Origin of the sequence: Vibrio nigripulchritudo, assembly GCF_027924785.1 — a bacterium.
In the GTDB taxonomy this organism is placed as follows: Bacteria; Pseudomonadota; Gammaproteobacteria; order Enterobacterales; family Vibrionaceae; genus Vibrio; species Vibrio nigripulchritudo.
On record NZ_AP027049.1, the window covers coordinates 807,402 to 922,243 of the forward strand.

At 46.0% G+C, this 114,842-nt stretch carries 107 protein-coding genes and 18 tRNA genes (2 of these 125 cut by a window edge); 50 read left to right on the plus strand and 75 right to left on the minus strand.

Going from position 1 to position 114,842, the window contains the following annotated elements:
- Both QMG91_RS03880 and leuS read right to left on the minus strand, forming a co-directional pair.
- Positions 1-371: the 5' portion of an LPS-assembly lipoprotein LptE gene (locus QMG91_RS03880; RefSeq protein WP_022590191.1), read on the minus strand. The gene continues 241 nt to the left of window position 1, outside the view; only the first 371 of its 612 coding nucleotides appear in the window; the start codon lies at positions 369-371; its stop codon lies beyond the left edge, outside the window.
- 149 nt (positions 372-520) lie between these two features.
- Positions 521-3,109, minus strand: coding sequence for a leucine--tRNA ligase (gene leuS, locus QMG91_RS03885; protein WP_281829017.1), 2,589 nt, complete (start codon positions 3,107-3,109; stop codon positions 521-523).
- Between the two features lie 116 nt (positions 3,110-3,225).
- Here leuS and QMG91_RS03890 point away from each other — a divergent pair, with 116 nt between their 5' ends.
- On the plus strand, positions 3,226-3,708 hold the full coding sequence (locus tag QMG91_RS03890; RefSeq protein WP_022551415.1) for a zinc ribbon-containing protein: 483 nt from the start codon (positions 3,226-3,228) through the stop codon (positions 3,706-3,708).
- Between the two features lie 11 nt (positions 3,709-3,719).
- On the opposite strand, the gene QMG91_RS03895 is transcribed toward QMG91_RS03890, so the two are convergent.
- The 16 genes from QMG91_RS03895 to QMG91_RS03970 form a co-directional block, all read right to left on the minus strand.
- The gene (locus QMG91_RS03895) at positions 3,720-4,154 is read right to left on the minus strand and encodes a hypothetical protein (RefSeq protein WP_155400584.1); all 435 of its coding nucleotides are present in this window, start codon (positions 4,152-4,154) and stop codon (positions 3,720-3,722) included.
- A 188-nt stretch (positions 4,155-4,342) separates the two neighbouring features.
- Entirely contained in the window at positions 4,343-5,869 is a 1,527-nt protein-coding gene (gene lnt, locus QMG91_RS03900; protein ID WP_281829021.1) for an apolipoprotein N-acyltransferase, read from the minus strand.
- A gap of 39 nt (positions 5,870-5,908) precedes the next feature.
- Complete coding sequence (gene corC / locus QMG91_RS03905) at positions 5,909-6,805, minus strand: CNNM family magnesium/cobalt transport protein CorC (RefSeq protein ID WP_004400860.1); 897 nt, start codon at positions 6,803-6,805, stop codon at positions 5,909-5,911.
- 75 nt (positions 6,806-6,880) lie between these two features.
- On the minus strand, positions 6,881-7,345 hold the full coding sequence (gene ybeY, locus QMG91_RS03910; protein WP_022551413.1) for an rRNA maturation RNase YbeY: 465 nt from the start codon (positions 7,343-7,345) through the stop codon (positions 6,881-6,883).
- The gene (locus tag QMG91_RS03915; protein ID WP_004400862.1) at positions 7,345-8,436 is read right to left on the minus strand and encodes a PhoH family protein; all 1,092 of its coding nucleotides are present in this window, start codon (positions 8,434-8,436) and stop codon (positions 7,345-7,347) included. Before QMG91_RS03915 ends, ybeY begins: the two co-directional genes overlap by 1 nt.
- Positions 8,437-8,509: 73 nt before the next feature.
- Positions 8,510-9,934, minus strand: coding sequence for a tRNA (N6-isopentenyl adenosine(37)-C2)-methylthiotransferase MiaB (gene miaB, locus QMG91_RS03920; RefSeq protein WP_004400875.1), 1,425 nt, complete (start codon positions 9,932-9,934; stop codon positions 8,510-8,512).
- 298 nt (positions 9,935-10,232) lie between these two features.
- On the minus strand, positions 10,233-11,423 hold the full coding sequence (locus QMG91_RS03925; RefSeq protein WP_281829023.1) for a CaiB/BaiF CoA transferase family protein: 1,191 nt from the start codon (positions 11,421-11,423) through the stop codon (positions 10,233-10,235).
- The gene (locus QMG91_RS03930) at positions 11,404-12,510 is read right to left on the minus strand and encodes a type 2 periplasmic-binding domain-containing protein (protein ID WP_281870179.1); all 1,107 of its coding nucleotides are present in this window, start codon (positions 12,508-12,510) and stop codon (positions 11,404-11,406) included. The genes QMG91_RS03925 and QMG91_RS03930 overlap by 20 nt, the downstream gene beginning before the upstream one ends.
- On the minus strand, positions 12,507-13,541 hold the full coding sequence (locus QMG91_RS03935) for an ABC transporter ATP-binding protein (RefSeq protein ID WP_281829027.1): 1,035 nt from the start codon (positions 13,539-13,541) through the stop codon (positions 12,507-12,509). The genes QMG91_RS03930 and QMG91_RS03935 overlap by 4 nt, the downstream gene beginning before the upstream one ends.
- Positions 13,542-13,551: 10 nt before the next feature.
- Positions 13,552-14,640, minus strand: coding sequence for a hypothetical protein (locus QMG91_RS03940; RefSeq protein WP_281829029.1), 1,089 nt, complete (start codon positions 14,638-14,640; stop codon positions 13,552-13,554).
- Complete coding sequence (locus QMG91_RS03945) at positions 14,640-15,416, minus strand: SDR family NAD(P)-dependent oxidoreductase (protein ID WP_045962329.1); 777 nt, start codon at positions 15,414-15,416, stop codon at positions 14,640-14,642. The genes QMG91_RS03940 and QMG91_RS03945 overlap by 1 nt, the downstream gene beginning before the upstream one ends.
- Complete coding sequence (locus QMG91_RS03950) at positions 15,406-16,236, minus strand: enoyl-CoA hydratase/isomerase family protein (RefSeq protein ID WP_281829032.1); 831 nt, start codon at positions 16,234-16,236, stop codon at positions 15,406-15,408. The genes QMG91_RS03945 and QMG91_RS03950 overlap by 11 nt, the downstream gene beginning before the upstream one ends.
- A 4-nt stretch (positions 16,237-16,240) precedes the next feature.
- A complete protein-coding gene (locus tag QMG91_RS03955) occupies positions 16,241-17,059 on the minus strand; it encodes a carbohydrate ABC transporter permease (RefSeq protein ID WP_281829034.1) in 819 nt (272 codons plus the stop codon).
- Positions 17,056-18,006 carry a carbohydrate ABC transporter permease gene (locus tag QMG91_RS03960; protein ID WP_281829036.1) on the minus strand — a complete coding sequence of 317 codons (951 nt, stop codon included), beginning with the start codon at positions 18,004-18,006 and terminating at the stop codon, positions 17,056-17,058. The genes QMG91_RS03955 and QMG91_RS03960 overlap by 4 nt, the downstream gene beginning before the upstream one ends.
- Complete coding sequence (locus QMG91_RS03965; protein WP_281829039.1) at positions 17,982-19,217, minus strand: ABC transporter substrate-binding protein; 1,236 nt, start codon at positions 19,215-19,217, stop codon at positions 17,982-17,984. Before QMG91_RS03965 ends, QMG91_RS03960 begins: the two co-directional genes overlap by 25 nt.
- A complete protein-coding gene (locus QMG91_RS03970; RefSeq protein ID WP_281829041.1) occupies positions 19,214-20,980 on the minus strand; it encodes a substrate-binding domain-containing protein in 1,767 nt (588 codons plus the stop codon). The genes QMG91_RS03965 and QMG91_RS03970 overlap by 4 nt, the downstream gene beginning before the upstream one ends.
- 189 nt (positions 20,981-21,169) lie before the next feature.
- Between QMG91_RS03970 and QMG91_RS03975 the strand changes: the two genes are divergently transcribed.
- Entirely contained in the window at positions 21,170-22,321 is a 1,152-nt protein-coding gene (locus QMG91_RS03975) for a 2-octaprenyl-3-methyl-6-methoxy-1,4-benzoquinol hydroxylase (protein ID WP_281829043.1), read from the plus strand.
- On the opposite strand, the gene QMG91_RS03980 is transcribed toward QMG91_RS03975, so the two are convergent.
- The 22 genes from QMG91_RS03980 to lolB all read right to left on the minus strand — a co-directional run bounded on the left by QMG91_RS03980 (position 22,318) and on the right by lolB (position 30,119).
- Positions 22,318-23,364 (minus strand): lactonase family protein, encoded by a 1,047-nt coding sequence (locus QMG91_RS03980; RefSeq protein ID WP_281829045.1) that lies wholly within the window; start codon positions 23,362-23,364, stop codon positions 22,318-22,320. The two genes, QMG91_RS03975 and QMG91_RS03980, sit on opposite strands and share 4 nt — an antisense overlap.
- Positions 23,365-23,540: 176 nt before the next feature.
- Positions 23,541-23,625, minus strand: a tRNA-Leu gene (locus QMG91_RS03985).
- Positions 23,626-23,678: 53 nt separating this feature from the next.
- A tRNA-Met gene (locus QMG91_RS03990) sits at positions 23,679-23,755 on the minus strand.
- 13 nt (positions 23,756-23,768) lie between these two features.
- Positions 23,769-23,853 (minus strand) — tRNA-Leu (locus QMG91_RS03995).
- 56 nt (positions 23,854-23,909) lie between these two features.
- Positions 23,910-23,984, minus strand: a tRNA-Gln gene (locus QMG91_RS04000).
- A 14-nt stretch (positions 23,985-23,998) separates the two neighbouring features.
- Positions 23,999-24,085 (minus strand) — tRNA-Leu (locus tag QMG91_RS04005).
- 64 nt (positions 24,086-24,149) lie between these two features.
- Positions 24,150-24,224, minus strand: a tRNA-Gln gene (locus QMG91_RS04010).
- A gap of 29 nt (positions 24,225-24,253) precedes the next feature.
- Positions 24,254-24,338: transfer RNA gene (locus tag QMG91_RS04015), tRNA-Leu, on the minus strand.
- A gap of 51 nt (positions 24,339-24,389) precedes the next feature.
- Positions 24,390-24,464: transfer RNA gene (locus tag QMG91_RS04020), tRNA-Gln, on the minus strand.
- A gap of 29 nt (positions 24,465-24,493) precedes the next feature.
- A tRNA-Leu gene (locus QMG91_RS04025) sits at positions 24,494-24,578 on the minus strand.
- 54 nt (positions 24,579-24,632) lie between these two features.
- A tRNA-Gln gene (locus tag QMG91_RS04030) sits at positions 24,633-24,707 on the minus strand.
- A 55-nt stretch (positions 24,708-24,762) separates the two neighbouring features.
- Positions 24,763-24,847: transfer RNA gene (locus QMG91_RS04035), tRNA-Leu, on the minus strand.
- Between the two features lie 30 nt (positions 24,848-24,877).
- A tRNA-Leu gene (locus tag QMG91_RS04040) sits at positions 24,878-24,962 on the minus strand.
- A gap of 56 nt (positions 24,963-25,018) precedes the next feature.
- Positions 25,019-25,095: transfer RNA gene (locus QMG91_RS04045), tRNA-Met, on the minus strand.
- An 82-nt stretch (positions 25,096-25,177) separates the two neighbouring features.
- A tRNA-Gln gene (locus tag QMG91_RS04050) sits at positions 25,178-25,252 on the minus strand.
- 29 nt (positions 25,253-25,281) lie between these two features.
- Positions 25,282-25,366 (minus strand) — tRNA-Leu (locus tag QMG91_RS04055).
- A gap of 38 nt (positions 25,367-25,404) precedes the next feature.
- Positions 25,405-25,481, minus strand: a tRNA-Met gene (locus QMG91_RS04060).
- Positions 25,482-25,775: 294 nt separating this feature from the next.
- Positions 25,776-26,867 carry a redox-regulated ATPase YchF gene (ychF, locus tag QMG91_RS04065; RefSeq protein WP_004401503.1) on the minus strand — a complete coding sequence of 364 codons (1,092 nt, stop codon included), beginning with the start codon at positions 26,865-26,867 and terminating at the stop codon, positions 25,776-25,778.
- Between the two features lie 10 nt (positions 26,868-26,877).
- Positions 26,878-27,468: an aminoacyl-tRNA hydrolase gene (gene pth / locus QMG91_RS04070; RefSeq protein WP_004401504.1), complete on the minus strand. Its 591-nt coding sequence runs from the start codon at positions 27,466-27,468 to the stop codon at positions 26,878-26,880.
- Between the two features lie 161 nt (positions 27,469-27,629).
- Positions 27,630-28,574 carry a ribose-phosphate pyrophosphokinase gene (locus QMG91_RS04075; protein WP_004401505.1) on the minus strand — a complete coding sequence of 315 codons (945 nt, stop codon included), beginning with the start codon at positions 28,572-28,574 and terminating at the stop codon, positions 27,630-27,632.
- A gap of 28 nt (positions 28,575-28,602) precedes the next feature.
- On the minus strand, positions 28,603-29,475 hold the full coding sequence (gene ispE / locus QMG91_RS04080; RefSeq protein WP_281829050.1) for a 4-(cytidine 5'-diphospho)-2-C-methyl-D-erythritol kinase: 873 nt from the start codon (positions 29,473-29,475) through the stop codon (positions 28,603-28,605).
- Complete coding sequence (lolB, locus tag QMG91_RS04085) at positions 29,472-30,119, minus strand: lipoprotein insertase outer membrane protein LolB (RefSeq protein ID WP_281829052.1); 648 nt, start codon at positions 30,117-30,119, stop codon at positions 29,472-29,474. Before lolB ends, ispE begins: the two co-directional genes overlap by 4 nt.
- A gap of 140 nt (positions 30,120-30,259) precedes the next feature.
- Between lolB and hemA the strand changes: the two genes are divergently transcribed.
- The 6 genes from hemA to kdsA are packed head-to-tail and all read left to right on the plus strand — an operon-like array spanning position 30,260 to position 35,582.
- Positions 30,260-31,516, plus strand: a complete 1,257-nt coding sequence (gene hemA / locus QMG91_RS04090) for a glutamyl-tRNA reductase (protein ID WP_004401508.1) — start codon at positions 30,260-30,262, stop codon at positions 31,514-31,516.
- 18 nt (positions 31,517-31,534) lie between these two features.
- Positions 31,535-32,623: a peptide chain release factor 1 gene (prfA, locus tag QMG91_RS04095; protein ID WP_004401509.1), complete on the plus strand. Its 1,089-nt coding sequence runs from the start codon at positions 31,535-31,537 to the stop codon at positions 32,621-32,623.
- Between the two features lie 9 nt (positions 32,624-32,632).
- On the plus strand, positions 32,633-33,481 hold the full coding sequence (gene prmC / locus QMG91_RS04100) for a peptide chain release factor N(5)-glutamine methyltransferase (protein WP_281829055.1): 849 nt from the start codon (positions 32,633-32,635) through the stop codon (positions 33,479-33,481).
- Positions 33,482-33,520: 39 nt separating this feature from the next.
- Positions 33,521-33,904, plus strand: a complete 384-nt coding sequence (locus QMG91_RS04105; protein ID WP_004401511.1) for a SirB2 family protein — start codon at positions 33,521-33,523, stop codon at positions 33,902-33,904.
- A 3-nt stretch (positions 33,905-33,907) separates the two neighbouring features.
- Positions 33,908-34,717, plus strand: coding sequence for a SirB1 family protein (locus QMG91_RS04110; RefSeq protein ID WP_004401512.1), 810 nt, complete (start codon positions 33,908-33,910; stop codon positions 34,715-34,717).
- A 13-nt stretch (positions 34,718-34,730) separates the two neighbouring features.
- On the plus strand, positions 34,731-35,582 hold the full coding sequence (gene kdsA, locus QMG91_RS04115) for a 3-deoxy-8-phosphooctulonate synthase (protein ID WP_022603200.1): 852 nt from the start codon (positions 34,731-34,733) through the stop codon (positions 35,580-35,582).
- A 57-nt stretch (positions 35,583-35,639) separates the two neighbouring features.
- On the opposite strand, the gene QMG91_RS04120 is transcribed toward kdsA, so the two are convergent.
- Positions 35,640-36,878 carry a sensor histidine kinase gene (locus QMG91_RS04120; RefSeq protein WP_281829058.1) on the minus strand — a complete coding sequence of 413 codons (1,239 nt, stop codon included), beginning with the start codon at positions 36,876-36,878 and terminating at the stop codon, positions 35,640-35,642.
- Entirely contained in the window at positions 36,878-37,558 is a 681-nt protein-coding gene (locus QMG91_RS04125) for a response regulator transcription factor (protein ID WP_004401515.1), read from the minus strand. Before QMG91_RS04125 ends, QMG91_RS04120 begins: the two co-directional genes overlap by 1 nt.
- 131 nt (positions 37,559-37,689) lie before the next feature.
- Between QMG91_RS04125 and QMG91_RS04130 the strand changes: the two genes are divergently transcribed.
- A complete protein-coding gene (locus QMG91_RS04130; RefSeq protein ID WP_281829060.1) occupies positions 37,690-38,472 on the plus strand; it encodes an efflux RND transporter periplasmic adaptor subunit in 783 nt (260 codons plus the stop codon).
- Positions 38,473-41,493: an efflux RND transporter permease subunit gene (locus QMG91_RS04135; protein WP_281829062.1), complete on the plus strand. Its 3,021-nt coding sequence runs from the start codon at positions 38,473-38,475 to the stop codon at positions 41,491-41,493.
- A gap of 61 nt (positions 41,494-41,554) precedes the next feature.
- Here QMG91_RS04135 and QMG91_RS04140 read toward each other — a convergent pair whose 3' ends face one another.
- Positions 41,555-43,450, minus strand: coding sequence for a methyl-accepting chemotaxis protein (locus QMG91_RS04140; protein ID WP_281829064.1), 1,896 nt, complete (start codon positions 43,448-43,450; stop codon positions 41,555-41,557).
- A 349-nt stretch (positions 43,451-43,799) separates the two neighbouring features.
- Between QMG91_RS04140 and ushA the strand changes: the two genes are divergently transcribed.
- Positions 43,800-45,455 (plus strand): bifunctional UDP-sugar hydrolase/5'-nucleotidase UshA, encoded by a 1,656-nt coding sequence (ushA, locus tag QMG91_RS04145; RefSeq protein ID WP_281829066.1) that lies wholly within the window; start codon positions 43,800-43,802, stop codon positions 45,453-45,455.
- 80 nt (positions 45,456-45,535) lie between these two features.
- Positions 45,536-46,018, plus strand: coding sequence for a Cys-tRNA(Pro) deacylase (gene ybaK, locus QMG91_RS04150; RefSeq protein WP_281829068.1), 483 nt, complete (start codon positions 45,536-45,538; stop codon positions 46,016-46,018).
- Positions 46,019-46,660: 642 nt separating this feature from the next.
- Here the strand turns inward: ybaK and QMG91_RS04155 are convergent.
- Positions 46,661-46,737 (minus strand) — tRNA-Pro (locus tag QMG91_RS04155).
- A 264-nt stretch (positions 46,738-47,001) separates the two neighbouring features.
- Between QMG91_RS04155 and QMG91_RS04160 the strand changes: the two genes are divergently transcribed.
- The 3 genes from QMG91_RS04160 (at position 47,002) to rluF (ending at position 48,949) form a co-directional block, all read left to right on the plus strand.
- Entirely contained in the window at positions 47,002-47,142 is a 141-nt protein-coding gene (locus tag QMG91_RS04160) for a DUF3149 domain-containing protein (RefSeq protein ID WP_004401522.1), read from the plus strand.
- 139 nt (positions 47,143-47,281) lie between these two features.
- Positions 47,282-47,863, plus strand: coding sequence for a DNA endonuclease SmrA (smrA, locus tag QMG91_RS04165; protein WP_281829071.1), 582 nt, complete (start codon positions 47,282-47,284; stop codon positions 47,861-47,863).
- 69 nt (positions 47,864-47,932) lie between these two features.
- Positions 47,933-48,949: a 23S rRNA pseudouridine(2604) synthase RluF gene (rluF, locus tag QMG91_RS04170; protein ID WP_281829073.1), complete on the plus strand. Its 1,017-nt coding sequence runs from the start codon at positions 47,933-47,935 to the stop codon at positions 48,947-48,949.
- Positions 48,950-48,996: 47 nt separating this feature from the next.
- Here rluF and QMG91_RS04175 read toward each other — a convergent pair whose 3' ends face one another.
- Both QMG91_RS04175 and QMG91_RS04180 read right to left on the minus strand, forming a co-directional pair.
- Positions 48,997-49,869, minus strand: coding sequence for a TraB/GumN family protein (locus QMG91_RS04175; RefSeq protein ID WP_281829076.1), 873 nt, complete (start codon positions 49,867-49,869; stop codon positions 48,997-48,999).
- A gap of 139 nt (positions 49,870-50,008) precedes the next feature.
- Positions 50,009-50,572, minus strand: coding sequence for a porin family protein (locus QMG91_RS04180; protein WP_281829078.1), 564 nt, complete (start codon positions 50,570-50,572; stop codon positions 50,009-50,011).
- A gap of 190 nt (positions 50,573-50,762) precedes the next feature.
- On the opposite strand from QMG91_RS04180, the gene QMG91_RS04185 reads away from it, so the two are divergent.
- Complete coding sequence (locus tag QMG91_RS04185) at positions 50,763-53,327, plus strand: Ig-like domain-containing protein (RefSeq protein WP_281829080.1); 2,565 nt, start codon at positions 50,763-50,765, stop codon at positions 53,325-53,327.
- Between the two features lie 453 nt (positions 53,328-53,780).
- Positions 53,781-54,428: an oligogalacturonate-specific porin KdgM family protein gene (locus tag QMG91_RS04190; protein WP_004401532.1), complete on the plus strand. Its 648-nt coding sequence runs from the start codon at positions 53,781-53,783 to the stop codon at positions 54,426-54,428.
- Between the two features lie 82 nt (positions 54,429-54,510).
- Here QMG91_RS04190 and QMG91_RS04195 read toward each other — a convergent pair whose 3' ends face one another.
- Positions 54,511-54,951, minus strand: coding sequence for a DUF411 domain-containing protein (locus tag QMG91_RS04195; protein WP_004401535.1), 441 nt, complete (start codon positions 54,949-54,951; stop codon positions 54,511-54,513).
- Between the two features lie 9 nt (positions 54,952-54,960).
- Complete coding sequence (locus QMG91_RS04200; RefSeq protein ID WP_281829083.1) at positions 54,961-57,636, minus strand: cation transporter; 2,676 nt, start codon at positions 57,634-57,636, stop codon at positions 54,961-54,963.
- Positions 57,637-57,743: 107 nt separating this feature from the next.
- On the opposite strand from QMG91_RS04200, the gene QMG91_RS04205 reads away from it, so the two are divergent.
- Together QMG91_RS04205 and gltX are read left to right on the plus strand one after the other, a co-directional pair.
- Positions 57,744-58,079 carry a DUF2834 domain-containing protein gene (locus QMG91_RS04205; RefSeq protein ID WP_004401538.1) on the plus strand — a complete coding sequence of 112 codons (336 nt, stop codon included), beginning with the start codon at positions 57,744-57,746 and terminating at the stop codon, positions 58,077-58,079.
- Between the two features lie 127 nt (positions 58,080-58,206).
- Entirely contained in the window at positions 58,207-59,634 is a 1,428-nt protein-coding gene (gene gltX, locus QMG91_RS04210; protein WP_281829085.1) for a glutamate--tRNA ligase, read from the plus strand.
- 62 nt (positions 59,635-59,696) lie between these two features.
- Here the strand turns inward: gltX and QMG91_RS04215 are convergent, their stop codons facing one another.
- Positions 59,697-60,203: a hypothetical protein gene (locus tag QMG91_RS04215; RefSeq protein ID WP_004401540.1), complete on the minus strand. Its 507-nt coding sequence runs from the start codon at positions 60,201-60,203 to the stop codon at positions 59,697-59,699.
- A 475-nt stretch (positions 60,204-60,678) separates the two neighbouring features.
- Here QMG91_RS04215 and azu point away from each other — a divergent pair, with 475 nt between their 5' ends.
- On the plus strand, positions 60,679-61,116 hold the full coding sequence (azu, locus tag QMG91_RS04220; protein WP_281829087.1) for an azurin: 438 nt from the start codon (positions 60,679-60,681) through the stop codon (positions 61,114-61,116).
- A gap of 99 nt (positions 61,117-61,215) precedes the next feature.
- Here the strand turns inward: azu and QMG91_RS04225 are convergent, their stop codons facing one another.
- From QMG91_RS04225 to QMG91_RS04250, 6 genes are all read right to left on the minus strand, one after another.
- Entirely contained in the window at positions 61,216-62,154 is a 939-nt protein-coding gene (locus tag QMG91_RS04225) for an ABC transporter substrate-binding protein (protein WP_281829089.1), read from the minus strand.
- A gap of 5 nt (positions 62,155-62,159) precedes the next feature.
- Complete coding sequence (locus QMG91_RS04230) at positions 62,160-63,212, minus strand: FecCD family ABC transporter permease (protein WP_281829091.1); 1,053 nt, start codon at positions 63,210-63,212, stop codon at positions 62,160-62,162.
- On the minus strand, positions 63,209-64,219 hold the full coding sequence (locus QMG91_RS04235) for a FecCD family ABC transporter permease (protein ID WP_281829093.1): 1,011 nt from the start codon (positions 64,217-64,219) through the stop codon (positions 63,209-63,211). The genes QMG91_RS04230 and QMG91_RS04235 overlap by 4 nt, the downstream gene beginning before the upstream one ends.
- On the minus strand, positions 64,216-64,992 hold the full coding sequence (locus QMG91_RS04240; protein WP_281829095.1) for an ABC transporter ATP-binding protein: 777 nt from the start codon (positions 64,990-64,992) through the stop codon (positions 64,216-64,218). Before QMG91_RS04240 ends, QMG91_RS04235 begins: the two co-directional genes overlap by 4 nt.
- A gap of 243 nt (positions 64,993-65,235) precedes the next feature.
- Positions 65,236-65,312 (minus strand) — tRNA-Arg (locus QMG91_RS04245).
- A gap of 49 nt (positions 65,313-65,361) precedes the next feature.
- On the minus strand, positions 65,362-66,501 hold the full coding sequence (locus QMG91_RS04250; protein WP_004401547.1) for a flagella assembly protein FlgT: 1,140 nt from the start codon (positions 66,499-66,501) through the stop codon (positions 65,362-65,364).
- 158 nt (positions 66,502-66,659) lie between these two features.
- Here QMG91_RS04250 and QMG91_RS04255 point away from each other — a divergent pair, with 158 nt between their 5' ends.
- Positions 66,660-67,295: a FlgO family outer membrane protein gene (locus QMG91_RS04255; protein WP_004401548.1), complete on the plus strand. Its 636-nt coding sequence runs from the start codon at positions 66,660-66,662 to the stop codon at positions 67,293-67,295.
- 32 nt (positions 67,296-67,327) lie between these two features.
- On the plus strand, positions 67,328-67,756 hold the full coding sequence (locus QMG91_RS04260) for an LPP20 family lipoprotein (RefSeq protein WP_004401549.1): 429 nt from the start codon (positions 67,328-67,330) through the stop codon (positions 67,754-67,756).
- 129 nt (positions 67,757-67,885) lie between these two features.
- Here the strand turns inward: QMG91_RS04260 and QMG91_RS04265 are convergent, their stop codons facing one another.
- The 3 genes from QMG91_RS04265 to flgA form a co-directional block, all read right to left on the minus strand.
- Positions 67,886-68,311 carry a flagella synthesis protein FlgN gene (locus QMG91_RS04265; protein ID WP_281829099.1) on the minus strand — a complete coding sequence of 142 codons (426 nt, stop codon included), beginning with the start codon at positions 68,309-68,311 and terminating at the stop codon, positions 67,886-67,888.
- 35 nt (positions 68,312-68,346) lie between these two features.
- Complete coding sequence (gene flgM / locus QMG91_RS04270; RefSeq protein ID WP_004401551.1) at positions 68,347-68,658, minus strand: flagellar biosynthesis anti-sigma factor FlgM; 312 nt, start codon at positions 68,656-68,658, stop codon at positions 68,347-68,349.
- 121 nt (positions 68,659-68,779) lie between these two features.
- On the minus strand, positions 68,780-69,526 hold the full coding sequence (flgA, locus tag QMG91_RS04275; protein WP_038123296.1) for a flagellar basal body P-ring formation chaperone FlgA: 747 nt from the start codon (positions 69,524-69,526) through the stop codon (positions 68,780-68,782).
- A gap of 74 nt (positions 69,527-69,600) precedes the next feature.
- On the opposite strand from flgA, the gene QMG91_RS04280 reads away from it, so the two are divergent.
- From QMG91_RS04280 to QMG91_RS04345, 14 genes are all read left to right on the plus strand, one after another.
- Positions 69,601-70,527 carry a chemotaxis protein CheV gene (locus QMG91_RS04280; RefSeq protein WP_004401553.1) on the plus strand — a complete coding sequence of 309 codons (927 nt, stop codon included), beginning with the start codon at positions 69,601-69,603 and terminating at the stop codon, positions 70,525-70,527.
- A gap of 10 nt (positions 70,528-70,537) precedes the next feature.
- Positions 70,538-71,365: a protein-glutamate O-methyltransferase gene (locus tag QMG91_RS04285; RefSeq protein ID WP_004401554.1), complete on the plus strand. Its 828-nt coding sequence runs from the start codon at positions 70,538-70,540 to the stop codon at positions 71,363-71,365.
- A gap of 328 nt (positions 71,366-71,693) precedes the next feature.
- Positions 71,694-72,089 (plus strand): flagellar basal body rod protein FlgB, encoded by a 396-nt coding sequence (flgB, locus tag QMG91_RS04290; RefSeq protein ID WP_004401557.1) that lies wholly within the window; start codon positions 71,694-71,696, stop codon positions 72,087-72,089.
- Between the two features lie 4 nt (positions 72,090-72,093).
- A complete protein-coding gene (gene flgC / locus QMG91_RS04295; RefSeq protein WP_004401558.1) occupies positions 72,094-72,510 on the plus strand; it encodes a flagellar basal body rod protein FlgC in 417 nt (138 codons plus the stop codon).
- A gap of 18 nt (positions 72,511-72,528) precedes the next feature.
- The gene (locus QMG91_RS04300) at positions 72,529-73,236 is read left to right on the plus strand and encodes a flagellar hook assembly protein FlgD (protein WP_004401559.1); all 708 of its coding nucleotides are present in this window, start codon (positions 72,529-72,531) and stop codon (positions 73,234-73,236) included.
- Positions 73,237-73,264: 28 nt separating this feature from the next.
- Entirely contained in the window at positions 73,265-74,569 is a 1,305-nt protein-coding gene (gene flgE, locus QMG91_RS04305) for a flagellar hook protein FlgE (protein ID WP_022591368.1), read from the plus strand.
- Between the two features lie 184 nt (positions 74,570-74,753).
- Entirely contained in the window at positions 74,754-75,503 is a 750-nt protein-coding gene (locus QMG91_RS04310) for a flagellar basal body rod protein FlgF (RefSeq protein ID WP_004401562.1), read from the plus strand.
- Positions 75,504-75,524: 21 nt separating this feature from the next.
- Entirely contained in the window at positions 75,525-76,313 is a 789-nt protein-coding gene (gene flgG / locus QMG91_RS04315; RefSeq protein WP_004401565.1) for a flagellar basal-body rod protein FlgG, read from the plus strand.
- A gap of 13 nt (positions 76,314-76,326) precedes the next feature.
- On the plus strand, positions 76,327-77,103 hold the full coding sequence (gene flgH / locus QMG91_RS04320; RefSeq protein WP_004401567.1) for a flagellar basal body L-ring protein FlgH: 777 nt from the start codon (positions 76,327-76,329) through the stop codon (positions 77,101-77,103).
- A gap of 46 nt (positions 77,104-77,149) precedes the next feature.
- Entirely contained in the window at positions 77,150-78,226 is a 1,077-nt protein-coding gene (locus QMG91_RS04325) for a flagellar basal body P-ring protein FlgI (RefSeq protein ID WP_375342721.1), read from the plus strand.
- 10 nt (positions 78,227-78,236) lie between these two features.
- A complete protein-coding gene (flgJ, locus tag QMG91_RS04330; RefSeq protein ID WP_281830435.1) occupies positions 78,237-79,148 on the plus strand; it encodes a flagellar assembly peptidoglycan hydrolase FlgJ in 912 nt (303 codons plus the stop codon).
- 145 nt (positions 79,149-79,293) lie between these two features.
- Positions 79,294-81,174, plus strand: a complete 1,881-nt coding sequence (flgK, locus tag QMG91_RS04335; protein ID WP_281829104.1) for a flagellar hook-associated protein FlgK — start codon at positions 79,294-79,296, stop codon at positions 81,172-81,174.
- 14 nt (positions 81,175-81,188) lie between these two features.
- Positions 81,189-82,382: a flagellar hook-associated protein FlgL gene (gene flgL / locus QMG91_RS04340; RefSeq protein WP_004401575.1), complete on the plus strand. Its 1,194-nt coding sequence runs from the start codon at positions 81,189-81,191 to the stop codon at positions 82,380-82,382.
- 418 nt (positions 82,383-82,800) lie between these two features.
- The gene (locus QMG91_RS04345) at positions 82,801-83,946 is read left to right on the plus strand and encodes a flagellin (RefSeq protein ID WP_022551369.1); all 1,146 of its coding nucleotides are present in this window, start codon (positions 82,801-82,803) and stop codon (positions 83,944-83,946) included.
- A gap of 550 nt (positions 83,947-84,496) precedes the next feature.
- Here the strand turns inward: QMG91_RS04345 and crr are convergent.
- The 5 genes from crr to cysZ all read right to left on the minus strand — a co-directional run bounded on the left by crr (position 84,497) and on the right by cysZ (position 89,406).
- Positions 84,497-85,006: a PTS glucose transporter subunit IIA gene (gene crr / locus QMG91_RS04350; RefSeq protein ID WP_004401577.1), complete on the minus strand. Its 510-nt coding sequence runs from the start codon at positions 85,004-85,006 to the stop codon at positions 84,497-84,499.
- A 40-nt stretch (positions 85,007-85,046) separates the two neighbouring features.
- Positions 85,047-86,774 carry a phosphoenolpyruvate-protein phosphotransferase PtsI gene (gene ptsI, locus QMG91_RS04355; RefSeq protein WP_004401578.1) on the minus strand — a complete coding sequence of 576 codons (1,728 nt, stop codon included), beginning with the start codon at positions 86,772-86,774 and terminating at the stop codon, positions 85,047-85,049.
- Positions 86,775-86,911: 137 nt separating this feature from the next.
- Complete coding sequence (locus QMG91_RS04360) at positions 86,912-87,169, minus strand: HPr family phosphocarrier protein (protein ID WP_004401586.1); 258 nt, start codon at positions 87,167-87,169, stop codon at positions 86,912-86,914.
- Between the two features lie 300 nt (positions 87,170-87,469).
- Positions 87,470-88,438: a cysteine synthase A gene (gene cysK, locus QMG91_RS04365; protein ID WP_004401587.1), complete on the minus strand. Its 969-nt coding sequence runs from the start codon at positions 88,436-88,438 to the stop codon at positions 87,470-87,472.
- Positions 88,439-88,662: 224 nt separating this feature from the next.
- The gene (gene cysZ, locus QMG91_RS04370; RefSeq protein WP_022605269.1) at positions 88,663-89,406 is read right to left on the minus strand and encodes a sulfate transporter CysZ; all 744 of its coding nucleotides are present in this window, start codon (positions 89,404-89,406) and stop codon (positions 88,663-88,665) included.
- A gap of 270 nt (positions 89,407-89,676) precedes the next feature.
- Here cysZ and zipA point away from each other — a divergent pair, with 270 nt between their 5' ends.
- The 3 genes from zipA (at position 89,677) to QMG91_RS04385 (ending at position 94,455) form a co-directional block, all read left to right on the plus strand.
- A complete protein-coding gene (gene zipA / locus QMG91_RS04375) occupies positions 89,677-90,582 on the plus strand; it encodes a cell division protein ZipA (RefSeq protein WP_281829109.1) in 906 nt (301 codons plus the stop codon).
- Between the two features lie 77 nt (positions 90,583-90,659).
- Complete coding sequence (ligA, locus tag QMG91_RS04380; RefSeq protein ID WP_281829111.1) at positions 90,660-92,675, plus strand: NAD-dependent DNA ligase LigA; 2,016 nt, start codon at positions 90,660-90,662, stop codon at positions 92,673-92,675.
- A gap of 742 nt (positions 92,676-93,417) precedes the next feature.
- Positions 93,418-94,455, plus strand: a complete 1,038-nt coding sequence (locus tag QMG91_RS04385; RefSeq protein WP_022551363.1) for a porin — start codon at positions 93,418-93,420, stop codon at positions 94,453-94,455.
- Between the two features lie 139 nt (positions 94,456-94,594).
- Here QMG91_RS04385 and QMG91_RS04390 read toward each other — a convergent pair whose 3' ends face one another.
- A complete protein-coding gene (locus QMG91_RS04390) occupies positions 94,595-95,251 on the minus strand; it encodes a YccT family protein (RefSeq protein WP_281829114.1) in 657 nt (218 codons plus the stop codon).
- A 152-nt stretch (positions 95,252-95,403) separates the two neighbouring features.
- Between QMG91_RS04390 and cueR the strand changes: the two genes are divergently transcribed.
- Entirely contained in the window at positions 95,404-95,799 is a 396-nt protein-coding gene (gene cueR, locus QMG91_RS04395) for a Cu(I)-responsive transcriptional regulator (protein ID WP_045966509.1), read from the plus strand.
- A gap of 35 nt (positions 95,800-95,834) precedes the next feature.
- Here cueR and QMG91_RS04400 read toward each other — a convergent pair whose 3' ends face one another.
- The 5 genes from QMG91_RS04400 to QMG91_RS04420 form a co-directional block, all read right to left on the minus strand.
- A complete protein-coding gene (locus tag QMG91_RS04400) occupies positions 95,835-96,287 on the minus strand; it encodes an NfeD family protein (RefSeq protein ID WP_281829117.1) in 453 nt (150 codons plus the stop codon).
- A gap of 1 nt (position 96,288) precedes the next feature.
- Complete coding sequence (locus QMG91_RS04405; protein ID WP_022591377.1) at positions 96,289-97,206, minus strand: SPFH domain-containing protein; 918 nt, start codon at positions 97,204-97,206, stop codon at positions 96,289-96,291.
- Between the two features lie 148 nt (positions 97,207-97,354).
- Complete coding sequence (locus QMG91_RS04410; protein ID WP_281829121.1) at positions 97,355-98,209, minus strand: co-chaperone YbbN; 855 nt, start codon at positions 98,207-98,209, stop codon at positions 97,355-97,357.
- 321 nt (positions 98,210-98,530) lie between these two features.
- Positions 98,531-99,358 carry an SDR family oxidoreductase gene (locus tag QMG91_RS04415; RefSeq protein ID WP_281829123.1) on the minus strand — a complete coding sequence of 276 codons (828 nt, stop codon included), beginning with the start codon at positions 99,356-99,358 and terminating at the stop codon, positions 98,531-98,533.
- Between the two features lie 45 nt (positions 99,359-99,403).
- Positions 99,404-100,318, minus strand: a complete 915-nt coding sequence (locus QMG91_RS04420; RefSeq protein WP_281829125.1) for a TIGR01777 family oxidoreductase — start codon at positions 100,316-100,318, stop codon at positions 99,404-99,406.
- Positions 100,319-100,652: 334 nt separating this feature from the next.
- On the opposite strand from QMG91_RS04420, the gene QMG91_RS04425 reads away from it, so the two are divergent.
- The 5 genes from QMG91_RS04425 (at position 100,653) to yfcE (ending at position 103,569) form a co-directional block, all read left to right on the plus strand.
- Entirely contained in the window at positions 100,653-101,387 is a 735-nt protein-coding gene (locus QMG91_RS04425; RefSeq protein WP_004400496.1) for a DUF1538 domain-containing protein, read from the plus strand.
- Positions 101,384-102,178, plus strand: a complete 795-nt coding sequence (locus QMG91_RS04430) for a DUF1538 domain-containing protein (RefSeq protein ID WP_022551356.1) — start codon at positions 101,384-101,386, stop codon at positions 102,176-102,178. Before QMG91_RS04425 ends, QMG91_RS04430 begins: the two co-directional genes overlap by 4 nt.
- Positions 102,168-102,518, plus strand: a complete 351-nt coding sequence (locus QMG91_RS04435; RefSeq protein WP_004400499.1) for a P-II family nitrogen regulator — start codon at positions 102,168-102,170, stop codon at positions 102,516-102,518. The genes QMG91_RS04430 and QMG91_RS04435 overlap by 11 nt, the downstream gene beginning before the upstream one ends.
- Positions 102,515-102,919 (plus strand): CBS domain-containing protein, encoded by a 405-nt coding sequence (locus QMG91_RS04440; RefSeq protein ID WP_004400500.1) that lies wholly within the window; start codon positions 102,515-102,517, stop codon positions 102,917-102,919. Before QMG91_RS04435 ends, QMG91_RS04440 begins: the two co-directional genes overlap by 4 nt.
- Before the next feature lie 104 nt (positions 102,920-103,023).
- Positions 103,024-103,569: a phosphodiesterase gene (yfcE, locus tag QMG91_RS04445; protein WP_281829128.1), complete on the plus strand. Its 546-nt coding sequence runs from the start codon at positions 103,024-103,026 to the stop codon at positions 103,567-103,569.
- A gap of 55 nt (positions 103,570-103,624) precedes the next feature.
- On the opposite strand, the gene QMG91_RS04450 is transcribed toward yfcE, so the two are convergent.
- The 4 genes from QMG91_RS04450 to QMG91_RS04465 are packed head-to-tail and all read right to left on the minus strand — an operon-like array spanning position 103,625 to position 106,128.
- Positions 103,625-103,903, minus strand: a complete 279-nt coding sequence (locus tag QMG91_RS04450) for an Rdx family protein (protein WP_022591384.1) — start codon at positions 103,901-103,903, stop codon at positions 103,625-103,627.
- Between the two features lie 9 nt (positions 103,904-103,912).
- Positions 103,913-104,677 (minus strand): sulfite exporter TauE/SafE family protein, encoded by a 765-nt coding sequence (locus QMG91_RS04455; protein WP_281829130.1) that lies wholly within the window; start codon positions 104,675-104,677, stop codon positions 103,913-103,915.
- A gap of 45 nt (positions 104,678-104,722) precedes the next feature.
- Entirely contained in the window at positions 104,723-105,265 is a 543-nt protein-coding gene (locus QMG91_RS04460) for a regulatory protein ToxS (RefSeq protein WP_004400509.1), read from the minus strand.
- Positions 105,265-106,128 (minus strand): winged helix-turn-helix domain-containing protein, encoded by an 864-nt coding sequence (locus QMG91_RS04465; protein ID WP_281829133.1) that lies wholly within the window; start codon positions 106,126-106,128, stop codon positions 105,265-105,267. The genes QMG91_RS04460 and QMG91_RS04465 overlap by 1 nt, the downstream gene beginning before the upstream one ends.
- 270 nt (positions 106,129-106,398) lie before the next feature.
- On the opposite strand from QMG91_RS04465, the gene htpG reads away from it, so the two are divergent.
- The 3 genes from htpG to hemH all read left to right on the plus strand — a co-directional run bounded on the left by htpG (position 106,399) and on the right by hemH (position 110,463).
- Positions 106,399-108,303 (plus strand): molecular chaperone HtpG, encoded by a 1,905-nt coding sequence (gene htpG, locus QMG91_RS04470; RefSeq protein ID WP_281829135.1) that lies wholly within the window; start codon positions 106,399-106,401, stop codon positions 108,301-108,303.
- A gap of 284 nt (positions 108,304-108,587) precedes the next feature.
- Complete coding sequence (adk, locus tag QMG91_RS04475; protein ID WP_022591388.1) at positions 108,588-109,232, plus strand: adenylate kinase; 645 nt, start codon at positions 108,588-108,590, stop codon at positions 109,230-109,232.
- 265 nt (positions 109,233-109,497) lie between these two features.
- Positions 109,498-110,463, plus strand: a complete 966-nt coding sequence (gene hemH, locus QMG91_RS04480; RefSeq protein WP_200766801.1) for a ferrochelatase — start codon at positions 109,498-109,500, stop codon at positions 110,461-110,463.
- A 49-nt stretch (positions 110,464-110,512) separates the two neighbouring features.
- On the opposite strand, the gene QMG91_RS04485 is transcribed toward hemH, so the two are convergent.
- A complete protein-coding gene (locus tag QMG91_RS04485) occupies positions 110,513-111,904 on the minus strand; it encodes a peptide MFS transporter (protein ID WP_281829139.1) in 1,392 nt (463 codons plus the stop codon).
- Positions 111,905-112,201: 297 nt separating this feature from the next.
- On the opposite strand from QMG91_RS04485, the gene rfaH reads away from it, so the two are divergent.
- The gene (gene rfaH / locus QMG91_RS04490) at positions 112,202-112,699 is read left to right on the plus strand and encodes a transcription/translation regulatory transformer protein RfaH (RefSeq protein ID WP_045966489.1); all 498 of its coding nucleotides are present in this window, start codon (positions 112,202-112,204) and stop codon (positions 112,697-112,699) included.
- 36 nt (positions 112,700-112,735) lie between these two features.
- Here rfaH and asnB read toward each other — a convergent pair whose 3' ends face one another.
- Positions 112,736-114,400 (minus strand): asparagine synthase B, encoded by a 1,665-nt coding sequence (gene asnB, locus QMG91_RS04495; protein WP_004400517.1) that lies wholly within the window; start codon positions 114,398-114,400, stop codon positions 112,736-112,738.
- Between the two features lie 302 nt (positions 114,401-114,702).
- Between asnB and QMG91_RS04500 the strand changes: the two genes are divergently transcribed.
- Positions 114,703-114,842 carry the start of a GntR family transcriptional regulator gene (locus tag QMG91_RS04500; RefSeq protein ID WP_004400519.1) on the plus strand. Its footprint extends 721 nt past the window's final position, so the window shows 140 of its 861 coding nt (coding positions 1-140); the start codon lies at positions 114,703-114,705; the stop codon falls past the right edge of the window.

Consider the following 114,842-nt stretch of genomic DNA (forward strand, 5'->3'; position numbering starts at 1 on the left):
GTGGTTGTAAAGGACTGGCTACCAATCCCGGGAACTGTCACGCGATAAGTCGCTGCATAAGTCAGCTCATATTCTGCTGCACGGCTGTTCTGGTATAGAGAAAGCGTGCGTTCGCCGTTAGATTCGCCTGTCAGGTGCAGGTTTGGAATATCCTCTCTTGGAGGGACAGCTTTTACACCGTTGAGATCGAGCTCAGCACGGACATATCGAGTCAGAGGTCCATATGAATCGAAACTGGTGAAGGATATTTCAGATAACTCTTCAGGAAGAAAATAGGTATCGCGGAAATGGAATCCACAGGCACTTAACAGTGTGGTGAGTAGAATCAATACAGAAGCGCGCACAGGGCGAAAGAAAGAAACACGTTTCACAAATCGTTTCCTGAATGTTGGTTAACTTTGGTAACGGAGCTCATACATTATTAATTGGTATAAGTTCGGTTAACAAAGCTGACCAATAAAAATAAACAGGGTGATCGCTCACCCTGTTTGATTTCAATATGGTGCGAAAATTATGACAATCAGTTTGCCACAATGTTCAGAAGTTTACCTGGTACGTAAATCACTTTACGAACAGTTTTCCCTTCTGTGAACTTAGTAACGTTTTCATCGTTCAGACCAAGCTCTTCCACCTGCTCTTTCGATGCATCCGCCGCCACAGTCAGTTTTGCACGCAGTTTGCCGTTCACCTGAACCACAATCAGCTTCTCATCTTCAACCAGAGCTTTTTCATCAAACGTTGGCCAAGAAGCTTCATCGATGTTGGATTCACCCAGTGCTTCCCACATTTCGAAGCTGATGTGTGGAGTGATTGGGTAAAGCATAGTCACAACTGCTTTCAATGCTTCATCAAGAATCGCACGATCTTGCGCGGTTTCCTGCGGTGCTTTTGCAAGCTTGTTCATCAGTTCCATTACGGCTGCGATGGCTGTGTTGAACGTCTGACGACGAGATACGTCATCCGTCACTTTCTGAATCGCTTTATGAACGTCACGGCGAAGTGCTTTTTGGTCAGCGTTGAACGCGCTTACATCAACGGCTTCAGCTGCACCTTTTGATGTGTGCTCGTTTACAAGCTTCCAAACACGCTTTAGGAAGCGGTTTGCGCCTTCTACACCAGCGTCAGACCATTCCAGAGTTTGCTCTGGTGGCGCTGTAAACATCATGAACAGACGAACTGTATCCGCACCATACTGCTGGATAACAGTTTGTGGGTCGATGCCGTTGTTCTTAGACTTAGACATTTTGCTCATGCCCGCAGAGAAAACAGGTTCGCCATCTTCTTTATGCCAGGCCTTAATGATGCGACCTTTGTCATCGGTTTCTGTCTGAACGTCTGTAGGAGCAATCCAGATGTCGCCACCTTTCTCGTCTTTACGGTAGTAGGTGTCTGCCAGAACCATCCCCTGACACAGCAGGCGCTCAAACGGCTCATCAGAGTTCACCAGACCGAAGTCGCGAAGCAATTTGTGGAAGAAGCGGGCGTACAGCAGGTGAAGGATAGCGTGCTCAATACCACCGATGTACTGGTTCACTGGTAGCCAGTAGTTAGCCGCACCTGGCTCTAGCATGCCTTCATCGTAGCGAGGGCTACAGTAACGTGCGTAGTACCAAGAGGATTCCATGAAGGTATCGAACGTGTCGGTCTCGTGGAAAACAGTTTCGCCATTCACCTCAGCTTTTGCCCACTCAGGGTCGGCTTTGATTGGTGAAGTTACGCCATCCATCACCACATCTTCTGGCAGACGTACAGGTAGCATTTCAGCCGTAGCAGCAAGCTCTGAGCCGTCTTCTTTGTTTAGCATTGGGATTGGAGAACCCCAGTAGCGCTGGCGGCTTACACCCCAGTCACGCAGGCGGAAGTTCACTTTACGCTTCGCTGCGCCTTGTGATTCCAGTTTGTCGGCAATAGCGTTGAATGCGTCTTTAAACTCAAGACCATCAAACTCACCGGAATTAACCAGTGTGCCCTTTTCTACAAACGCTTCTTTTTCAAGGTCAGCGACTAGCTCACTGCCTTCAACTGGCTGGATAACCTGCTTGATTTCTAGCCCATATGCCGTTGCGAACTCGTAGTCACGCTGGTCGTGACCCGGAACCGCCATAACCGCACCTGAACCGTAATCCATCAATACGAAGTTGGCGATCCAGATTGGCACTTCTTGACCCGTTAGTGGGTGAACTGCGGTAAAGCCAGTAGCGATACCTTTCTTTTCCATGGTTGCCATATCAGCTTCGGCAACTTTGGTGTTCTTGCACTCTTCAACAAACGCAGCAACCGCTTCGTTGTTTTCTGCCGCTTCCAGTGCGATAGGGTGACCAGCAGCAACGGCTACGTACGTCACACCCATAAACGTATCTGGACGAGTGGTGTAAACCGTGAAGTTTTCGTCTTTGTCGGCACGTTTGAAATCGATCTCTAAACCTTCAGAGCGACCAATCCAGTTGCGCTGCATGGTTTTTACTTGCTCAGGCCAGTGATCCAGTTTATCCAGATCGTCTAGCAGCTCTTGAGCGTAGTCAGTAATTTTGATGAACCACTGAGGAATTTCTTTTTGCTCAACCACTGCACCGGAACGCCAGCCGCGTCCGTCGATAACTTGCTCGTTCGCCAGTACCGTCTGGTCTACCGGATCCCAGTTTACCGTCGACATTTTCTTGTAAACCAAGCCTTTTTCATAAAGCTTAGTGAAGAACCATTGTTCCCACTTGTAGTATTCCGGGTGGCAAGTGGCAATTTCACGATCCCAGTCGTAACCAAAGCCCAACAGCTTTAACTGATTGCGCATGTAGTCAATGTTTTCGTAAGTCCACTTCGCTGGAGCTGTGTTGTTTTTGATGGCTGCGTTTTCAGCAGGAAGACCGAATGCATCCCAGCCCATTGGCTGCATCACATTTTTGCCTTGCAGACGATGGAAGCGAGATACCACATCACCGATGGTGTAGTTACGCACGTGACCCATGTGGAGACGACCACTTGGGTATGGGAACATGGAAAGACAGTAAAACTTTTCCTTGTTTGGGTCTTCGCTAACGACAAATGTCTTGTTGTCGTCCCAGTGCTTTTGAACTTTCTGCTCAATATCTTGAGGGTTATATTGGTCTTGCATCGATGATATCCGGTTATCTTGGAATTTGTGAGATCGGTTAGATCAGACTGTGATAGATCCGCATAGAATACATAAAGGAAAGACAGTCAACAATAGTCAATGCACGGAGGTGGTTTATGCCAGAGCATAAAGCCCGTTACGAAGCCTTCTTCGAAGAGGTGGTTGATACGTTGAAACACACGCCGGAAGAACTCGAACGCGTGCTGGAAACGTCGACGGAAGTTATGTCGGCAGCCAGCGATATGACTAAGGATGAGCTCTCTCTCGTCTCTGCCTATGTTCGTTCAGATTTGAATGAATTCGCCCAGAATTACCAACACAGTAAAGAAACTTTTCCTGACAGCCCTTTTTATCGATTAATTGCCGATTCAGTTTGGGAAGGGTTACTTGATATTACAGACCGCACCAAAGTGGAATGGCAAGAGCTTTTCATGGATCTGGAACACAAAGGCTTGTACCAGACCGGTGAAGTAATTGGTTTAGGGTATTTGGTGTGTGACAAATGCGGACACAAGACTTACTTTAACCATGCGACAGTTATTCCGCCCTGCCAGAAGTGTGGCTACACAGGCTTCACACGCCAGGCGTTGAAGCCATAAAACTGACTATTCTATTTCGCTAGTGTCCAGCCGTCAGGAAGGTCTGCTTGTTGTAGGAACATGTTCAGGGCAAACTGACCGCCTTCATCTCCCCAATCATACCACTTGACGTCAAATCTTGATGTTGTGTCGGTAGCTCCGTGTCCCAATATTCCCCCATTTACCAATTGAACAGTATTCGGAGAAATAGTGACATCTAATGTTATTGGAAATGCCATATAAGTCGAAGTGCCGTTAATCAAGTACCCAGGCTGCATATGACATCGAGCTTCTGTGATGGAGTAGTTACCAGGGGGGATATCGGTAAGTAAACCATAACCACCGTATTGAGAGTAATCTTCGTCTTCTAACTCTTTTAGTTTCTCCAAATTGGTATAGAAGCGTTTGCTGTCGTCGCCAAATGCAAAAGAGATTGCATGACATGGATACTTGACTGTATTACTCATGTAGACAATAACGGGAACCAATGCTGCACCGTTGCCAACTGGATCTGCGAGCTTTGTTGTTTGACAGCCTGAAACTAATGCAATGGACGACACTAGGGCTGCACAAGAAGTGAGTTTATTCACTATAAAATCCTGTTTTACTTTTTTTAGATGCTCATAATCCTAAAAATAAATTTATCATCAAGTGATTACACGGATTTTTCGACTTGCTTCACGTAAAGGTATGATATTGACAAAGAAAACAACACAATTAAATACAGCGGCCAAAGACCCAAAATCCGATAAGGCGTCATACCCGTCGCGGTATTTACCTCGGCGACAAGCACTTCGGTTTTGAATTGCGGTACCTGATGAATGATCTTTCCTTTGTAATCTGTAATTGCAGTCACGCCATTGTTAGTGGTTCGGACTAGAGGTCTGCCTAACTCCAATGCACGCATTCTGGCAATTTCCATGTGCTGATGGGGGCCAATGGAATCCCCAAACCAAGCGTCGTTGGAAAGGGTCAAAATGAAATCCGTATCTTCGGTTACATTCTGGCGAACCTGTTCGTTAAAGATGATTTCGTAGCACAGAGCTGGAGCAAAATAGCGCCCATTGGATTCGATATTATCCTGTACAAAACCTCCTCGGCTGAACGAGGACATAGGAAGATTAAAGAATGGTGCTATGGGTCGAAGAATCTCGCCAAAGGGCACAAATTCACCAAATGGAAGTAGGTGATGTTTGTGATATTTTGGCTGCGTTTTGCGGTTGTATTCTGTTTGCTCATTTTCCCCGACAGCAATCACACTGTTGTAGAAGTGTTCGCGACTTGTCGAGGTCACAATGCCAGTAATAATTCCGGTATTATTCAATCGACCAGCACTATCCAAGTTGCTCAGAAATGAAGGCAGTTCATTTTCAAAAGCGGGAATTGCGGCTTCTGGCCAAATGATCACATCGGCATCCCAGTTTTCGCGGGTCAGATCCATGTATTTCATGATGGTTGGCCAGCGTTGGCTTGGGAGCCATTTCAGTTCTTGGGAAATATTTCCCTGAATTAAAGCGAACTTCGTTGGATTTTCTGTCTCTTCCTTCACCCACTGCACCATGCCAAGAGCACCTGCCAGAGCAAAAATACCCAGAGGAAGACCAATAAAATGCCATTGCTTCTGTGTAATAGCGAGCGCTAGCGCTCCAGCCATCAAAAAAAGCAAGTAAGTAATGGTGTCGACACCGCCGATAGGGGCGTAAACACTGAGCGGGGAATCGATTTGACTGTAGCCTAGCAACAGCCAGGGGAAGCCTGTCATCACCCATCCGCGCAACCATTCTGCAATCAGCCACAATGAAGGTACTGCCAGAAGGAATCGAGCTGCATTTTCTTTGGGAAACCAACGATTAAGTATGCCAGCAAAAAGTGCGGGGTAGAGGGCGAGATAACTGACCAAAAGCAGCATCAGCATCAGGCTGGCCGCTTTCGGTAGTCCGCCAAAGGTATCAATACTGATATGTACCCAACTGATGCCTACGGCAAACTGTCCAAAGCCCCAGGAGAAGCCAATTGAGAGTGCACGTTTGGTTGACTGGTTACTGAGTAAAAGAAGTAAGAAAAGTGGGCTGAGAATCGCCACAATCCAGATTTGATAAGGAGCAAAGGCAAGCGTGGTTAAAGCCCCAACAAAAGCGGCCGCAAGCGGCCGCACGAGGCGATGATTTGTTTTTATTATCATCTTCGTCTTTTTATTGTTGTAGCTTTCGCTACCTGTTCATCATTCCTCTTCGGCTGGAAGAGGCTCTTCATCGGGAACCGTGACCTGAAGCTGAACCACGCGGCGGTTATCCGCTGCTGTCACCTTAAACAGGTAATGTTCAATTTCAACCACTTCTCCACGAGTCGGTAAATGACCGAAGCTGGTCATCACCATGCCACCTACGGTATCCACTTCTTCATCGCTGAAGGTGGTACCGAAGGTTTCATTAAAGTCTTCGATGGTGGTTAAAGCTTTAACGGCAAAGGTGTGTTTGCTGAGCTTGCGGATATCGGTTTCTTCTTCGTCGTCGAATTCGTCTTCGATTTCGCCTACGATTTCTTCCAGGATATCTTCAATGGTCACGAGACCAGAAACACCACCGAACTCATCTACGACAATCGCCATGTGATAACGTTCCTCTCGGAACTCTTTTAACAGACGATCAACGCGTTTACTTTCCGGAACTACGACGGCAGGGCGTATTACCTGCTCAATATCAAAAGGAGCACTATCCGAACCTAAATATTTTAGTAAGTCCTTCGCTAACAGAATGCCTTCTACATGGTCTTTATCTTCACTGATGACTGGGTAGCGAGAGTGCTGAGCGTCGGTAATCAGTGCGACTAAATCGTCCAGAACGTGTGTTCTTTCAACTGTGACCATTTGCGAGCGTGGGAGCATGATGTCTCTTACCCGCATTTCTGCGATTTCCATAACACCTTCAAGCATATCTCTGGTGTCGTGGTCTATCAGGTCATTTACTTCGGAATCCCGAATGACGTCTACCAATTCCTGGCGGTCTTTCGGTTCACCCTGAAACAGCTGACCAAGGCGTTCAAAGAAGGACTTTCTACTCGGACCTTCTGCTTTTTCTTTCTTCCCTTCGGGTGAAGGGGTCGAATTGTCTTCGTTCATGATTTCTCAATCGTTAACGCTATCAGATGTGTGATAGCACACGTAGGTAACGCGACCGTCTCTGGGTTTCTAACGTTACTGCTTTTCTGCTAAATACGGGTCTTCAAAGCCCATAGATTGCATAATTTCGGTTTCGAGGCTTTCCATTTCTTCGGCTTCCTCGTCTTCGATATGATCATAACCTAACAGATGCAAGCTGCCATGTACAACCATATGCGCCCAGTGCGCTAGCACGGTTTTTTCCTGTTCTTTTGCTTCCAGTTCAACCACTTGCTTACAAATGATTAAATCACCAAGCAGATCCATTTCGATACCCGGAGGGGCTTCAAATGGGAAAGACAGAACATTGGTCGGTTTATCTTTACCGCGATATTCGTGGTTCAACTGGTGACTTTCTTCCTCATCTACGATGCGGATAGTGACTTCTGCGTCTTTTTGGAATTGCGACACAGTTTTGGTTAGCCATTCGTTAAGTTGGGCTTCACTAGGAAGCCCATTTTCGTTTTCAACCGCCAGTTGCAGATCCAGTTCGATACTCATTACTTACTTACCGTCTGCTGAACCAGTTCTGATTTTTGCGCTTCAAGCAATTTCGCTTCGCGCTCTTCACGCTTGCGTTTCTCGTACTCTTTGCGCTCTTTCTGATCTTTGGCTTCCCATTTCTCATAGGCGTTGACGATACGAGCCACTACTGGGTGACGCACTACATCATCAGACAGGAAGAAGTTGAAACTGATTTCATCCACTTCACTTAAGACTTCAATTGCGTGACGAAGACCTGATTTTGCACCGCGTGGCAAATCGATCTGGGTGACGTCTCCCGTGATCACCGCTCGCGAATTGAAACCGATACGCGTCAGGAACATTTTCATTTGTTCCACGGTGGTGTTCTGGCTTTCGTCCAGAATGATGAAAGCGTCGTTCAGTGTACGTCCGCGCATGTAGGCCAGTGGAGCGACTTCAATCACGTTACGTTCGATGAGTTTTTCTACTCGTTCGAAGCCCAGCATCTCGAATAATGCATCGTATAACGGGCGTAAGTACGGATCGACTTTCTGACTCAGGTCACCAGGAAGGAAGCCCAATTTCTCACCCGCTTCAACCGCTGGACGAGTCAACAGAATTCGGCGAATTTCCTGACGCTCAAGTGCATCGACCGCAGCCGCAACCGCGAGGTAGGTTTTACCTGTACCTGCAGGACCAATACCAAAGCTGATGTCGTGCGTTACCATGTTCATCAAGTACTGAGCCTGATTAGGAGTACGTGGCTTGATAACGCCTTTTTTGGTTTTGATGAAGACTTCTTTGCCGTGTTCGATACTGGACTCTGTGTTTTGTTCCAGTACACCAGATTCTTTGATCGCCAGGTGAATCAGCTCAGGTTCGATATCGTTGACCTGACCTTTAACAGGTGCAGTCTCTACATACAAAGATTTGATGATATCGAGCGCAGCAGAAGCAGTGTGCGGTTTACCAACCACAGAAAAAAAGTTGCTGCGATGATTGATTTCGACACCAAGACGGCGTTCTAAGTGTTTGATATTGTCGTCGAAAGGACCACAAAGGCTGGACAACCGGCGGTTGTCTGAAGGTTCTAGATCGATTTCTAGAGTGACGATTTTATTACTCAATGTTGCCTCACATTTTATGCCATTTTCAGAGAGCCTGATGACGACCAGGCTCTCGATGGCGATTTATACGAACTTAAGGCGTGAAAGTCGCTACACCCAGTTCGTCTTCGCGACGCGTTCTTGCCATCATTTGTGTTGGCGAAATGACGGTACGAAGGTCCATGTCTTTTTCTGTACGTACCAGCTCACCGCGCAGTGAGTTGGCAAATACGTCGACGATTTTCACATCGACAAACTGACCGATGAGATCAGCGCTGCCTTCAAAGTTTACAACACGGTTGTTCTCAGTACGAGCACGAAGCTCCATCAAGTTTTTCTTCGACGGACCTTCAACCAGTACGCGCTGCTCTGTATCTAGCATCAGACGTGAGTAACGCATAGCCTGGGCGTTAATGGTTTGCTGCAATTCGTACAGGCGTTCTTTCTTTGTTTGTTCTGACAGATCACACGGGTAATCTGCTGCTGGCGTACCTGGACGTGCAGAGAAGATAAAGCTGAAGCTCATATCAAAATCGACCTGCTTGATAAGCTTCATTGTATCTTGGAAATCTTTGTCGGACTCACCCGGGAAACCAACGATAAAGTCAGAACTGATTTGAATATCAGGGCGCGCTTTGCGCAGTTTACGGATGATAGATTTGTATTCGATACCTGTGTGTGGGCGCTTCATCATAGTAAGAATACGGTCTGAGCCACTTTGAACAGGCAAGTGCAGGAAGCTCACCAGTTCTGGTGTGTCTTCGTACACAGCGATGATGTCATCGGTAAATTCCAGTGGGTGGCTGGTGGTGAATCGAATACGGTCGATACCATCAATAGAAGCCACAAGACGAAGAAGCTCTGCAAATGAACAGATATCACCGTCGTGCATTGGACCACGGTAAGCGTTTACGTTCTGACCCAGAAGGTTCACTTCACGTACGCCTTGCTCAGCAAGTTGTGCAATTTCAAATAGCACATCATCCATTGGACGGCTGACTTCTTCACCACGAGTATAAGGAACTACACAGTAGGTGCAGTACTTTGAACAGCCTTCCATGATAGAAACGAATGCCGTTGCGCCTTCAGCACGTGGTTCTGGCAGACGGTCGAACTTTTCAATCTCTGGGAATGAAATGTCCATCACAGGCTTTTCGTTATCGCGAGAAGAGCGGATCATTTCTGGCAGGCGGTGTAAGGTCTGTGGACCAAAAATAACGTCAACAAAAGGTGCACGTTCACGGATGTGATCACCTTCTTGTGTCGCCACACAACCACCCACACCAATCACCACACCTGGCTTTTGGTCTTTCAGTGTTTTCCAACGACCAAGTTGGTGGAATACTTTTTCTTGCGCCTTTTCACGGATTGAACAGGTGTTAAGTAATAATACGTCTGCTTCCTCTGGCTCTTCGGTTAGCTCATATCCATTAGCGGCATTAAGCAGGTCGGCCATTTTTGATGAATCGTATTCGTTCATCTGGCAGCCCCAGGTTTTAATTAGCAGTTTCTTACTCATCTCACTTCGCTCGTTATTTATTAAGTTCTGTTCAAATTATATACACTACTCTCGTAGTAAGCGGCGTATTGTACTGCTTTAAAAACCAACTGACCAGAGATCCTTTTAAGGTAATTTGCTCTAAATATCGAGGCTTCACCATAGAAAAAATACGGAAATTGTTGAAGATTGGAACAGGATCTAAAGGTTGCGATTTTACCGTTTGTTGTATTAACGCTGAGAGCAACGGAGTTGTTTAGAAGTGGATGAAGTGGCGTGCTACAGAACGAGCACGCCTGTTTGTTGTATTTTGACTTGGTTAAGCAATGGAGCCAGAAGCCAACGCATCTGTAATTTCTTGATCTGTAAAGCCAAATTCAGCCAATACCTCTTTGGTGTGTTCACCAACAGTGGGAGCGGAACGCTGAATGGTGGGTTGGGTTTCCGACATGGATACGGCTGGACCTACGCATTTAACTGAGCCGGCAACCGAATGTTGGTATTCCTGAATCAATCCGAGATGTTTTACTTGTGGATCGTCTGCTGCCTCGAGATGAGATTTGACTTCGCCGCACCAGATATCTTCCGCCAGCATCATCGACATTAAGGTTTGAGTATCAAAAGCCTGAGTCCGTTTGGCGATCTCGTTCCAAATGGTGTCGCGTTGATAAAACAAAATTGCCGGATCATCGTATTTCAGCAAGCTATCATCACCAAGTACTTTGACCAACGTTTTGAATGGGCTCATGGCAATGGTGACCCAGCCATCGGAGGTGGGGTAAGTACCAAAAGGGGCATCCATCCCAGGATGACCAATACCAGAATTGGGTCGCTGAAAATCCTGATTGAAATTCATGGCCATCAGCATTTCCTGTCCCTGATGTGCCAGCATACCTGCCAGAAGGTTGACGACAATTTTCTGCCCCTTACCTGAACGCTCGCGCCAGTAAAGTGCCGACAAAACCGAATAGACGATGTTCATCGCCCCAACTTGGTCGGAAAAACCAGAACCTGCCGGAGTAGGGGGCTGGCTGGCTTGTCCTGTTGCAGCCATCAGTCCGGTGAGACCCTGAACCAGCATATCCTGACCCGGACGTTCAACATAAGGTCCGGAATCCCCATAACCTGTTCCTGAGCAGTAGATGAGTTTAGGGTTGATGGCTTTGAGGTCGTCATATCCATAACCTAGCCTGTCCATAACGCCGGGGCGAAAGTTCTCCACCACAATGTCTGCCTGTTCCACCAGTCGATACAAAATGGCTTTGGACTCTTCCGACTTTAAGTTCACCGCGATGGAGCGCTTGTTACGGTTCCATGCCAGAAAGTTAGGGCTTTCCTTGCCTCCTACCCACTGGTTGTTGAACGTCATTGAGCGAAAGAGATCACCGCTGACGGGTCTTTCGACTTTAATGACGTTTGCACCCATATCACCCAGCATCTGAGTGGCAAAGGGACCTTGCAGTAACTGGGAAAAATCCAGAATCGTGACATCACTCAGTGCCTGTTCCATGGTTGGGTTCCTTAGTTTTTGAATAGAGTTGATTGATTTTTTTGATGGTGTATCTGGAAGGCTCACCATTAAACAGTGAGTGTCGAATCAAATGCGCCGCTTCATCCTGAAAATGGGTGTATCCCGGATGTCGAGGGCGCAAATGTGCTCCGTTGACGGTAGAAAATGCGTTCTGATAGAAGTGGTTTGAATTCTGATTCACATTCACTTCAGACCATGCAGACTGAAAGCTGGGCTGACCACCATTATTCGGAATAAAAGCACTCTGCACATCTGGGCTCAGCAGCATTTTAAGGTAAATCAGCAAGTCGTTATTGACGGTGCAACGCTTTGTGATGGCAATACCCGTTCCACCTAAAATCGATTTGCCGCCGAGTGGCGATGTGACACAAAGATTTGATGACTCAGTGCTGTAGTTGACGTAGCCGTACACAAAAGGGCATAGATCCAAAGAATCACTACACGAGAGCGTATCGAGCAGCTCTATCGGGTTGAGAACCCGGCTAGGTTCGATGCTGTTTTTGAATACGGACTTGAGCAGGCCAAGGGCCTCAACCCCTTCATCTTCCGGAATAAAAAGCGCATCACTCTTTAAGCTTGGATCTAAGCTTAACGTCATCGCTAAGAGTTGAAGTGTCGGGTGGGGACCAGCAAGGCAAAGCTGATACTTAAGATTCCCTTTGATCAAGTCTTGCCAGCCACCCAAACTGAGCGCAGCCTCTTCTGCCTGTTTCTGATATGCCATGATTTGTGAGGACGCATCCAGTGGCAGCGCCCAGCAGTGGCTGTCGTACCAGTAACTTTGAGCCGACTGACCAATACACAAGGCTTTGAGCTCCTCCAGCCACATTGGAGAAAACAGCATATCCAGAGGTTGCAGACATTGTGATTCAACAGCCTGACCAAGGTGAGGGTGGTCTATGACCAGCAAGTCATACTGATCGGCTAATTCCTCTAATGGGGTTTCTTCAAACCCAGAGAGAGGCTGAATATCCCACTGAACAACAGGGCAGCCTTGCCAGTCGAGGCTGGCTTGAAGTGCCTGATAGCCTCGCGGATGATCCCAGGTTAATCCTTTGAAGCTCATTGCAGCCTCTCAGACTGAGGTTCAATCCGTTCACCATCTGCATCAAACCAATGGGTATGTTCCTGAGAAAAGTGCAAGCCAATGGTGTCACCCGTTTTGGCGTGCATGTCTCTGGTGGTTTTCACCAGTAAGGTTTGGTTATCGGTTTTTAAGGTGTACAGATAGCTGTCGCCAAGCAACTCCACCAAAGAAACACTGGCATTCAACATGGCATTTTCCGTTGGCACCAACTGAATATTTTCAGGGCGGACACCCAGCGTCGCTGCACCTTGCGGAGCGTGCAGATGCATGGTCTCATCAAGATGGATTAAGTTCATCGGAGGGTTGCCCAAAAAGGTCGCAACAAAGGTGTTCTTAGGTTTGTCGTAAATGGCTTCTGGTGTGCCAACCTGCTGAATTCGCCCTTGATTGATGACCACAATGCGATCGGCAAGGGTCATGGCTTCCACCTGATCATGGGTGACATAAATGGTGGTGACCGCCAGTTCTTCCTGCAGCTTTTTAAGCTCTGCGCGCATACTGGAGCGCAATTTTGCATCCAGATTAGAAAGGGGCTCGTCGAGCAGGAACAGTTTGGGTTGACGAACAATCGCCCGGGCAAGGGCCACGCGCTGCCTTTGTCCGCCAGAAAGCTGAGCGGGCTTACGTTCTAAAAGATGTTCCAGTTCCACTCTTTCGGCGACTTGTTGAATCAATACCTGACGTTTGGATTTCTCCAAGCCCTGAACTTTGAGAGGAAAGTCGATGTTGTTGCGAACGGTTTTGTGTGGATAAAGGGCGTAACTTTGAAACACCATGGCTAAGTCCCGCTCATTGGGGGGCAGATCGTTGACGCGCTTCCCATCAATAATAATGTCGCCCTCTGATGGCGTTTCCAGCCCGGCGATCATTCGCATGGTGGTGCTTTTCCCGCAACCTGACGGACCGAGCAGCACCAAGAACTCCCTGTCTTCAATGCTGAGATTTAACTGATCGACGCTTACAACGGAAGACCAGGATTTCGATAAGTGTTTCAATTCGACAGAAGCCATAGTTCATCCTTCATATATCGCTGGTGTCGGAAAAAGTCAGAAGCGATGAATGAAACATCACTTCTCTTTGCGTGCCTGTATCGCCAGTAATGACCACTCGGTCATCGGTTACTTCTACAGTCTGAACGCGGTGCCAGTCGGTATTGGCTTTGAGCACGCCAAATGCATATCCAACGCGAGTCTTGGTGCCCGGTAAAAGTGGCAGAGCGGTTGAATAGCCTTGTTGGTTGATGGGGTTCGAAGACACTGAGGCTTTATGCCCTAAGTGGGAATAAGCATTGCCTTCCTCAATCCCCAATACGTGGGTATGGGTACTGCTAAACGGTGGGTAGTCACGCCCGCCATGGCTTTGCCATAAAGTCGTTTGTGGCAATGAAGCACTGGGTTTTATTGCCAGATACAGCCAGCCTTCATCCCTACAAAGTGCCGCAGACCAGCTCCAGTTCTGATGTCTGGAAGTCATCAAATGGAGAATGTCTTCATGGCTTTGGTTCCACGGGTAGACGCTTAAATCGGCAAATTGCCCCTCTGCAAGTTCTACACGTTCTAGCTGTTTAAAGGTTTGCGGGTATTTAAGCAGCGAGCGCCCTAGCGTCGGGTCTGGCTCTAAGGTTTCATCAATGGTGAAACCCAAAGTAAAGGGAGAAAAGGAGAGTGTGACAGGCGAAGCGCATTTGAGCATCGCGTGGTAGCTGACAGGAATAGCTCCTTTGCCCCCTTCAAATTCATGCAGGTGATACACAAATGGTGAGTCTTCCTGCAGCACAATGCGTTTGGTCAGGGTGGCACCGTAAATGGTTTGCTCTAGCTTTGCGCTTAAGTAAGTGTCGTTGTGCGACTTGACGCGCCAGTCTCCATTGCTGCTCCAGCCATGAGGTGGAGCCGACTCAAAGTCACTTTCTCCAAACGGCGCACAGAAAAAATCACCAGAGAGCTGCTGCAAAATAACAGGATGTTCACTCGTTAATTTGCCCATCCAAGGTGCTCGGTGCATGGGGGAGAATTTTTCGCCATCATCGGAGAAAGTCAGGTGATCGAGATGCCCACCTTCTTCTTTGAAAGTCAGCTCAACATGATCATTTTTCAGTACTTTAGCCATCAGTCCCCCTTAACCAGCAATCCACCATCCGCGATGATGATCTGCCCTGTGATGAAACTCGATTGTTTGGTCGCCAGAAAACTCACCGCCTGTGCTACTTCTTCCGGCTGACCGAACCGCCCGATGGGGTGAATATCATTCCAGCGTTGACGCAACGCATCGGCGTCGTCCACCTCTTCAAAAATCTTTTCATTCATTGGCGTCATGATGGTGCCGGGGGCGACCGCATTAATACGAATGTTATTAGGTGCAAAATCAATGGCTGCCTGTCGAGTGAGCGCATTGATTCCGCCTTTGGCTGCTGCATACGCACTCCAGCCGTGAAAACCAGCAAACGACTGAGCCGAGCTGATGTTTACGACATTGCCTCCACCGCGTTTCTTCATGTCGGGCACTGAGAGTCGAATACCACGCCAGACACCAGAAAGGTTGGTGTTCAGTACCCGGTTCCACGTTTCTTCTGGAATATCCACCGCGTCCCCGGACAAGGCGACCGCGGCGTTGTTGACCATGATGCTGACCAGCCAGCCCTGAGCGTGAATCCAGTCAAACAAAGACTCCATCGAGTCAGAACTGGATACATCAGTCTCGACAAAATACGCATCCAGCCTTTTGCTTTGAAGTTCCCTGGCTGATGCTTTCCCTTTTTCTGAATTGATGTCCGCCAGAATAACGGTTGCCCCTTGCTCTGCCAGGTTCTGGGCACAGGCAAATCCGATGCCTTCCGCGCCACCTGTTACCACCGCCACCTCACCTTTGAGCGTGTTATTGTCCATTTTTCCCTCCTGAGGAGTCAGTTATCTCAGAGCTCACATCAAACGCTGGCGTACGTTTATCCAGAAACGCCGCAACCCCTTCCTGCCCATCCTCAGAGCAATAAAGTTGAAGTAACGATGCCTGCTCCCAACTGAGCCCAGACTCCAAAGGGGTATCGAAACCATTGCGCACTAGCTTCTTCATTGTGGCTTGAGAGACAGGCGACACTTTTAACAGGTAACTGGCTTTTTTCAGCCCCTCTTCAAGCAAGGCATCTTGAGAGCAGATTTGAGAGGCGAGACCAAGACGCAGTGCTTCATCTGCTTTGATTCGTTTACCCGAAAGCAGGACGTCCATCGTGACGGCTTTGCCTACTGCACGTAGCAAGCGCTGCGTACCTCCACCACCAGGGCAGAGCCCCAGTAACCCTTCAGGCAATCCCATCTGAGCATTATCAGAGGCTATTAGCAGGTCGCAGGAGAGGGCGATTTCGAATCCGCCACCCATTGCGAAACCATTCACCAAGGCGATGGTGGGCTTAGGCAACTGTTCAATTTTCTCGAAGGCTTCTCTGCCTTTGAGCTGGTAGTCGTTAAACTTTTTGATCTGCAAACCTCGGTACTCATTGATATCTGCTCCGGCAACAAAGGCTTTATTGCCGCTTCCGGTAAACATCACAACCCGTGTGGCACTGTCTTGTTCGACGATATCGAGCGCTTCAAAGAGCTCTAGCTGCATGGTTTCAGAAAGTGCATTGAGTTTCTCGGGGCGATTGAAGGTAATCAAAGCCACGTGCTTAGCAGGAGAGGTGAGAGTCAGATATTGAAAGGTCTTTTCCATAGGGTCATCCTTTGACAGAGCCAGCAGTGAGACCTGCGACGAAATGCTTTTGAAGAAAGAAGAACACCACCACAACTGGTAATGAAATCATCACGGAGCTTGCCATGAGCTCCCCGTATCGAATGCCGTACTGACCAATGAAATCGTTCATTCCTACGGGCAATGTCCGCATCTCCTGAGTGGTGGTGAACGACAGGGCAAACAGAAACTCCTGCCAGGTGACGATCAGGATGTAAACGCTGGTGGCAATCACGCCGGGTCGGCATAAAGGCAGCACGATTTCTAAGAAAGTGCGCAGCGGTTTGGCTCCGTCCATTGCGGCAGCTTCATCCAGAACGGATGGGATATTTTCCATAAACCCTTTTAACATCCAGGTGGCAACCGGAAGGGTGATGGTGATGTAAGCGATAACGAGTGAAAGCCGAGTGTTCAATAATCCGGCGTCGTCCATCATTTTGTAAATGGGAATGATGATGGCACTGGATGGGAACATCTGTGACACCAGAATTAACCCCAAAAACGCCGCCATGATTCGAAGCTGAAAACGTGTGAAGGCATAGGCTGCCATTAAGGCCAGACTGGTAGAGATAAGAAGTGTGCTTAGGGAAATGATCACACTGTTTAGAAAGTACTGGCGAAATTCAGGGCGAAAAGCGTTGCTGTAGTTTTCCAGTGTCGGGCTGTCTGGCCAGAGCTTGGCGGGAATAGCAAATGCCTCTGTGGAGGGCTTAAGGGAAACCGACACCATCCAGAATATAGGAAGCAGAATGACCAGCGCCAAGGTTAACTGGCATCCGAGTAAGGCGATTCGCTTCGTATTCATCGGCTCTCCCTCCTTTGCAACCAGAAGTAGAGAGTCAGTAAGACCACGAGAATCAGAATCGACATCACACCGTAAGTGGCGGCTTCACCGAACCGGAATTGACCGAAGCCCAGTTCGAATATCTTGGTTGGGAAAATGTGGGTGGTGTCTTTGGGACCGCCACGAGTCAGCACCCAGACCATATCAAAGTAGTTAAAAGTCAGAATGGCGGTGAGAAGCAGATTAATCGCCACGACGTGTTTGACCGCAGGAATGATGATTTCAAATAAGCGGCGAATCGGACCTGCGCCATCCACCACGGAGGCTTCTATCTGTTCCTTATCGACGCTTTGCAATGCCGCAAGGTAAACGACGGTCGAGAAAGGGAACCCTTTCCATACTGCGGCAATCACTACGGCAAACATCGCAGTTTCAGGTGTGGCCAGCCAGGCTACGGCTTCGTCGATTAAGCTAGTTGAAAGGAACATCGAGTTAATCAGACCCAGTTGAGGGTCGTACATAAAGCGCCACAGGATGGCCGCGACAATTCCCGGTAATACCCAGGGTAAAAGCACCAGCGAGCGCATCAGCCCCTGCCCGGGTAGCTTTTCGTTCAGCAACAAGGCTGCAAGGAAACCAAACAGGTTTTGCAACAGGATGACCCCAAACGTCCATGCCAGAGAGTTCTGAATGATTTGCCAGAACTGATCTTGTGAAAGGAGCTTGGTATAAAGCTCAAAACCAACAAACTCAGGTTCGGGGTTTATGAAAGAGGTGGTGTACAAGCTCTCGATAAACGTGCCAAACATGGGGTAGTACATCAGTATTCCGATCAGTGCGACCGCTGGTGCAATCATAGCGACCGGGAATACAAACTTCCGTTGGTACTTCATTACAACATCCGTGTCATCAGGCTGGCGACGAGGCGTCGCCAGCGTTTTCGTTACAACTGATTGATCTTGATGCATGCGGCATCCGCGGCTTTTTGAGCGGGCGTTCCATCAAACAAGTCCTGAATCATTGCCATTTGAATGTCCGCTACTTCCAGGTAGCGCGCAGAAAGCGGGCGAGGAGACGCGTTATTCAGATGTTCAATGATGTCGTTTGGCTTGCTGCGATTCTCACCGACAAAAGCTTGTGCAGCCTGAACGTTAGCAGGAAGCAGATCGACCACTTTGCCGTTGATGTCTTGCCTTGTCAGGAACTGAGCGAACTTCCATGCCGCTTCCTGATGCTTAGAACCACGGTAGACCACGAGATTCCAACCGCCATAGGTGCCCACGGCTTTCTTGCCTTTCGGGGCATGACCATTAAAGAAGTCCCAGTCAATATTGGATTTTTGCAGAGTGGGTTGCTCTAGCGCAGGCCAGAACTCAATGGCAAGCGAACCGTTCAGGAAAAGCTCTCGCATGTCTCCGCTTGAGGCATTCAAAATTCCTTTTGGTGCGTATTGCGCAAGATCTTGCAAATACGCCAGTGCTTCAACAGCGGGTTGTTCGTTTAGCTTGCACTGCCCTGATTTGCCGAGAACCTGACCACCATTAGAGAAGATAAAGGAGTTTACGACGACGACCGTGTCTTCGCCTTTGTGACCAAATAAGCCAACACCATATTGTCCTTTGGATTTATCGGTCAGGGCTTTGGCGGCGTTTTTCAGACCGTCCCAGGTCACGATGGATTCCGGCGCAATACCTGCTGACTTGAATAGCGCGTTATTGACGTAGCTGAACTGCCACACATCCACATTAAATGGGACGCCCCAAGTTTTATCTTTGTAGCGAACGGATGACCATGCTCCGGGAAAGAACTGATCTGCGTTCATTGAGGCGGACTGCATCTTATTGTCGAGTGGGATAATGGCGCCAGCTTCGGCAAATGCTGCCAACCAGATCTGGTCGACTGTGGAAATGTCTGGTGCATTACCGCTTCGGACTGCCGTGAGGAGTCTTTGCTGGTATTCAGGGTAAGGCACTGTAGTGACTTCTACTTTGATACCCGGGTTTTCCTTTTCAAACAACGCCACAGAGGCTTTCTGGTATTCGCTCAGACCGGATTCGGTTTGCTGGTTATCCCAGAAGCGAATGGTAATATCTTCTGCCATAGCTGCGGGAGCAGACACCATCAGCCCAAAGCTGACAGCGGCACACAAGGTGTGCAGATGAGTGGTGAGACGCTTCATAAACTATCTCCTTGTTTTTTATGTTGCATCACTGCATGTGTCTTGTCGTCGGACTTAAGGTAGTCCTCGGCAAGGTGAACGCGTACACCATTCGCCGCCAGTTCTAATCGCTGAGCAGGAATAGTGCCTAAATCCGTCATCACGTCGGTAATGGTGTCTAATGGAGCAATCAGATAATTTTCTTCCGCTCCCATTTGGCTGGCTTCACCCAGAACAATGGTCTGGTGAGCTCGAAGCATGGCAGATTTCGCCACTTGAGAGCTGGCTTCATCGTTCATGCTGATACCAAATTTGGCAGAAATGCCATCAACCGACAGGAAGACTTTGTCGACACGCATCTGCTCAAGTACTGCGATGCATGCGGAACCGACAAGTGCGCTATGGTCGGTCTGAGTTTCTCCGCCAGTCAAGATGACGCGAAAATCATTGGCGTTGTTTTTTAGAAGTTGGAAAACAGCAAGAGAATTCGTCACAACTGTGTGATTTCCGCCTGCTTCTCGCAAAGCATTCGCAAGAGGAAGCGCAAAAGCACCGTGGTTGATAAAAACTTTGCTTTCACGAGTGAGGACTTGAATAGCCATCTGCGCAATGCGTTCGCGAGCGTGCTGAACTTCTTTGTGAAACTGAATTTCTGGCGGTTGGATCTCACAATGCAGCTCTAGCTGCTCACACTCCGCTTCAAGACTCTTGGCTAATTTCCGATACCAGCTGTGGTCAATGTAGTGTGGGACGAACATGACCCTAGCTTTCTTTCCTGCTCCTGAGTGTGGCGTGAATTCCTTTCCTGCCATTTCATGAAGCGTTTTTTTCAATACCCAGTGATCATTCTGCCGGGTAAAGCGAGTATGCACGTCTTTCCCGGTCAGAATATCAAAGGGGGTTAGCACAGGCTGAGAGGGTTGCCCGGCAACCAGTTTTGCTGTGGTATGAGCTGCCATATAGCCAACCAATTCAGGATACAGGGCAACGCAGGCGTGGAGGCGATTTCCATAGGTCAGCTCATCAAGTAAATCGTCGCCTTCCAGTCCTACGGAATAGGCGTAGATGTCACTATGACCTTTTGTCGCTTCCAGCCCTGCCAGTATCGAATGATCATTTACACCAAACAGCACATTGATTTCAGGGTGAGTTGCAATGGCATCCTGAACCTGTCGCAACGCTGTGCGGTAGTGACCAAACCCATCGACTGACAGAGTGGTTGCCTCACCCAAATACTGCTGGTGGAATCCACGTAGGAAACCTTTGGTTCTCTGCTGGGTGTTCGATAATTGAGTATGATTAATCAGCAACAGGTTGGCTTCATGTACCCCAGCATCATTAAGCTCTCTTGCCGCAAAAGTACCAAGCTGATAACCCACTTCCAGATTGTCAGGTCCAATGTAGGTGCATTGAGAGTCGGGCGCAGACTCCGACAGGATTGGAAGCCCTTCTGCCAAAGCGCGCTGTTTAATGAGTTCCCCCCAGGGTTCGTGAATAGGGGGAAGAATCAAGGCATCGACTTCACGAAGCCCGACTTCGTTTTGCTCTGCTTTGGGGAGGGTTGGCGTTTTTACAGCATGAACGGCGCCATGTGAACGTTCTAGCTTTCCTCGTTTCGCCAGTCTGGCGACATCTCGACGGATAGTGACGTTCGCAACTTGAGGAAATTCCTGCACGAGCTGAGAAATCGTCACATTTCGACGGTTTTCCAGTACGTGTAAAATTGCCTGTTCGCGAAGTCGCTGATTCATGATTGGTGTATTGGTTGGTGAAACAATGACCACTATTATCTATGGCAAGCGCTTTAAATGATCAATTTATTCACCTTTAAATTACAAAATTATCACAAATGATCATTTGTGCTCAGTATTGATCGGAAAGAGTGACGTGATTCCTGAACTGGTCGTGGACGGTTTACTGGTTACGGAAGTAAAATAGTGAAATTGAAGCAATTAGCGCTATCTGGATTAACTATGAAACAGTTCGACATCGCGGTTATTGGTGGTGGCATGGTGGGTGCTGCCGTTGCGGTTGGATTTGCCAGGCAAGGTAAACGAGTCGCCGTTGTGGAATATCAGCAACCTAAAGAGTTTGATGCAAACCAGCCAATGGACTTGCGAGTGTCTGCGATCTCTCAGGCATCGGTGAATTTTCTTGAAGGTCTTGGTGCCTGGAAGTTCATCGAATCCATGCGTGCTTGCCCATACAAGCGGCTCGAAACCTGGGATATGCCAGATTGCCGAACCCGTTTTCATTCAGATAGCTTAAACATGGATCAGCTGGGCTTCATCGTCGAAAACAGACTGGTGCAGCTAGGTATTTGGAAGGTGATGGCAGGCATGGAGAACATCACACTGATGTGTCCAGAAGGGTTGGAGTCGGTTGAAGACCACTCTGACCATCGTATTGTCAAACTGTCCAGTGGTGAATCGATTCAGGCGAACTGGGTGGTCGGTGCCGATGGGGCAAACTCTAAAGTCAGAGATCTTGCTAAAATCGGTGTAACAGCGTGGGATTACCGCCAGCACTGCATGCTGGTCAATGTTAAAACCGCTAAACCTCAGCAGGATATTACCTGGCAGCAGTTCACTTCATCCGGTCCACGTTCATTTTTGCCTTTAACCGGGCATCAGGGTTCTGTCGTATGGTACGACTCTCCTGAAAAAATTCGCGCTTTGTTGGCTATGAACCACCAGCAACTCGCCGAAGCGATTATGACGTCGTTTCCTGCAGAGCTGGGTAAGATAGAAGTCGAGCAGGCAGGAGCGTTTCCTTTGACCCGTCGTCATGCGCAGTCTTATTTCCAGAAAGGATGCGTATTGGTGGGTGACGCAGCTCATACCATTAACCCACTGGCGGGGCAGGGGGTGAATTTAGGATTTAAGGACGTAAAGGCCCTTCTCGACTTTACAGCGGATCTCGGAATGACAGAGCAAGCGTTATCGGGCTACCAGTCAGAAAGAAAGCGCGACAATCTGCTGATGCAAACTGGGATGGACGTGTTTTACAAAGTGTTCAAAGAGACGTTTCCACCCCTTGCCTTTGCACGAAACGCAGCCCTGAAACTGGCAGAGCGCTCCGGTCCAGTTAAGCAGCAGGTGCTGCGCTATGCATTAGGTCTTTAAAATGCAATACAGACGGGGTTGCCAGTCGAGATACTATACCCCGTCGCCTCTAGCTCACCAGATTCCGCATTTCGACGATAAGAAAGCACATTGTTGGTGTCCTGATTGGCTGAAATGAGCCACTTTCCGTCTGCCGTAATATTGAAATCTCTCGGATTTAAACCACCAGAAGAGATGGTTTGTACTGCTGTTAAACTTCCATCGGATTCCACTTTTAAGCAAACAATCACGGATTGCTGCCTTCCGGAAACATAAACAAATTTCTCGTCAGGTGATAAACGGATTGCGGCGGCGGCTCCGCCTTCGTCATGAGGGGGAAAAGGGGTGATTTTAGAAACCAAGGCCCACTGCTCAGATTCTTCTTTTTTCAGTACCAGCACTTCCTCAGACAACTCACAAAGTACATAAGCGGTTTTCTCATCTTTCGTAAGAATAAGGTGCCTTGGTCCACTACCCGGAGGAGTTGAAACATGCTGTGCGTTTGACTCGTCGATACCTGAAGGTGTCAGCGGATAAAAGCTCACACGGTCAATACCCAGATCAACGGTTACAAGCTCCGCCGTATGGTTAAGAAAACAGGCAAAGTGGGCGTGTGGACCTTCCTGCCTGTCAGCATTAGAACCCGTGCCGTGGTGTTGGATGGTATGAATCAGCTCTATCTTCCCTTCGCTATGAGAAAACAGAGAAAAGTTTCCGCTGCCATAGTTAGATGCAATGACGCGAGAACCATCGCTATTCATTGCAACATGGCAAGGATAATCACCCTGAATGGCTAAATGGTCGGTTAGTGTTAAATGCTCATCAATTCTTTCAAAAACCGTAATACCTGCGCCTTCACCAGAAGCAAATTCGTTGATGGAGAAAAGACGTTCATCAGCCAAAGTTAAATAGGCGGGGTTGGGGGAGTCAGAAAGCAACTCAAGGTTAAGAAGTTCACCTGTCTCGGTATTCAGCTCTACAACAGAGATGCCTTTTCCTTCTCCAGTCATTGCGCCAATAGACTGGGTGTAACTGCCAATTAAAATGGATTGAGTATTTGCCATGCTATGTTGCCTTCATAAGTTTTATGGCAACCATGATCCTAAGGGTTAATGGTGAAGCGCAATAGAAAGCTTTCTTGACGAGTAAAGAATGAGAATCAGACCAAAGAAACAGATAAATGAATGAGAAGTGATTCGTCAGAAAAGAGAAAACCCACCAAAAGGTGGGTTTCAGATAATGGTGCGGAAGGAGAGACTTGAACTCTCACACCTTGCGGCGCCAGAACCTAAATCTGGTGCGTCTACCAATTCCGCCACTTCCGCAACAAATTTTGTAGTCTTGACCAATAATTGGTGAATTAGTCAGACGTTGTAAATGGTGGCTACGACGGGATTCGAACCTGTGACCCCATCATTATGAGTGATGTGCTCTAACCAACTGAGCTACGTAGCCACTCTCTGAATAATGGTGCGGAAGGAGAGACTTGAACTCTCACACCTTGCGGCGCCAGAACCTAAATCTGGTGCGTCTACCAATTCCGCCACTTCCGCAACAAAATCTGTAGTTATCAAGATAATTGGTAAAATCTCAACAACGTTGTAATTAGTGGCAGGGCTACCTGGATTCGAACCAGGGAATGGCGGCATCAAAAGCCGCTGCCTTACCGCTTGGCGATAGCCCTACTAAATAAACTGTTGGTGCGGAGGGAGGGACTTGAACCCTCACGTCCTTTCGGACACTAGCACCTGAAGCTAGCGCGTCTACCAATTCCGCCACCACCGCAACGGATTAGTTTATATACTGTTTTGACTTGAAACTCAATGTTTTGAACTTCAATTCTTAATAATGGCTGGGCTACCTGGATTCGAACCAGGGAATGGCGGCATCAAAAGCCGCTGCCTTACCGCTTGGCGATAGCCCAACTGCGAGTGTGATATTCACTCTAAATAATGGTGCGGAAGGAGAGACTTGAACTCTCACACCTTGCGGCGCCAGAACCTAAATCTGGTGCGTCTACCAATTCCGCCACTTCCGCAACAAGTTTGTAGTCTTGATTGATAATTGGTGAGTCAATCAGACGTTGTAATGGCTGGGCTACCTGGATTCGAACCAGGGAATGGCGGCATCAAAAGCCGCTGCCTTACCGCTTGGCGATAGCCCAACTGCGAGTGTGATGTTCACTCTGAATAATGGTGCGGAAGGAGAGACTTGAACTCTCACACCTTGCGGCGCCAGAACCTAAATCTGGTGCGTCTACCAATTCCGCCACTTCCGCAACTTAATCTGTAGTCATCAAGACAATTGGTAAAGTCTCAATAACGTTGAATAATGGCTGGGCTACCTGGATTCGAACCAGGGAATGGCGGCATCAAAAGCCGCTGCCTTACCGCTTGGCGATAGCCCAACTGATTGTTTAGCGTGTCAATCTCACGCTCTTTATTTCTAAAGAGAACAATTCATGGTGCGGAAGGAGAGACTTGAACTCTCACACCTTGCGGCGCCAGAACCTAAATCTGGTGCGTCTACCAATTCCGCCACTTCCGCATGAATTTGTTTTGATAGAATAGTTTGAGATGGTGCGGAAGGAGAGACTTGAACTCTCACACCTTGCGGCGCCAGAACCTAAATCTGGTGCGTCTACCAATTCCGCCACTTCCGCGTCTCAAATTTTCTATCTTGTTATCCGCTAATTGGTAAAAGCCAATAACAATTGTATGGTGGCTACGACGGGATTCGAACCTGTGACCCCATCATTATGAGTGATGTGCTCTAACCAACTGAGCTACGTAGCCATGTTTTTCGAGCGAGACAATATAATACAATCTCAACTCCACTTCTACCGAAAATTTAAAAAGATTTCGACAGAAGAAATAATGGCTGGGCTACCTGGATTCGAACCAGGGAATGGCGGCATCAAAAGCCGCTGCCTTACCGCTTGGCGATAGCCCAACTGCGAGTGTGATGTTCACTCTAAATAATGGTGCGGAAGGAGAGACTTGAACTCTCACACCTTGCGGCGCCAGAACCTAAATCTGGTGCGTCTACCAATTCCGCCACTTCCGCATTATTTCCTAAAAGCTCTGTAAAAAGCGCTTAGGAAATGGTGGCTACGACGGGATTCGAACCTGTGACCCCATCATTATGAGTGATGTGCTCTAACCAACTGAGCTACGTAGCCATTTTCCAAATTTTTGCTCTCGTTTCTAAGTCGCCTTATCGTCGAGAACGGAGCGCATTATGCGGATATGACCGAAAACCGTCAACAGTTTTTTTTAATAAATTGCAATTTTAGAATTGTTCGGGCTTTTTTTAAGCAAAGAGACGTATTTCTGATCTAAAAGTGCCGTGATTTAAGCACAGACTGAGGTTTATAAAGGTAAGAAATCGGGATTATAGGTATCGCTAACTAAAAAAAGCCAACAAGATTGTTGGCTTTTTGAACACTTTTGCGTTGGATTATTGAAGTAAACGCTTAAACATTGAAGCGGAAGTGAACTACGTCACCATCTTTTACAATGTATTCTTTACCTTCTAAGCGCCATTTACCTGCTTCTTTTGCACCACTTTCACCGTTGTACTGGATGTAATCGTCGTATCCAACCACTTCCGCACGAATGAAGCCTTTTTCGAAGTCAGTATGAATCTTACCAGCTGCCTGAGGCGCGGTTGCACCAACAGGAATGGTCCATGCACGTACTTCTTTAACACCAGCAGTGAAGTAAGTTTGTAGAGTCAGAAGCTCGTAACCTGAACGGATCACTCGGTTCAGACCTGGTTCTTCGATACCCATGTCGGCAAGGAACTCTTCGCGATCTTCATCGTCCAGCTCTGAAAGTTCAGATTCGATAGCCGCACACACAGGCACAACCACGTTGTTTTCTTTTTCTGCAAATTCGCGAACCGCATCAAGATATGGGTTATTTTCAAAGCCGTCTTCGTTTACGTTTGCGATGTACATGGTTGGTTTTAGCGTCAGGAAGTTCAGGTAACCGATCGCAGCCAGCTCTTCTTTTGCTAATTCAACAGTACGAGCCATACCACCTTCAGTCAGAACTGGCAGCAGTTTTTCAAGAACAGTAAGTTCGAACTTCGCGTCTTTGTCGCCACCTTTCGCTTTCTTCGCGTTACGTTGAATAGCACGCTCACAAGAATCCAGGTCAGCCATTGCCAGTTCAAGGTTGATCACTTCGATGTCTTCGATTGGGGATACTTTACCTGCAACGTGAACGATGTTTTCATTCTCAAAACAACGAACTACGTGACCAATCGCATCAGTTTCACGGATGTTTGCCAGGAATTTGTTACCCAGACCTTCACCTTTGGATGCACCTGCAACCAAGCCCGCGATGTCGACAAATTCCATCGTGGTTGGAAGAATTTTCTGAGGGTTAACGATTTTTGCCAGCGCGTCTAGGCGCAGATCAGGAACAGGTACTACGCCTGTGTTTGGCTCGATTGTACAGAACGGAAAGTTTGCTGCTTCGATGCCTGCTTTAGTCAGTGCGTTAAACAGAGTCGATTTACCAACGTTTGGCAAACCAACGATGCCACATTTAAAACCCATGATAGTAACCTTATTCAGCTTTGAACGTGTGTAAGCGATTTTGTGCTTTAGTGAGTCCGTCTTTGAGCAAGATATCTAAGCTGCGAACCGATTCGTCCACCGCTGCATCTATGCATTCTTGCTCTTTGGATGGGGCTTTGCCTAATACATAGCCCGCCACTTTATCTTTGTGCCCCGGATGACCAATGCCAATCCGAAGACGATAGAAATCTTTGTTATTGCCTTGTTTACTGATGATGTCTCTCAGACCGTTATGCCCGCCATGACCGCCACCTTTTTTGAATTTAGCCACACCGGGAGGCATGTCGAGTTCATCGTGTGCCACCATGATCTCTTCTGGCTTAATTTGGTAAAACTTGGCAAGTGCCGCAACAGCTTTGCCAGACAAGTTCATAAAGGTCGTGGGGATCAGTAAACGGAGATCTTGTCCATCAACCATGATTCGACCAGTGAGTCCGAAAAATTTTGCTTCATTTTTTAGGGTTACGTTGTGTACCCGCGCTAATTCTTCTACTGCCCAAGCCCCTGCATTATGTCGGGTTCTTGCGTATTCTGGACCCGGATTCGCTAATCCAACCAGAAGTTTTATGGTCTGACTCAAGGTAATGGTCTCTCTGCATAATCAAAAAGCGCGCTATGATAGCACACTTCAAACTTGTTAGGCGACAGGATGTCGATTCCCTGTATGTGCAAAGGTTTGAGGGCGATCGATAGATAAAAAAATGCCCCGCATTTGAGCGGGGCATTTTAAAAAGACTGTTCTTAGTTGAACATTGCAGAGATAGACTCTTCATTGCTAATACGACGAATCGCTTCAGCCAGCATGCTAGACAGAGTAAGCTGAGTTACTTTGCCTGTTGCCGCCATTTCTTGAGGCAATTCGATGGAGTCAGTGATGATCACTTGGTCCAGCACTGAATTCGCAATGTTTTCCGCAGCGTTGCCAGAGAATACAGCGTGAGTCGCGTAAGCAAATACTCGCTTAGCACCACGTTGTTTCAAAGCTTCAGCCGCTTTACACAATGTACCACCAGTGTCGATCATGTCGTCAACGATGACGCAGTCACGACCTTCCACATCACCAATTAGGTTCATTACTTCAGAAACGTTGGCGCGAGGACGACGCTTATCAACGATAGCGATGTCTGTATCGTCCAGAGCTTTTGCCGTTGCACGAGCACGTACAACACCGCCAAGGTCAGGAGAAACGACAACCGGATCTTCCAGACCACGAGCACGCATGTCTTCTAGCAGTACTGGCGTACCGAAGATGTTGTCTACAGGAACATCGAAGAAGCCCTGAATCTGTTCTGCGTGAAGGTCGATAGTAAGAACGCGGTCAACACCAACGTTAGAAAGGAAGTCTGCAACAACTTTAGCAGTGATTGGCACACGAGCAGAACGCACACGACGGTCTTGGCGAGCGTAACCGAAGTAAGGGATAACTGCTGTAATACGGCCCGCTGAAGCACGGCGCATCGCATCAATCATTACCACCAACTCCATTAGGTTGTCGTTGGTTGGTGCACAAGTCGATTGGATGATGAATACATCACTACCACGAACGTTTTCGTTAATTTGGACAGCGACTTCGCCATCTGAAAAACGTGAAACAGTTGCGTCACCTAGTGAGATGTATAGACGATCAGCAATACGTTGGGCTAGTTCAGGTGTAGCGTTACCAGCAAATAGCTTCATATCAGGCACGGTAGAAACCTCAGGTTTGCGTCCAGTTTTAGATAGATTGTGAGTCGGCCGATTGGTACCCGGCCAATCTTTCTTTTAGAGGCGAAAGATTTACGCCTGCAGCCACAAATGCATGTACATCATTTGGTAGCTGAGAGAGCACTGAATTTGCTTCTTTTTTGCTCGAAAATTCGCCAAAAATGCATGATCCGGTGCCCGTCAATCTTGACGGCGCGTATTGTAGCAGCCATGAAAGTTGCTTATCAACCTCAGGATAGAGTATTCGAACGATTTTTTCGCAATCGTTTTCGTATGGTGTGTCAAGAAGCGTTGCCAGATCTCGTTTTGGTGTGTTTCTTGTCAATTGTGGGTGAGTGAAAATGTCGGCTGTGGCAATCGACACATTCGGTCTGATAACCAGATACACTTTTTCTTCTGGCTCAGCAGAATACAACTCTTCTCCGACGCCTTCAGCAAATGCCGCATGACCGCGAACAAATACCGGGACATCAGCCCCCAACGCTAAACCGATATCGGCAAGTTCATCATCGCCTAAATTGGTTTGCCACAGATAGTTCAGAGCCACCAGAGTGGTTGCAGCGTTAGAAGACCCGCCACCAATACCACCACCCATTGGCAATACTTTATCCAGTTCTATATGTGCACCAAGCTGGCACCCTGCTTTGTTTTGCAATGCAGTCGCTGCTTTCCAGATGAGATTGTCTTCAAGAGAAACCCCTTCAATCTCTGGAGTTAGCGTGATTTCGCCTGTCTGATTTGCGTGGATAACCAGCTCGTCACCATGATCGATAAACTGAAATAGCGTCTGTAGCTCATGGTATCCATTCGGGCGCTGACCAGTGATATAGAGGAAAAGGTTCAGTTTGGCGGGAGAAGGCCAAGTAGTTTTGCGAGAAATCATTGAGAAACAATCCATTTCGAAACGGCGATTTTTATTTTTGTCTGGTCTTGTTTAAGGGTCAGGCTAGAGGGCAGTACATATCCGCTCTCTTCGGTATAGCGGTTGAAAGTCATGTCCCACGGTTGTCCGTTAATCTGCTTAGAGAGGACACTAAGCGTATTGGACTCGTTCAGTTCATAGTAATCTGCGCCAAAAGGTGAACCTTTAACCCATTCACTTAACTGGTCAACAGGAATACTCAACCCCGTAAGCCTGTATACTAGGATATTGCTGCTAACATGACGAAATGTTTCACCTTCGTGGTTTACAACGGTAGCACCTGTTTCGTCAACGGTGAGGAGTAGAGCGGTTTGCCCAAGCAAGGTTGTCAGGCGGAGTTCTTCGGAGTCTGGACTTTTTTTCCAATAGAAATTCAGGCTTTGACGTCTATCTTTTCCGATGTAAGCCATTTTCCCTGTGAGTGCATAGTTTTGCAGGGTTTCCAGTTTTTCCTGATGGTTAACCCAGTCGACCGGTTGGTCTGATACCTCGGGTAATGTGGTACAGGCGCTTAAAAACAAGGTAAAAAGTAAGGTCAGGAAGGCACGTGCCTTAGTAAAAGATAAAAGGCGCATAGCAGTAGGTGAATGGAATGAATTAGTCAAACTTTGCTCCACGTAACACTGATTCGGCGCTCACTATACCATTTTATTAACAGAGTGTTTAAATCCCCCCTTTAAATAGGTGCTTCCATAAAGTAAAATTCCAACTCTTACAGTATTTTCGGACAGAGATCTCTCACTACATGTCTTTGCTTGCCATTGGTATCAATCACAATACGGCCTCAGTCGAATTGCGAGAAAAGATCGCTTTTTCTCCCGACAAACTGACTCAGGCACTATCTGAGATTGCTAACCGAGCGAGCATCAACGGCGGCGTGATCCTATCAACCTGTAACCGCACTGAAATTTACTGCGATGTTAAAAACGCGGGGAAAGGTCAGATAATCGACTGGTTAACTGACTTCCATGGTGTTGGATCTGCCGATCTGATGCCTAGCCTTTATATCCACGAAGAACAGTCTGCCATCAAGCACTTGATGAGGGTGGCTTGTGGTTTGGATTCCCTTGTTTTAGGTGAACCGCAGATTCTGGGGCAGGTAAAGCAGGCGTTTTCGGATGCCAGAGATGGTAAAGCCGTCGATGCAACGATGGAGAAGCTGTTCCAAAAAGCTTTTTCTGTTGCTAAGCGAGTGCGTACCGAAACGGAAATCGGTGGAAATGCCGTTTCCGTTGCTTATGCCGCATGTACGTTAGCCAAGCATATCTTCGAATCGATTGAAGATACGACTGCCTTGCTTGTAGGTGCAGGTGAGACCATTGAGCTCGTCGCAAAACACCTGGACGGGCATGGCTGTCGCAACATGATAGTGGCCAACCGAACGCGAGAACGTGCTCAGACGTTAGCGGATGATTTCGGCGCGTCGGTGATCAGTCTGCCGGAAATACCGGATCATTTGCCGAAAGCTGATATTGTTATCAGCTCCACAGCAAGCCCCCTGCCGATCATAGGGAAAGGAATGGTAGAAACGGCTTTAAAAGCCCGCAGGCATCAGCCTATGCTGATTGTAGATATCGCGGTGCCCAGAGATGTAGAAGCTCAAGTTTCTGAATTGGACGATGCCTACTTATATACAGTGGATGATCTTCAATCTATTGTTGATAAGAATATAGAGCAGCGCAAAGTCGAAGCCATTCAGGCGGAAGCGATAGTCGCAGAAGAGAGCGCGTCATTCATGACATGGCTGCGTTCATTGCAAGCGGTAGACAGTATTCGTGATTACCGTGATTCAGCCAACTCCATCCGAGAGGAGTTGTTAACAAGAAGCCTGCAATCGCTCGCATCTGGTGGTGACCCAGAAAAAATTCTTGTTGAATTGAGCAACAAACTGACAAACAAGTTAATTCACGCTCCCACTCGTGCTCTGCAAAGTGCCGCTGAACAAGGTGAGCCAGCGAAACTAACAGTGATAAGAGAGAGTCTCGGTCTCGATGACTCCTAACATTATTTAAAGAATATTATGAAATCTTCAATTTTGACCAAGCTTCAAACGCTGGTAGAGCGTTACGAAGAAGTCCAGCATTTGCTTGGCGATCCTGAAATCATTGGTGATCAGGACAAATTCCGTGCCCTTTCTAAAGAGTATTCTCAACTGGAAGAAGTGACTAAGTGCTTCCAGTCGTACCAGCAAGCGCAAGACGATCTTGAAGCCGCAGAAGAGATGGCGAAAGAAGACGATGCAGAAATGCGCGAAATGGCGCAGGAAGAAATCAAAGAAGCGAAAGCATCAATTGAGCGTCTGGCGGATGAACTTCAGATTCTGCTTCTTCCAAAAGATCCAAACGATGACCGTAACTGCTTCCTTGAAATCCGCGCCGGTGCGGGTGGTGATGAAGCGGGTATCTTTGCTGGCGACTTATTCCGCATGTACAGCAAATACGCGGAAAAGCGCGGCTGGCGTGTAGAAGTCGTGAACTCTAACGAGTCAGAACACGGCGGCTACAAAGAGATGATAGCCAAAGTGGTTGGTGATGGTGCATACGGTGTATTGAAATTTGAATCTGGTGGTCACCGTGTTCAACGTGTACCAGAAACCGAGTCTCAAGGTCGTGTTCACACGTCTGCGTGTACAGTTGCCATCATGGCAGAAATCCCAGAAGCGGAGATTCCTGAAATCAAAGCGGCTGATCTGAAAATCGATACCTTCCGCGCATCTGGTGCGGGTGGTCAGCACGTTAACACCACTGATTCAGCAATCCGTATTACGCACTTGCCAACGGGTACAGTGGTAGAGTGTCAGGATGAGCGTTCTCAGCACAAGAACAAAGCGAAAGCGATGTCGGTACTGGCTGCACGTATCATTCAGGCGGAAGAAGCCAAGCGTGCTGAAGAAGAATCCACAACGCGTCGTAACCTTTTAGGTTCTGGTGACCGCAGCGACCGTATTCGTACTTACAACTACCCTCAGGGTCGCGTATCTGATCACCGTATCAACCTGACTATCTACCGCTTAAACGAAGTGATGGAAGGGGACATGCAGTCTCTGGTTGATCCTGTGATTCAGGAACATCAGGCGGATCAGTTAGCAGCATTGGCTGAGCAAAACTAAATTTTTTCTATGCCATTAAGTATTGAAGACACCCTAAAGGCGGCAACGGAAAAGCTGATAGAAAGCGGCAGCGAATCGCCGTCTTTGGACGCGGCTGTTCTGCTTTGCCATGCTTTGGATAAGCCTCGAAGCTACCTTTTAACCTGGCCAGAAAAATTACTCACCCCTGAACAGGACAAAGACTTTGTATCGCTATTGGAAAGACGTCAGAACGGAGAACCCGTAGCATACATTGTCGGTGAGCGAGAGTTTTGGTCATTGCCGCTTAAAGTGTCTCCTTCAACGCTGATCCCTCGTCCAGACACCGAAAGGCTGGTAGAGCTGGCGTTAGAAAAGATAACGTCCACATCAGGTTCTGTACTAGATCTTGGTACCGGAACGGGTGCCATTGCATTGGCGATAGCGAGCGAGCTGCCCAGCCATAACATTGTCGGTGTCGACATTCGTGAAGAAGCAAAAACACTGGCAACGGAAAATGCTCAGCAGTTAAACCTCAGAAATGCCTCATTTCTTCAGGGAAGTTGGTTTTCGCCTGTCTCCGAAGGAACGAAATTTGCTTGTATAGTGAGTAACCCTCCCTATATTGACGCTTGCGATCCACGCCTTAAGCAAGGCGATGTTCGGTTTGAACCGCTGAGTGCGTTGGTTGCAGACGAGAAGGGAATGGCGGATCTCAGCTATATCGCAACACATGCTAAAAGCTATCTTGAGCAAGATGGCTGGCTTCTTATGGAGCATGGTTATGAACAAGGGAAAGCTGTGCGGGATGTGCTGGAATCACTGGGGTATTCAGACGTTGCCACTGAAAAAGATTATGCAGGTAATGATCGGGTCACACTCGGTCGCTATCAATCTTAATGCGGAATGATCCGCTCACCAAACTTATAGAAAACCATTATGTACGTAGCGCTAAAACATTTTCATATGCTTACCATAGCGATCAGTGCTTTGCTATTCGTGATTCGGTATGCGCTGATGGTGGCGAAGTCGCCAGTGCTGGAAAACAAGTTTCTGAAGATTTCACCGCATGTTAACGACACCTTGCTGTTGCTTTCTGGCATCGGATTGGTTGCTATCACAGGGTTTGTGCCATTCACCCCTGCGGGATTGTGGCTCACAGAAAAAATAACTTGTGTGTTGGCGTACATCGCCCTTGGTTTTTTTGCATTAAAATTAGGTAAGAACCAACTGCTGAGAGCGTTTGCTTTTTTTGGCGCGCTAGGCTGGTTGGCTATGGCAGGGAAACTTGCTGTGACAAAAGTGCCGTTATTTTTAGGTTAAATCATGTTTAATCTGTTCGACGAAGACTTAGACAATATGACGTTGGTTGAAGGGGCATTGGCGCTAAACGTCGCTGTAGACCCGGAAACCAACGTGCAATGGGCGAATCTGGAATTGGATCGCCTGTTGAAAGAAGCCGAACTGGAGCTTAGCCATGAAGTCAATGAGCAAGCGAAGTTCGATGCGTTTTTGCGTCTTTTTTATTGCCAGTGGCAGTTTGAAGGCGATAGCGAAGCGTATTTTGCGAGTGAAAATGCGTTCATCGATAAAGTGTTAGAACGCCGAAAGGGCATTCCTGTGAGTTTGGGAGCACTGCTTTTGTTTTTTGGGCAGAAGCTTGGGTTTCCGATTGATGGGGTAACCTTTCCGACCCAGTTCTTAGTGAAAGTGAGCTGGCATGGTGAAACGGCAAAATACATCAACCCCTTCAATGGTGAGTACGTCAGTGAACAAACGCTTAGCGCGTGGTTGATTGGTCATGATGGACCGCTTGCCAAAATTACACCTGAACACCTTGCGACAGCTGATCACCCAACCGTTATTGGTCGCTGGCTAGCCCTGATCAAGTCTGCTATGTTGCGCGAAGAGCGCTACACGTTAGCGCTAAATTGTACCGACCTGGCTTTGACTTTCGTACCTGATGACCCTTATGAAATCCGAGATCGCGGGTTTATCTACCAACAGCTAGATTGTCATCAGGTCGCTGTGACTGACTACCAGTTTTTCATCGATCAGTGCCCAGATGACCCAGGCGCTGAACTGCTCAAGGCTCAGGTTAACAGCATGAGCGAAACCCGAATTACGATTCACTAGACGAGACATTCAAATGGAACATAAAACCGTCAGAATTGGCGATCTTGAGGTCGCTAACGATAAGCCGTTTACACTTTTTGCGGGCATGAATGTCCTTGAATCTCGCGATCTAGCGATGCAAATCTGTGAACATTACGTGGAAGTAACTCAGAAACTGGGTATTCCTTACGTATTTAAAGCGTCTTTTGATAAAGCCAACCGTTCTTCCATCAATTCGTACCGTGGTCCGGGTATGGAAGAAGGCATGAAGATTTTCCAAGAACTGAAAGACACTTTTGGCGTGAAAATCATCACGGATATTCATACTGAAGAGCAGGCGCAACCTGTATCAGAAGTGGTGGACGTGATTCAGCTTCCGGCTTTCTTAGCTCGTCAGACAGACCTGGTTCACGCTATGGCGAAAACGGGTGCCGTGATCAACGTGAAGAAACCTCAGTTCATGAGTCCGGGTCAGGTAGGCAATATTGTCGACAAGTTTGAAGAATGCGGTAACGATCAGATCATTTTGTGTGAGCGTGGTTCTTGCCATGGTTACGATAACCTAGTAGTGGACATGCTGGGCTTTGGTGTTATGAAAAAGGCGTCGAAAGGCAGCCCAATCATCTTCGACGTGACTCATGCATTGCAAATGCGTGATCCTTCTGGTGCGGCTTCTGGTGGTCGTCGTGAGCAAACCGTTGAGCTGGCAAAAGCGGGCTTAGCGACAGGCATTGCAGGTTTGTTTATTGAGGCGCACCCGAACCCAGAAAAAGCATTGTGTGATGGTCCATCAGCATTGCCACTAGATAAGCTGGAACCTTTCCTGGCGCAAATGAAAGCGCTGGATGACCTGATTAAAGGTTTCGAGCACATTCAAATCGATTAATTGTTTCTAAGAACAAAAAACGGGCTAAATAATTAGCCCGTTTTTTATGCCTGTTTTCTATTCACAATTTTTGTTCATTCTGGCAATGCAGCCGCCATTAGGGTGGTTTTGAATTGAAAACGCCCAACCGTAGCTTTCGCAAAGCCGCCTTACGATAAGAAGTCCGAGCCCATGCTCTGTCGTCGTATTTCCCGTCAATCCGGTTCCGGAATCCTGAACTGAGATTTCACTGTGATTAATCGCTATGTTAATTTCACCAGATTCGGTATGCCGGACCGCATTATCCACAAGATTTTTAAGAATCATGGACAACACAGCAGGGGGCAGATTAGTCGATGCGCCTTTTGGCGCGTGGATTTGAATATCAAGGTTCGGATTGGCGTTTTGGTAGTCTTCCAAAACAAAACTTGCTTCTGAAACACCGTATTCCTTGCCTGTATCCCCGGCATTTTCTTGCTTAACAATACTCAGCAACACTTCAACGGTGGCTTGCATCTCTTTTGCAGATTTTATGATGCGAACACGCTGTTTCTCTCGAAAATCATGATCCTCTTTCATACCTTGCAGGTTAGCGGCTCCAAGGATGATGGCTATAGGGGTTTTCAGCTCATGGCTGGCGTATTTGGCAAACATCAGCTCCTGCTTGGCTACTCGCTCCTTCATTTCTGAAAACTGATTCAGCTTCTCGGTAAGTTGTTCCAATTCCAGAATTGAGTCGTTTGACAGGGTAAATCGCTGTTTTCCTTCGACACTGAGTTGATTACTCAATTCAGATATTGGGCGCATAATCACCCTAAACATCTTTTTCAATGAGAGTTGGAGAACCAGCACCAGAATGCCAGTAAACACCATAGAAATGATAAAGATGAAATCCCAGGACTCATCGCCAAAGTCTTTGGCGTTGACCGCAATGGTCATAAACAGCGGAACCTCTTTTCCGTCGGGACCAAGGAATCGGGTATGAAAAATAAAATAGCCCTCATTAAAAATGTTTCGATTGGAGGATATTTCATCTACCGGGAAGGGCATGAGGGAGCGGATCTCTTTGGGAAGAGCTGTCTCACTGAAATAGGCTTTGATAAACGGGCTGACTTTCTCAAATTTTTTGGGTTGGTCCTGATATCTCTCTATCGCCAGTTCTTTAAACGACTCTAAGTGAACGGCGGTGTGTCTGTCTTCACTTAAAATCAGATACGCCGCTAAAGAGAGGTAAATCAGCGCGGTCAAACCAAAAGCAATGAAGCTGTATGAGCGTATAAGCTTGCGTTTTATGTCACTGATGGAAAGAGCTTGCATCACTTTTCCAACCTTAGCCCAACTTTGGGAACGGTTGTCAGAAGCGGGCGTTCAAAGGGTTTGTCTACCACATTCCTCAGAAGATAAAGATGGCTTCTGAGCACGTCATTGTCTGGAATATCCTCTTTCCATATTTCATGAATCAGACTTTCGCGAGTGACAATCTCCGGGGCTGCTTTCACCAGTTTAACCAAAATTTGGTACATGACTGGGGTAAGAGAAAGCAGAGTGCCAGAACGGTAAACCTGATGAGTAGACTGATCGATAGTGATTTCACCGAACGAAAGCTGATTACTGGCAACTTCACCGCGATAGCGTTTTATTAATGCCGCCAGGCGTACTTCGAGTTCATCAAAATCAAAAGGTTTGGTGATGAAATCGTCGACCCCATTTTGATAACCATTGAGCAGATCTTCTTTGCTGTTGAGTGCCGTTAACATTAAAACGGGAAGGTCATTGCCTGCGTTACGCAATTCCTTAATGACCTGAATACCGTCTTTTTTAGGCATCATGACATCGAGGATTACTGCGTCGAAACGGCATTCAGTGGCGAGCTGAATTCCTTGTTCGCCGTCGGATGCAAAATCGACATCTGCTCCTTTGACTTCAAGAAAATCTGCCAGAATGCCTTGGAGTTCAATGTTGTCTTCAACGATCAATATCTTCTTATCTTTCAGCATCTTCTGTCGCTCTTTTTTTCATCTATGCACAGTGTAGCAACTTCGTGTCGAATTTATGTCGAAATCTGACTTTCACAAAACTTCGACATAGCTGCCTGCAGACTTTCCTCATCAATTAGGAGAGACAAGTTATGAAAATTGGCAAATCCCTACTCGTTGCCACAGCGTTGAGTGGTGTATCGATTCAAATTAGTGCGTTGGAATTGTTAGGGCAGGTTCAGCTTATTAATCCCGTTCATTTAGTGTCGCAGGTCAGTGGTGTGCTGGAAAAGGTAGACGGTCAGGTAGGTGAAAGCGTTAAGTCTGGGAGAAAACTGACGACGATACAGGTATTCGATTATGAGTTAGCCGTAAAGAAACAAGCTGCTAACTTGGCGTTAGCCAAAGCGGATATGACCATCAAACAATCCATTTATCATCGTTATCAGACTTTAAAGAAAAAGAAGAGTCTGTCGCAGAATGAGCTGGATGTGGCAAAAGCGGATATGGATTCAGCGAGAGCAACGGTGGAGCTAGCCCGCATTCAACTTGCTGAAGCCAAAAACAATTTAGAAGACACGGTGGTCGTTTCGACGATAGACGGCATTATCACTCAGCGACATGTCGAGAGTGGAGCCTGGGTTGATCGCGGGACACCGCTATTTCAAGTGGCGAACATCGATACTGTTCGCATTCGTTTCTTTGCCAGTCAGTATGATCTGGATGAGCTGCGTATTGGTATGCCAGTCGAGCTTTGGTTGGAAGGGAGCAGAGATGAAAAAGTGACAGCTCGCATTGAGCGCATCGGCATTCAGCCTGATGACCAATCCAAGTCTTATCCGGTTTTTGTCAGCATTGACAACATAGATCATGTCTACAGACCCGGTATGACGGTGTACGCATCCACTCAAAGCTCAAGTGTAAAGGGGGAGTAGATGAAAGGTTTCATTCGTTATTTTGCTTCCCGCCCTATGGTGGCAAGAGTGATCACTATGATGGTTCTACTGGTGGGAATCGGCTCTGCCAGTATTGTAAAACTGCAGGAATTGCCGGATGTGGCGTTTGCTGAGGTAACCATCACTACTCAGTACCCTGGCGCGTCAGCTCAGGATGTCGAGCTCAATATTACCAATCGAATAGAAAAAGAACTCAGAAGTGTTCAGGGGCTGAGAAAGTTTACTTCGTCTTCGGTTGAAGGCATGTCGGAGATAACGCTGGAGTTGGATGAAAGCAGCAATCTGACGAAAGTAGTGAGTGATATTCAGCAAGCCGTTGACCGAACTAGCGGGCTGCCAAAGGACATTTCAGCGCCCCCATTGGTGGAACAAGTCAGCACCTCTTCCTTTGAAGTTCTTCGCTTTGGTGTTGTGACAGACAAAAGCTATTCAGAACTCCAACCCTACGTTCGGGATTTGGAAAAGCAGCTTCGTACCTTGCCGGGTATTGGCTCTGTCAGCATGAATGGGTTTCGTGAACGGGAATTCTGGATTGAAGTCGATCCGGTAAAAGCCAACCGATACCGCTTATCGCTCGATCAGATCATCAATGCGGTGAAGAGTCGAAACTTGTCGCAGTCTGGTGGTGTTGTCGAATCCTGGAACAGCGATCAGCGAATTGTGACGCTCACTCAAATCCAGTCGGTTAAGGAGCTTGAAAACACCATAATCGCATCACTTCCCAGTGGAGAGATTATCAGGGTAAAAGACATTGGGTCGGTCAAAGACGATTTTGAGCGCAGTACTCAGGTCAGTGTTATCAACGGTGAACAGGGGGTGCTGTTTACGCTATCGAAAAGTGCTCATGCAGACATCAAAGCTACCATTGCGGGCGTATTGGCATTTCTGGATAGACAGTCACAACAGACCAACGGAGAGTTTCGCTTTCCTGTTGCCTTGAATCTGGCGGATGACATGTCATCCAAATTTTCCATTGTGTCTGTCAATGGTGGAGTGGGATTGGTTCTGGTTCTGCTGGTACTCAGCCTGATTTTAAAGCGTCAGGTGGCGTTTTGGGTATCGGTGTCTATTCCGTTTAGCGTGCTTGGGGTAGTTATTTTGTTGCCCGCTTATGGGATGAACCTAGACAGTATCACGCTCGCCGCCATGCTATTAGTGATTGGTATTATCGTAGACGACTCCGTGATTGTGGCTGAAAGCGTGTATCGCGAATACCAACGAGGGAAGAGCGGCTTGGAAGCGGCAATTGCTGGCACGCAGAAGGTCATTAAACCCATTGTTGCCAGCCTGACCACCACTGCGCTGGTATTCATTCCCATGTTCTTTATTCCCGGTGTGTTAGGTAAAGCCGTGGTGGTGATTCCTATTACCGTGATAACCGCTCTGCTTTTCTCACTGGCAGAATGCACTTTTACTTTGCCTGCCCATTTGGCTTCTTCACTCGAAAAAGAGGGGCTGAAAAACAGCAAACCAGACAAATTTAACGCCTTAACGGAGCAATACCAAAAGCTACTCAGTTGCAGTTTAAATCACAAAAAGAAAGTACTGGGTTTGTCTGTTGTTGTACTTGGCATTGGAAGTTTTCTGGTGACTTTCATGAAGCTGGATTTCTTTCCTGCTCAGGCGGCTAAGTACATTGAAGTGTATACCGAAGTTGCGCCAGGAACGCCAAATGACCAGCTTCGTCAGCAACATGAAGCGCTCGAAAAAGCGATTCAAAACCTGCCGGAGTCGGAACTCAGTAGTTACCAAATGACCTACGGTTCGCCGGTAAGCCGTGGTCAGATTAACCTGACGGACTTTGATCAGAGAAGCCGAACAGCAGATGAAATCAGCGATGCACTTTTGGATGAGTTGAGCTCGGACAAAAAGCTGGAGTTTGTGAAATTCAGTGTGGATGCAGGAGGCCCGCCACCGGGCGAACCTGTCGAGATACGAGTGATAGGAAATGAGCAGGTTGAACGGGAGCACGCGGTTTCACTGGTTCAGTCCTGGATGCAGGAGCACCAAGGGCTGGATACGGTGACGAATAGCGAAAGTTTGAAAGACACACAGCTAAAAATTATTCCTCAGCATGAGTGGCTAGCCCGTTATAACCTGACTGTCCAGGATCTGGCGAGCACGTTACGTATTGCTTTCGATGGAGAACAGGTCACATCAACTTGGCTGGCGGATGAAGAGGTGAATCTCAGAGTCATTCTGACGAAGGAGTATCGAAATCTGCAAAAACTCAGCACCACTAAGATTTACACCGCAAATGGTGAGCAAGTGCCATTGAGTCGCCTTGCAACTGTTGAGCAGTATGATTCTCCAAGAGAAATACTGCATTACAATGGCGACAGACAAATTATGGTTACTGCGCAGATTATTGATGAGAACCTGACACCAGACGAAATTTCGTCGAATATTGCCCGAGATTTAGCCAACAAAGTTGGCGACTCTGTGATTCTTGATATTGGTGGTGAAGCTGAATCTACCAATGAGACATTCGGTGGCATCTTGATTGCCTTCCCTGCGGCTTTACTTGGGATCTATTTTGTTCTGGTGATCATGTTTAATTCCATGTTGCAGCCGCTACTGGTGATGTCAGTCATTCCATTTGCGCTGGTGGCATCGTTAATGGCGCTGCTGGTTCATCTTCAGGATATCTCTCTGTTCGCACTTATCGGAGCGCTGGGGATGATGGGGGTAGTGGTCAACAACACCTTGGTGCTCATCAATCAAATCAACGTGTTAAGAGAGCAGGGCTACGCAAGCTATGACGCAGTGATTGAAGCTGCAAGCAGCCGGCTAAGACCAATACTTCTCACATCCATTACAACGGTAGTAGGCTTGATTCCTCTGGCGTACGGTCTGGGGGGAACCGACGTGTACATGGGACCCATGTCCCTGACTCTTGGATATGGATTGTTGTTCTCCTTACCCGTTGTGCTGTTCGTGGTGCCTTGTCTCTACCTGCTTTGCTTTGGTCGCTCTCAGGTAAGCGAATCCAGACAATGAAGTTTCAACCAGAAAGAAAAACGGGCTGATTAGCCCGTTTTTTACGAAAGGTTTAAAGCAGTTAGAGCTTAAAGCGTGACACTTCTTGGTAGAGTTCACCAGAAATGCTGTTCAGCTCAGAAGCCTGAGCGCTTGCATCCTGCGCCTGATTCGCCAGCGCTTGCGAAACGTCTTTCACTTCATTGGTGTTACGAGTAATTTCTGCAGTCACAAGTGATTGCTCTTCTGCCGCTGCCGCAATCTGGCTTGCCATGTCATTAATCAAGTTGGCAGATTGGGTAATGCGCTGCAAACTTTCTGAAGCGATACGGGCATCATTAACTGCTTTTTCGGCATTCCCCTGACTGGTCTGCATGGATGACACCGCACGTTGCGTAGTGCTTTGCAGAGTTTCGATGTTGCGGTTGATTTCTCCAGTTGCATCGTGTGTTCTCTGGCTCAATACGCGAACTTCATCGGCAACTACTGCGAAGCCGCGACCTTGCTCGCCTGCACGTGCCGCTTCAATTGCTGCGTTCAGTGCCAGCAGGTTAGTTTGCTCTGCGATTTCCTGAATGGTCGACAGGATACTGCTGATTTCCTGCGCGTGCTGCTCAAGTTCTTCAATTACGTTTGTCGCGTCACTGATGTCGGAAGCCAGAGACAGAATCGATTCCTGGCTATTCAGAACCTCGCGTTCACCCTGATTAGAAATCTCAACCGTCGCCGCACCCTCGCGTGCGGTATTTTCTGCATTGTTTGCGATTTCTTGAGTCGCGCTCGACATCTCTGTAACGGCTGTCGCCACCATATTGATCTCCTGTTGCTGGTGATCAATACGCTGCGCGTTGTCGTCTGCATGACGAGAGGTCATATCCGCCTGACTGGATAATTGCGTCGAGTAGTTGTGAATGTTAGACACCAACTGGTGCATTTTTTCAGTGAACTTGTTGAAGTTCGATGCCAGTTGACCCACTTCGTCATTCGACTGAATGGCAATGCGCTGAGTCAGGTCGCCATCACCTTCCGAGATCTCTTCCAGTGCTTTGCTGACTTGGGTAAGCCCTTTCAACTGGAAAGAAACCATCCACCAGATAATAAACAGCACAGCCAGTGCGACGGCAACACCTGTAAGGATAAGCTGTTGCAGCAGCGCGTCGTGGTTGGCTTCTTCAGTTGCGCGATCCATCTCTAGTGCGAAAATCCAGTCGCTGTTAGGAACCGACGCAAAGTAAAGCAGCTTTTCAGCACCATTGCGGACAGAGATTTCAATACGCTGATTGTTTGAAGCTGCCGCGATATCGCTGTTCGACAATGTCGGAACATAGCGACTGAAAGGGGTCATCAAGAGTGACTTGGTAGGGTGTGACAAGATGGTGCCTTCTTCATTCAGCATCATTGCAAACGCATTGTCACCAACCTGATAGCTATTGATGTTCTTTTGAATGGACTCAAGCTTCAGGTCTGCCCCCAGAACACCAATCATCTGCCCGCTGGCGTAAACCGGAGTAGAGATGGTCAGCATCGTATGACCTTGCTGAGCACCTACGTAAGGCTTGGATACGATGGTTTTTCTTTGGCTGGACGCCTGTTTAAACCAGTCTCGACCTCGAGCGTCGAAATCTGGGTAAGGGCTAGAAGAACCTGCTAGATATACATCGCCATTCATTCTCGCAAAGAACACCTCGTCAAATTTGCCCGCTTGTTTTGCTTGAGGCATTGCAACGATTGCTTGTTCCAGAGAAGTGACGGTTGCGGTGGCATCCACCACATCCATGTGAGACACCAGCCAGTATTCCAGAGATTCAACAGCGGTATTCGATAAGCTTATCGCGCGGTTGTAAACACCGTGACGCGTTTGCTCAAAAAGAATAGATGAAGCCCGCCAAGTCAGTATTGAAGTGATTATCGAAATACAAACGAGTACGGAAATAGTGATCTTGACTTTAAGAGATAAGTTTCTTGCTGAAGTAATCATAACTGCCTAGTTTTGAACATAAGATTTACTTTATGGTATGTTGTGCGAAAAGTATCCTAATTGCTCGGTGAATACAAGATTAAGAGTAAAAATTACACACTATTTTATTATCTCACAGGTAAACGTTTGCTTGTGATCAGAAAAGTAATGCTGTGTAAGCGTGGAGTTTTGTTACACATATAGAACCTGATTTGGGTGATCTATCCATCATAAATATGAAATGCAGATGTTTGTTTTCCTTGCTTAATTTAAACTCCTTCAAGTTTTTATGATTTAAGCGACAAGTTCGCTTGATTTTGCATCAATTTCGATGCCGCTGGACTCCTACTAATTTAAAAAGGTTATAACAATGAAGGAACGCCTGAGTTTGAAGGCTGCAATTGGCGCAGCATTACTTGCGACTTTTTCTGTTTGTGCAACTGCATCAACATGGGAAGAGGACACAACTTACAAGCTTACGGTTTTGCACACCAATGACCACCACGGTCGTTTCTGGCAGAACAAATACGGTGAGTATGGTATGGCTGCTCGTAAGACGTTGATCGATGAGCTTCGCTCCGAGATTCGTGCAGAAGGAGGAAGCGTACTGCTGCTTTCTGGTGGTGACATCAACACTGGTGTTCCTGAATCTGACCTACAAGATGCAGAACCTGATTTTAAAGGCATGAAAATGCTGGGTTACGATGCAATGGCGCTTGGTAACCATGAATTCGACAACCCGTTAGAAGTGCTTGAAAAGCAAATCAAATGGGGCGGGTTCCCAATGCTGTCTGCCAACATTTACGATAAAGAAACTGGCGAGCGCAAGTATCAGGCATACCACATGTTTGAAAAGCAGGGCATCAAAATTGCGGTTATTGACCTGACAACAGAAGACACTGCGAAAATCGGTAACCCTGAGTACATCAGCGGTTTGGATTTCCGCGATCCTAAGGTGGAAGCGAAAAAGCTGATTGCCGAACTGGAAAAGTCTGAAAAACCTGATCTTATTTTTGCGGTTACGCACATGGGTCACTACGAAAATGGCAACCGTGGTATCAATGCGCCGGGCGATGTTGCTTTGGCACGCTATCTTGATGAAGGCTCGCTGGATATGATCGTAGGCGGTCACTCTCAGGAGCCTGTGTGCATGGAAGGTCCAAACGTTGCGAAGAAGAAATTCAAACCTTCTGACGAGTGTAAGCCAGACCAGCAAAACGGTACCTGGATCGTGCAAGCTCACGAGTGGGGTAAATACGTTGGTCGTGCTGATTTTGAATTCCGTAACGGTGAGCTAGAAATGGTCAGCTACGATCTGATTCCAGTTAACCTGAAAAAGAAAGTGAAGGTTGATGGTAAGAAGAAACGCGTGCTGATCGAGAAAGAAATCCCACAGGATCCAGAAGTATTGGCATTCCTGCAGCCTTATCAAGAAAAAGGTCAGGCAGAGCTGAACGTTAAGATCGCCCAAACCAATGGCAAACTGGAAGGTGACCGTAACGTAGTTCGTTTCCAGCAAACGAATCTTGGCCGTCTGATTGCAACGGCACATATGAAGCGTGCGAAAGCTGACTTTGCTGTGATGAACTCTGGTGGTGTTCGTGACTCGATTGAAGAAGGTGCGGTTACATACAAAGATGTACTGACGGTTCAACCATTTGCAAACATTCTGACTTACACCGACATGAGTGGTGCAGAGGTTCTGGATTACCTAAATGTTGTAGCAACTAAGCCAGTTGATTCAGGTGCGTACGCTCAGTTTGCTGGTATTTCTATGACCGTAGAAAATGGCAAAGTAAGCAATGTTAAGATTGGTGGTCAGCCGCTCGATAAAACGAAAACTTACCGCTTCACAGTACCGAGCTACAACGCGGCTGGTGGTGATGGATACCCTAAACTGTCGGGTCATTCAGGTCACGTGAACACCGGTTTTGTTGATGCAGAAGTTCTGAAGGACTACCTAGAAAACAACAGCCCAATCGACGTGAATGCATACCAGCCGAAAGGTGAAATGGTATACAAGTAATTGACCTGCTGAGGTAATTACGATTTGATAAAGGCGGAGCAGATGCTCCGCTTTTTTGTCTCTACTGGAAATCCATCGTCATGACACCAGCCATCAACCTTGCCAAAAAGAAGAAAACCCCTCACAAGGTTCACCAATACAAACACGATCCTAATAACCAGAATTTCGGGCTAGAAGCGGTTGAAGCTCTGGGGCAGGATCCGAACTGCGTATTTAAAACTTTATTGTTTTGTCTGGATGGGCAAGACAAAAATCTTGCTGTTGCGGTTATTCCTGTGAATGAAAAACTGAACCTGAAACTGGCAGCCAAAGCAGCAAAAGGGAAAAAAGCGGAAATGGCAGATCCCAACATCGCCCAGAAAACCACGGGATACATCGTAGGGGGTATCAGCCCGCTCGGACAAAAGAAAGTCCTGCCAACCTTCATTCACTCTTCTGCTCTCACACTAGAAACCATGTGCGTCAGTGCAGGCAAGCGAGGTTTAGAAATCGAGCTCGCTCCAAACGATCTTGCCGCATTGTGCCGAGCTCAATTTGTCGACCTGTGTTTATCAGCTGAATAACGTATTAACTTCGTTACCTGAAACGAAAAGACGAGCCTGAAGGTAAGGCTCTAAAATGTGGTCGGTGAAGAGGGATCCGATGCGGCTGGGCTTCCAGCCCCCGACCCGAATGCGTCGCGAATACAGACTTCTCCAAAACGAAAAAAGCCTCGTCCGAAGACAAGGCTTTAAAATATGGTCGGTGAAGAGGAATTCGATGCGACTGGGCTTCCAGCCCCCGATCCGAATGCGTCGCGAATACAGACTTCTCCAAAACGAAAAAAGCCTCGTCCGAAGATAAGACTTTAAAATATGGTCGGTGAAGAGGGACTCGATGCGACTGGGCTCCCAGCCCCCGACCCAAATTCGTCGCGAATACACACTTCTCCAAAACGAAAAAAGCCTCGTCCGAAGACAAGGCTTTAAAATGTGGTCGGTGAGAGGGATCCGATGCGACTGGGCTTCCAGCCCCCGACCCAAATGCGTCGCGAATACAGACTTCTCTAAAACGAAAAAAGCCTCGTCCGAAGACAAGGCTTTAAAATGTGGTCGGTGAAGAGGGATTCGATGCGACTGGGCTTCCAGCCCCCGACTCAAATGCGTCGCGAATACAGACTTCCCCAAAACGAAAAAAGCCTCGTCCAAAGACAAGGCTTTATAATATGGTCGGTGAAGAGGGATTCGAACCCCCGACCCTCTGGTCCCAAACCAGATGCGCTACCAAGCTGCGCTATTCACCGATTTTTTATATCTCGTCTCAAGGCTTTGCCTCAAGACGGATGCGTATAATACGGTTTCTGGCGGCAGACGCAAGTGATTTTCCTAATAAATCCCAACTTATTGATTGTTTGGTTAGATGATGCGCAAATATTGGTAATCTGTGACTAAAAACACATCGCTATAAACAAAATTATTACGTCGGAATTACAGTTGATCTAGATCAGTGCTTAAAGAGTAATCGAGTATTAACGTTAACCTTGTCTTTCAACACTGACGGAGGAAACATGGACTTTTGGCTAGATCTCCTATTTGGTAATGCTGTAGGGCTGTCTTCAATGATAGTAATATTCGGCGCAATTGGTCTGATGCTGTTTTTCGGCACCTTCTTCGTCTACAAAGTATTGAATGACAAATCTCCTCACTAGATCGCTTAGCAATTAACTAAATTGCACCGAAGAAAGTTCCATGCTTTCTTCGGTTTTTCTTTTCTCTAAACACTGCATAAAAACGAATCTTGAGGTTATAATCCGGCTATGTATTTCATGATGCATTCGAGATGACCCCATGTCTCAAGATGACGATTTAGATCTCTTCCAGCAAATGATGAGTGATGTCACGCCAATCAAACATGACACCGCAATCCATGAGAAGAAACACCAGGTAACAGACGCCCAACTTGCTAAACGCGAAGCGGCAATGTCTCTGTCGGAAGATGACCCAGAATATCTTTCAATAGACCATGCTCCCATGCTTAAACCTGATGACTTGGTTGAATACCAGAAACCGGGTGTTCAGGATGGCGTTTACCGCAAATTGAGATTAGGCAAGTACCCGATTCAGGCAAGACTCGACTTACACAAAAAGTCGCTAAAAGAAGCGCGTGATGAAGTGGTTAAGTTTTTAAGGCAATGCCAGAGAATGGATATCCGCACTGTCGTGATTGTTCATGGGAAAGGAGAGCGCTCTAACCCTCCAGCACTGATGAAAAGTTACGTGGTGAACTGGCTTTCTCAAATCAAAGAGGTGATGTGCTTTCATAGTGCTCAGCGTTTTCATGGTGGCACGGGTGCCCTCTATGTGATGCTGAAGAAAAGTGCAGATAAGAAGCTGGAAAATCGCGAACGCCATCAAAAGCGCATGAGCTAAAACCATTGAGTATTTCTTCACACCGATTGTCATCCGTTGTGAAACGTTAACAAAGAGAAAAAACAGACTATGTCGCAGACACCTGAAGCTAAAAGGCTGAATAAATTTATTAGTGAAACCGGGTATTGTTCCCGACGTGAAGCGGACAAACTGATCGAGCAGGGAAGAGTGACCATCAACGGCAGTTTGCCTGAGATGGGGGTAAAAGTTCTGCCTACCGATGACGTATTGATCGACGGTAATCCCCTGCGTCAGAAAGAGAAATCGATCTATATCGCTTTGAATAAACCAACAGGGATCACCTGTACAACGGAGCGCCACATTGAAGGCAATATTGTGGATTTTGTCGGGCACCGGAAGCGTATTTTCCCGATTGGTCGCCTGGATAAACCGTCTGACGGGCTTATCTTTCTGACAAACGATGGCGACATCGTAAATAAGATTCTGCGCGCGGGTAACTCTCATGAAAAAGAGTACGTGGTACGTGTCGACAAACCCATCACCCAAGAGTTTTTGGACAAGATGGCGAGTGGCGTTGAAATCCTTGATACGGTGACTCTGCCATGCAAAATTACCAAAGAAACCAAGTTTTCTTTCCGTATTGTTTTGACTCAGGGGTTGAACCGACAAATCCGCCGTATGTGTGAAGCTTTGGGTTATGAGGTATTTAAACTCAGACGCGTTCGCATCATGAATATCTCGCTTGATGGCATTCCTAACGGAAAGTGGCGTTACCTAACAGACGATGAGGTAGCGGATATTCACCGTTTGTGTGAAGGTTCGGTAGGCACAGAAGAGGCTTCCCGAACAGACGGTAAAGGTCAAAAGATCGATAAAGCGACGGATGCTAAGCTATTCGACCACCGTCAGAAAGAAAAATCCGAACCTAAAAAGTTTAAGACGTTTAAAGGAAAGGGCACTGACTTCAAACGTCGACCATCAAAAGGGAATGGTGAAGGTTCAGCTCAGAACAAGCACGAACGTACAGGTAAACCAAAAAACCGAACAGAGAACAACAAGAACAATTCGGGTGGAAAGAGCAGATCCTTTAAAGTGCGAAAGCCAACAGGAAAAACTCTGGGTTAGATGAAGTCTGAATTAGTACAGATGAAGGAAGGCGCAAGCCTTCCTTTTTAACATCTTACGGGAGTGGAAGTAGAAAGCTGTGATACTTTCCAGCCGCTTTGACTCAGTAAATCCAGTACATTCTCTTTGCCTAAAAGGTGAAGAGTACCTACCACAACGGTGTACTGCCCTTCTTTTGATAGCAACTTGCCACTGTTAATTTGTGTTACCCAGTCGCGGTTACGATCGTAAAGCAAAATATCCAGAATACTCTCGTCATATTCGCCATCCTGAAGAAGCTGCATCAGTCTGTTTTTGTCACCCGTTTTCCAGGCATCAATCTGGCAATGAAATTCGTCATTAGACGTGTCCCAATGCAGTAGAGTTTCCTTCAATAAATGTTCGCCGTTATTTGGCAGTGCATTAAGAAAGCCCAATTGCTGGCTTGCGGTTTCAAGTGGCAGTATCGGCTTTTCTTGTTTTATCGCCTCATTGGTTAACACATAATCTACCCCGTCAGCCGGGTTGTAACCAAGACGCTGAAAGTTTGCCATTTGTAGTGAAAGTGCAGACAACCAAGGAGGAGAACTCAGGATTTGAGCGTCTGGAAGCCCTAAACTTGAAGCTATCTCGGCTACCTTTTCTGATTGTTTGGCATCCAGAACATCGGATGTTTTTAATTTTGAAACTGGGAAGCTGGAGCCACTCGGTGGCTTATTGAGGTCGATTTCAACTATCAAACCTTCGCTCTGTTTCAAAAACTCTGAAACAGATTTAGGCAGTGGGTACATACTCTTATCACCCACGTGAATTGAGCCAATAACAAGCAGTTCATACCCATCTTTTTGAACCTTCCAGAATAGAGGCTCCTGAGCTTTGAGAGTCAGCGGGAAGAATAGAAATAATGCGATGGCGAGTCGTTTAGCCAATGAAAGAGACATGGAGCTCTCCTGATCGTCTGTAATTGTTATTCTGCGTTTCTTATTAACATCTTTCCAGAAAGCGAAACGCTCTGTTGAAACATCATATTCCAACAGAGCGAGAGTTTACAGACTACGAAATCACTAAATTAGCAATCGCTTAGAATTTGTAGCCGATACCTGCGTAGAAAGAAGAGTATTGAAGAGTGGTAAACTTAGCACCACCTTTCACAACGAATTGATCCATGATGTCGAAACCGATCTCAGCGCCGTAGTTAAAGCTCAATCCGCTTTGAGGACCTGTACCAGCTGAAATATTTGTTCCTAAGATGTTCATTTTGGACTCACCAGAAACCATAGCATAGCCAAGCCCCAGTGGTGCACCGACATAGAAATTGCCAATATAGAGCTTCGGTTTAATATTCAAAGATATGGTAGAGGATTTTACGGTAGATTTAGATTTTGCGAAATTTGGGATACTAAACTCTAACGTCGCATCGGAGTATTTTGTATATTCCACTTCTGTAGCGAGCGCAAAAATGTCACTCGTCCTAGATTCATAACCACCCTGAAAAGCAAACCCCATACCATCAGACTTTACATCATTGCCTTCTAATCCAGTGTACTTATCTTTAGCTAAATCTGCGCCAACGTAAAAGCTGCCTTCTGCCATCGCCATAGTTGAAACGGTCGTCAATAGCAGAGAAATCGCAATCTTCTTCATAGTTTTCCTCAGTAACTCTTATGTATTAGTAACTAGTGTGTTTTCAGTTGCGAGTAAGCTTAATTTCAGTAGGTTTATTCTGCTAATAAACCCGTTAAACGAACAGTGTTTTTTATTCAGCAAAAAGAATGTATTGCCTTTATCAGGAAGCTTAAAATTTCGTCCGTAATTTCTGACGGCGAATAAATATATGTTGAGTAAATTTGCAGGATTGGTTGGGAAATGGATGTTCTGTGTGCTGGTGGTGTTTGGGGTATCTGCCTGTGGCGGCGGGTCGGCAGATAATTCAGTCACTCCGGTATCAAAACGCATTGTTAAACTAGAGGTTTATGTAGGAAGTGGAACGAATTCGAGCCATCAGACTTCTTTATTACTGAATGAATCTTCTGACATCAGCGTGGTTGCTCACTTTAATGATCAATCCAGGCAAATGGTCACATCCGAAGTGACTTGGGTAGTGTCCGACCCATTGGTGATGGATATTGTGTTTGGCACAAAGATGGCGTTAAAAGCCAAGTCTCTTGGGAGAGCAACTGTCAATGCTTGGTATAAAGGGCTGAAAAGTAATTCGATAACAGTCGAAGTCAAAGCGCCTCAGATTACCCATATCCAGCTATCAAAAGTATCTGCTCGCTCAGGGAAGGGAGCAGGAATTTCTTTCCCGCTGGGGACTCAAGAAAGATTTTCAGTGGTCAGCGTTTACGAGGATGGGAAGGTCGAAGACATCACCTCCAAGGTTAAGTGGCATTCCACCGTTCTGGAAGCAGTCGAGTTCTATCCCAATGGTTCAGTTAAATCCAAGAAAATAGGGAAAACACAAATATCGGCGGCGTATTCTGGTTTCGACAGTAATTCTATTGAGATCGAAGTGACTGCTGCAACTCTGTCGAGATTAGAGCTGATTCCATTCAACCAAGGTGTACCGCTAGGAACATCCCGTTCGCTAAGTGTTGAGGGAGTCTTTAGCGATTTTTCGAAGAAAGATTTGACTAATAGCGTTCGCTGGCACTCTGATAACACGGCAATTGCCAGTGTTTCTCAAGGAATCGTTAAGGCAAATAAGCAAGGAAAAGCAAAGGTTACGGCTTCGATGCAGGGTAAGGAAGTATCCACAGAGGTTACGGTGACCTCGGCTGTTCTGCAGTCTATTTCTGTCACGCCAAACCAAAGTCAGATACCTGCGGGACTAAAGCTCAATTTTAAAGCGTTAGGTCATTACTCTGATGGTCAGAATATCGATGTCACTAATAAGGTGGTATGGCAAACCGACAATCCGTCTATAGCATCATTTAAAGGCGCATCGCTTTCTGCACTTAAACCCGGTTCCGTCAAGGTAACCGCAGCAATGAGCCTTATCAGCAGTGAGTCAGTTAACGTTGAAGTGACACCAGCGTCACTTCAGAAACTGCTCATAAGTGCAAAGAATAACTCAGTCCCAAAAGGGAACCGGTTACGGTTAAAAGCTGAAGCTTTGTACAGCGACAACTCTAAGGTTGATGTGACAAACCAAACAAGTTGGAGCTTAGGCAGTACCGATTTCGCGACGATAACTTCTTCGGGGTTGCTTACTGCTCTCAAAGAAGGGCGCGTAAGCATCAACGCATTGTTCAAATCGCTTTCGGTCAAATATGCCGTGGACGTCACTTCCGCAGTATTAGAGCGTATTGAGATTAAACAGAAAAACACCGAATTGTATCGGTCGATTAGTCAGACCGTTCATCTTAATGCTATCGGGTATTACAGCGATGGTAGCTCTGCTGATGTAACCCAATCGACAAACTGGAGTACGCCGTCGTCCAATATCATGGTTACGGTGAGTGGTACTGTGTGGCCAGTATCTGCTGGTAATGCTCAAGTGACGGCGAGCCTTGGACATATTAATAGTTTACCAGCCGGTATAAAGGTGAACGACGCGGATGTTCGCCAAATTCAAGTGACACCAAGTGACCTTTCTGTAGTTCAGGGTGATTGGAGAAGGCTGGTTGCAGAGGTGACTTTAGAAGATGGAAAAAAAGTAGACGTATCAACATCTGCAAACTTTTTTGCTAACAATGTTTGGAAAATCTCTGATTCTGATGTTGCCTCTCTGGTGTATGTGATTTTTTCTGCTAAAAACGTCGGCTCTACGACCATTCATGGGGAATTTAAATCGAAGGTTAGCGGAAAAACCATTTCAAGTAACAGCGTCAATGTAAATGTAAAGCCGATGCGGATTTGTGGGGGTAAGGTGAATGACACTCACGTCGGCAATGCAGCGACAGCCTGCCTGAAGGTAGTGAACTTCAATGGTAAGCAATTTACAGGAACACCCAGTAAGGCTCTGATGGATTATATGGGTGGATACAGTCTAGGTGCTGATGCGGCAGAGCCGTTTGGGAGACATTATCACTCCGTATATTCTGAAAGTGGTCGATGGGGACCTAAGGGCGATTTCGTCAAATTTAGGAATAACCCATCTCTGACTGGCGTAGGTGAAGCTTGGAGCTTTTGCAGTAAACTGGGTCATATGAATTTTAATGGTCGTCGTTACTGGAGGCTGGCTACGTTAAGTGAGTTATCGGAGTTGAGAAAGGATGGCGATATGCATAAACGCTTTGGCTGGCCAACATCCTCCTATTACTGGACGGGATCAAAATATACTGGGGATGAACCCGGTGAACGTCATCACGCGTTGGAGCTTATGTTGAATGCTCTTCATGATTTCCCCTTGAATACTGATGGCAACTACATCAGCTGCGTCTCTTCCTCCCAGTAAATTCGTATATAAAAGAGCGGTGTTAACCGCTCTTTTATGTTCAATTGGTTACATTACCTCTCGAAAAAATAAGTCGATATAACGTGATCAAGATCGCTATGCCTACCTAAAAAATCCTGATTATGTTGAAGTATTGGTCTTCGTTATGTGATCAGTCTCTTGATTGGTCGATAGAATGGTCGGATAAGTGTGAGCTCATGCAGAATGCTTGGTAAAAATAGGTTTGATATATTTTTATTTTTACCCAATAACATGTTGAATATATGGGTTTTTTAGGTTTTTACAACCTTTGATTTTGAAGGTGATCACTGTTTAAATGGTTTTGTTTTGCAGCCCGAAAAATATCTGCAATTATTTGAGTCAAGCCAGGGAGGCAGACAAAAGAATTCAACTGGATTGCGTATTCTTCGACCAAAACGGATTCAGTGCAGATTAACAAGATAGGTAATTAAAATGAAAAAAGTATTTGCTCTTACAGCTCTAGCAGCGGTTATGTCTACCAGTGCTTTCGCAGGTTCTTCTTATGTAACAGGTAACGCTCAGTTCCATAGCGACGATATCCACGGCTCTAAAGCGACGTCTACTCTGGAAGCGGGTCACACTTTCGATTCTGGCACCACACTTCTTGTTGAGTACGATGGCATTCCTGTTGGCAAGCTAACGGGTGATGCGGCACCAACGCCTTACATTACTCTGGGTGCAGAACAGATGTTCAACATCAACGAAAACCTATGGGTTGCCGCTGGTTATCACCACCTTGTTAACAACGGTGAGACTGTTCAATACCGTCCTCTAGTGAAAATCGGTTACAACTTCGATAACGGTCTGTCTTTGAGCAACCGTACTCGTTACCACTCAGTAAAAGATGGCGACAACCAAACTCGCTTTGACAACCGTATCGGTTACACGTTGAATGAAGATGTTGCTCTGTCTTACAACAACGTTTACGTAGTGAACTCTGCAGAAGGTGCAGACAACTCAATGGATCACGAGCTTCGTGCTACCTGGACTCGTAAAGGTGTTCAGCCATACTTTGAGTACCGCAATCAGGCAGACAACAAGAACAACGCATTCGTATTTGGTGCTTCTTACGGTTTCTAAGTCCGCCGTCAGAGTTCTAAGTCCAATCAAAAGAGCCAGCATCATGCTGGCTCTTTTTCTATGTATGTTTTAAGTAGCGTTGTTACTTCTCGTTGTGTGTTGCGTAAACAAAGGTGTGACCTTTTTTATTAAACGCGTACACATCGTATTGGTCTTTCTTGTCGCCATATTCCATGCCTGGTGAGCCTAGTGGCATTCCCGGTACAGCCAGACCTACTGCCTGTTTGGGTGGGTTGTCTAGGAAGGCTTTGATATCTGACGCAGGAATATGACCCTCAAAGACATACCCTTCAATTTCCGCCGTGTGGCAGGAGGCAAGTTCTGGTGAAACTCCAAGTTTCTGCTTGATAGGATTGAGGTTTTTGTGGTCTTTGACTTCCACGTCAAACCCCGCTTCTTCCATATGCTTCACCCACTCACTGCAACAGCCGCAGTAGGGAGACTTATGAGTCACAACCTGCGCCGCCATGGCAGTCGCAGACCCTAACATTCCCAGTGTAAAAACAACGTGTGAGATTTTCATCATTCACCTCTATTTTATTTTGAATAATCGCAAGCGATTGGCATTGCTGACTACCGTGATGGAAGAAAGCGCCATGGCAGCACCAGCTACAACTGGGCTGAGCAGGAATCCAAAAGCGGGGTACAAAACGCCAGCGGCTACTGGTATTCCTAATGTGTTGTAAATAAATGCCCCGAACAGGTTTTGTTTCATGTTCTTCACGGTGGCTTTTGAAAGCTCAATGGCTTTGGCAACCGTAACCGGAGACGTATTGAGAAGGGTCATCTGAGCGCTTTCTATCGCAAGATCTGAGCCACCACCCATCGCCATACTTACATTGGCAAGGGCAAGAGCCGGTGCATCATTGATGCCATCGCCAACCATAGCAACGGTGTACCCTTGTTGTTGCAACTGCTCAATGTGTGACGCTTTTTGATCCGGAAGCACATCCGCAATCACTTCATCGATGCCTAATGCATTAGCAACAGATCGGGCGACTCTCTGGTTGTCGCCTGAAAGCATTGCAACCTTGATGCCCATATCATGAAGCAGCGTAATCGCTTCTTTTGCCTCGGGTTTCACGCTGTCGGAAATGTAGAAAACGGCTGCCGGGGTGCTGTCTACTGTAACGTAGACCTCGGTGAATCCCCCTTGAGGTTTCGATTCTGAGTTGAAGACTTTCTCTCCACCAACAAATTTGGCGTTACCAATATGGATCTGCTGACCATTAATTGTGGCGGCTAACCCTTTTCCTCGGTGGTTTTCAAACTGATCTACGACCAAAGATGTGTTTTTTGCTTTGTCGGAGAACGCACACAGAGCTTTAGCAAGAGGATGCTCAGAGCTGCTTTCAGCGGCGTACACCAAAGAAAGCAAATTGGATTCAGACCATTCACCAAAGTACTGAACGTGAGAGACGCTGGGTTTACCTTCGGTTAATGTGCCCGTTTTGTCGAACACGACCATGTCGACTTTGCTCGCTTGCTGGATAACGTCTGCATCTTTGATAAGTACACCTAACTCTGCTGCCTTACCGACACCAACCGTCACCGAGAGGGGCGTCGCCAGCCCCAGTGCACATGGGCAAGCGATGATCAGAACTGTCGTTGCCACAATCAACATATAGCTGGCTTGTGGAGCAGGACCAACGGTGTACCAGATCAGTGCTGAGACAATGGCAATAGCAACGACCACAGGTACGAAGACCGCAGAAATGGAGTCTGCCAATTTAGCTATTTGTGGTTTGCTGCTTTGGGCTTGTCTCACCATAGTGATTATCCGAGCAAGCATGGTGTTCGCACCAACGGTTGTTGCCTGAATGATCAAAGCACCGTCCTGGTTAATGGTTCCAGCTGAAACCTGTTCCCCTACTGAACGCGCTTTGGGGATGGGTTCACCTGTGAGCATGGACTCATCGACGTAGCTCTCACCCTGAATGACTTCGCCATCGACCGGAATTTTTGCCCCCGGATGAATGCGTAGTTTCATTCCTATCGTGACCTGGCTGAGTGAGACTTCTGATTCCTGACCATGTTCATTGATAACAATGGCGGTTTCGGGCTGAAGATCCATTAATGCTTCTAAGGATTGGGTGGTTTTGGCTTTGGCTTTAGCCTCGATGAAATGACCAAGTGAGATCAAGCCAATGATCATAGCACTGGCTTCAAAATACACGTGGCGGGATTGAGCTGGAAGCCATTCTGGGAATAACACCACTATCATGGAATAAAGCCATGCTGCCCCCGTTCCGAGTGCCACTAAGGTATCCATGGTGGCTCGCTTGTGAGTCAGTGATTTCCAGGCATTCACGAAAAAGTGTTTGCCAGGCACGGCAAGCAGCCACAGGCAGATGACACCGATGAAACCCCAAATCCATTGATCTTGGGTGTGACGGATCATCATGTTGCCACCCAATACCCCCCAAAGCATCAAAGGCGCTCCGATAGAAAGCGCAAGGAAAGATGCCTTCTTATGGTGACTCATTGCTGCTTGAGACTGGGCGGCTTGTTGTGCTCTGCGTTCCTGTTCGCTGGTGACAACTTCGGCACCATAGCCTGCGCTGTCTACGGAATGGATTAGTTCCGCTTTGACCTTGTCAGATGCGTCATCAACAAACACCAGTGCCGATTGCTCTGCCAGGTTTACCTGAACTTTCTTTGCCGAGTCTACTTTGAGTAGCGACTTTTCGACTGAGGAAACACAACTGGCACAGGTCATTCCGGTGAGGGTGAGCTGAATAGTTTCTGTTTCACTGACCTGAACGGGCGAGACTGATTGAAGGGCTGGCTCGGTTACTTCTTCTGTTACCTCAGATAGCTCTTCACTTGGTAGAGAAGCCTGATATCCCGCCGATTCAACAATAGATATCAGCTCCTCAGGTTCAAGAAGCGAATAGACTGATGCGTCCGTTTTGGTTACATCAAAACTGAAAATTTGCGAATGTTGTGCAAATTTATCCTGCAGTTTTTTTACGCATTTTCCACAACTTAAGCCGGATAAGCTAAGCTCCTGTTTATGGCCAGCTTGATAGCCTAAACTTTGAATAGCATTAAATAGGATTTTGAGAGGTGCGTTAGTCTCCAGATTGACCTGGTGTTTATCAATGGCGGTCACGGAAGTGTCTGGCAGTTCGGTTAATGCCTTTTCAACTTTTCTGGCGCATCCCATGCAATTTAAACCATGGAGAGGAAGCGTATAACTGGTCATAAGCCGTCTCATAAGAATCTCGATTAGGGATGAGAATAAACCTTCCCTCAAGGGGAAGGTCAACAAGCGTTACAACTTTTTTGGATGTTTAGGATTTAGGAGGCAGGATGAAAGGATTTTACTTAGTTGGCTGTATTGTGGGAACGGTGGTGCCGTACGCGGCGCTTTTGTCCTGGTTTGGTGAATTTGGATTCTCCATTCCTTTGATATTTGAACACATAAATAGTACTAAAATCGGGTTGTTTGCCTGGTTAGATGTTCTGATTTCTGCGGTTGTTTTAATTGGCTTTATTCTCTACGACAGTAAGAAAATAGGCTTTACTCAGGCATGGAAACCGATACTGGGTACATGCTTGGTCGGTGTTTCTCTTGGCTTGCCGCTTTACCTGTTGTTACGTGAAATGCATCAGGAAACTCAGATAGCGTTGCAAAGCACTTCTTAAGGCTTCATCACGCTCTGTTTTTGCCCATTGTACAATTGCAATTGGGTGGTAAAATGTCGCCAATTTCTCGTCCTTATCTGCGCGGTACCCCAATGGGTGCCGCTTTTAAACACCCAAAGGAAATCCCATGACGGTTAAAACTCGTTTTGCTCCTAGCCCAACAGGCTATCTTCATGTTGGTGGTGCACGTACCGCACTTTACTCTTGGTTATACGCGCAAAATCAGGGCGGTGAATTCGTTCTGCGTATCGAAGACACTGATTTGGAGCGTAACTCTCAGGAAGCCGTGGATGCGATTCTGGAAGGGATGAAGTGGCTAGGCCTTGAGTGGAATGAAGGTCCTTACTTCCAATCTAAGCGTTTCGACCGCTACAACGAGTTTGTAGAAAAGCTTCTTGAAGAAGACAAAGCCTACAAATGTTATGCGTCAAAAGAACTTCTTGACGAGATCCGTGAAGAGCAAGAAGCGAACAAAGAAATGCCTCGCTACGACGCAAATCATCCAAAAATTGTTGCGGCAAACGAAGCGGCAAAAGACGGTGACCCTTGTGTTGTGCGCTTTCGCAACCCAAAAGAGGGCAGCGTAGTATTTGATGACCAAATCCGTGGTCGCATTGAGATTGCTAACGATCAGATGGACGATTTGATCATTCGTCGTACTGACGGTTCACCAACTTACAACTTTGTAGTTGTTGTGGATGACTGGGATATGGGAATCACTCACGTAGTACGTGGTGAAGACCACATTAACAATACACCTCGTCAAATCAACATTTATGAAGCACTGGGTGCACCAGTTCCGACTTTTGCACACTGCGCAATGATTCTGGGTGACGACGGTGCCAAGCTGTCTAAACGCCACGGCGCAGTATCTGTAATGCAGTATCGTGATGAAGGTTACTTGCCAAACGCATTAAACAACTACTTGGTTCGCTTGGGTTGGTCTCATGGCGATCAGGAAATCTTCTCTGAAGAAGAGATGATCAAGCTGTTTAGCCTAGATGCAATTTCTAAGTCGGCTTCAGCTTTCAATACAGAAAAGCTGCACTGGCTGAACAACCACTACATCAAAACGTCTGACCCAGGCTACGTAGCAGAGCATCTGCAATGGCACTTGGACAACCAGAACCTGAACACAGAAAACGGTCCTGCCGTAACTGAAGTGATCACTTTGGTAGGCGAGCGTTGCAACACGCTAGTAGAACTGGCAGAGCAAATTCGTTACTTCTACGAAGACTTTTCTGAGTTTGAAGCGGGTGCGGCGAAGAAACACCTACGCGGTGTAGCGAAAGGTCCACTAGAGCTGGCACTGGCAAAAGTTGAAGCGCTTGAAGACTGGGCAACAGCGAACATCAAAGAAGGTGTTATCGCGGCTGTTTGTGAAGAGCTTGAAATTGGCATGGGCAAGATTGGCATGCCACTGCGTGTTGCGGTAACGGGCGGCGGTCAGTCTCCATCTGTTGATGCAGTTATGGCGTTGATTGGCAAAGAACGCGTCATCGCTCGCATCAAAATGGCACTAGAGTTCATCGCTGAGCGTGAAGCCAACGCATAATCGGCGAAAACAGAAAGTAAAAGGCTGCGTATGCAGCCTTTTTTGATCGTATTGAATCATATTTATTTGAGATCAATGCTGTTAAGCCGACCCATATAAGTCAGAATCTCAATATTGTGTTTATGCGCTTCTAACAAGGCCTTTTTAGTTTGAGTGTATGCCGCCAGCTTTCCATGTTTGTTAATGGAACAGACCTTGGTCTTGTATTTGTATTCCCCGTTTTCATCAAACTCGCGCCACTTTGCCAAGTAACACGCATCCCTATGTTCAGGGTCAGTTTTAGTCGGGTTTGGCTTATACACAATCACAGGTTCTACACTGTGAGGCAGTCGGGTCATCAGATAAGGATCTTTAAGCAAGCGACGCCAAAACTTTCCCCACATCTCCCTACCCAGTTCATTGCGCAGTTTGATGGCTTTCTGAAGTCCTTTCTTCTCTCCAATACGCACGAAGCCGACTGAGCGGTGAAGTACAGTGTCGTCAGGTGTATGAATATGAATCTTAAATGCGGTCTTGCTTTTAGAAATAAACCTGTGCCCGGTACTTGTTGTTAGGCTGCTTTTTTTCATAAAGAACGAAATTGATATGTTTGTTACTTATAAAAAAGCATAGAAGAATTTATATAAAGTTTGAAGAGCGCCGCAACTCTCACGGCACGCCAGTCACATTTTTACAATAGATCTTTTTCATGCTTCTTAGGTTCGAAGCACTCAAGCAAATAAATTTGTTAAGAACAGCACCTTATGACATAAATCGAGCTTTAATTCCCTCATTTTTCTTATTGTCTTTATCTTAGGTTTTACTGGCAATCTGCGGCATCCAGCGCATTCAACAGATGGGCTCTAACAATGCGATTTTGATTCAAAATTACAATATCTCTCACTGGAGCAGACCTTTGTATTGAGCTTTTTCTTCTTTAGTAGCGTTTTTAATGATCTAGACCTCTATTTCCTTATATTTCACTATGGTTAAATAATCTACTATTGATAATGAGTATATTTATCAATGAATCATCACTAAAAAGAAAAGTTAAAGGAGCCCAAAATGAAGAAGTTACTGATAGCGGTGTTTGGATTGTTTTCATTCTCTGCGCTTGCAAACCCTTGTAAAATAACGGTTGAAGCGACAGATGCGATGCAATTCAATACTAAAGCCATCACAGTACCTGCAAGTTGTGAAAACTTTACTGTCGAACTAAAACACGTTGGATCATTACCTGCAAATGCAATGGGTCACAACTGGGTACTGGCAGAGACGGCAAACTTCCAACCAGTTGCCTTGGATGCCGCGAAGGCAGGTCTTGCGAACAACTACGTGCCACCTGGTGACAAACGTGTTATTGCCTTTACTAAGATCATTGGTGGTGGAGACACTACATCGGTGACTTTCCCGACGGCAGATCTGAAAGGCAAAGATCTTACGTACTTCTGTTCTTTCCCTGGACACTGGGCAATTATGAAAGGTTCATTGAAGGTAGAGTAAGAGAAAGCTAGGTGACAGCAATTTATGCTGTCACCAAATGCTTCTTCTAGCTTTCTGATGTTTCGCTGTCCGTCCGCGAATTCAAGATAGAGCGGGTCGCTATTTTTTATTTAACCCATAGTGTTTTTCAATCAAATCCAACGTGTTATGTGCGGCAGCATAGGTTGGAGTTACCAAGTGCAAACTGTCTGCCATAATCATGTTGCCCTTATTATCCGCTTCAATTGCCAGTTCCCACCCTGGAGCGAGTTTGTCTAATAGCCCACGAGTTATTTTTTCTGAACGATCAGGAAGTACATAAGCAGGCATCATGAGCAACAGGTCAGTGTCGATATCAGCGATTCTTTCAGGTGACAGAGGCACTAAAAATCCGGCGTCTTTTAGCCACTTCGGTTGCTTAAAGCCCAGATCAGTCATGGTTTGCATCATGCCCGATAATCCATTGGCTACGTTAATTTGATCAAGTACGATAACGGCGACGAATTCTTTCTCTTCAGGATTAAATGGCAGGCGCGAGCGAATGTCTGCCACACGAGCTTCGTATTCTGATTGAAGTTTGTCATGTTTGTCGTGTGCGCCAAAACGCTCAGCCATTTCACGCTGTGCAGACAAACCGTATACGCCATTTGAGAAAGTGTTTTGAATAAATACCGGGGCAATATCTTCTAGCATATCAGCCTGAGCTTCGGTTCCTTCGGGTAACACGATTAGATCTGGAGAGAGTTTTTTCATCCCTTCCATGTCTGGACCATCATAGCTACCTATTGGGCTCATCCCGGCTTCTTTTGCAGTAACGTTGAATATCTCTTTCAACCCAAATACCGACCAATCGCCAGAGACCGGATCTTTTCGACCAAACGTCCCGACAACATCAAAACCCAATTCATAAAGTGACAAGGTGATCAGAGCATCGTGCCCCCCAACTACCTTTTGAACTTCGTCTGGCATTTCTACTTTTCGACCAGCATCATCCTCTATCGTCCCTGCGTGAAGATTCATTGATGCCGCTAATGCAAAGACTGACGCTATTTTTTTCATACTTTTCACCGTGTTTGATTTAATAAACGTATTCGCAGGCAGATAATAAAAATTGGTGCGCCAATAATGATAATGGTCAAACCAACGGGCATATACGCAGTCGAGATAAGTACTCGAGTGAGTGTATCTGCCAGGATTAAAATTAACCCGCCCATCTGGGCCGCCAGTACCAGACGAGTAAATCCTGTTGCTCGTGAAACAATAGCGGCTAATTGTGGTGCTAAAACTCCTAGGAAAGCTAATGGTCCAACAGCGGTAACCGAGGCGGCACTGATGAGTACAGATCCAATGAGGATCAACGGCTTACTTACTTCAGTTGCGCTGCCTAGTGTGCGAGCCCGAAGGCTACCCAACTCCAATATCGATAGTGGTTTCGCCGCAAATATCATGATTAGCAGCCCTAATATTATCCAGGGAAGAAAATCTAAAATAGCCTGCCAGTTGCTTAAAAATAAAGAGCCATTGAGCCAAATACCCAGGCTGTATGAAACTTCACTAGGGGTATAGAGGAGTATGATTAAGGTGATTGAAGAGAGCGCTGATTCAACAGCGATTCCCATCAATAAAATGGCAATGCCACCCGAGAAGTGTCGACCAGTTAATGACAGAATGAAAAAGCCTACGGCAAGACCGCCCAGCATAGCGGCGAACGGATAATAAGCTCGGTCTATGCCGGGGAAGAAAACCATCAGGATCATTATGATGATCATCGAGCCCTGGCTAAGTCCGAGTAGCCCTGGGTCGGCGAGTGGGTTTTGAGTTAATGACTGGAGCATCGCACCAGTTAGGGCAATGGCTGCCCCCGCCATTATTGCCAAAATAAGCCTTGGTAACCTAACGTCGTAAATTGCCCATTGCTGATCCACACTATTATTAATGCCCAACAATGCCTCAAACACATTCCAGAAAGAGGTATCAATGGAACCCAAGGAAATGGACCAAGCCATTGCACACAAGGTCAGGATTGCTAATGTCAGCATGGCGGCAAAGTTGTGAAGTTTGACTTCAAATCCAAAGACGTTGAAGGCGCGTTGACCACTTAACGTGTCCGTTATCATGCGGTTTTGGCTCCATTGCTCAAATAAAAATGTCTGACAATGAATATAAATACGATTCCACCCAGCAACTCCATAACAACGGACGTGTTAAGGACAAAAGGTGCAAAACCGAGTCTGGCAACCATATCGGCTAACAATCCGATTGTGGCTCCAACGAATGCATTCATGGGCAGTTGATGAGCAAAATGCGCACCAGCAAAAGGTCTGACAATATGGGGAACGACCAACCCAATAAAGCCGATAGGACCGCAAATAGCGACGGCTGCGCTGGAAGCGGTGACACAGCAGAGTATGGCAATTAGCTGAGTTCGCTTTACAGAGACTCCTGCTGATTCCGCTTTTTCTACACCCAGAGTCATCAATGTCAACGCGTGACTTTGGCTCCACAGTAATATAAATGCCAACAGACCCAACCACCAAAACTCGGTGAGACGTTCAAAATAGACGTGGTTGATATTACCGCTCAGCCAGTTCATTAAACTGTTTCTCAGGTTTTGGTCCGCAAGTATGAGTGAGTTGGCGATAGCGCCGTAAAGCATGGAAACAATGGCACCGGCCAAAATCAGTGAGAGATTACGTGGATCGTTTTTAATACCAGCAATTTTGGATAACAAAACCACACTGATAAAGCCAAAGAAACCGCCTCCTAGGGCGATGTAACCATGAAACTCAAGCGGTACAACGAAGTAAAAACCAAAAAATACAACAAAAAGACTAGCGCCAGAGCTAATTCCCAGAAGAGAAGGGGAAGCTAATGGGTTTCGAGTTAAACCCTGCAGCACTGCGCCAGATATCGCCATGGTGGCACCGACAAATATAGCGATGAGAGCTCTGGGTTCACGTTGATGCCTGATAATAAAGTGGTCATAGCTTTGATCATTAAAAGCGAAATAGGACTTTAGAATCTCTAACCACTCGACGGATTTTGCACCAAATGACAGGTTGAGCATCAATGTTACGAAGAAAATCGTTAGAACGATGGCGTAGGAAAAAAATCTTAATTTCATATACCTACTGCAACTTTTTTGAAGGGCTCTATCGTATTAGATTCACCGTGGTTTTTGATTCGTTTAGGTAAACAGGTGAGGCGATCATCAAGCTGTATAACATCTACATCAAAATCAAAGCTTTGCTTGATATTTTTCTCAGTGATAACCTGCTTGGTAGGTCCGTGCGCGACCAAGTGCCCCTGATCAAGTAAAATGACCTCGTCAGCGTAAAGTGCCGCCTGATTAAGATCATGGAGAACACTGATTACCGTTTTTCCTCTATCTTTCAAAGAAGAAACTAAATCCAGAGTGCTGTATTGATACTTAATATCTAAGTGATTGACGGGCTCATCTAATATGATGATGTCTGCATCTTGTGCTAAAACCATGGCAATCCATGCTCTCTGACGCTGACCACCCGACAGTTGATTCACCTGCTTGCCAGCCATGTCTTGCAGTCCGGTCTGTTCTAAAGCCGCTTTTACCAGCTCTCTTTGGATTGTGTTCTGGCGACCGAAAATACTTTGTCGGTTGTAATTTCCCAGGCTCACAAGTTCGGCGACAGTTAAGTAGTCCGGGCAAAAACTTTCTTGCGGCAAGTAGGCTATTCGTTTTGCGAGGGCTTTGGCATTGAGTTTACTGATGTCCTGCCCGTTCAAGTGCAGGCTTCCATCCACATACGGTACCTGACCCAAAAAAGCTTTAACTAAGGTGGATTTACCACACCCATTCGGTCCAATCAGAGCGGTAAACGCATGCTCCTTTATATCGAGTGAGATATCTACCAGCACAGGATCGCTGCTTTTTTTGTATCGGCAATTCAGTTTTTTGCAACAAAGCATAACAATTCATAAAAAATATTAATAAAACCAAAGTAATCCTAATGATAGTGCTTCTCATTTTCAATTGGTTATTGAAAAGATTCTTTCAATACTTTCAAAAGTTTAGAGTGAGTAATCATTATTTTCTGGGATTTTATGAAGATAAAACAAAAAAGCCTTAGCTTAAAAAATAAGCTAAGGCTTTGTTTTATATGGCGCTCCCGACAGGATTCGAACCTGTGACCTGCCCCTTAGGAGGGGGCCGCGCTATCCAGCTGTGCCACGGGAGCGGCGTATTTTCATCATACCTAAAATTCTCACGAAGTTAAGCGTTTGGTTTTAATCGAAAATTTGTTTGTGCATTACATCGCCTATTTGCACACTTCTAGCCAGATTAGGTTGGTTGATAACAAGTTCTGCACCTTTGTCGTATACACGAGTGACAGTTAAAGTTATATCACTTTTGGATACACGGTTACGTGCTATGCCGTGTTGGTCAACAAAAGCTCCGGTATGCCATAGTTGCAAAGTGTCGCCTTTCTTTACGCCATGTCGACGACCTAGGTCGATAGTCACTACACCGTCTTTTATTGCCACAATCTCAGGCAGGGTGATCTTACAGGACAGCTCAGATTCTAAGTCCAGCATCACGTTGCGGCTTACCCGCATCATCATGGTGCCATAAGTAGAAGACCAGAATCGTGCGCCTTTGGTGTCGACTTTACTGGTCTTAGGGAATGGCCAGAGTGCGACCTCGCGATAATTTTTGGTGTACATCTCGTTGCCGGTTTTACCGTCAAACACGCTGACTTCCATAGCAAACTGGCGGTTGATGGTTTCTCTTCCCAAGAGTGAAGATTCAATAGTCGCAGTGAGATCGGTAATAGATGCCGTCATTAAGTATTGTGCACCCGTATCCTGAGCCAGCATTTTGACGACTTCAGGCTGATCTTTGCGGATCTCGTATTGTGTGGTGCCAACAGAGTAGAAACTCAGGGACTCTTCATTTAGCTGGCGGCTAATAATGGTGCCGTAATCTCGACCGAGATAATACATACTGCCCATAACTGCCTGGGTAGGTTCAACGATGTCGATCAAGCCAACCGCAAATGTCTTCTTATATTGATCAACATGGCAACCCTTTGCCGAAGGGTAAATGTCTACCCGTACTTTTAAACGTACTTTGCCGCCTGATTCCTCTTCACTAACCACTCTTACGTAGCGAACTTCATGGTTAGTAAACTGATATTCTTCACGAGGATCTTCTAAAAAAGGCTGAATAAAACTCAAAGTGCCGATATCGGCGCCAGAAAAACTCATGGCTTTATAGAGGGCATCTTCAATGGCGTGAATTCTTGCTATCTCTTTTGTTGACACTATGGTGGCATCGCCGTTGACTTCATACCACGCCGCACGAATACCAGCAGAAAATATCAAACTGAATATCAACAAGATGGTTCGGAAATCGTATTTTTTCATCGGTGTTTTACCATTTGGGTATGTTTTTTGCTAAATACTTGGTTAGCAGGTTTCGGTGAGTTTTTTCTTAGCGAGCAACTAAGGAAAAGCAAGTATTGTTCCAACAACTGGTAAACACGTTGGAGTAATGAAGCCAAGTATATCCGGAGATGAAGAGAATGAAAAAATGGTTTGTCGTCGCAATGACATCGCTGTTAGCGTCATGCGCATTTTCACCCATTTATGACGGTAAAGACACGTACCCAGGCAGCCGCTTTATGCTGATGGATACACCACGTCATACAATGGATTTCTTTGTAGAAAGTTTGACTGAAGAGTTGATCCTTTCTAACACGAGTGTTTCAGCGCGCTCACCCATTGCAATCACGTCTTTTGTTGATTTGCAGAATATGGATACCACTAACTGGCTGGGTAACTCAGTATCTGAAGGGTTTATCCATCAGTTCCAGCGCCGTGGATTTAAGGTGGTTGACTTTAAAACTACCGGCTCGATTCGTGTAACGCAGGAAGGCGACTTTGCTTTCAGCCGCGACTGGAAAGAGCTGGCTCGCGAGCAAGACGTGAAATACGTTCTGACGGGAACGATGCTGCGTCAGGAAGGCGGTGTATTGGTCAATGCCCGAGTGGTAGGGATGCAAACACGTATTGTAGTCGCAACAGCACAAGGCTTCTTGCCGGCAGACCGAATTGGTCGAGACCTTGAAACTCTGCGAAGCATTCGAACTCAGGACGGTGTGATCATTCGCTCTGATCCAGAGATGAAAACGCAGAACACAATTATCCTACGTCCATAGAGTAGTCCGAAGCAGGGATTAAGGTGAGAGAGATGAAAAAGTTACTTTTATTGATTACCGCGCTGGTGGCAGTAGGTTGCCAGCCAATTAACAACCGTGGCGAGAATGTTTTAGTTGCGGTCGGATACGCCAGCATCAGTGAACAAAGAGGGCGTACCGCTGAGGAAAAACAAGTTCGTGCACTTCGCGCCTCAAAAGTGGATGCTTACCGTGAATTGGCGGAGCAAGTTTATGGTTTACGAGTCAGTGCCCGTTCGGATCTAGAGGATCAACGCTTAGGTACTGAGTATGCGTCAGGTGCAGTTGATGGTGTGATCCGTGGTGCTGAAGTGGTGAGAACCTATGCCGTCGGCGATAACTATGTGACCGAGCTTAAGCTAGACATCGATAAGATGGATAAGCTGCGCGAGTATGGTGATGTCCAGCAAGTACCTGTTAAGAAGAAATCGACACTGTTCTAATTGAACCTATCCGGTATTCTCTTCAACGGTTTCTTTATAAAGTTAAAGTGCTCAATAAATCGAAAGCGGCAACCAAGTGGTTGCCGCTTTTTGATTCTTAAAAACGGATTCGATCTAGATTGAGTTTCTTTAGGCTTTGATATTTGTGCCTAAGGTCGAAACGGTTTGTGTTTGCCCGCCCGCGTTATAGGTCATACCAATTTTGCTGCGACTTTGCTGCATCAGGTTGTGAAGTTTATTAAAGCTTAATTGAGCGCGCTGCAGTGCTTCACCGTTGATCTCGTTCATTTGCTGGCACTCTGCCACCAAAGATTGGATCTGACTGACTTTGTCTTCAAAATCATTATTGGTTTTGAGTTGATCGACGTCGGAATGCTCTCCGATCCTTTGATCTGTCTGCTGAAGTTGGTTGATAAGATCGAGTTTGTTCTTCGCCAGAGATTCAATGTCTTTGGAGACACGGTTGGCGATAGCGACTTTTTCCTGCTCTAACAAGTCCGAAAGGGATTGAGCATTCTGGATTTGGTATTCGAGTAGACTTTTTAATGTTGCCATAGATTTCGGAGTGAAAAAAAGCTGGACTGCAGCTATTACAGTCCAGCTAGTTCATCTTCAAACTTCACCATGTTTTCTGCCAGCTTCTCAGGATCTACAGTGTAGGATCCGTTTGCTATTGCCTCTTTAATAGCAGCAACTTTCGCGCTATCAAAGCTCGGCTCGGCAGCCATAGACTGGTGAAGTTGACCGATCGCTTTGCCTTCTTGGCTTAGCGAGACGGCATCTTTGCCGCCTTTAGGTTCGGCGACAGAATCAGAACGCGACGTAGCGCTTGAATCTGTACGGGTTTGAGTGCGGCTAGTTGCCACATTCTGCCCGGACCTTAATTGATCAATGCTTGCCATAGTTTGAGCCTTATTCGCAAATGAAAGAGAACCTGTACAAATGGTATCGACACCCGTTTGGAAAACTTTAACTAATTTTTTCTCAAAAGATCGACTTTTTTCATTTTCCGCTTTGTACAGATCAAAACGTAACGGTTACTTCTGCAATTCCAGTTACTATAGCACTAATTATACGATTTGATTTGGTATTTTTCACCCTCACTTCCTCGCCTTGTGCTCCGTCGGAAAGGGATTTGCCTTTGGTTGTGATCACCAGTCCGTCTTTAACCGCTTTAATTACAACGGTTTCATTTCTGCACACTACACAAATGTCGCCTCTTTCTATTACTTCTCCCTGGCGTATATTTTTCTTGAGTTTTGCACCGGCGACTTGATCCAGTTGATTGAAACCGAATCGACGATAAGCACGTTGTTCGACAAAACTTATGCTAATATCTGATTTATTAACAAGTTCACCTCTGGCTAGTGGACGAAGGGCAGTGACCAATGGTCGCATCAACGAAATGCGCACCGGAACGTAGACTCGCCAGTTGTCTTCTGCACATTCAACTAATACAGTTATGTTGGTGGTTGAGCGTGAGTTGGAGGGGGAAGAGGTCACCAAAGGTGATGGACAGGTCGTCGCTTTAATACGGGAGTCCAGGTTAGCTGCGTGCAGCTCCAACTTGTCCGATGAGGCGGTCTTTAATGTCGCTTTTACGTGTGCTTCGGCGGCGTTTTGGATATCCTTGATCTGTTGCTCAGTAGCAGCGGAACAATATAGGCTAAAGAAAGTTAAACAAAAGCCGATACTTTTCCCAAACTTTTTGCAGAAAGCTCTACACTTAGATATAGATTGCATACTGAGAATTACCTTATAATACGCTATTTTGTATGTAATGATCTTGGTTGTCAGATTTTCATTATACTTTACTAGAAAATGCTTGAGATGGAGATGCGCTTATGACGGGTATTCTTGATTCGGTGAATCAACGCACACAACTCGTCGGTCAAAACCGATTAGAGCTTTTAACGTTTCGTCTAATGGGACGTCAACGTTACGGCATAAATGTATTCAAAGTAAAAGAAGTTCTCCAGTGTCCCAAGCTGACGTCGATGCCTAACTTACACCCTTTGGTGAAAGGTGTCGCGCATATTCGCGGACAAACCGTGTCTGTTATTGATCTAAGCTTGGCTACCGGGGGGCGTCCAACTACAGATCTCGACAAGTGCTTCGTGGTGATCTCTGAATTCAACCGAACCATTCAGGCGTTCCTGGTCAGTTCTGTTGAAAGGATCATTAACATGCACTGGGAATCGATCCTTCCACCGCCAGATGGTGCGGGTAAAGCTAACTATCTGACCGCTGTTACTAACATAGACAACGAGTTGGTTGAAATTCTCGATGTAGAAAAGATTTTGGCTGAAATTTCTCCTATTGATGAAACCATGAGTGAGGACATCAAAGAGGAAATCGCTAACATACAAGAAGAGAAAGAAATCGTTCGTCGTATTCTTATTGCGGATGACTCAACGGTTGCACGTAAGCAGGTTCAACGTGCGATTGAAGGGCTTGGCTTTGAAGCTATTGCCGTGAAAGACGGTAAAGAAGCTTATGAGAAATTGGTTGAGATGGCGTCAGAAGGCAGCATCTACGAACAAATTTCACTGGTTATCTCTGATATCGAAATGCCAGAAATGGACGGCTACACGCTTACCGCGGAAATCCGTCGTCATAATGATCTTAAAGATCTTCACGTGATTCTTCATACCTCCTTGAGTGGTGTGTTCAACCAGGCAATGGTTGAGCGTGTTGGAGCAAACGAATTCATTGCGAAGTTTAACCCAGATGAGTTAGGCTCAGCGGTTAAAGCAGCGGTATCTGGTTAAAGAGAACTGAATGACAGCTATAACTATAAGCGATCAAGAGTATCGCGATTTCAGCCGTTTTCTAGAATCCCAGTGTGGGATCGTTCTGGGAGACAGTAAGCAGTATTTGGTCAGAAGTCGATTGAGTCCTCTGGTTAGCAAATTCAATGTTTCATCGCTATCTGACTTGTTAAAAGATGTCATTACAGGGCGAAACCGTGAGCTTCGAGTTGCTGCGGTAGATGCGATGACAACCAACGAAACGCTTTGGTTTCGCGACAATTACCCGTTTTCGGTATTGTCTGAAAAGCTGTTGCCGGAAGTGGCGGCAAACAAGCGCCCAATTAAGATTTGGTCTGCCGCAAGTTCTTCTGGACAGGAGCCTTACTCCATTGCGATGACCATTTTGGAAACGCAATCCAAAAAACCAGGCATGTTGCCTAATGTCTCTATTACAGCAACAGACATTTCTTCTAGCATGCTAGACATGTGTAAAGCTGGTGTGTACGACAACCTGGCACTGGGTCGTGGTTTATCTCCTGAGCGTCGCAAAATGTTCTTTGAAGACGCGGGCGACAGCAAAATGAAGGTGAAGGACAATGTTAAGCGCATGGTTAACTTCCGCCCTCAGAACCTAATGGATAGCTACTCACTTCTGGGTAAGTTCGACATCATTTTCTGCCGTAACGTTTTGATTTACTTCTCACCAGATATGAAATCAAAAGTGCTTAACCAGATGGCAGGGTGCCTAAACCCAGGCGGTTACCTACTATTGGGGGCTTCGGAATCGCTGACCGGTCTTACTGATCGATTCGATATGGTTCGTTGCAACCCTGGTATTATTTACAAGCTCAAGTAACCGCATTTTATGCTTTATCTAGCCCGGCAATTTTTGCCGGGCTTTTTATTGCCACATCTCTTCTTCAACTCGCCATAGCTGACTAAATCGGGCGATAGGTATACACTCACTAATGACATTCCAAATATTTTGAACCCTGAGATCGCAAGATCAGACGGGATCTTCCAAAGAAATACGTAGTGTACATCCACTGTTTGCACATCCTTTGGCTTAATATTTGCTTGTATTACAGCTGTGATTTCATTTTCTTTAGGCTTCCAGAAAAAACTTGGCATGCAGATTGCAAATTGATTCACAGGTAAGTCAGTTCTTTTGGTAGAGGCAAGATATGACTATTTCGTTTGATAAAGCTTTGGGTATCCACCAACACACGGTCGGGCTACGTGAGCGCAATGCTGAAGTGATTTCCACTAACATTGCACAAGCGAATACACCGGGCTTTAAAGCGAAGGGCATGGATTTCGACAAGGCGCTTAAAGCGGCAAAGTCGGGGGCAAGCTTTGGTCTTTCTCGTACGGACGATCGGCATATTAATGCCACTACCAATATTGCTGGGGACACTTTATACCGATTACCAACACAGCCGGACACGGGTGACGGTAATACTGTTGATGTCGATTTGGAGCGTAACCTGTTTATGCAAAACCAAATTCGCCATCAAGCTTCGCTGGATTTCTTAGGCAGTAAGTTTAAGAACCTAACTAAAGCCTTAAAAGGGGAGTAAGTAGATGAGCTTATTTAATGTATTCAATGTGACTGGGTCTGCCATGAGCGCTGAGTCGGTTCGTCTAAATACCACCTCTAGCAACCTGGCAAACGCGAACAGTGTAAGTAGCTCTGCGGAGGAAACTTACAAAGCTCGCCACGCTGTGTTTGGGGCGGAGTTAAGCAAGGCTAAGTATAACCGCGACCACAATGTTCCAGTGAAAGTAATGGGTATCATCGAGAGTGATAAACCACTCGATGCGGAGTACAACCCAGAACATCCGATGGCGAATGATGAAGGTTATATCTTCAAATCAAACGTTAATGTGATGGAAGAAATGGCGAACATGATTTCTGCTTCTCGTGCATACCAAACGAATGTGCAAGTAGCAGATGCAAGCAAACAAATGCTGCTGCGTACGCTGCAGATGGGTCAATAGGGATAAGGAGGTAACGTAATGGCCGGAATCAACAATGTTGGTCAGAGCGGCTTGTCCTATGTTGATCAGCTTAAAACCCTGCAAGAGCAGAACAAGCCTGAGAAAACAACGGGGCAAAATGATCTTAAACAAGAAGATTTTCTCTCGTTGCTGACCAAGCAGTTAGCTCAACAGGATCCTTTTAAGCCGGTCAGCAATGACCAGATGATTGCGCAAATGGCTTCATTTGCGACCGTCGACGGCATCGGGAAAATGAACAATCAATTTGAAAGTCTTAACTCTTCAATGACGTCTAACCAAGCGCTTCAAGCTTCGTCTTTGGTTGGTCGTGATGTTCTGGTACCAGGCGCCGCAGGCATGAAACCTGACAACGCTGGCATGTCTGCCATGGTCAAGGTTCCTCAAGCGCTGGATAACTTGTTTGTCCGCATTGAGAACGCACAAGGTCAACTTGTTCGTACCCTTGACGTAGGCGCAAAACCTGCTGGTGATGCCAAGGTGGAGTGGGACGGATTAGATGAAAACGGTAACCCATTGCCGGGTGGTAAATACGCCGTGAAAGCGGGTGGTTTGCTGGATGGAGAAACGCGTGAGTTTGAAGTATCTACTTACGCTAACGTGAACAGCGTACTCCTTGGCAAAGGTGATGGGAATGTACTGCTCAATCTGGCTGGCTTTGAATCGCCAGTTCGACTAGCTGAAGTACTAGAAGTTGGAAAAGCGTAAAAGCGCTAGCTAGATAGGAGAATTTGGAATGTCTTATATTGCTCTTAGCGGGTTATCCGCTGCTCAACTGGACTTGAATACAACCAGTAACAACATTGCGAACGCCAACTCATTTGGCTTTAAAGAGTCGCGTGCCGAGTTTGGTGATGTTTACTCGAACTCAATCTTTACCAACGCGAAAACCGCGACAGGTAATGGTGCGCAGGCTCACAAAGTGGCGCAACAGTTCCATGAAGGTTCCAGTATTTATACCAATAACCCAATGGATTTGCGTATCTCAGGTACGGGCTTCTTTGCAGTAGCAAAAGAACGTCTGGAGCCACTATCAAACGAGTTAACTCGTAATGGTGCGTTTCACCTAAACAAAGATAACTACATGGTAACTTCGAATGAAGAATACCTACTCGGTTATCAGGTGAACCCTGATACAGGGGAAGTCGCGTCCTATGAGCCTTCGCCTATAAACATTCCAGCAGAATTCGGCAGACCAAAACCAACAGAAAATGTTGAACTGGGCGTGAACGTGCCAGCAAACGGTGAATTAAAAGATCCGGCTTTGTTTGATACCACGGACCCGACCACTTATAACCGTTCAACATCTTCGACCATTTATGACTCAATGGGTCAGTCTTACAAGATGACAACGTACTACTTGAAAGATTCGACTCAACCGAATACTTGGCACTCTTACTACACAGTGACTGACAAAGCTGGTGAAAAGCCAGTGAATGTAACTGGAGGAGACGTGACAGCACCTAACGGGCATGTCGGGCATACCATTCGCTTTAATAACGATGGTACGTTGTCGAGTATTAACAACGGTCAGAAAATCGTAACTGAACCTCTTGGTACTGGTGCGGTTCCTATTGAGCTAAATGGTGCAGACGTCAACCAACAGATTGAGATCAACCAGTTAGGAGCCACTCAGTTTGCTGCCCCGTTTGAATTGACTAAATTCAACGAAGACGGTGCTACAACGGGTTTCCTTACTAAGTTAGATTTTGATGAGTACGGCAGTATCATGGGCACTTATTCAAACGGTGAAGCGGTAACGTTAGGGCGTGTTGCGCTTGTACGTGTACCGAATGAGCAAGGTCTGGATAAGAAAGGCGGTACTCAGTGGAACTCAACTCAGCTTTCTGGTGACAAGATCTGGGGTGAATCTAACAAAGGTTCATTCGGTTCGGTATCAAGCGGTACGCTCGAGCAATCGAACATTGATATGACTCAGGAGCTGGTGGACTTGATTTCTGCACAGCGTAACTTCCAGGCGAACTCCCGTTCTCTAGAAGTTCACAACGGTCTGCAACAGAACATCCTGCAAATCCGATAGTATCTTCAATCATCTGTCATTGCCGCTTTGTGCGGCAATGCTTGTTCTTCTGGCAAGATCTTGTCTGATCTTATCGCTCAAACTCTCTCCAAGAAATTCATTAATTTCCTTATATATCAATTGGTTGTATTTTTTGGCATACTAATTGCTTTTTAGCTTTCATAGACTTTTATGGGAGCACACCATGGATCGTTCACTGTTTCTCGCGATGAGCGGGGCAAAACAAAACATGCAGGCAATGCAGCTAAGAGCCAACAACCTGGCTAACGTCAGCACTACGGGTTTCCGTGCTGATCTTGCGCAGGCTCGCTCTATGCAGGCGTATGGCGATGGTTTGCCATCTCGCGTATTCAGCATGACTGAGCGTCCGGGGCAAAGCTTTGCTCAGGGCAGCGTGATTACAACAGGCCGTGATCTGGATGTGACCATAGAAGGCAATGGTTGGATTGCGGTTATGGATAAAACAGGTAAGGAAGGGTTAACCCGAAACGGTAACCTGCACATCGATCAAACCGGTCTGCTTACCAACAGCTCTGGTCACCTAGTGTTAGGTGAAACCGGTGCACCGATAACCTTGCCAATTCCTATCAGCAAAGTCGAAATCGGTCGTGACGGTACTATTTCGGTTATCCCGCAGGGTGCTCCTGCCGATGCCATCGAAGTGGTTGACCGAATTAAGTTAACGGCAACCGATAACCGTTCTTTGTACAAAGATACCAATGGTCTTTTTCGCGGAAAGAATGACAACAACGAATACGAAGCTGACGCCAACATCAAGATTATGACGGGCGCGGTGGAAGGCAGTAACGTGAATGCCGTCGGTGAAATGACCAGTTTGATTGACCTTCAGCGCCAGTTTGAAATGCAGGTCAAATTGATGAGTACCGCAGAAGATATGGACAAAGCGTCCGAATCTCTTCTTCGTTCTAGCTAGCATTTAAGTGAGGATTGAGTTATGCATCCAGCATTATGGGTAAGTAAAACGGGTTTAGATGCTCAGCAAACGAATATCTCAACCATCTCGAACAACCTGGCGAACGCCTCAACGGTTGGTTATAAGAAGAGTCGAGCGGTATTTGAAGATCTTTTCTATCAAAACATTAACCAGCCTGGTGGTCAGTCTTCGCAAAACACAGAACTGCCTTCCGGTCTGATGTTGGGCGCAGGTTCCAAAGTGGTCGCGACGCAAAAAGTCCACACCAATGGTAATGCGCAAACCACCAGTAACGCACTCGATTTGATGATTGAAGGCGATGGCTTCTTCCAGGTACTGCTGCCTGACGGCAACATTGGCTACAGCCGCAACGGTCAGTTTACGCTGGATGGCGAAGGCGCAATTGTTACGTCTGGCTCTGGCTACCGATTAGAGCCTGAAATTGTCATTCCTGATAATGCGATCTCTATTTCGGTCGGTAACGATGGTGAAGTGTCGGTCCGAGTTCGTGGTCAACAAAATAACCAGGTTCTGGGGCAAATTACCACTGTTGACTTCATCAACCCAGGTGGTCTGGAACCAATCGGTCAGAACATGTACCTACCAACAGGTGCCAGTGGCGATCCACAGGAAGGGGTTCCTGGCCTGGAAGGTTTAGGCTCCATTCGTCAGTCTATGCTGGAAACGTCCAACGTTAACGTGACAGAAGAACTGGTGAACATGATTGAAGCGCAGCGTGTCTACGAGATGAATTCAAAAGTGATTTCATCAGTAGATAAGATGATGAGCTTCGTGAATCAGCAGTTGTAATGAGGGCTTGACCATGATGCGTATACTATTTGTATTTATGACTTTAGTGATGGCGGGCTGTTCTTCGCTGCAGCCGCCTGAAACGACGGATCCTAATGCTGGCACAACGGTGGTCGATGCCATTGAAGGCGACAAGTCTAACGAAGGCGGTAATGGAATCGTAGACACACTTCGTGGTCGAACCGATCCAGTCGCAGGCGACCCTGCCTGGGCGCCTATTCACCCTAAAGAAAAGCCAGCGCACTACGCTACGGCTACTGGGTCGCTGTTTAATACGCACTTTGCACAGAATCTTTATGATGACAGCAAGCCACACGGTATTGGTGACATCGTGACCGTCATGCTGTCGGAAAACACCAAAGCGGCAAAAAGTGCCGACGCGGATTTAAGCAAGTCTAACGACGCATCCATGGACCCTTTGAGTGTTGGTGGACAAGAACTGACGATTCAAGATTACAACTTTTCTTATGAGTTAAGTAACGAGAACAAATTCAAAGGGAATGCATCGGCGAACCAGTCAAACAGCATAAGTGGTTCAATTACGGTTGAAGTGATTGAGGTGCTAGCCAACGGGAATCTGATTATCCGTGGTGAAAAATGGCTGACGTTGAATACAGGGGATGAATATATCCGCCTAAGCGGCACAATTCGTCCGGATGACATTTCTTTTGACAACACTATCGAGTCTACAAGAATTTCTAATGCACGAATTCAGTATTCTGGCACCGGAAATCAACAAGATATGCAAGAGCCTGGATTCTTGGCACGATTCTTTAATGTAGCTCTGTAAGTGAGAGAATTGTCGGAGTTTTGACATGTTGAAGAGATGGGCAGTAATGGTCGCCGGTTTGATGATGTTGACAGTGAGTTCAGCGCAAGCGGCACGAATTAAGGATGTAGCGAAAGTTGCAGGGGTTCGTAGTAACCAATTGGTTGGCTACGGTCTGGTAACGGGTTTACCAGGCACGGGGGAGTCCACACCATTTACTGACCAAAGCTTCAATGCCATGCTTCAAAACTTCGGCATCCAATTGCCACCGGGCACCAAACCAAAGACCAAAAACGTCGCCGCCGTAATTGTGACGGCAGAGCTACCCGCTTTCTCTAAGCAAGGTCAGCAGGTCGATATTACCGTCTCTTCCATTGGTAGTGCGAAAAGTCTTCGCGGCGGTACATTATTGCAAACCTTCCTGAAAGGTCTGGATGGTGAAGTCTACGCAGTTGCTCAAGGTAATCTGGTGGTGAGTGGATTCAGTGCAACGGGGGCTGACGGCTCTAAAATTGTCGGTAACAACCCAACAGTAGGTATCATTTCAAGTGGCGCGACAGTGGAACGTGAGATCCCTAATCCGTTTGGTCGTGGTGATTACATCACCTTTAACCTTCTGGAGTCGGATTTCACAACTGCACAACGCATGGCGGATGCAGTCAACAACTTCTTAGGTCCTCAAATGGCTCAGGCAATTGATGCGACATCTGTTAAAGTACGTGCCCCACGAGAAGTCAGTCAGCGAGTCGCTTTCCTATCTGCATTAGAGAACATAGAGTTCAACCCCGCTGACGGCTCTGCCAAAATCATCGTTAATTCACGCACAGGCACCATCGTGGTAGGTAAGCATGTTCGTCTGAAACCTGCTGCGGTGACTCATGGTGGCATGACAGTGGCAATCAAAGAGAACCTGAACGTCAGCCAGCCAAATGCGTTAGGTGGTGGAAATACCGCGGTTGTTCCAGACACAGACATTGAGGTATCGGAGCAGTCAGGCAAAATGTTCAAGTTTGAGCCGGGATTAACATTGGATGATCTCGTGCGCGCAGTGAACGAAGTAGGTGCAGCTCCTTCAGATTTAATGGCGATTTTACAAGCGCTTAAACAAGCGGGCGCCATTGAAGGTCAGCTGATTATCATCTAGGGAGTTTATGATGGTTAAGAATCCTAATGACATTGGTTTTATTCATGACATTTCCTCTTTGGACAAGCTTCGTCAGGGAGCAGTAGAAGCGGGAACGGAAGAAGAAAAGCAAGCGGCACTCAGAACGGCGGCAAAGCAGTTTGAATCGATTTTCACCACCATGCTGTTTAAATCGATGCGTGACGCGAATACTGCTTTTGAGTCTGATCTGATGAAAAGCCAGAATCAGGACTTCTACCGCCAGATGCTGGATGAACAAATGGCAAGTGAACTGAGTGATTCCGGGTCACTCGGGTTGGCGGATATGATCGTTGCCCAGTTGTCGGCTGGTGCAGGTGAAAGCCAGTCTGAGATCGCGATGAGAAACGCAGCGTTAGATACTTCACTAAGATTGCCTGCCGACCAGAGTCGAGTGCATGAAGCTTCTGCCAGCCGTGGCGCTGGTGAATCTAAATTCGATAATCCTCAGCAGTTCGTTGATAAACTAAAACCTTATGCTGAAAGAGCGGCAAGGGCACTTGGTGTTGATGCTTCAGTGATCATTGCACAGGCAGCGCTTGAAACAGGTTGGGGACAAAAAGTGGTTAAGAACTCTCTGGGTTCGAGTAATAACCTGTTTAATATCAAAGCGGATAAACGGTGGGATGGCGGTAAGGTCGCTACCCAGACTCTGGAAGTTTATGATGGTGTGCCAGTCAAAGAGAAAGCGTCTTTCCGTTCTTACTCCAATTATCAGGACAGCTTTAACGACTATGTACGTTTCTTGAATGAAAACCCAAGGTACAAGACCGCGCTTCAACATCAAGGCGACTCTAAAGCCTTTATTCATGGCATCCATAAAGCAGGGTACGCAACGGATCCAGATTACGCAGACAAAGTGCTGAAAGTGAAAGCGCAAGTCGACGAACTCATTTCCAACTAATATAAAAGGCCGCATGACGTTATGCGGTCTTTTTCTTCTCCCTTCTCTAAAATTCCCCTGATTTAAAACTGTGGCATAGATATTGCAATTTTTTACATCAGTAATGGTGTAAACCAATCGTAAGTAACTCTTTTTTGGGGGCAACATGGCATCCGATCTACTCAACGTAGGTAGACAAAGTGTCTTAACAGCTCAGCGGCAACTGACTACCACCGGTCATAACATTTCTAATGCGAATACCGAGGGTTACAACCGCCAGTCTGTTCTGCAGGCAACCAATGACCCCCGGCAATATGGGGGGCAAACATTTGGCATGGGTGTCCATGTGGAAAATGTTCGCCGCTCATGGGACCAATTTGCCGTTAATGAGTTAAACCTGACGACGACTAACTTTTCGAACAAGCTCGATACCGAAGAAAACCTGGATCAAATCACTACCATGTTGTCTTCTGTGGCGTCTAAGAAAATCCCGGAAAACATCAACGAATGGTTTGATTCTCTCAAGACACTTTCCGATTCCCCAAATGACATGGGGGCGCGAAAAGTGCTGCTCGAAAAATCCCAGATTGTGGCTCAGAACATGAACCACTTTCACTCTGTGGTGCGATTGGAAAAAGAAAACATCAATAAAAAGCTGGAACAGGCGGTAGAACGAATCAACTCACTAGCGAAAGAGATTCGTGATGTACACCGTCTGATGATGCGTACACCAGGACCACATAACGACTTTCGTGATGAACACGAGCGTTTGATCAAAGAGCTTGCGCAGTACACCAAAGTCACAGTGACACCGAGAAAAAACAACGAAGGATTTAACGTCCATATCGGGAACGGTCACACTATCGTCTCCGGTACGGAAGCCAGCGAACTGACACTTCTACCGGGGCAGCCGGATGCTCAACAGCTTCGGATTGGTATGGTTGAAGGTAAAGGCATCAAAGCCATCAAACATGCCGGTTTGGATGGCAAGTTAGCGTCGTACCTTAAAGCGCGTGACGAATCCATTCCTTACGTTATGGATGAGTTAGGAAGACTGGCTACAGCTATGTCTTATCAAGTGAATAAGTTGCAGTCGCAGGGTTTGGACCTTCGTGGCGATATTGGTTCTAGCCTGTTTACCGATGTGAACTCAAAAGACATGGCAAAATCTCGTGTGATCCAAATGTCGGAATCCACAGCAGAAGTCAGCGTGTACATTGAAGACATTTCGCAGCTCAGCAGCGGCGAATACGAAGTGAAGTACGACGGTTCGGATTACCGAATTGTTAAGCCAAACGGCGACGTCATCACTGTATCTGGCAGCGATTTTTCCAACAACTTCATTTTAGATGGAATGAGAGTTTCTATTCAGACTCCACCTAAAGATGGCGAACGTTTTCTTATTCGACCCACTGAAAGTGCAGCAGCTTTGATGAAGGTAGAGATGAAAGATGCCGCTCAACTGGCTGCTCAAAGTTATGAGAGTTCTTACACAGAGGCGCGCGGCACCGCCAAGTTCAACATTCTTCAAGCTGGTAGCCTACGTGAATTTCAGGTAGTGATTTCCCCTACCGGAGATCAGTTTGCCGTTCTGGATATGAAAGGTCAGGTCGTGATGCAGCCTCAGGCTTACCCGCCATCTGGTCCTGTTACCGTGAACGGAACCGTTTTTGAACTGACGGCAGGGGCAAAAGAGAACGATAAATTTGCGGCAAACCTTGTCCCGTCTGAAGGTGATAACGGCAACTTGCTTAAGATGCAGAACATCCAGACCGAAAAAGTCATGAATGATGGCAACTCCACGGTTCTGGAAGTGTATAAAGATCTGAATACAGAAATTGGTTTGAGAACGGCAACGGCAACTCGATTAGCCGATGTTGCCAAGTTAGAAAATGAAGCTGCAAAAGAACGTATCGCTTCGATCTCGGGTGTAAACCTGGATGAAGAAGCGGCAAACATGATGAAGTTTCAGCAAGCTTACATGGCATCTTCTCGAATCATGCAAAGCGCGAATGATACCTTCAACACCATTTTGGCACTGAGATAGGGGAGGACGGGTAAATGATGAATCGAATCGCCAGTTTCCATAACTATCAAACCGTGCAGAATGATCTTCAGCGCCAGGAAAACAAAATTCATCACAACCACGCTCAGCTAGCTTCAGGCAAGAAGCTGATGACCGCGGCAGACGATCCATTGGCTGCACACTATGTGCAGGGGATCAAACAGCAGACAGAAGAACTTCGTCAATATATGGATTCCATTGTTCTGATTCGTAACCGTTTAGAGCATCAGGAAGTCATGATTGCCAGTGCAGAACAATACGCAGATGAAGCTAAGCGTTCTGTGATGGAAATGATCAACGGTGCATTATCACCAGAAGATCGGGCGGCAAAATCTCGTGAGCTGGAAGAGATGGTTGTGAACATGCTGAATTTGGTGAACAGCCAGGATGAATCTGGTAACTATATTTTTGCGGGTACCAAACCTAAATCGCAGCCGTTTTTCCGTGATTACGCCGGAGACGTTTCTTACCTTGGGGATACCTATCATCGCAACATGAAAATCGCCAATGGGTTAGAAATTCCTGTCAGCGATCCGGGCAATAAAGTGTTTATGGAAATAGACAACCCGCTTGGTGATTATGATCCTCAATATGAACTTCAGGTGGCGTCAGAACTTTTGGTCGAGAAAGCCACTAATCTGAATTACGACGATCAGTCTGAATACAGAGCAACCTTTGTTGATATGGGCGACGGCAGCTTTGGCTATCAGTTAGAAAAAGATGGTTCAGTAGTCAAATCGGATAACTATGATCCAAAAGAAGGCATCAAGTTTGAAGATTTACACCTTCAGTTCAAAGGAAGAATCACACCAGGTGATGCCATTACATTTGAGCCTAAGAAAAGCTACAGCATTTTTGAAACCTTTCAGAAAGCGATGAAATATTCTGAACGTTCGGTAGCGGATTCAAATGGTACGGCTGAATTGCATCAGGTCACTGAAGAGTTTCATGCGGCATTCGTACACATTAATACGGTGCGTACCGATTTGGGTTCCAGACTGAATACGTTGGATATTCAGGAATCCCAGCACGAAGACTTCAAGCTTTCTATGGCGAAGTCAAAAAGTAATTTCGAAGATCTGGATTACGCTCAGGCAGTAATCGAGTTCAATGAAAACTCTCTGGCGCTTAAAGCGTCCCAACAAGCTTTCGGAAAAGTGAAGGACTTAACCCTGTTCAATTACATCTAACTCTTGTCTGCAAACCTATGCCTTATGTGCTTTGCCTTAAGTGCCCGGTTTGCCCCCCAAGAGGAGAAAGGTAAAACATTGCCGCTCAATAAACTTTATGCGGTAAAGGGGTAGGTAGAAAGTGAGCTGGTCGTTTCTTTGATGATAGAAATATAAAGAAATGAAGCGAGAAAAAGTTTTTAAAGATAATAATCTCTTTAAAAACATTAAATTAAGGATAAGTTTGGCTCTTTAGTAAAAATGTTGGAAAAGTTGGCACACAAGTTGAATGTATTAATGTAACGAAACAACTTAGGTGCAGTTAGAAGTTCACCATTTAATAAGTTGGACTTCTACAAGTAACTTTCGGTCAGGGCTTAACCAATAAGATTGAACTGACCGGTTCGCAGAGAGAGCGAACTCAACAGGAGAGCAAACTATGGCTGTAACAGTGAGCACTAACGTTTCCGCAATGACGGCACAACGTTACCTAAATAAGTCAACTAATGACTTAAACACATCGATGGAGCGTCTATCGTCAGGGCACAAGATCAACAGTGCAAAAGATGATGCAGCGGGTTTGCAAATCTCTAACCGATTGACCGCTCAGTCTCGTGGTCTGGATGTGGCAATGCGAAACGCCAACGATGGTATTTCGATTGCTCAAACGGCAGAAGGTGCGATGAACGAAGCAACAAACGTTCTGCAACGTCTACGTGACCTGGCAATTCAGTCTGCCAACGGCGCGAACACTCCGGCGGATCGAAGAGCCATCAATGAAGAAGCGGTAGCGCTTCAGGATGAGATTAACCGTATTGCTGAAACCACATCATTTGGTGGACGTCGATTGCTTAACGGTTCATTTGGTGATGCGGCATTCCAGATTGGTGCTAACTCTGGTGAAGCCATGGTAATGGCATTAACCAGTATCCGTGCCGACGATGTACAAATGGGTGGGCGCACCTTTGTCGCTCCACCGGAAAACGCGAAGTCTAAAGACTGGGGGGTACCAGCCGATAAACTCGACATCAAGTTTGAGTTCACCACGAAAAACGGTGAGCCACAGGTGGTCGATATTATTGCCAAAGCTGGTGATGACATCGAAGAGCTGGCGACCTACATCAATGGTCAGTCAGACATGATTCACGCTTCTGTCAGTGAAAATGGACAGATGCAGGTATTCGTAGCCGAACCACATTTGGAAGGTGATCTTACTATCTCTGGGACACTTGCCGGGGAAGTCGGGTTAACGGGTGGTCCGGGTGTACAAACTACGGTTCAGGATCTTGATCTAAGAACGGTAGCAGGCTCTCAGAACGCAATCAGCGTTGTGGACGCCGCACTCAAGTACATTGATAGTCAACGTGCTGATTTAGGTGCAAAACAAAACCGACTCAGCCACAGTATCAATAACTTAGCGAATGTTCGTGAGAATGTGGATGCTTCCAACAGCCGAATCAAAGATACCGATTGGGCAGTGGAAACCACAGAGCTTACGAAAAACCAGATTTTGCAGCAGGCAGGTACTTCAATACTTGCTCAAGCGAAACAGTTGCCAAACTCAGCGATGCAATTACTTCAATAGTAATGCACATCTTCGCCAGGGCAGACGTGAACTGGCGTATGATGCCGCTTAGTTAGCAAGCGCGGAAGGTACAAAAAAACAGGACGCTCTCTCATCTCTCACCTGCGGAATGTTTTAGTGTTTGTATCGGAAGCACCTGGCTAGTCGGGGATATGTTTCATTTCTCTGATCTCCGCATGACTCTGACTAGTAACAGCCCCGGTTCTCTCAAAGGAAAGGGGCTTTTTTCTTGCCTAAAGAAAATATCCTTCTCCATACTTTAATTTAAGAGTTTTCCTGAATCTTAACGCTTAGCTCCTTTCTCAACTTCAAGCTTGCTGTACTACATGATCTGTCGTGTGAGAGTATTTTTACGCAGAATGGGTATAGAAGGTGAATGTGCTGTTCGCTTGAATGGTGTTAATTGATATTGTTTGGGGTTTTCTCAGTTAGCACTGATGGCTATTACGGGAGGAAGTGATGATATGGATTGATATAGGCAGAAGTTACTGTGAATTGAAACAAAAAAACGCTGCCATCAGGCAGCGTTTTTAAATGCTCTAAGTAAAAATTACTTAGTTACGCGTAGAACCGTTGTTTCACCAACAGATACCGCGCCAGTGAGCTTGTTCAACTCTTTGATTTCGTCCATGTTAGAAATAACAACTGGAGTTAGAGTTGATTTCGCTTTCTCTTCTAGAAGAGCTAGATCGAATTCGATGATAGTGTCACCAGCTTTAACTGTTTGACCTTCTTCAGCGATGCGAGTGAAGCCTTCGCCTTTTAGTTCAACAGTATCAATACCGAAGTGAACGAAAAGCTCAACGCCGTCGTCAGATTCGATAGAGAATGCGTGGTTAGTTTCAAAGATTTTACCGATAGTACCGTTTACTGGAGCGACCATCTTGTCACCAGATGGTTTGATAGCGATACCGTCACCAACGATTTTTTCAGCGAATACTACATCTGGCACATCTTCGATGTTTACGATTTCGCCAGATAGAGGTGCGATGATTTCAATTGCACCAGCGTCAGCACTGTCGTCAGAAACCAGCTTCTTCAGTTTGTCAAACAGACCCATGTCATGCTCCTAAACGTTAATTTTATTCTGTTGAATTATATTAGCAGTTTGTTTTTTCTGCGATAAATTTTTCTACGTGCGCTTCAATCTCAGCCGCTGTTGGCATTTGAAGGGCTTCTTCCGCCATCGCTTTTACTTCTGCAAAGTTCGAGTTACGGATAACTTTCTTCACTTTAGGGATGGAGATTCCGCTCATGCTGAACTCATCCAGACCCATACCTAGTAGAAGAAGCGTTGCACGCTCGTCACCAGCAAGCTCACCACACATACCTGTCCACTTACCTTCAGCGTGAGAAGCATCGATCACTTGCTTGATTACTGTCAGAACAGCAGGTGAAAGTGGGTTGTATAGGTGAGAGATTAACTCGTTACCACGGTCAACTGCTAGAGTATACTGAGTTAAGTCGTTAGTACCAATACTAAAGAATGATACTTCTTTCGCTAAGTGATGAGCAATTGCTGCTGCCGCAGGTGTTTCAACCATAACACCGATTTCGACGTTTTCGTCGAAAGCATGACCTTCATTGCGCAGTTCCGCTTTGTACTCTTCGATAGCTGCTTTTAGTTCGCGAATTTCTTCAACAGAAATGATCATTGGGAACATGATGCGAAGCTTACCGTGTGCAGATGCACGTAGGATACCACGTAGCTGGTCACGTAGAATTTCACGACGATCCAAGCTAATACGTACTGCACGCCAACCCAAGAATGGGTTCATTTCTTTTGGCAGATCCATGTAAGGAAGATCTTTGTCACCACCGATATCCATAGTACGGATAATCACTGGCTCACCATGCATCGCTTCCGCTACTTCTTTGTAGGCTTGGTACTGCTCTTCTTCAGTAGGAAGTGCATCGCGATCCATGAATAGGAATTCTGTGCGGTACAGACCAACACCTTCACCGCCGTTGCGGATGATGCCGTCACAGTCTTTTACTGTACCGATGTTGCCACATACTTCGACGTTATGGTCGTCAAGTGTTGTAGCAGGAAGATCTTTCAGTTTAGCCAGCTCTTCTTTTTCTGCGATGAAAGCGTCACGGATAGACTGTGCTTCAGACATTTCTGCGTCTGTTGGGTTAACGATGATTTTGTTGTTCATCGCATCCAGGATAAGCATGTCGCCGTTCTTCACTTGCTTAGTGATGTCGTTAGTACCAACGATCGCAGGAAGTTCAAGAGAACGTGCCATAATAGAAGTGTGCGAAGTACGACCACCGATGTCACAAGCAAAGCCCAGAACGTAGTCCAGGTTGATTTGCGCTGTTTCAGATGGTGTAAGGTCGTAAGCAACCAAGATAACTTCTTCATCAATGTCGCTTAGAGAAACGATGTTGATGCCAAGTGCGTTTTTAACGAAACGAGAACCGATGTCACGGATGTCTGTTGCACGCTCTTTTAGGTATTCGTCATCCAGAGACTCAAGTGCAGTCGCCTGCTCTTCAATCACAGTGTGGATAGCGTTATCTGCAGAAAGCTTATCGTTTTTGATCAGTGCTAAAATTTCTTCTTCTAGCTCTTCGTCTTCAAGAAGCATGATGTGACCTTCAAAGATCGCTTCTTTCTCTTCACCGAACGTTTCAAGTGCTTTTTGCTTGATGGTTTCAAGCTGCGCCGAGGATTTGTTACGTGCATCAAAGAAGCGCTGAACTTCAGCTTCTACTTGATCGTCGGAGATAGTGTTTGTGTTTAGGACAATTTCATCTTCTTGAAGGAGTAGTGCTTTACCAAAAGCAATACCAGGAGATGCTAGGATGCCTGAAATCATAGCCTTACCTTAATATGGTCAACAATAAACGGAAAGTGTTTGACTAAAAATGCTAACGAGTAGTTGTAGCTTAAAGACGTCTTATTTAAACAAAGCCATTTTGCGTTTGCAAAATGGCTTTGAGAAGAGCGTTCTAATTAGTGAAGTTGGTCCATAAGAGCAACTAGGTGGTCAACTGCTGCTTGAGCCTGTGGGCCTTCTGCAGAGATAGTAACAACTGTACCTTTAACTAGGCCTAGAGTTTGTAGCTTGAACAAGCTCTTAGCACTTGCACTTTTACCGTTAGAAGTCACTGTGATGTCAGCGTCAAAGCCTTTAGCTTCTTTAACAAACTGAGCAGCTGGACGAGTGTGTAGACCGTTTTCTGCAGTGATTTCTACTTGCTTCTGATACATGTGATATACCCCAATTGATTTATTTTTGTGTCTGTAGTCGGCAGCGTACAATCTATCATTAACAGTGCTAGTCCAAAGTTAATGAAACGCTGACCCGATGTCAGTGTTTTCAACTCATTCTGCTCGCAGTTCTTGACTGCTGCAAAATCAGAGTGATTCTTTACTAATGCGCTTTTTATTTTGAAGCGAAAAATAAAACTGAGGTGATATTACCAAAGGTGAGGCAGGGATCAACAAAAAAGCCCCTATATGGGGCTTTTTTAGACTAAAAATTGATTTCAACACAGTTTTATTACGTGTTTATTGCTGGTTTTCTTTCTCAGTAAACAGACCTGCAAATAGTGCTGTACTTAGGTAACGTTCACCAGAGCTTGGTAGAACCGTTACAATTGTTTTACCAGCAAATTCAGGCAGTTCCGCAATGCGGTTTGCAGCAACTACTGCAGCACCAGATGAGATACCGGCCAGGATACCTTCTTCTTCCATCAGACGACGAGCCATTTCGATCGCATCTTCAGAGGAAACAGACTCAACACGGTCAATAAGTTCTAAATCAAGGTTACCAGGAATGAAACCTGCACCGATACCCTGAATCTTGTGTGGAGACGGTTGAATTTCTTCACCTGCCAGAGCTTGAGCGATAACAGGCGATTCTGTTGGCTCAACAGCAACGGTTGTGATTGCTTTGCCTTTTTCGCCTTTAATGTAGCGGCTTGTACCTGTTAGCGTACCACCTGTACCTACACCTGAAACGAACACGTCAACTTCACCGTCTGTCGCATCCCAAATTTCAGGACCTGTCGTTTTCTCGTGGATCGCTGGGTTAGCTGGGTTGTTGAATTGTTGTAGAAGCAGGTATTTTTCTGGGTTGCTTGCAACAATCTCTTCTGCTTTAGCGATAGCACCTTTCATGCCTTTTGCTGCTTCAGTCAATTCTAGGTTTGCACCCAGAGCTTTAAGAAGTTTACGACGCTCAAGGCTCATTGACTCAGGCATAGTAAGAGTCAGCTTGTAACCACGAGCTGCGGCTACGAATGCAAGTGCAACACCAGTGTTACCACTTGTTGGTTCAACAAGCTCAACGCCTGGCTTAAGTGTACCTGCTTTCTCGGCTTCCCAGATCATGTTCGCACCGATACGACATTTAACGCTGAAGCTAGGGTTACGTGCTTCTACTTTAGCCAGTACGTTACCTTTACTTACGCGGTTCAGACGAACAAGTGGAGTGTTACCAATAGCTTGCGAGTTATCTTCGTAGATTTTGCTCATGTTGATGTTCCTTCATTACACGGTAGAGGGTGCACAATGCACTCTGTGTTATTACTGATTAAGCATAAAGTGCTAATAAACAACCGAAAAAGAATAAATGGTTATAACTTATAGGGTGTAATGAAGAGTTTTAATAGTGTGAACTGAGTGGTTTTTCTATTGTTATAAGCAACCAGTATTGTACAAAAAGGCGAGTCTTACATGAGTAATGACTCGCCTAATCCTTATCTCACATATTGTAATCGATATTTGTCCACCCACATGGCGGTTGCGCCACACACGGCCACGGGCATCACAAACAAATTCAATATTGGGATCATGGTAAACAACGAAACCATAAACCCAAATCCATAAGAGGTGGACTGATTTTGTTTCAAATCATTTCTCATGTCCTGAAATGTGACTTTGTGATTGTCAAAAGGGTAGTCGCAGTACTGAATGGCAAGCATCCAGGCTGAAAACAGGAACCAGAGTATCGGACCTACTGTCTGACCCAGTGCTGGAATCAGCAATAAAATAAAGAGCCCAAGTGCTTTTGGAAGATAGTACATTAGCTTGCGCCATTCGCGACCTAGAATTCTTGGCACATCTTTCAGTAAAGACATCACAGACTGGTCGCTAAGCGTCTTGCCTGTAAGCTTGGCTTCGAGCTGCTCAGCCAGAAGCCCGTTAAATGGGGCCGCAACAAAATTGGCAATAGTGCTGAACAGATAAGTAAACGTAGCCAGTATAGCGAGTGCTACTAAGGGCCAAAGAAGATAAGAAAGCCATGACAGCATATCGGGCAGGTAGCTAAGCCACGCGTCTATCCATTGATTGAGATTAGAGAAAAGAAAATAGATGGCTCCGCCAATCAGCAGAATATTGACGAGTAATGGCAGGATAACAAATCGTCTGATGCCGGGCTGAAATGCCAGCTCAATGCCATGAAAAAAGTATCCTATGCCACTGCGGTGGTGTGTTGTCATAAAAATGTTCTTCCTAGATTGCTCTATTCGCGATTCTAACGTAGACATAACAGTATACCCAAGATATGAACGCTTCCTGAATCGAAAGGCATTTCATCTCTTAAAGGTAAAATTAAAGAAAAAGCGTGCAGAAGGTCACGCGATGTTCAACGACGTCTCCATATATTTATTCAAATTTCTCAGAGACTTTTGGTAAAGTAACACACATATACGATAAATAGACTGCCACTTGAATGTTTTTTCAGCGATGCAGTGAACAGAGAGTAAAAAATGCAGGAATTGCGACTAGTACTTATCATCGTAGGCTTACTTGCTATTGCCGCCTTGCTATTCCACGGGTTGTGGACCAGTAAAAAAGAAGGAAAAGCCAAATTTGGTAACAAACCTCACCGTAAGCTGGAAAGCTCTGAGGAAGAAGAACAAGATTACACCGCTACTCGCGCGTTTGCTCCTGAAGATGATTTCGAAATTATCCGCAAAACCCGAAAAGAACCTGAGTTTGCTGACAATACTGAAAAAGAAGTACCTGCTTACGATCCACTTGTAGACAGTGAAGAACCATTACCTTCCTTTTCATCGATAGATGATGATTCTTCCAAGTCAAAAGAAAATGAACCCGTTGAAAGTATTCGGGAACCAGAAGCATTTGTTGCAGAGCCTCAAAAGACAGAACAAATCGCAGTAGACCAAACTACCGACTTCGAAAACGAAGAGCGCATTGAAGAACCTGTTATCAATGAGCCAGAGCCCGAAGCTGAAAAAGAAATGGAAGTGCTAGTCCTAAATGTTCACTGCGCTGGCGATGATCCGTTTGTGGGCACTTCTTTGTTTGATAGCATGAAGCAAAACGGCTTGCTGTACGGTGAAATGGACATCTTCCATCGCCATGCAGATTTGTCTGGCACAGGTAAAGTACTGTTTAGTGTTGCAAATATGATGCAACCAGGAACACTTCAGCATGATGATCCGGACACCTTTACAACTCAGGGTATTTCCTTCTTCATGACGTTGCCATGTTTTGGCGAAGCGGACCAGAATTTCAAATTGATGTTGAAAACCGCGCAGCAGATTGCCGATGACTTAGGTGGAAATGTGCTTGATGATCAACGCAACCTTATGACGCCAGACAGGCTTGACGCATACCGACAACAGATCCGCGATTTCAACGCTGGTTAATACAAGCAAATCCAATATAGAATAAAATGATTAGGGCTCGCTTCGAGCCCTTTTTTCTAAGCACGATAGAGCACGTTATGAGTAAGAACATTGAGCAGCAATACGCTGAGTTGAAGCAGACCCTCCATCATCATGCCGTAAAATACTACGTCGAAGACAGCCCAGTGATTCCGGATGCCGAATACGACAGGTTAATGCGTCAGCTTTTGGAAATCGAAGAGCAAAACCCTGATTGGGTGACGGTCGACTCCCCAAGCCAGCGCGTTGGAGGACCTGCACTTGATAGCTTTACGTCAGTCGCTCATGAGATTCCCATGCTCTCTCTGGATAATGCATTCAACGATGAAGAAATAGAAGGGTTCTATCGCCGAGCAACAGATAGAGCGCCAGGAACAGATATTCAAACGTTCAGTTGTGAACCTAAACTTGATGGGCTTGCAGTTAGCCTTCTTTATGAAAACGGTGTGTTAGTTCAGGCGGCAACCCGCGGAGATGGTGCCACTGGCGAAAACATTACCGAGAATGTTAGGACGATAAACGCTATTCCTCTGATTCTGCAGGGAGAAGGCTGGCCAACTCGCATTGAGGTGCGTGGTGAGGTCTTTATGCCTAAGGCGGGCTTCGACAAGATGAATGAAGAAGCGCTTAAGAAAGGTCTGAAGCCTTTTGTAAACCCGCGAAATGCAGCAGCGGGAAGCCTGCGTCAGCTGGATTCAAAAATCACCGCTACAAGACCATTGAGCTTTTATGCGTACAGCGTGGGTGTTGTAGAAGGTGGTGAACTGTCTGATAGTCACTACGAGCGATTTCTGCAACTGAAGTCGTGGGGTTTGCCTATGTGCCCAGAGACGAAACAGGTCCAAGGACTAAAAGACGTCTTTGAGTACTACAAGGACATTCTTGAGAAACGAGATAGCCTGCCGTATGAAATAGACGGTGTAGTCATAAAAATTGATGATATCGCTATTCAGGAACAGCTTGGCTTCGTTGCGAGAGCACCACGTTGGGCGATTGCATACAAATTCCCTGCGCAAGAAGAAATTACCGTTCTGAATGACGTTGAATTCCAGGTTGGTCGTACCGGAGCCATCACGCCTGTTGCTAAACTTGAACCAGTATTTGTTGGTGGCGTTACCGTCAGTAATGCTTCTCTTCACAATGCCGATGAAATCGAGCGACTAGGTGTAAAAATTGGTGACAGCGTTATTATTCGACGTGCAGGGGATGTGATTCCCCAGGTGACTGCGGTGATTTTGGAGAGACGCCCAGATAACGCTGGCGAGATTGTATACCCAACGGCTTGCCCAGTCTGCGAGTCAGACGTAGAGCGTTTAGAAGGTGAAGCCGTTACTCGCTGTACGGGAGGGCTAATTTGTCAGGCTCAGCGTAAAGAAGCACTCAAGCATTTTGTGTCCCGAAAAGCGCTCGATGTAGATGGGCTCGGCGAAAAAGTCATAGAGCAGCTAGTCGACCGTGAAATGGTGGAAACCCCAGCAGATCTTTTCAAACTTTCGGCTGGAGTCATTACCGTTTTGGATAGAATGGGTCCTAAATCGGCACAGAATGTGATTGATGCGCTAAATAAATCAAAACAGACAACGCTTCCTAGATTTCTATATTCTCTTGGAATTAGAGAAGTTGGTGAAGCAACGGCAGCAAATTTAGCAAACCACTTTAAAACACTGGAAGCCATCCAAGAAGCAAGCAAAGAGCAATTAATTGAAGTTAATGATGTTGGTGAAATAGTCGCAAATCACATCAAACGCTTCTTCGAGGCAGAGAGTAATCTTGAGGTTGTTGCAAAACTTCGGGAGTTTGGTGTCCATTGGGAAGATATCACGCAACAATCGAGTGATAAGCCTCAGCTACTTGAAGGAAAAACCGTTGTTATTACTGGTAGCTTCTCCAAGCTAAATCGAAATGAAGCTAAAGCTATGCTGCAAGAATTGGGAGCGAAGGTAACAGGAAGTGTGTCTAAGAAAACGGATATACTATTCGCTGGCGAAGCAGCCGGTTCTAAGTTAGCTAAAGCTCAGGATCTCGGAGTCGAAGTCAAAGATGAAGAGGCTCTGATAGAGATATTAGGTTTGTAATTTATTTAAAGTTACTTTGTTTAAAAGCGAGTTTGATAGCTCGCTTTTTTATTGCACTTTGAAACAAAGAATGTGTCATCAATTTATCTTAGTTATTTTAAATAGTTATGTTTTATCTTGGCGTTATTTTTTCATGGAATGATTTTTAGGAAGTTTCTTTTTAACACCAAGATATTTTTATAATAATTCATAAAAAAATCGAAAGAAGTGCAACTAATTATCATATTATTTGTCTATAAAAATATGTTGCACGCCATCTACACAGAGTTTGATTAAAAGGTTTTTAACTCCTCATAGGTAGAGGCTTTCATAATAATTCTTGTCAAAAATAAAGATATCAATTGTCAGTGATCAATATTACAAATTTGATTTTTAAAGCTATTGATATTTATCATTTTCGAGTCACTTCACTGTTTCATAATCGCAGATCTTCTTAACTTATTGATTTTTATTAGTTCTATCTTTATTTTTTAGCTCAAAATTAATAACTGTGATTCATATCATTTAAGTTGAGAAAACTTTGCTCTCGTTCATATTTTTTTAGTTAAAAAATAAGTTCTCGTTGATGTTTTTCTTCGCGAAGATAGTCTTTGTCATGTGGATACACACTGTGTATGCAGGAATAAAAAGTGTGAACTCATTAGTTTTTGAATATCACACACAGGAAAGATGCTTTCTACCTTAGCGGCCAAATTGAGGTGGATAGCGGACAAAACAGCTATATCCATTTTAGGAGTTTTCCATGGAAAAGATCTTTAAGCGCACTCTTCTGGGTGCAGCAGTGGCTTCAATTGCACTATCTGGCTCTGCACTGGCTAAACCAGCAACTGAAACAGTTGATCTGTACGGTCAAATCGCTATCTCTGTTGCGCAAAACGCACAAACAACTGATGGCGCAGACAAGCCGATCGTTATGGACAACGAATCACGTATCGGTGTTCGTGGTTCTGCAGATTGGGAACGTGGTCCAACAATCATCTGGCAATTGGAAGGTGGTAACGTTGAAGATGACGGTAAAAACAGCGGTCTAGGTGTACGTGATACATACGGCGGCTTCGACTTTGGTGATTCTGGTAAAGTTCGCTTCGGTCGTGTTCTTACTCCACTATTTGAAGTTGTTGATGGATACACAGGTCAAAGCTCAGGTGGCGGTTTCAACGTAGGTAACACAGGTAACACTAACTACGATCGCCAATCAAACATGGTTCGTTACGATTCTGCAAACCTAGGTGGTTTCAGCTTTGCTCTTGGTGCGGGTCGTGGTGATGAAGCTACAGCTGGTTCAAATGTTTACTCAGCAAGTGGTCAATTCGCAACGGGCGTATTCACTGCAAAACTAGCTTACGAAAACAATACTGACCGTGAATCAGTTGATTCAGCGAAAAACCGTGGTGATGCGAATGCAATGATTGCAGGTATCAACGTTGACCTTGAAGGTTTCGGTGTTCACGCTGCATACCTAACTGGTGAAGTTAAGCCAACAGGTGGTAAGACTGGTGCTGCTGGCTACGACAAAGGTACGCAAAGCGCATACAAGTTTGGTGCTTACTACACTGGTGTTGAGCACTGGACATTTAACCTAAACTTTGCAGCTTCTACAGATGCAAAAGTTGATGGTGAGACTAAGAAAGACAAAGACCAAACTATCACTGGTCAGGCTATGTACAGCATTGACTCAAATGCAGTGGTATACGCTCGTCTAGTTCACCACACAGATAAAGTTGCAGGCGAAAGCAACAGCGACTTAGGCTGGCGTCTAGGTATGGAATACTACTTCTAAGACCCAGTTACACTGCCTTTTTCAATTTGCCGACGTGCATGACACGTCGGCTTTTTTGCCAAGTTTTTGGTGAGAATAAAAGTTGAATATAAAACAAAAGCCACGATAAGTGGCTTTTGTTTTATCTGGAATTAATATATTAATTCATATTTGAAATAGCCCAAGTTAGAAAAGCTTTTCTATCATCTTGAGACGCTTGATTAAACAATTGCTGTAGCGTTTCCAAGTCGGTAGTCGTCGCTTTTTTAGCAGAGACATTTTTCTTTTCTATTTTTACTGTATCAACTTCGATCGCTTTACCTGTATAGGCAGCAATACTAGCTGGCTCCGAACTTTCATTAAAGTTTTTTACTTCCTGAACCATGTCTGGCATGAAAGTAAAACCAACTTTGATTTGTCCTGTTTTTAAAGACTTAAGGTCACCATTTGAATCTTTCAGGTAGAATTTAGGATCTTTATTAAACCGTTCCCCCTGGCTTAATGTGTTTATTCTTGGGATAGTCAGAGCAATCTCACTATCAGAACTGGTAAAAGTTGCCACTAAAGGCTGAGACTTAAATTTAGTGTTTTTACTACCAGCTTCAGTTACCACTTTTGCTACTCGAAACACAATCTGATTAGTCCCGTTAGGAATAGTTAATGTTTCTTTATAATCAAAGCCAAAACTTGAGTAACCAATATCCTCTCCGTTGACGATCATAAGCTGAACATCTTTAGGTATAGAAATCTCAACATCAGCTAGTGATGCAAATGGAACCAGTGCTGAAGTGAGCAATAGCTTATGACTTAATTTCATAGTTCTCTCCCTGCAAAATGAGAAACAAGTCTACTATTCATTTTATTATTTGTTCTGCAAAGAAAGTATTAAATAATCTCTGCTTTGCGATCTTACGCTCGTAGTAATTTGACGTTATATTAATAGCGAACATAATGTTGGACTGACTGATAATGAACATTTCTAAAGTTGCAGAGTTGACCGGTCTCACCACCAAATCGATTCGATTTTATGAATCAAAGGAGATTACCTCTCCAGCACTTCGTAGTGCCAATGGATATCGGACTTATTCAGAAAAGCATATTGAAGAGTTGCAGCTTGTGGCGCGAGCGAGAGCTGCTGGATTTAACCTAGATGAGTGTAAGTCTCTACTGGAACTTGCCTTCAATCCTTCTCGTACCAGTGCCGAGGTGAAGCAAAAAACACGCGAGAAACTGGCGGAAGTTGAAGCCAAAATTTCAGAGCTGACTTTAATGAAATCTCAGTTAGAAGCGTGGATTGAAGAATGCCCAGGGGATGAAGGACAAGAATGTCCCATTATCGATAATTTGTGCGGACATAAAAAATAGGCTCATTAAGAGCCTATTTTTAGTTTGAATCCATCTTAATCCACAGCTTCGATGGTGAGGATTATGCCGTTTACTGAAGTGACTTTTACCATGGTTCCTGCGGTGAGTGCTTTTTCGCTGACGGCAGACCAGGTTGTATCACCAACTCGAATTCGACATCTCCCTGCCTGAATATCCTCTTCGAGTCGAGTAATTTGACCGACAAGCTGTTTGTCTTTCTGGTTTAGGTCGGTAGCTTTGTCGTCAAGCACGTCTTTTTTGTGCTGATACCGCCACCAAAGCCAGGTAGTGACCAGAGAGAAAACCGCAAAGCAGACCCATTGTAACTCCCAGCTCATTGGCAGAAGGAGTTTTACGATACCCACTAAAATGGCGGAAATACCAATCCACAGCAGATACCCTGCGGTGCCTAATAGCTCGCCGCATAAAAGCACCAGCCCAAGGGCTATCCAGTGCCAGTGATTCATTTGGTCAAGCAGTTCAAACATATTACTTCTCTTTCGATTCTTTAAACATTTCGGCAATGCCAGCGACTGAGCCCATTAGACCCGTTGCTTCAAGTGGCAGCATGATGATCTTACCGTTTTCTGCCTGTCCAATCGACTTGATCGCTTCGGTATAACCCTGCGCAATAAAGTAGTTAACGGCTTGCATGTCACCTTGAGCAATGGCATTAGATACCATCTCTGTTGCTCGAGCTTCCGCTTCCGCCGCGCGTTCCCTTGCTTCTGCCTGAAGAATGGCCGCTTGTTTGTCACCTTCCGCTTTTAAGATTTCAGCTTGTTTCTGACCTTCTGCTCGTAGGATCTCTGCTTGACGAACACCTTCTGCCTCTAGCACTTCAGCTCGCTTATTACGCTCTGCTTTCATTTGGGCATTCATTGCCGCGGTAAGATCTGAAGGAGGCTGCACATCTTTAATTTCGATACGGGTGACTTTAACTCCCCATGGGTTGGTTGCTTCATCAACGATAGACAATAAGCGCGTATTGATCATGTCACGTTGGCTGAGCATTTCATCAAGTTCAAGAGAGCCCAAAACGGTACGAATATTTGTCAGGGTAAGGTTTCGGATTGCGTGTTCCAGATCGTTCACTTCATACGCGGCTTTTGCCGCATCGACAACCTGAACAAAACAGACTGCGTCTATAGTGACGTTGGCGTTGTCCTTAGAAATGACTTCCTGTGCTGGAATATCCAGAACGCGTTCCATCATATTCACTCTGTGACCGATGGAATCAATGAAAGGGATAATGAGGTTTAAGCCTGGCTTAAGCGTTTGGGTATAGCGTCCAAAACGCTCTACTGTCCAATTGTTGCCCTGAGGAACGGTTTTAACGCCTGCAACGATAAATATGATGGCGACAAAAAGCAGTACGCCAATGGTGATGAGCATGTCGAGTTCCATGACTGTATCCTTAATGCATATTGGAGACTTCAGGATACAAGGAACTTCGTTAACAGGGTACTTAATTTATGAAAACGTGAGAGTTTTTGCGTTACGCTTTGCACATATAAAAAGCAGCCCGTTTGGGCTGCCTTTGATGAGAAAAGGTTTAGTAAAGAAGAGAGTAAAGTTTACGGCGGTACTGACCCGCAAGTGCATGACCTTGCCCAAGAGCAGAAAGAATATCCATGAAGGATTTCTTTAAATCGCCATCAAGTGCATTCAAATCTTTTGATAAGAATTGCCACATGAGTTCAAGTGCTTCTTCATCTCTCCCCACCTGGTGATATTGAAGAGCCAAATCACTGGCGAACTGAATGTTCTCTGGCTCGTTTTGAAACTGAGCTTCCAAAGCTTGAATTTCCGGGCTATCGGCTGCCTGCTTTTGAAGGTCAAGTTTGGCTACCAGACTCTTGTAGTAGTTATCCTGATATTCCAAAGGAATAGCGGAAAGGAGTTGCTCAGCAGTTTCAAATTGATTGGTTTCAAGCAAACAGTCTACGGTTACTAGTTTAACGTCACCGCGTTGTTTGAACTCCTCAGACAGTGTCGAAATTTCTGCAAGCGCTTCGGTGAATTGTTGAGCTTGAAGTTTTTCCTGAATGGATTTGAGCGCCAGTTCATCCTGACTTGGAAGGTGCTTTTCAAGCATAGACTTGATGGCTTCAATAGGTTGAGGACCACCCAAACCGTCGGTAGGCTGACCATTCACGAACAATGCAATCGTTGGTAGCGCCTGTACACCAAACTGACTCGCAATCATTTGCTGCTCTTCACAGTTGATGGTCGCCAGAGTGAATGCGCCTTGATACTGTGAAGCGAGTGTCCTCAATTCCGGAATGATTTGCACACTTTCCTGGCTCATTGGAGCCCAAAAATGGATCAGTACTGGAGTCTGCGCAGAGCCCTCAAGCACTTGACGAAAGTTCTGTTCATTGATTTCAACGGTAAATTCAGACGACATGGTCTTTCCTTATAAATGAGCACTGTCTATTAGGTAAGGGTAAACGAGAGAGAAATCAAGGGGAAATGCCACACAAGGTGGCATTCGTGTGAAAGCAAGCAAAGGTGTAAAGTCACAGAATTAGAATAATAAGCGCTACGCCTAAGCTCAGCCAGTTTAGCTGGTTTAGTGTCATTGTTTCCTCAACAGGTAACGCAAGGGCAAGTAAAAATAGGAATGTTTTCCAGCCTCAAGTGTATTGGAGGTTTGTTAACTTTTTATGACACTCATACGGCTTATTTATGAAGTTCGACTCATAGCAATAGCTTGAGACTTTCTAGTCTATGCCGCTTTGGATAAGATCTTGTCTAGCCATGTTGTCGGTAATATGCGTTTGAATACAGCAAAAACTTTGGTTGGTGTAGTGACTCGATAGCGAATCTTGGGTTTGTTGGCTTCTATCGCATGGATAAGCGGGGAAACCATAGATTCAGGAGGAAGAGTGAAAGCGTTACCTGACTTATCGTTGCCCAACCGCTGAAGCTGCAGCTCGTATTCCGAACGATGAACACTGGACTCTACGTTGATCCATTTTTGAAAATGTTTGAGTGCGTTGGCTCTGAACTGGGTTTCGATAGGTCCCGGTTCAATCAAAGAAATATGTATTCCGCTGTTTGCCAGTTCAAGTCTGATCGTGTCCGTCCACCCTTCAAGTGCAAACTTCGAAGCATTGTAGGCACCGCGGTATTTCATCGCTGCAAAACCCAATACAGAACTGTTTTGAATGATGCGACCATAGCCTTGCGCTCTCATCATAGGAAGGACCTGCTTCACCAGTTCATGCCAGCCAAATACATTGGTCTCAAACTGTTCTCTCAGAGCGTCGGTAGGCAAGTCTTCCAGCGCACCAGCTTGTCCGTAAGCGCCGTTATTAAACAGGGCATCCAGTTTTCCATCGGTAATGGCTAATGCTTCCTTCAATCCGCTCGTGATGCTGTCGGTGTCACTGACATCCAGCAATACACAATTCAGTCCTTCTGAACGAAGTCGAGCTACATCTTCTTCGCGTCGGCAAGAGGCGACGACCAGATAGCCTTTCTTATTTAGTTCGTGAGCACATACGTAGCCAATACCTGTTGAGCAGCCCGTAATCAGAATGGACTTTGTCATGAATTTTCCCTGTAAAAACCTAAACTTCAGGCAGTGTAACAGACCCTAATCCTGATGCTGAAGAATGTTTTTAAGCGCAGGTTCCAGCCGGGAAAAAGTGAAATTGAATCCAAGCTCGGTCAGGTGCTTGGGTTTGGCTCGAATGCTATCGAACAAGAGGGTAGACGCTTCACCAAGTGCCGCTTGCATTACCCATTTGGGTGTGAACAATACGTGCGGGCGGTTAAGCACCTTGGCGAGTGTTTTGCTGAACATCTGATTTTGAACTGGATGAGGAGCACATAGATTGAACGCCCCTCGGGCATGCTCAGTCTCCAACAGGTACATAATGGCTCTTACCATGTCCTGAAGATGTATCCAGGGCATGTATTGTTTACCACTGCCTATTGGGCCGCCTAACCCCAGCTTGTAAGGAGGCAGCATTTTTCCAAGGGCACCGCCGTGCGAACCCAGAACGATCCCCGTTCGAAGAATACAGACTCGGGTAAGGTCAGAATCGGCTCTTTTAGCGATGGCTTCCCACTGAGCGCAAACTTGATGAGCGAATTGCTCTTGGTGGACGTGAAGGTTTTCATCAAAAGGATGGGCTTGCTGATCGCCGTAATAACCCACGGCAGAGCCACTAATAAACACGGTTGGTGGTTGAGTACTGGCGTGAATAAGGGAAACGATCTGCTCGGTTACGTTCCAGCGGCTGTCGCAGATAATTCGTTTCTGATCATTTGTCCAGCGTTTGTCGGCAATAGGTTCACCGGCGAGATTAATCACTGCATCGAAATCATTGAGATCAGAAAAAGAATCCAGTGAGGTGATGTACTCGATGTTACCGAAATCGGCATGGGTCAATGTGTTTCTGGCGGAATTTTCACAACGAGTGAGAATAACAAGTTGATTACCTGCTAAGTGTTTAACGAGTTCCTTTCCAATAAAACCGGTTCCTCCGGTTAGCAACACTTTCATATTATTCCTCATTGTCTTTTACCGTTGTTCATTATAGACGTTGGAGGTCGAGTTAGATCAGAGTGAAAGACTGAGTGGTCACGACCTGGGCAATTCGGATTATCGAGCAATACGTTGACAACAAATTTGTAAAATAATTCCCCCCAAGAATTGAACGATAGCGTTATTGTCACATTTTCTTACAACTTTATGTGCCATGCTGTATATATAAGCGATTGATGAACATGAAGCGTCGCTTGGGTATGTCGTTCATTGAACAGGAAAAACAATAAAAGCGCTTAATAGCGAGTTCCATAGAGCGACTCATTGCTGACCAGAAATCACAGGGGGTGGAATGTCAGCCATTCTTGCGCTAGCTAAGTCTATGCTTTCCAGCTTTAGAGATCTTATGCCGATAATACTGGTTATCGGATTCTTTCAGCTTGTTGTTCTACAAGAACCTCTTCCTAACTTACTCTCCATTCTTTTTGGCTTACTCCTTGTTGTTCTGGGTCTTACTTTTTTCATTTTTGGACTTGAAATGGGTTTGTTTCCTATCGGCGAATCCATGGCACAAGCCTTTGCCAGAAAGGGGAGTGTCGTCTGGCTCATTATTTTTGCTTTTAGTCTAGGGTTTGGTACCACTATCGCAGAGCCTGCGTTAACGGCAGTCGCACAGGAAGCCTCAGAGGTAGCAGCGGAAGGGGGAGTCATCGACCATACCGAAGAAGCAATGGAAAGCTACGCCGATGGCTTGAGATTAACCGTTGCTCTGTCTGTTGGAGTGGCGATTGTGATTGGTGTGATCCGAATTTTAAAAGGGTGGCCGATTCACATCATGATTATTGGTGGCTATCTGGGGATCGTGATACTGACTGGGTTCGCCCCAGATACCATTATCGGTATTGCTTATGATTCGGGCGGCGTTACAACCTCGACCATTACGGTGCCTCTGGTTACGGCTCTGGGCGTAGGTCTGGCTTCAGCGATTAAAGGACGAAACCCAATGATTGATGGTTTCGGTCTGATCGCATTTGCCTCGTTGTTGCCAATGATGTTTGTGATGATCTACGGGATGGTGCTGTCATGATTAGCCCGTCTCTTTTTATTGATACCTTTGTTGGAACGGTTCGTGACGTGATTCCAATAGCGTCGATTATCTTTGGTTTTCAGTTTGCGGTGCTGCGCAAGCCGATTGTTAATCTGGGGAAAGTGGTTCTTGGGTTTGTGTATGTTCTGCTCGGTTTATCGCTTTTCCTTATAGGTCTGGAACTGGCACTGTTTCCACTTGGTGAAACCATGGCAACGCAGCTGACAGAGCCTGAATTTCTGCAAGAATTTAAAATATCGCTCGGTCAGTCCCTAGACTGGATAGATTACTACTGGGTGTATTTGTTTGCCTTCTTTATCGGCTTCAGTACCACAGTGGCGGAACCGTCACTGATTGCCGTTGCGATTAAAGCGAACCAGGTGTCTGGTGGTTCAATCAGCGTCAATGGATTGCGATTTGCAGTCGCACTTGGTGTTGCCGTGGGCATCTCACTTGGTAGTTATCGCATCGTGGTCGGAGACCCTATCCATTATTACATCATCAGCGGTTACATCGTGGTGGTGATTCAAACCTTTTTTGCTCCCAAACTCATTGTGCCTCTGGCGTACGATTCCGGTGGTGTAACGACCTCAACCGTTACCGTTCCGTTAGTTACAGCTCTGGGGTTGGGATTAGCTTCCACAGTGCCGGGGAGGAACCCGGTTATCGATGGCTTTGGACTGATCGCGTTCGCCAGTTTATTTCCAATGATTTCCGTCATGGGTTACGCGCAGCTAACTCAATGGCTGAACCAGCGATCTTCGTCAAAGGAGAAAGAAAATGCGCTTTAAACTCATCATTGCTTTTGTTGAAGAAAGTAAAACGGATTTGGTTCTGGATGCCGCACGCAGTGCAGGGGCAACCGGAGCGACAGTAATCAACCACGCTCGTGGAGAAGGTCTCAATAAGAAAACAACCTTCTTAGGGCTGACGTTAGAAGTTCAGAAAGACGTATTGCTGTTTGTGGTAGAAGAGCATCTGTCTCGCCATATTCTCGAAAAAATTGGTGAGGTAGGCGAATTTGATGAAGCATCAGGGCAGGGCATTGCGGTGCAAATTGATGTAGAAGACGCCGTGGGCGTAGCCCATCAAGTTGAAACTTTAACCAGAGTAGTAGAAGAAAAATTATGAGTATGCAGATGATGATACAGGTCAGAAATGTCATGTCAGACTCCTACGTAATTGTCGATGGTCTGACAACCGTTCAGGAAGCCATTCATTTGGCAAAAGAGCATCAGGTGAAAGCATTGCTGGTGGACAAACGTTACGAAGACGACGAATACGGCATTGTGCTTATGAATGATATTGCCAAAAGAGTACTGGCGCAGAACCGTTCTCCAGAGCGAACCAATATCTATGAAATCATGACCAAGCCCGCGCTCTCTGTGCAGCCCAATATGAACGTTAAATATTGTGCCCGACTGTTTGAGCGTTTCGGCATCAGCCGTGCCCCAGTGGTTGAGGACGGTAAAGTCATCGGCATGGTGAGTTACAACAACATAGTCATCAATGGCATGGCAAAAGACGTTTGAAATTTCTCAGGACTCGTTCCTCATTGGTGTGAAATCAAAGCACAAGCGGATAAGATTGGTGTAGAGTCCGAATCTTGCTCGACTTTTCATCTGATGAGGATCTTATGAGACTGTTTTTTGCTTCAGACTTACATGGCTGCGCGCATGCGACGAAGAAAGTGATTGAGGCTTTCCACCAATCGGGTTGCGAACACTTTCTATTGCTTGGTGACACCCTAAATCACGGACCGCGAAATCCGGTTCCTGATGGCTATAACCCGCCAGAAGTGGCTGCAATGTTGAACGAGTTATCCGATAGAATCATTGCTGTCCGTGGCAATTGTGACAGTGAAGTGGATCAAATGCTTCTCAACTTTCCAACACTGTCTGATTACACATGGGTATTGTTAGAAAATGGCAGGCGTCTCTTTTTAACTCATGGTCACATCTACAATTCAAACAAGCGCCCTAACCTAAAGGCGGGGGATGTTATTTGTCACGGACACACTCATATTCCTGTCGCAGGTGAAGTGGACGGCGTGTTCATCTTTAATCCTGGAAGCACTACATTCCCTAGAGACGGGTATCAAGCCAGCTATGGGCTTTATGAAAATGGGCGGTTTGTCGTTCAGAGTTTTTCCGGAGAGGTCATTGTCGCGGGGGAGATGTAAGCCCAGCACTCATATAAAATGAGAACTAGGCTTTATCCATTCAACAGACTTTAGGTTACTTAGAATCCGAATGACCCAGATCTCGCTCTGGGTCAATCACATCACGAACCTTCTGCTTGAGCACTTTTGCTTCCGGGAACCCACCATCGCGTTTTCTCTCCCAGATTAATACACCATTACAGTGTATTTCGAAGCGCCCTCCAGTATCAGGGTGCAAAGACACGGTTTCAATTTCTTCGCTGAACGTGTGAAGCAACTCTTGGCTTAGCCAGGCAGAGCGGAGCATCCAATTGCATTGGCGGCAATAGTAAATATCAATAATGGCTTTTTCCATAGAACCCTCTTACCAGGCGGAATAGATAAGTTTAATGCTCACCATAATGGTCAGCACTTCAAAAGCAATTTTTATAACAGAATTTGGTAAACGGTGGGTTGCAATTGCGCCAAGCCAGCCACCAAGAAAGGAGCTGACGAGTAGAATGGGCACCCAGGTCCAGTGAGGGTCGATGCCGACATTCACTATGGCTATCGCTCCCATGCCGTTCCAGAACAGCCCTACGCAAACCAGAGTAAGTGCAACCGCCTGTTTGTAACTGAAACCAAACCAGCGAACTAAGAACAGAGTAACAACTAAGCCAGAACCGGCGGTCAGTGAACCATTGAAGATACCAAGCAGAAACAGTACAACACCACCAATTAGCCATCCTAGAGGATCTCGGTGGCTGGGGCGTTCCTGCTGTCCTAGCTCTTTTTTGAATCGGGAATAGATACCCAGAGACAAGATAATAAAACCAAGTAATAACTCACCAATTTTTCCCGGTAAGATCAATACGACATAAGCCCCTGCAACCACTCCCAAGCAACCTGTGACAATAAGGTAGACGGCAAGCTTAAGATCAAACTGTTTGGCACGAAGGTGTGAAATTGCCGCTCCCAGCCCCATAGCGACCGTGGCGATCTTGTGTGTCGCGAGCGCTGTCTGAAAACTCAGCCCAAGAAAAATAAGTAAAGGGAACTGGAGTAACCCTGCTCCTCCTCCTGCTATAGAAGATAGGGTGCTCGCGGTTAAGGAACCAATAAAGAGATAAGTGCTTTGAAGCCAGTCCATAGTCTTTCTGAAAAGAGGGAGGCAACCCTGCCTCCCCTTGTGTTGTTAGTGAGAATACAAAACGGTGGAACCGTGATCCAAGCTGGTCATCAACAGCGCTTTTGCATTGATGATTTCAACCCGACGGCTTTGCTGAGCATCCATTTTGAAAATCTGGGTAATGACTTTGAGTTGCTTGTCGGTGAAGTCTGCCCCCTGATTGGACGAGATATCTTTAAACTCTTTAGGCTCAATCAAAAGGTAGTTATCACTCAATTCCCAGGCACCGTTTTCCGATACATTAATGGTCGACGAGGTGTTTTTCTCGTGTGTTCCGGTGTAAAGGTTAATCCGTGATACCCGCAGATAAGTGCCGTTTGGCAGGTACTTTACATTCGAATCTATGGTCGCTTTTCTCAAAGGACCAATAACCTCATCCTGCTCAGAATCGGACTCAATGAAAAGACGAGTCACCATGCGCGACTGCCATTCGCGTGAGGTCAGAACATTCTCAACTTTTGCGCTTGTTTGTGTATAGAGCCATGCACTGGCGAGCGCTGACACAACCAGAAAAATTAACGCTCTTTTCAAGTTTTTCGTCATAGTCATTAGTTACATACCTGTGCAAAGTCTGGTTGAGTTGAGAAGAGCCGCAAAGTCACGTTTTCACTTGAGTAGTGAATAGAGTGGATGTAATTCAAAATGATCTGTCCATTTTGACCACCCGTTGCTATCACTTGAACAGGCGCGAGATCGCCTTCATGTTGCGACGCGTAGTGCTCGATACACTTCTCTATATTCGGCAGAGACTGCTGCATACTAGGGTGGTTTTCAGGCATGCGAACCGGAATTCCAGCGACTTCTGCAATGGTTGTGAATTTGGCTGGTTTTTGCTGAGAGCCTAAGTAGGTTAAGAATGGCAGAGCAAATGCCAGAATGACGGCAAGCCAGACCCATTTGCTGTCTTTTGATGCAGGTTGTACCGGTTCAGATGGGATGATGACAGCATCATCTTGAACTGGCGTGGTAACGGCTGAAGTAGACGGCTCTTTTTCTACCAACTCTTTAGTGTCTACAGCGGGTTCTGTTACTTCAGGAAGGTCGGCAACTTCTTCATTAGAGTTAGGTGTATTGCGTTCAACCGAAGAGATGAGTTGGTACCCACGCTTAGGAACGGTTTTTACAAACTGTGGAGATTTTGTGGAGTCTTTCAGCATCTTTCTGAGGGTAGAAATAGCCTGAGTCAGACTGGAGTCATCGACCTGAAATCCTTGGTCGCGCCAAACGAATTCGTGCAGCTGCTGACGGGTGATCACCTCATTTGGGCGTTCCGACAACATAAGCAAAATACGGCTTTCATTACTTCCCAGACGAATAACTTCATTGTCGCTGTGCTGGTCTACTAACGAGTTGCTGTTAGGATCAAAAATAAACCGTTGCGCGAGAATGAATTTAGTACCGATATTAGTCATTATTGAAGCACTTAGTCTTGATTAGAGTTCTGTGAAACCGAAGGTGTGTGAGTGTGATTTTATTCACACTTTATCTTCTTTGAGAATTTTTACGCACCATAGAATAATCAAAAACGATCAAAAAAACATTGTTTTTATCTCTTTTGACCTTGAATTTACATTTGCCAGCCACATCTAACTAGCATCTTGGAATTTAGTTTGAAAACCAACTCTCAAGAAAGTTCCAGGTTTTCAAATTTGTGCATCTAAATGTCTAGTTTTGGAGTGAAGATGAGCGAGACAATCACAAACAACAAAGAAACTCGAGGCTTTCAATCAGAAGTAAAACAGTTACTTCATTTGATGATTCATTCTCTATACTCGAATAAAGAAATTTTCCTACGCGAGCTTATTTCTAACGCGTCTGACGCATCAGACAAGCTCCGTTTTCAAGCGCTATCAAACGCAGACCTGTATCAAGGTGACGCCGACCTAGGTGTTAAGCTGTCGTTTGATGCAGAGGCAAATACCCTAACGATTTCTGATAACGGTATCGGCATGAGCCGTGATGACGTGATCGAGCATCTGGGTACCATCGCAAAGTCCGGTACAGCGGATTTCTTCGCGAAGCTTTCTGAAGATCAAAGCAAAGACTCGCAGCTTATCGGTCAGTTTGGTGTAGGTTTCTACTCTGCATTCATTGTTGCTGACGCAGTAACAGTGCGTACGCGTGCAGCTGGTCTGGCAAGCGATGAAGCAGTGCAGTGGCATTCGGTAGGTGAAGGTGAATACACCATTGAGAGCATCACCAAAGAATCGCGTGGTACAGACATCATCCTTCACATGCGTGACGAAGGTAAAGAGTTCCTGTCTGAGTACCGTCTGCGTGATGTAATCAGCAAGTATTCTGACCACATTGGTATTCCTGTTTCCATTCTGACCAAAGTGAAGGATGAAGAAGGCAAAGAAACAGAAGAAACCAAGTGGGAGCAAATCAACAAGGCTCAGGCGCTTTGGACTCGTGGTAAGTCAGACATTTCTGAAGACGAATACAAAGAATTCTACAAGCACGTAGCAAACGATTTTGCAGATCCACTCACGTGGAGCCACAACAAAGTCGAAGGTAAAAACGACTACACCAGCTTGTTGTACATCCCTGCGAAAGCACCTTGGGATATGATGAACCGCGATCACAAGAGTGGTCTGAAGCTGTATGTGCAGCGCGTATTCATCATGGATGACGCTGAACAGTTTATGCCAAGCTACCTGCGTTTTGTTCGCGGTTTGATAGATTCCAACGACCTGCCTTTGAACGTTTCTCGTGAAATTCTTCAGGATAACAAGGTGACTCAGTCACTTCGTAGTGCCTGTACTAAGCGTGTGCTTGGTATGCTTGAGAAAATGGCGAAGAAAGATGAAGAACAATACCTGTCTTTCTGGAAAGAGTTTGGTCTGGTTCTGAAAGAAGGTCCGGCAGAAGACTTCTCAAACAAAGAGAAAATTGCAGGGCTGATGCGTTTTGCTTCTTCTGAAGTTGATAACTCTGAGCAAACTGTTTCTCTTGCGTCTTACGTAGAGCGCATGAAAGAAGGTCAGGACAAGATTTATTACCTGACAGCCGACAGCTACGCAGCAGCGAAGAACAGCCCGCATCTGGAGCAGTTCAAGTCGAAAGGCATCGAAGTTGTTCTGATGTTTGACCGCATTGATGAGTGGCTAATGAACTACCTGACCGAGTTCGATGGCAAGCAGTTCCAGTCAATCACTAAAGCGGGTCTGGATCTGAGCAAGTTTGAAGACGAAGCAGAAAAAGAGAAGCAGAAAGAAACCGAAGAAGAGTTCAAGTCGGTGGTTGAGCGCACGCAAACTTACTTGGGTGACCGAGTGAAAGAGGTTCGTACAACCTTCAAACTGGCGTCTACCCCTGCAGTTGTTGTGACTGATGACTTTGAAATGGGTACGCAAATGGCGAAGCTTCTGGAAGCGGCTGGTCAGGCTGTTCCTGAAGTGAAGTACATTTTTGAACTGAACCCAGAACACGACATGGTGAAGCGTATGGCGGATGAAGCCGACGAAGAAATCTTTGGTCGCTGGGTTGAAGTATTACTTGGTCAGGCAATGTTGGCAGAACGCGGTGCGCTGGAAGATCCAACGCAGTACGTTGGTGCGGTCAACCAGCTTTTGACTAAGGTGTAATAGGCGAATCAAATTCCCTAGGTAACACTGTATCAAGCCCCACTTTTTGAGTGGGGCTTTATTACCTTAGCGACGTATCTCATGCGGAGTAGGTGTTAGGTTACTTGGAGATAATGGTCACTTTTTGAGTAGCCAAACTGGCAAGGGTCGAAAATAGTCATTTATATATGGTATATTCACGCCCGATTTCATTGGGGCTCAGCGCCTCGTAAAGCAGTTATACCGAAACTTACCGTTCACGCTGTGAGCTTCGGTATAAATTCAAAATATTAAGAGGATCCAACATGCGCATCATTCTTCTAGGTGCTCCAGGTGCAGGTAAAGGCACGCAAGCTCAATTCATCATGGAAAAATATGGTATTCCACAAATTTCTACTGGTGACATGCTACGTGCAGCTATCAAAGCGGGCACTGAGCTTGGTAAACAAGCGAAAGCAGTGATCGATGCAGGTCAACTTGTTTCTGACGACATCATTCTTGGTTTGATCAAAGAGCGTATCGCTGAAAACGATTGTGAAAAAGGTTTCCTACTAGATGGTTTCCCTCGCACAATTCCTCAGGCTGATGGTCTGAAAGAAATGGGTGTAGACGTTGATTACGTGATCGAGTTTGATGTTGCTGATGATGTGATTGTTGAGCGTATGGCGGGTCGTCGTGCTCACCTGGCATCCGGTCGCACTTACCACGTTGTGTACAACCCGCCTAAAGTAGAAGGCAAAGACGACGTGACTGGTGAAGATCTGGTTGTTCGTGATGACGACAAAGAAGAGACAGTGCGTGCTCGTCTGGGTGTATACCATGAGCAAACTGCACCATTGATTCAGTACTACGGTAAAGAAGCAGAAGCTGGCAACACGAAGTACCTTAAGTTTGATGGTACTAAGCAAGTTGCTGATGTGAGTGCAGACATCGAAAAAGCGTTGTCTTAATCAGACAATCTTTTTAATGATTTGATATAGTTAAAGCGGTCTTAAAGACCGCTTTTTTCGTTTTTGAAGACTTTTTGGGAACACAGATATTTGAACAAACTTTTCCAAATTGAAATGAATCCAAATGGTAAAAGAGTTCGTAAATATCTAAACTGTGGAAATAAATAACCCATTGAGATAGAAAGGGTATACCCAAGTGTCCTTAGTGCGTTTCTCCTCAGAGAAGGTTACTTGGATATACGTTTCAATCTGAAATTGGATAAATATGGATAATATGCCAAAACAAGGCATTTTGTTGGCTAACCTGGGTACCCCTGACGAGCCAACCGCGCCTGCTGTCAAAAGATTTCTCGCTCAGTTCCTGATGGATAAACGTGTCGTCGATTTGACTCGTTGGTTATGGTGCCCGTTATTGCACGGCATCATTTTACCGACCCGTTCCCCAAGAGTCGCCAAGCTCTACAAGACAGTATGGATGGATGACGGCTCCCCTTTGATGGTCTATTCCAAACTTCAGGCTCTGGCATTAAAAGAGTCACTGGATGTGCCTGTTGAGTTGGGGATGACCTATGGTAACCCGAGCCTACAATCCGGGATTGAACGTTTAATGGAGCAGGGCTGTAAAGAAATCATTGTCTTGCCTCTATTCCCTCAATATTCGTCAACAACAACTGCAGCTGTGTCTGATGGCTTAACCGATGCCTTCAAAAAAATGCCAGAGATACCGGGTTACACCGTTATCCGCGACTACCATGACCACCCGATGTACATCAAAGCACTGGCAGACAGTGTTCGTGCTCATTGGGAAAAGCACGGGCAATCCGAGTATTTGTTGTGCTCTTACCATGGTATACCTAAACGTTATGCCGATAACGGAGACATTTATCCTCGGCACTGTGAGGCTACAACTCGATTACTTGCCCAAGAGCTAGAACTTGATGAGAAGCAGATTGGCATGACTTATCAGTCACGATTCGGCAGAGAAGAATGGCTGCAACCCTATACCGACGAAACCATGGAAGCGCTGCCTTCTCGTGGAACCAAAAAGCTTCAAGTGATTACGCCTGCATTTTCTGTCGATTGCTTAGAAACGCTTGAAGAAATAGCAGAGGAAAACAAGGAAATATTTATGGAGGCTGGTGGAGAAGATTACCAGTACATTCCTTGTCTTAATGCGGATCCTAGTCATATCGAGATGATGAAAGCGGTGATAAACCCGTATCTACGCTAGAGATTGACTATAGATCGAAAGAAGGCTGCCAAATGGCAGCCTTCAGTTTTTATGTTTCGTTCAATGCCAGAGCGGCGTGTTCATCTTCGTCTTCAAGCTCGGGTTTGTCTTCCGCACCATGCATCCAGATTATCAACTGATTGGAACATAAAATCAGCAGCAAACCAGAAAGAGTTGCAGTTACCGCGATGCCTCCGAAAATGGCTAAAGCACCAAAGTCGCCGACGTGAGAGCCTATGTAGCCCGCAACATAGTTAGCAATGGCGTTAAATCCGAACCAGACTCCCATCATCAAAGACGCTAATCGTAGAGGAGCGAGCTTAGTTACCATCGATAACCCGATTGGCGAGAGACAAAGCTCTCCCAGTGTATGGAAGAAAAACGCACCGATAAGCCAAAGCATCGAAGTCTTGGCTGACGGGTCTCCACCCTGCTCGAGCGCCGCTCCTACCATGCAGAGAAAACCAAGTGCCAGAAAGAAAAGTGCCAGCGCAAACTTAATCGGTGAGTTGGGCTCGTTCTTTCCCATTCTGATCCACAGTGCCGCCAGAATAGGGGCAAGCGTGATGATGAAGAAAGGATTGAGCGACTGGAACCAGGCGGCAGGAACTTCAAATCCGCCGACCATTCTGTCGGTGTATTGCTGGGAATAGACATTCATCAAACCACCAGCCTGTTCAAATCCTGCCCAAAATACCACCACAAACAGCCCCATCACCATAATCACTTTCATGCGATCTTTTTCTTCTTTGGTTAATGGTTGTCTGGACTGAGTTGTCACGGCGTGTTTCTTTGCAGCAGGTTCTATGCCAATGTTTCCGAGCCAGCGGTGAGCAAACCCCATCTGCAGTAACAGGCTAATAACCATGCCGATACCGGCAGCTAAAAAGCCTGCTTTCCAACCGTATGTACCTGTAACTGAACCAGAAACTAAACCTGCCAGAAGACCGCCGATATTGATGCCCATATAGAAAATTGTGAAAGCGCCGTCACGTCGGTTATCACCTTCCTGATACAGGTCACCAACCATGGTTGAGATATTGGGTTTGAATAGCCCATTACCTGCGATGATTAAAGCGAGACCCAGATATAAAGCATGAGTTTCAGAAAGCAGCAGGGCATTGTCAGGAAGCGCTAATGCAAATTGCCCCAGCGCCATCAAAACGCCGCCCATTAACAGTGAACGGCGTTGGCCCAGATAGTTGTCTGCAAGCCATCCTCCAATAAGAGGGGTAATGTAAACCAACCCCGTATATGCGCCGTAGAGTTGCAAGGCTTGCTGATTCGTCCAGCCAAGCCCGCCATTTATAGTGGTATCGGTGAGAAAAAGTACCAGAATGGCGCGCATCGCATAGTAGGAGAAGCGTTCCCACAATTCGGTACTGAAAAGAAGGAACAACCCTTTTGGGTGCCCCATAAATTCGGAATGTTGTTTTTGCATTGTCTGTTCTTATTTGAAGTCTGTTGGAATCGAAAGAACAAAAATGAAAGGCAAGATGATCCTGCGATCTTGCTGCTGACATCCTGACCTAATAGAAGGAAAGAAACGGATGAGCGACGGTTATCATTGATCGTCCATGACGATAAGCGTTATCAGGCTTGTCTTGTTACCAAAATCTTCACCAATATACGCCTGAATGAAAGCCACGGTTTGCTGTAATCTTTGTTTGCATTATTGCATTTAGACTAGTTAATGAAGATGGTATTATGGGCTAAAAATTAAGACCGATATTGAGCAATGAAACGTTGGTATCTTTTATATTGCAAGCGTGGTGAACAGGCTCGGGCAAAGTTGAATCTCGAGAATCAGGGTGTGGAATGTTATTACCCCGAGGTGGAAGTCGAAAAAGTGCTTCGCAACAAGAAACAGACAGTAAAAGAGCCGTTGTTTCCGTGTTATGTGTTTATTCGCTTCGACTACGAAGCCGGACCGAGCTTTACAACCGTGCGCTCTACTCGTGGGGTTGTGGACTTTATCCGATGTGGGGCACACCCACATGAGCTGCAAGGGGACTTGATATACGAGCTAAAACTTCTTGAAAAAGAAGATGAAGCCGTCATTAAGATGTCTGAACCAGAAAAAGGTCAGGCGGTACAAATTGAAGAAGGGCAGTTTGCAGGTATTACGGCGATTTATCAGGAACCCGATGGCGATAAGCGCTCGTTCTTGCTGGTTGAAATGATAAACAAACCCGTCAAGGTCAGCGTTGACAACTCTTCTCTCTCCTGGGAATAAACGAAAGGCGCTTAATAAGCGCCTTTCTCTTTTGGTTTAGTATGCGTCGTTGTGAACGGTTTGCACTGCGCGACCAGATGGGTCAATGCAGTTTTGGAACGACTCATCCCACTCAATGGCTTTAGCAGAAGAACAGGCAACCGAAGGACCACCCGGTACACATTTCGCTGCAGACTCTAGCGGGAATAGCTCTTCAAAGATTTCACGGTAAACGTAACCTTCTTTGGTACTTGGGGTGTTGTAAGGGAAACGGTAAGCGGCAGTTTCCATTTGCTGATCGGTGACCTTAGCTTCCGCGACTTCTTTCAACGAATCAATCCAGCTGTAGCCTACGCCATCAGAGAACTGTTCTTTCTGGCGCCATGCGATGGAATCTGGCAGGTAGTGTTCAAAACACTCGCGCAGAATGTGTTTCTCCATCTTGCCGTTGCCACACATTTTGTCTTCAGGGTTAAGGCGCATAGCCACGTCAATAAACTCTTTATCCAGGAACGGTACTCGACCTTCTACACCCCATGCCGCCAGAGATTTGTTGGCCCGAGCACAGTCAAACATGTTCAGAGCCAGCAGCTTGCGAACGGTCTCTTCGTGGAATTCTTTCGCGTTAGGTGCTTTGTGGAAATACAAGTAGCCGCCAAAGATTTCATCCGCACCTTCTCCAGAAAGTACCATCTTGATGCCCATGGCTTTGATCTTACGACCCATTAGGAACATTGGAGTCGATGCGCGAATGGTTGTGACATCGTAAGTTTCAATGTGATAAATCACATCACGGATAGCGTCCAGACCTTCCTGAACGGTATAAGTCATCTCGTGGTGAACAGTCCCGATCTTGTCCGCTACTTCACGCGCAGCTTTTAAGTCTGGTGCACCCTCAAGACCCACTGCAAATGAGTGAAGTTGAGGCCACCATGCTTCCGATTTTTCATCGTCTTCAATTCGCATTGCTGCAAACCGCTTAGCAACCGCAGAAGTAATTGAAGAGTCCAGACCACCAGACAGAAGTACACCGTAAGGAACATCCGTCATCAACTGACGTTTAACTGCATCTTCCAGTGCTTGAGTCAGTTCTTCTTTGCTTGTGGAGTTACCTTGTACAGCGGCGTACTCGTTCCAGTCACGAACGTAGTAGCGCTGAGGTTCAGCATCACCGCTGCCGTAGTAACAACCCGGAGGGAATTCACTGATGGTTTTACAAACAGGAACCAGAGCTTTCATTTCTGAAGCCACATAGTAGTTTCCGTGTTCGTCGTAACCTTGGTAAAGAGGAATGATACCGATGTGGTCGCGACCAACCAGGTAGGTGTCTTTCTCTTCATCATATAGTACGAATGCAAAGATACCGTTCAGTTCTTCAAGCAGGTCTGCGCCCATTTCCTGATAAAGCGCTAAGATAACTTCACAGTCAGAATCTGTCTGGAAATCAAACTTATCGGAGTAGCGAGCACGGAGTTCTTTGTGGTTATAGATTTCACCATTAACCGCGAGTATGTGTTTCTTGTCCTGACTGTACAGAGGTTGGGCACCACTGTTCAGACCAACAATAGCAAGACGTTCGTGCGCTAAAATCGCTCGATCTGATGAATAAATACCAGACCAATCAGGTCCGCGGTGACGCAGTTTCTTTGACATTTCCAGTGCGACTGGTCTTAACGCTGCTGCATCACTTTTTATGTCTAGGATGCCGAATACTGAACACATACCAATTCCTCAAGTAAATCCGTTTTAATCTTTTACATTTAATCTGCCACTATCATTACAAATTGCAACTCTTAGGAATAAAATAATTTACTCTTGCGTGGTCTTATTAAATATTTTCTATTTTAATGCCTATAAAAGTGAATGAGGTTTTATATTCGATGGTTTTTTGGACAGATTTTGAAAAGTAGGGAGATAACTCTTTGTAAGTTTAAGAACCGAGTGGTTGGTATTTTTGGATCTTGAAAAAGCGTGATAGGGTAATTTTAAGGAAGTGAGCGCAAACAAGAGAGTTACTGCCGTCAATGAGTTATGTAAACAAACAGGACAAATCTGCTTCCGTTGGCAGCCGTGGTCGGGGAAGACCAAAGAACGACGCTAACAACAGTCAGGCAATTACAGTGTTAAATCAGATTGCTGCGGGATTACTTCCAAACCGCAAATC

What these genes read in the sequence shown, in the direction of transcription:
- leuS (WP_281829017.1), bottom strand. Translation starts at nt 3,109, where the DNA reads ATGCAAGACCAATATAACCCTCAAGATATTGAGCAGAAAGTTCAAAAG.
- QMG91_RS03890 (WP_022551415.1), top strand. Translation starts at nt 3,226, where the DNA reads ATGCCAGAGCATAAAGCCCGTTACGAAGCCTTCTTCGAAGAGGTGGTT.
- QMG91_RS03895 (WP_155400584.1), bottom strand. Translation starts at nt 4,154, where the DNA reads ATGAGTAATACAGTCAAGTATCCATGTCATGCAATCTCTTTTGCATTT.
- lnt (WP_281829021.1), bottom strand. Translation starts at nt 5,869, where the DNA reads ATGATAATAAAAACAAATCATCGCCTCGTGCGGCCGCTTGCGGCCGCT.
- corC (WP_004400860.1), bottom strand. Translation starts at nt 6,805, where the DNA reads ATGAACGAAGACAATTCGACCCCTTCACCCGAAGGGAAGAAAGAAAAA.
- ybeY (WP_022551413.1), bottom strand. Translation starts at nt 7,345, where the DNA reads ATGAGTATCGAACTGGATCTGCAACTGGCGGTTGAAAACGAAAATGGG.
- miaB (WP_004400875.1), bottom strand. Translation starts at nt 9,934, where the DNA reads ATGAGTAAGAAACTGCTAATTAAAACCTGGGGCTGCCAGATGAACGAA.
- QMG91_RS03925 (WP_281829023.1), bottom strand. Translation starts at nt 11,423, where the DNA reads ATGGAACAGGCACTGAGTGATGTCACGATTCTGGATTTTTCCCAGTTA.
- QMG91_RS03930 (WP_281870179.1), bottom strand. Translation starts at nt 12,510, where the DNA reads ATGAGCTTCAAAGGATTAACCTGGGATCATCCGCGAGGCTATCAGGCA.
- QMG91_RS03935 (WP_281829027.1), bottom strand. Translation starts at nt 13,541, where the DNA reads ATGGCTTCTGTCGAATTGAAACACTTATCGAAATCCTGGTCTTCCGTT.
- QMG91_RS03940 (WP_281829029.1), bottom strand. Translation starts at nt 14,640, where the DNA reads ATGGCTAAAGTACTGAAAAATGATCATGTTGAGCTGACTTTCAAAGAA.
- QMG91_RS03945 (WP_045962329.1), bottom strand. Translation starts at nt 15,416, where the DNA reads ATGGACAATAACACGCTCAAAGGTGAGGTGGCGGTGGTAACAGGTGGC.
- QMG91_RS03950 (WP_281829032.1), bottom strand. Translation starts at nt 16,236, where the DNA reads ATGGAAAAGACCTTTCAATATCTGACTCTCACCTCTCCTGCTAAGCAC.
- QMG91_RS03955 (WP_281829034.1), bottom strand. Translation starts at nt 17,059, where the DNA reads ATGAATACGAAGCGAATCGCCTTACTCGGATGCCAGTTAACCTTGGCG.
- QMG91_RS03960 (WP_281829036.1), bottom strand. Translation starts at nt 18,006, where the DNA reads ATGCATCAAGATCAATCAGTTGTAACGAAAACGCTGGCGACGCCTCGT.
- QMG91_RS03965 (WP_281829039.1), bottom strand. Translation starts at nt 19,217, where the DNA reads ATGAAGCGTCTCACCACTCATCTGCACACCTTGTGTGCCGCTGTCAGC.
- QMG91_RS03975 (WP_281829043.1), top strand. Translation starts at nt 21,170, where the DNA reads ATGAAACAGTTCGACATCGCGGTTATTGGTGGTGGCATGGTGGGTGCT.
- QMG91_RS03980 (WP_281829045.1), bottom strand. Translation starts at nt 23,364, where the DNA reads ATGGCAAATACTCAATCCATTTTAATTGGCAGTTACACCCAGTCTATT.
- ychF (WP_004401503.1), bottom strand. Translation starts at nt 26,867, where the DNA reads ATGGGTTTTAAATGTGGCATCGTTGGTTTGCCAAACGTTGGTAAATCG.
- ispE (WP_281829050.1), bottom strand. Translation starts at nt 29,475, where the DNA reads ATGATTTCTCGCAAAACTACTTGGCCTTCTCCCGCCAAACTGAACCTT.
- hemA (WP_004401508.1), top strand. Translation starts at nt 30,260, where the DNA reads ATGTCTTTGCTTGCCATTGGTATCAATCACAATACGGCCTCAGTCGAA.
- prfA (WP_004401509.1), top strand. Translation starts at nt 31,535, where the DNA reads ATGAAATCTTCAATTTTGACCAAGCTTCAAACGCTGGTAGAGCGTTAC.
- prmC (WP_281829055.1), top strand. Translation starts at nt 32,633, where the DNA reads ATGCCATTAAGTATTGAAGACACCCTAAAGGCGGCAACGGAAAAGCTG.
- QMG91_RS04105 (WP_004401511.1), top strand. Translation starts at nt 33,521, where the DNA reads ATGTACGTAGCGCTAAAACATTTTCATATGCTTACCATAGCGATCAGT.
- QMG91_RS04110 (WP_004401512.1), top strand. Translation starts at nt 33,908, where the DNA reads ATGTTTAATCTGTTCGACGAAGACTTAGACAATATGACGTTGGTTGAA.
- kdsA (WP_022603200.1), top strand. Translation starts at nt 34,731, where the DNA reads ATGGAACATAAAACCGTCAGAATTGGCGATCTTGAGGTCGCTAACGAT.
- QMG91_RS04120 (WP_281829058.1), bottom strand. Translation starts at nt 36,878, where the DNA reads ATGCAAGCTCTTTCCATCAGTGACATAAAACGCAAGCTTATACGCTCA.
- QMG91_RS04125 (WP_004401515.1), bottom strand. Translation starts at nt 37,558, where the DNA reads ATGCTGAAAGATAAGAAGATATTGATCGTTGAAGACAACATTGAACTC.
- QMG91_RS04130 (WP_281829060.1), top strand. Translation starts at nt 37,690, where the DNA reads ATGAAAATTGGCAAATCCCTACTCGTTGCCACAGCGTTGAGTGGTGTA.
- QMG91_RS04135 (WP_281829062.1), top strand. Translation starts at nt 38,473, where the DNA reads ATGAAAGGTTTCATTCGTTATTTTGCTTCCCGCCCTATGGTGGCAAGA.
- QMG91_RS04140 (WP_281829064.1), bottom strand. Translation starts at nt 43,450, where the DNA reads ATGATTACTTCAGCAAGAAACTTATCTCTTAAAGTCAAGATCACTATT.
- ushA (WP_281829066.1), top strand. Translation starts at nt 43,800, where the DNA reads ATGAAGGAACGCCTGAGTTTGAAGGCTGCAATTGGCGCAGCATTACTT.
- ybaK (WP_281829068.1), top strand. Translation starts at nt 45,536, where the DNA reads ATGACACCAGCCATCAACCTTGCCAAAAAGAAGAAAACCCCTCACAAG.
- QMG91_RS04160 (WP_004401522.1), top strand. Translation starts at nt 47,002, where the DNA reads ATGGACTTTTGGCTAGATCTCCTATTTGGTAATGCTGTAGGGCTGTCT.
- smrA (WP_281829071.1), top strand. Translation starts at nt 47,282, where the DNA reads ATGTCTCAAGATGACGATTTAGATCTCTTCCAGCAAATGATGAGTGAT.
- rluF (WP_281829073.1), top strand. Translation starts at nt 47,933, where the DNA reads ATGTCGCAGACACCTGAAGCTAAAAGGCTGAATAAATTTATTAGTGAA.
- QMG91_RS04175 (WP_281829076.1), bottom strand. Translation starts at nt 49,869, where the DNA reads ATGTCTCTTTCATTGGCTAAACGACTCGCCATCGCATTATTTCTATTC.
- QMG91_RS04180 (WP_281829078.1), bottom strand. Translation starts at nt 50,572, where the DNA reads ATGAAGAAGATTGCGATTTCTCTGCTATTGACGACCGTTTCAACTATG.
- QMG91_RS04185 (WP_281829080.1), top strand. Translation starts at nt 50,763, where the DNA reads ATGTTGAGTAAATTTGCAGGATTGGTTGGGAAATGGATGTTCTGTGTG.
- QMG91_RS04190 (WP_004401532.1), top strand. Translation starts at nt 53,781, where the DNA reads ATGAAAAAAGTATTTGCTCTTACAGCTCTAGCAGCGGTTATGTCTACC.
- QMG91_RS04195 (WP_004401535.1), bottom strand. Translation starts at nt 54,951, where the DNA reads ATGAAAATCTCACACGTTGTTTTTACACTGGGAATGTTAGGGTCTGCG.
- QMG91_RS04200 (WP_281829083.1), bottom strand. Translation starts at nt 57,636, where the DNA reads ATGACCAGTTATACGCTTCCTCTCCATGGTTTAAATTGCATGGGATGC.
- QMG91_RS04205 (WP_004401538.1), top strand. Translation starts at nt 57,744, where the DNA reads ATGAAAGGATTTTACTTAGTTGGCTGTATTGTGGGAACGGTGGTGCCG.
- gltX (WP_281829085.1), top strand. Translation starts at nt 58,207, where the DNA reads ATGACGGTTAAAACTCGTTTTGCTCCTAGCCCAACAGGCTATCTTCAT.
- QMG91_RS04215 (WP_004401540.1), bottom strand. Translation starts at nt 60,203, where the DNA reads ATGAAAAAAAGCAGCCTAACAACAAGTACCGGGCACAGGTTTATTTCT.
- azu (WP_281829087.1), top strand. Translation starts at nt 60,679, where the DNA reads ATGAAGAAGTTACTGATAGCGGTGTTTGGATTGTTTTCATTCTCTGCG.
- QMG91_RS04225 (WP_281829089.1), bottom strand. Translation starts at nt 62,154, where the DNA reads ATGAAAAAAATAGCGTCAGTCTTTGCATTAGCGGCATCAATGAATCTT.
- QMG91_RS04230 (WP_281829091.1), bottom strand. Translation starts at nt 63,212, where the DNA reads ATGATAACGGACACGTTAAGTGGTCAACGCGCCTTCAACGTCTTTGGA.
- QMG91_RS04235 (WP_281829093.1), bottom strand. Translation starts at nt 64,219, where the DNA reads ATGAAATTAAGATTTTTTTCCTACGCCATCGTTCTAACGATTTTCTTC.
- QMG91_RS04250 (WP_004401547.1), bottom strand. Translation starts at nt 66,501, where the DNA reads ATGAAAAAATACGATTTCCGAACCATCTTGTTGATATTCAGTTTGATA.
- QMG91_RS04255 (WP_004401548.1), top strand. Translation starts at nt 66,660, where the DNA reads ATGAAAAAATGGTTTGTCGTCGCAATGACATCGCTGTTAGCGTCATGC.
- QMG91_RS04260 (WP_004401549.1), top strand. Translation starts at nt 67,328, where the DNA reads ATGAAAAAGTTACTTTTATTGATTACCGCGCTGGTGGCAGTAGGTTGC.
- QMG91_RS04265 (WP_281829099.1), bottom strand. Translation starts at nt 68,311, where the DNA reads ATGGCAACATTAAAAAGTCTACTCGAATACCAAATCCAGAATGCTCAA.
- flgM (WP_004401551.1), bottom strand. Translation starts at nt 68,658, where the DNA reads ATGGCAAGCATTGATCAATTAAGGTCCGGGCAGAATGTGGCAACTAGC.
- QMG91_RS04280 (WP_004401553.1), top strand. Translation starts at nt 69,601, where the DNA reads ATGACGGGTATTCTTGATTCGGTGAATCAACGCACACAACTCGTCGGT.
- QMG91_RS04285 (WP_004401554.1), top strand. Translation starts at nt 70,538, where the DNA reads ATGACAGCTATAACTATAAGCGATCAAGAGTATCGCGATTTCAGCCGT.
- flgB (WP_004401557.1), top strand. Translation starts at nt 71,694, where the DNA reads ATGACTATTTCGTTTGATAAAGCTTTGGGTATCCACCAACACACGGTC.
- flgC (WP_004401558.1), top strand. Translation starts at nt 72,094, where the DNA reads ATGAGCTTATTTAATGTATTCAATGTGACTGGGTCTGCCATGAGCGCT.
- QMG91_RS04300 (WP_004401559.1), top strand. Translation starts at nt 72,529, where the DNA reads ATGGCCGGAATCAACAATGTTGGTCAGAGCGGCTTGTCCTATGTTGAT.
- flgE (WP_022591368.1), top strand. Translation starts at nt 73,265, where the DNA reads ATGTCTTATATTGCTCTTAGCGGGTTATCCGCTGCTCAACTGGACTTG.
- QMG91_RS04310 (WP_004401562.1), top strand. Translation starts at nt 74,754, where the DNA reads ATGGATCGTTCACTGTTTCTCGCGATGAGCGGGGCAAAACAAAACATG.
- flgG (WP_004401565.1), top strand. Translation starts at nt 75,525, where the DNA reads ATGCATCCAGCATTATGGGTAAGTAAAACGGGTTTAGATGCTCAGCAA.
- flgH (WP_004401567.1), top strand. Translation starts at nt 76,327, where the DNA reads ATGATGCGTATACTATTTGTATTTATGACTTTAGTGATGGCGGGCTGT.
- QMG91_RS04325 (WP_375342721.1), top strand. Translation starts at nt 77,150, where the DNA reads ATGGTCGCCGGTTTGATGATGTTGACAGTGAGTTCAGCGCAAGCGGCA.
- flgJ (WP_281830435.1), top strand. Translation starts at nt 78,237, where the DNA reads ATGGTTAAGAATCCTAATGACATTGGTTTTATTCATGACATTTCCTCT.
- flgK (WP_281829104.1), top strand. Translation starts at nt 79,294, where the DNA reads ATGGCATCCGATCTACTCAACGTAGGTAGACAAAGTGTCTTAACAGCT.
- flgL (WP_004401575.1), top strand. Translation starts at nt 81,189, where the DNA reads ATGATGAATCGAATCGCCAGTTTCCATAACTATCAAACCGTGCAGAAT.
- QMG91_RS04345 (WP_022551369.1), top strand. Translation starts at nt 82,801, where the DNA reads ATGGCTGTAACAGTGAGCACTAACGTTTCCGCAATGACGGCACAACGT.
- crr (WP_004401577.1), bottom strand. Translation starts at nt 85,006, where the DNA reads ATGGGTCTGTTTGACAAACTGAAGAAGCTGGTTTCTGACGACAGTGCT.
- ptsI (WP_004401578.1), bottom strand. Translation starts at nt 86,774, where the DNA reads ATGATTTCAGGCATCCTAGCATCTCCTGGTATTGCTTTTGGTAAAGCA.
- QMG91_RS04360 (WP_004401586.1), bottom strand. Translation starts at nt 87,169, where the DNA reads ATGTATCAGAAGCAAGTAGAAATCACTGCAGAAAACGGTCTACACACT.
- cysK (WP_004401587.1), bottom strand. Translation starts at nt 88,438, where the DNA reads ATGAGCAAAATCTACGAAGATAACTCGCAAGCTATTGGTAACACTCCA.
- cysZ (WP_022605269.1), bottom strand. Translation starts at nt 89,406, where the DNA reads ATGACAACACACCACCGCAGTGGCATAGGATACTTTTTTCATGGCATT.
- zipA (WP_281829109.1), top strand. Translation starts at nt 89,677, where the DNA reads ATGCAGGAATTGCGACTAGTACTTATCATCGTAGGCTTACTTGCTATT.
- ligA (WP_281829111.1), top strand. Translation starts at nt 90,660, where the DNA reads ATGAGTAAGAACATTGAGCAGCAATACGCTGAGTTGAAGCAGACCCTC.
- QMG91_RS04385 (WP_022551363.1), top strand. Translation starts at nt 93,418, where the DNA reads ATGGAAAAGATCTTTAAGCGCACTCTTCTGGGTGCAGCAGTGGCTTCA.
- QMG91_RS04390 (WP_281829114.1), bottom strand. Translation starts at nt 95,251, where the DNA reads ATGAAATTAAGTCATAAGCTATTGCTCACTTCAGCACTGGTTCCATTT.
- cueR (WP_045966509.1), top strand. Translation starts at nt 95,404, where the DNA reads ATGAACATTTCTAAAGTTGCAGAGTTGACCGGTCTCACCACCAAATCG.
- QMG91_RS04400 (WP_281829117.1), bottom strand. Translation starts at nt 96,287, where the DNA reads ATGTTTGAACTGCTTGACCAAATGAATCACTGGCACTGGATAGCCCTT.
- QMG91_RS04405 (WP_022591377.1), bottom strand. Translation starts at nt 97,206, where the DNA reads ATGGAACTCGACATGCTCATCACCATTGGCGTACTGCTTTTTGTCGCC.
- QMG91_RS04410 (WP_281829121.1), bottom strand. Translation starts at nt 98,209, where the DNA reads ATGTCGTCTGAATTTACCGTTGAAATCAATGAACAGAACTTTCGTCAA.
- QMG91_RS04415 (WP_281829123.1), bottom strand. Translation starts at nt 99,358, where the DNA reads ATGACAAAGTCCATTCTGATTACGGGCTGCTCAACAGGTATTGGCTAC.
- QMG91_RS04420 (WP_281829125.1), bottom strand. Translation starts at nt 100,318, where the DNA reads ATGAAAGTGTTGCTAACCGGAGGAACCGGTTTTATTGGAAAGGAACTC.
- QMG91_RS04425 (WP_004400496.1), top strand. Translation starts at nt 100,653, where the DNA reads ATGTCAGCCATTCTTGCGCTAGCTAAGTCTATGCTTTCCAGCTTTAGA.
- QMG91_RS04430 (WP_022551356.1), top strand. Translation starts at nt 101,384, where the DNA reads ATGATTAGCCCGTCTCTTTTTATTGATACCTTTGTTGGAACGGTTCGT.
- QMG91_RS04435 (WP_004400499.1), top strand. Translation starts at nt 102,168, where the DNA reads ATGCGCTTTAAACTCATCATTGCTTTTGTTGAAGAAAGTAAAACGGAT.
- QMG91_RS04440 (WP_004400500.1), top strand. Translation starts at nt 102,515, where the DNA reads ATGAGTATGCAGATGATGATACAGGTCAGAAATGTCATGTCAGACTCC.
- yfcE (WP_281829128.1), top strand. Translation starts at nt 103,024, where the DNA reads ATGAGACTGTTTTTTGCTTCAGACTTACATGGCTGCGCGCATGCGACG.
- QMG91_RS04450 (WP_022591384.1), bottom strand. Translation starts at nt 103,903, where the DNA reads ATGGAAAAAGCCATTATTGATATTTACTATTGCCGCCAATGCAATTGG.
- QMG91_RS04455 (WP_281829130.1), bottom strand. Translation starts at nt 104,677, where the DNA reads ATGGACTGGCTTCAAAGCACTTATCTCTTTATTGGTTCCTTAACCGCG.
- QMG91_RS04460 (WP_004400509.1), bottom strand. Translation starts at nt 105,265, where the DNA reads ATGACTATGACGAAAAACTTGAAAAGAGCGTTAATTTTTCTGGTTGTG.
- QMG91_RS04465 (WP_281829133.1), bottom strand. Translation starts at nt 106,128, where the DNA reads ATGACTAATATCGGTACTAAATTCATTCTCGCGCAACGGTTTATTTTT.
- htpG (WP_281829135.1), top strand. Translation starts at nt 106,399, where the DNA reads ATGAGCGAGACAATCACAAACAACAAAGAAACTCGAGGCTTTCAATCA.
- adk (WP_022591388.1), top strand. Translation starts at nt 108,588, where the DNA reads ATGCGCATCATTCTTCTAGGTGCTCCAGGTGCAGGTAAAGGCACGCAA.
- hemH (WP_200766801.1), top strand. Translation starts at nt 109,498, where the DNA reads ATGGATAATATGCCAAAACAAGGCATTTTGTTGGCTAACCTGGGTACC.
- QMG91_RS04485 (WP_281829139.1), bottom strand. Translation starts at nt 111,904, where the DNA reads ATGCAAAAACAACATTCCGAATTTATGGGGCACCCAAAAGGGTTGTTC.
- rfaH (WP_045966489.1), top strand. Translation starts at nt 112,202, where the DNA reads ATGAAACGTTGGTATCTTTTATATTGCAAGCGTGGTGAACAGGCTCGG.
- asnB (WP_004400517.1), bottom strand. Translation starts at nt 114,400, where the DNA reads ATGTGTTCAGTATTCGGCATCCTAGACATAAAAAGTGATGCAGCAGCG.